The following is a 115343-nucleotide window of genomic DNA, read 5'->3' as shown; positions in this document are numbered from 1 at the left end:
ACCTCGGTGACGACCGGCGCCTGGTTGGTGTTGGCACCCGGATTCAGTTCCAGCACAGACAGTTTGCGGGTCGTGGTGTTGGTCGCGTACAGATGTGTGCCGTCGGTGCTGAGCACGAAGCCGGAGTGGCTGCCTGCCAGCGTGGTGCCGGTGGCCAGCACGGTGCCGTCGGTGAGGTCGACCACTGTGATGCGGCCGGTGTCCTTGCTGGTGAGGTATGCCAGGGTGCCGTCGGGGTTCAGCGCGATGGCGTCGGGGGCACTGGGTAGGGCGATCGTCTGGACCACGCTCATGTTCGACGGGTCGCTGACGTCGTAGACCTTGATGGCGGTGGCGGTCGTGACATAGGCCCTGGTGCTTGCGGTGTTGACCACCAGCGGTCCCGGCTTGTTGATCACGTAGGTCAGGCCCAGCAGCGAGCCGTCGGACGCCTTCAGCACGGCGATGGCAAAGCCGTTGAAGTCGGTCGCGTAGATCGTCGAGCTGTCGTTGCCGGCGAATGCCAGGTGGCTGCCCGGGTACCCGAAAGTGGTTGCAATGGTGTCGGTTGCGGTGTTGATGACGACGATCCCGGGGCTGATGTTGCCGACCTTGGTGGCGTAGACCCGGGTTCCGTCGGGGCTGACGATCACCTGTGTCACGCCGTCGCCGATGGCCAGTGTCTTCACCGCTCCGGAGGTCGGGTTGATGACATTGACGCCGCCGTTGTACCCGACGTACACCCGGCCGTCGGCGTGCACCGCGATCGACGACGGGGCGTCACCCACGGTGTAGGTGTGCAGGATCTCACCGGTGGCCAGGTCGACGACGGCCACGCTGTCGTGGGTCTTGTCGGCGACGTAGGCCTTGCTGCCATCAGGGGACAGGGCCACCGCACTCGGCTTTCCGGTGACCGCGCCGATGGCTGCCTCGACCGTCAGATGTGTTGGAGCGATGGTGATTCCGCTGATGTCCAGCGTGCCGGGGGTCGAGTTCGCATCGGAGGCCGTCACCGTGAACGCATCGCTGGCCGCGGTGGCGCCGAGCCCGGAGCCGAGCCGGGCGGCTTCAGTGGGGGTGTACGTCCAGCTGTATACCCCGGACGTGGCGTTGTAGTGGACGGCCACGGCGCCGTCGGAGGGCATCCCGACAGTGACGGTGACGGCGTCGCCGTCGGGGTCGGTCACCCGGAAGGATCCGCTCACGGAGCCATCGGCGGCGGGGGTGCTCGGCACCGACACCACACTGATCACCGGTGACTCGTTGACGTCCACACCGGGCTTGAGTGTGATGACCGCGAGCGTCTGGTGCTGCGCGTTGACGCTGTAGAGGTGCAAGCCGTCGAGGCTGACGGCCAGGCCATCGGTCTTGCCGGGTAGCTGCTGGGTGGCGCCGGTGATGAGCGTGTTGGTGGCGGTGTCGACGACGAACACCTTGCCGCCCAGGGTGCCGACATAGGCCAGGCTGCTGTCCGGGCTGAGGGTGACCGCGACCGGCTCGTTGAGGAAGTTGGCCGGCGCCGGCGGGATATTTATGACGGTGAGCTCGGTGAGGTTGGTCGGGTCCGAGGTGTCGACGACCTGGACCGACCTGTTCCCGAAGGCCGCCACGTAGGCACGGGTGCCGTCGGCGTTGACGGCCAGATCGTAGGCGCGGTCCGGTGTTTCGATCGTGTCGAGCACCGTGCCTGTCGCCACGTCGATGACGGCGAGTTCGTCCAATCCCATCGCGTACAACTTCGAGGAGTCGGCGCCGGCGAATGCGATTCGGCCCCCGGCGTAGTTGATGGTCGACACCTGGGTGTTGGTGGTGGTGTCGATCACCGCGACGGTCCCGTCGGCGACGGGAACGTAGAGCCGCTTTCCGCCGGGAGCCAGGACGGGCACGCCGGGCGCGTCGGCCACTGCGATCTCGGTGGCTTGTCCGGTGGTGGTGTTGATGACCGAGATGCTGTGGCCGTCGGAGTTGGACACGTAGATCACTCCATTGGCTCCGGTGGCGACGCCGACGGGGTAGTCGCCGACGTGGTAGGTCGTCTGCACCGTGCCCGTGGTGAGGTCGACGACGGTGACCGTGGCGTGCGCTGAGTCGCTGATGTAGGCGCGGGTTCCCGCGGCGTTGACGGTGACGTTGCTCGTCCCCGGATTGGTGCCCAACTCGATGGGTACGTCGATGCTGAGGTGGGCCGGTGCCACCGTGACGTTCTGGACGGCGGCGGTCACCGGGTCGGTGTGACCGTCGGTGGCCGAGATGGTGAATCCGTCGGTCAGGGTGGATCCGTTGAGCCCCAGTGCAATCTGTTCGGCCTGGCTCGGCCGGTAGGTCCAGGTATAGATGCCGCTGGTGGTGTTGTAGCTGAATTCGACTGCCCCATGGACAGGTTCGGCGCCGGATGCCACCGCTACGGTGACGGGGTCACGGTTGAGGTCGACGACGGTGAAGGTGCCACGCACCGAGCCGTCGGCCGCCGGTGCGCTCGGGCCCGATACCACCGTGATGACAGGCGCTACCTGAGGCACGACGACGTTCACGGTCTCGGTGGTCGAGTGCCAGGTCGGGTGGAACAGGTCGAAGAGGTGGAAGTGGAAATGGAAGTTGGAGTCGTCGCTGATGTTCACGCTGAAGGTGTCGGCGCCGGTGTATCCGGCGACGGGGGTGTAGGTGAAGGTGCCGTCGGCGTTGACGATCGCGGTGCCGTGCTGGCCCTGGGTGACGGTGTAGGTCAGGGTGTCGCCGTCGAAGTCGGTGGCGTTGAGGCTGCCGGTGATCTGGCCCTGGGCGTTGAGAGTGGAGCTGACGGTCGGGGTGCCGACGGTGGGGGTTTCGTTGGCGATGAACGACTCGATGCGGCGGTAGAGGCCCCAGATACCGACCAGGATCGGGTTGGGTGTGGGGTCCCCGGGTGAGGGGGTGGCCAGCGGGTTGTAGCCGAAGACGGTGAGCACCCCGGCCACCAGCGCCCGGATGGGCCGGAACGGGGTGGCCGCGGTGGCTGCGGCGCTCGTGGTTTGCGTGGCGGCGGCCTTCACGGTGGTCACCGCGACGGTCGTGGCGGCAGCCGGGGCGGTGCTCGCCACCGCGGGCGTGGCCGCACCGTCAGCTGGCTGTGGGGTATCGGTACTGACCGTCGCCGAGGTGGCCGAGGTGGTTTCGCGCTGCGTCTCCGCGGTGTCCGATTCCTTCTCGGTCGCATCGCTTGCCGCGTCGACGGCGGTGCGCGAGTGCCCGGTCGCGGAGCCCCGATCGGTCTCGGTCGTGACATGTGGCGCCGAGCCGGCGGTGTCGCTGCCTGACGCCGAGTCGCTCTTGGTTGTCGACGTCTTCTTCGCCGTCGATCCCCGCTTGGAGGACCCGGTCGCCGAGGAACCGGTGTCCTGTGACGACGTGGCCGACGAGGAACCGGAGGCCGCCGGCGAGGCGGTCGCGACACCGGGGCCCGCGGTCGTCACCGCCACGCCGATACCGAGGGCCAGCGCCAGCGCGCCGACCCGGCCGACGTAGTTCGCGCACCCGGTGGCGGGCGTTGCGACGCGGTGGGGGCGATACCACGGTGATCCGGGGCGGGTGTGGCGGTCAGAGTAGTCGGTGCGCATGGGGCCCTCCGAATTCCTATGCGGTTCTGGCGATCCGCATTGCGGAACCAATAGGACCATTTAGTAATGGCACACGCAAGGAAATTTCTCAGGAACAACCCACTAAAAGCACAGATTCCACCGTTTTTCCGATACGGTTCCACCATTTTCCCGACACGGCGCCTCCGATTGGGAACCGCAATGCGGATCTCGATCGCGACACCCGTTCAACTACCGCAGAAGTCGCTATGACTGCAGGCGCACGCAGCCGCAATCCGACGCTGCGCGCCGGCCCGAACGTGCCCAGTAGGCTGGTCGGTTGTGGCTCCCACACTCTGGGCGATCAGTGACCTGCACACCGGTCACAACGGCAACAAGCCGGTCACCGAATCGCTGTATCCGTCGACACCGGACGACTGGCTGATCGTCGCCGGTGACGTCGCCGAGCGCACCGATGACATCCGATGGTCGCTGGATCTGCTGCGCCGCCGCTTCGCCAAGGTGATCTGGGTGCCGGGTAACCACGAACTGTGGACCACCGGTAAGGACCCCATGCAGGTGTTCGGCCGGGCGCGCTACGACTACCTGGTCAACATGTGCGACGAGATGGGTGTGATCACTCCCGAGCATCCGTTCCCGGTGTGGACCGAGCAGGGCGGCCCCGCGACCATCGTGCCGATGTTCCTGCTGTACGACTACACGTTTCTGCCTGCCGGTGCCACCACCAAGGCCGAGGGCCTGGCGATCGCCAAGGCCGCCAACATCGTCGCCACCGACGAGTTCCTGTTGTCCAGCGAGCCGTACGCCACCCGGGATGCGTGGTGCCGGGATCGGCTGGCCTACACCAGGAAACGGCTCGACGAGCTGGACTGGATGACGCCGACGGTTCTGGTGAACCACTTCCCGATGCGCCGCGAACCCTGCGACGTGCTGTTCTATCCGGAGTTCTCGCTGTGGTGCGGGACGGTCGAGACGGCCGACTGGCACACCCGCTACAACGCGGTGTGCTCTGTGTACGGGCATCTGCACATTCCGCGGACCACCTGGTATGACGGGGTGCGCTTCGAGGAGGTGTCGGTCGGCTATCCGCGAGAGTGGCGGCGGCGCAAGCCTTATCGCTGGATGCGCCAGATCCTGCCTGACCCGCAGTACGCGCCGGGCTACCTCAACGACTTCGGCGGCCACTTCGTGATCACCCAGGAGATGCGCGAGCAGTCCGAGAAGTTCCGCGACCGGCTGCGCAGCCGGCGCGGATGAGCGAGCTCATGCGGGCGGTGCTGCCCGATGTCACCGACCTGGTCTACGCGGAGCTCTACGACGACCCGCCGGACCTTGCTCCGCTGCCCGAGGAAGAGCCGCTGATCGCCAAGGCGGTGGCCAAGCGCCGCAACGAATTCGTCACCGTGCGGCATTGCGCCCGGGTGGCATTGCAGCAACTCGGCATGCCGCCGGTACCGATCCTCAAGGGGGACAAGGGCGAACCGTGCTGGCCTGACGGCGTGGTGGGCAGCCTCACCCACACCCAGGGGTATCGCGGCGCGGTCGTGGGCCGCGCCGAATCGGTGCGGTCGGTCGGCGTCGACGCCGAACCGCACGGGGAGCTGCCCGACGGGGTGCTCAACGCCATCAGTCTCCCGGTCGAACGCTACGAGATCGCGAAGCTGCCCGGTGGACTGCACTGGGACCGAGTCCTGTTCTGTGCCAAGGAGGCGACGTACAAGGCGTGGTTTCCGCTGACCCAGCGCTGGCTGGGCTTCGAGGACGCCCACATCACCTTTGACGTCGACGCCGATGGCCTGCGCGGCAGCTTCGTGTCCCGGATCCTGATCGACCCGAGTGCCCGGTTCGGACCGCCGCTGACGCAGCTCGAGGGCCGCTGGTCAGTGGGCGGTGGGCTGGCGCTGACGGCGATCGTGCTGTGAGTCCCCAACCGGGGATTGTCGTCGTCGACAAGCCTGCGGGCATCACCAGCCATGACGTGGTGGGCCGGTGCCGGCGCATCTTCGGAACCCGCAAGGTCGGCCACGCCGGCACCCTGGACCCGATGGCAACGGGAGTCCTCGTCATCGGCATCGAGCGGGCCACCAAGATCCTGGGTCTGCTGACCGCCACCTCGAAGTCGTATACCGCCACCATCCGGCTGGGCCGCTCCACCACGACCGATGACGCCGAAGGCGAAGTGCTCCAGTACATTCCGGCCGGACACATCACCGATGACCAGATCCACACCGGGATCGCGGCGCTGCGCGGCGACATACTGCAACGCCCGTCGTCGGTGAGCGCGGTCAAGATCGGTGGCAAGCGCGCCTACCAGCTGGTCCGCGAAGGCCAGAAGGTCGAACTGGCGCAACGGGCGGTGCGCATCGACCGCTTCGACGTCCTCGACATCCGCCGGCCCCCAGACGGTTTCGTCGATCTCGATGTCGAGGTGGACTGCTCATCGGGCACCTACATCCGCGCGCTGGCCCGCGACCTCGGTGCGGCACTGGGCGTCGGGGGACACCTGACGGCGCTGCGCCGGACCCGGGTGGGCGGATACGGGCTCGACCATGCCCGCACGCTGGAGGTTCTCGCCGAGACGCCGTTGCTCAGCTACACCCTCGACGAGGCGTGCCTGCTGGCGTTCCCGCGCCGCGACATCACCGCCGAGCAGGCCGGTGACGCCAGCCACGGCCGCTCGTTGCCCGCCGCCGGTATCGACGGCGTGTATGCGGCGACCGATCCCGACGACCGGGTGGTCGCCCTGTTGCAGGACAAGGGTTCTGGCACCGGTTCGGTCGTGGTGATCCGGCCGGCCACCCTCTAGGTCTTGCGTCTGCTGGGCGGCTGACCCGTCCAGCGGATGTGCGCCCGGGTGAAAGCGGAGGTCTCCGAATAGCCCAGCCGTCGTGCGGTTTCCTCCACGGTGAAGCCTGAGTCCAGCAGCTCGGCGGCCAACGTCACCCGCACTTCGTCGAGCAGCGCCCGAAAGCTGGTCCCCTCGGCGGTCAGCTTGCGGTGCAACGTCCGTTCGGTGATGCACAGTTCGGCGGCGACGTCGGCCATCGATGGGATCTGCGCGGAGTTCGCGATGATGCGCGTTCGCACGGCCGCGGCGATGCCGCGACGGGTGCGGCGCCGGTCGAGCAGTTGCTCGCACTCGCGGATACAGATCGCCGCGGTCTGCGGGTCGGCCGCGGGCATCGGCTGGTGGATCAGGTCGGCGGGGAACACCAGGGCGTTGCGTGAGGCCTTCTCGACCCGGATCGTCACGTTGTCGATCTCGATGCCGTCGATGGGCAGGGTCAGGTTGGCCAGTTCGACGCGGAACGTCATCGGCGGTTGATTCGAGCCGATCAACATCGGGATCACCCGCACCACCATGCCGAAGTCCCGCTCGATCAGGAATTGCCGTACGTCGAAGGGAATCTGGGTGTCGTCGATGGCCACCACGGCTTCGGATCCGACGAACTCGGGTGCTGCGAGGCTGAGATAGGAGGCCGACAGCGCGCTGTAGCGCCAGGCGACGTCGACGGCGTCGCCGAACGTCGGGCTCGACATCAGCGCATAGCCGAGGATGCCGGTATCGGCCAGGCTGTAGCGCGATCCGGCTTCCATCCCGAGCCCGGGCCGGTTTCCCAACCGCGCGATGACATTTCGGATGATGGTGATTTCCTGCGTCGGACTGATCTCCCCGGTGGGATCGAGGAGGTCCTCGGGCGATAGCCCGGTGCCGTGCAGGCATGTCGCGGCGTCGAGCCCGTGCTCGGCAGCAGCCTCGATGACATGTCGGCCCGTCGTTGACGGCCGGGCGACGTCGAGTCCGGAAATGGCCACCATGTGTCCGAAAGTATCAAGCCGATGTCCGAAACGGGCATTCTTTTGCGTACCGGCCCGCTCTAGCGTCCTGTCTATGCCTGCTGATCTGCTCAAGCCGCCGCCGCGGGCGGTGGCCTCGGTCGCCCGCGCGTCGGTGTCGGACCTGTGGCGCCCGGTGGCCACCGGCGCCTACCGGGACATCCGCCGACCGCGACCGCGAATGGCTGAGTCTGCCATGCCGCGTACCACTTTCGACCCCACACTGCCGGCCAATATCGTCAACCCCTACCCGGCGCTCGAGCGGATCCGCCGGCATCCGGTCGTGGTCAACGAGCGCCTCGGGGTGTGGATGCTGGGCCGCTACGCCGACGTCCACGCCGCCGCCCGCAACAGCGAGGTGCTCTCCTCGCGCGACGGGATCATGCTGCGCAGCTTCGCCGCGAGTGCGGTGCTGCTGGCCGACCCGCCCGATCACACCCGGCTGCGCCACATCGCCGCGCCGGTGTTCACCAAACGTGCCGTGAACACCCTGACGTCGGACATCGAGCGCCTGGCTGGCGAGTCGATCTCGGCGCTTCGCGACGGCAAGGCCGTCGACCTGGTCGCCACCCTGACTGTGCCGATGCCGATCAACGTCATCGCCACGATCCTGGGCATCCCTCGTGAGCAGTGGCCAGGATTTCGCACGGTGTCCGAACAGATCGTGCAGGCGTTCGCGCCGCGGACGCTGCCCGAAGTGGCCCGGATGGTCGCGGGCATGCTGGCGTCCTACGTCCAGCTGCGCAGCTTCATCAACCTCGAGATGACCAGGCGCGCAACGCAACCGGCCGAGGACCTGCTGACCCGGCTGCAGGTGGCTCGGGCCGCCGGCGAACTCACCGACAACGAGGCGTTCTTCTACGCGACCATCCTGCTGGTGGCCGGCAACGAGACGACGACGAACCTGCTGGGCATGCTGCTGATGCGAATGGCCCAGGACCCCAACCTGTTCGACGAGTTGAAGGCCGACAGGGGCCTGGTGCCCGCAGCGGTCGAGGAGACCGCACGCTGGGGCTCGCCGGTGCAGTGGGTGACCCGGGTCGCCACTCGGCCCTACGAGGTCGGCGGGACGGTGATCCCCGCCGGCGGCAAGGTGGTGCTGTTCTACGCATCGGCCAACCGCGACCGGGACAAGTTCGGCGATCCCGACCGTCTCGACATTCACCGCGACACCACCGGGCACCTGGCGTTCGGGCACGGCCTGCACTTCTGCCTCGGCGCACACCTGGCCCGGCTCGAGACCGTCACCGCCGTCAATCATCTGCTGGACGAGATCGACGGGCTGGAGCTGGCGGGGCCGGTGCGGTGGGGGACCTCGCCGTCACTGCAGGGCCCGGCCTCCCTGCCGGTGCGGATTCGCCGATCGTGAGCTGACGGCGTTACCCGCCGACAACCCAGATCGCTTGGGCGGCAGGGCTTCCCAGTTCGACAGTGTTCAGCGCGCCGTCGGCGGCCTGCACCGACACCGAGATCATGCCGGCGAAGTCGCGCCGGGCCAGGACCTCCAGGCGCGAGTCCAGATTGATCCCGACCGCGTCGAAGTAGCGCAGCATCTCGGGGTCGGCGTCGGAAATCCGGGCCACCGTGGCGACGTCGCCGTTCGAGCAGGCCGACAGCTGCCGCGCCGGCGGGGTGGGTACCTGGCCGTCGGCCGCCGGGATCGGGTCACCGTGCGGGTCGCGGGTGGGATAGCCCAGCTTGGCGTCGATCCGGTCGAGCATCATGTCGCTGACCGCGTGCTCGAGGATCTCGGCCTCGTCGTGCACCTCGTCCCAGCCGTAGCCCAGCTCGCGCATCAGGAATGTCTCGAGCAGGCGATGCCGGCGTACCACCGCCAGTGCCGCGTGGCGGCCGCGGTCGGTGAGGGTGACCGCGCCGTACTTCTCGTGGTGCACCAGACCTTGGTCGGCGAGCTTGCGGATGGACTCCGAGGCCGTGCTGGCCGACACGCCGAGACGCTCGGCGAGCAGTTTGGTGCTGACCTTCTCGTGCGACCACTCCTGGGCGGTCCAGATGATCTTGAGGTAGTCCTGGGCAACCATCGTCAGGTCGCGTACCCCGCTGTTGGGGTTCTCGTCAGGACTCACACCCGAAAGTTTAGGCATTCATTACCTGATCTGGGGATCTAGCGCCTCGGCCGGTGGCGCCGGGTCGTAGGCTTGCCGACGTGGAGAGGTGGCGGGGTCAGGAAGAGATCCCCTCGGACTGGGGCCGGTGCGTACTGACCATCGGCGTGTTCGACGGCGTGCACCGCGGGCATGTCGAACTGATCGCCCAGGCAGTCAAGTCGGGTCGTGAACGCGGCGTGCCGACGGTGCTGATGACCTTCGACCCCCACCCGATGGAAGTCGTCTTCCCGGGCAGCCATCCCGCCCAGCTGACCACGCTGGCCCGCCGTGCCGAACTCGTCGAGGAACTGGGCATCGACGTCTTCCTCGTCATGCCGTTCACCACCGACTTCATGAAGCTGACCCCGGAGCGCTACGTCCACGAACTCCTCGTGGAACGGCTGCACGTGGTCGAGGTGCTGGTAGGGGAGAACTTCACCTTCGGCAAGAAGGCGGCCGGCAACGTGGCGGCCCTGCGTAAGGCCGGAGAACGCTTCGGCTTCGCCGTCGAGGGCATGTCCCTGGTCGCCGAGCACCACAAGAGCGAGACCGTCACCTTCTCGTCGACCTACATCCGTTCCTGCGTCGACGCCGGTGACGTGGTCGCCGCGGCCGAGGCGCTGGGCCGCCCGCACCGGGTCGAAGGTGTGGTCGTGCGCGGCGACGGCCGTGGCCGGGGCCTGGGCTACCCGACCGCCAACGTGGCGCCCCCGATGTACTCGGCGATCCCGGCCGACGGCGTCTACGCCGCCTGGTTCACCGTCCTGGGCCACGGGCCCATCACCGGTTCGGTGATCCCGGGTGAGCGCTACCAGTCGGCGGTGTCGGTGGGCACCAACCCGACGTTCTCCGGTCGCACCCGCACCGTCGAGGCGTTCGTCCTCGATTCCGAGGCCGACTTGTACGGCCAGCATGTGGCCGTCGACTTCGTCAGCCGCTTGCGCGGCCAGCTGCGGTTCGACTCGGTACAGGATCTGGTCGTGGCGATGGGCAAGGACACCGACAAGGCCCGCCAGATCCTGTCCTCGTCGTAATCAGCTGCCGGAGCCGACCAGGCCGTCGATCTGGTTGATCGCACCGGTGGCGCCCTCGATGACGCCCATGTCGAGCACGGTCTGCAGCGCCTCGGCCGACGGGTAGGTGCTTACGTAGGTGGCCCTGGTGCCGCCGTTGTGCTCGGTGAAGGTGAACACGCTGTGCGAGGTCGGCATGGTGGGGTCGGGATTGAAGTCCTGGTCGGCGAAGCCGTCGGTGAAGGCGAAGCTCCTGGGTTCGTCGACGGCGGTGATCTCCCAGTAGCCGGCGTGCTTGTCGCCGTCGGGTCCGGTCATGAAGTACGTCATCCGGCCGCCGGTCTTCAGGTCGTGGTCGACGACGGTCGCCGGATAGTCCGGCGGGCCCCAGACCTTCTCCAGCTGACGCGGGTCGGCGTAGACCTGCCAGATCCGCTGCACCGGCGCGGCGAAATCGGCGGTGATGGTCAGGGTCAGGCTGTCGAGATCGTGCTGTACATCGGTCACGGGCATGGCGTTTCGTCCTCCTGGGTTTCGTCGGCTGAGATGAGGTCGTCGATGCGCGCGACCCGGCCCCGCCAGATCTGCTCCAACTCACCGAGCATCGACGCCACCGACCGCACGGCCGTCACGTCGCCACTGGCCAGTTGCTCACGACCGCTGCGCCGCTTGGTGAGCAGACCTGCCTTCTCCAGCACGGCGACGTGTTTTTGCACCGCCGCGAAGCTCATCTCGTATTTCAGTGCGAGCGCGGACACCGAGTGCTCCCCGGCCAGGGCGCGACGCATGATGTCTCGCCGCGTGCGGTCGGACAGCGCATGGAACAGGGCGTCGGCCCGGTCTTCCTCGTCCACGATCACACTCCCAACATACAACCGATTGGTTGTATGTTGTCAAGGTCTGGCCGCTGACCTGGCGCGATTTCGGTTCGGGGCGGTCCCGCTGCTAGAGTTCGTCCCGACACGGCATGTGCTGCAGTCCGCGGTGGCCTTGCTTGATTACCTAAACGCGGTACCGATTGATGGAGATGTTCTCGTGGCGTTGACTGCCGAACAGAAGAAGGAAATCCTGGGCTCCTACGGCCTGCATGAGACCGACACCGGCTCGCCGGAGGCCCAGGTCGCACTGCTGACCAAGCGGATTTCCGACCTCACCGAGCACCTCAAGCAGCACAAGCACGACCACCACTCGCGGCGCGGTCTGCTGCTGCTGGTCGGCCGTCGCCGCCGGCTGCTCAAGTACGTTGCCGATGTCGATGTGGCGCGCTACCGCTCGCTGATCGAACGGCTGGGTCTGCGCCGCTGAGCGCACTACCCACGTGTAACATGGGGTCGTTACGCGCCGTGTGACGGCGCGAACAATCGGGTGCGGTTCACGCACATCCGCGTGTCCCGTTCCCGCGTGTCATAGCGAAGCTTCCCGGATCGGGCGGTCTTCGGTAGTGGCTGCCGGGCCCCAATCTCAATCGGGGAGTGCCCGGCCGCTTCGATCGACGGCCGTAGCCGCATCTCGGTTCAAGCCTCGTCGCACCCGGGGATACCTGGGTTCATCTGTGACATCGCGAAACAGTTGAATTGCAGAAAGGCTGTACGGACGTCTATGTCTGTAGCTGAAATCGACGAAGGCGTGTTCGAATCGACCGCCGTCATTGACAACGGGAGCTTCGGCACCCGCACCATCCGCTTCGAGTCCGGTCGGCTGGCCCAGCAGGCCGCCGGTTCGGTCGTCGCCTACCTGGACGACGAAACCATGCTCCTGTCGGCGACCACCGCCAGCAAGAGCCCGAAGGAGCACTTCGACTTCTTCCCCTTGACGATCGACGTCGAGGAGCGCATGTATGCCGCCGGGCGTATCCCCGGCTCGTTCTTCCGCCGGGAGGGCCGCCCGTCCACCGACGCGATCCTGACCTGCCGGCTCATCGACCGGCCGCTGCGCCCGTCGTTCGTCTCGGGCCTGCGCAACGAGATCCAGGTCGTCGTGACGATCCTGAGCCTTGATCCCAAGGACCTCTACGACGTGCTGGCGATCAACGCCGCGTCGGCTTCCACCCAGATTTCCGGCCTGCCGTTCTCCGGCCCGGTCGGTGGCGTGCGCGTCGCGCTGATCGACGGCCAGTGGGTGGCGTTCCCGACTGTCGAGCAGCTCGAAGGCGCGGTGTTCGACATGGTCGTCGCCGGCCGCGTGGTCAAGGACGGCGACGTCGCGATCATGATGGTCGAGGCTGAAGCCACCGAGAACGTCATCGAGCTCATAGCCGGCGGTGCCACGGCACCGAGTGAGGCCGTCGTGGCCGAGGGCCTGGAGGCCGCCAAGCCGTTCATCGCCGCGCTGTGCGCCGCGCAGAGCGAGCTGGCCAGCCGGGCCGCCAAGGAGACCGCCGACTACCCGGTGTTCCCCGACTACGCCGAGGACGTCTATACCGCCGTCGAGCACGTGGCCTCCGAGCCGCTGTCGCAGGCGCTGACCATCGCCGGCAAGCACGAGCGTGACGACCGCACCGACGAGATCAAGAACGAGGTGCTCGGCGAGCTCGGCGAGACCTTCGTCGGGCGTGAGAAGGAGATCGGCGCCGCGTTCCGCTCGCTGACCAAAAAGCTTGTGCGCCAGCGCATCCTGACCGACCACTTCCGCATCGACGGCCGCGGCATCACCGATATCCGCGCGCTGTCCGCCGAGGTCGCGGTGATCCCCCGGGCGCATGGCAGCGCACTGTTCGAGCGTGGCGAGACCCAGATCATGGGCGTCACCACCCTCGACATGGTCAAGATGGCCCAGCAGATCGACTCGCTGGGGCCGGAAACCTCCAAGCGCTACATGCACCACTACAACTTCCCGCCGTATTCGACCGGTGAGACCGGTCGGGTCGGTTCGCCCAAGCGCCGCGAAATCGGCCACGGTGCGCTGGCCGAGCGGGCCCTGATGCCGGTGCTGCCCAGCGTCGAGGAGTTCCCGTACGCCATCCGGCAGGTCTCGGAGGCGTTGGGCTCCAACGGTTCGACGTCGATGGGCTCGGTCTGTGCCTCGACCCTGGCGCTGCTGAACGCCGGTGTGCCGCTCAAGGCCCCGGTCGCCGGTATCGCGATGGGTCTGGTCTCCGACGAAGTCGATGGCGAAACCCGCTACGTGGCGCTGACCGACATCCTCGGTGCCGAGGATGCCTTCGGCGACATGGACTTCAAGGTCGCAGGCACCAAGGACTTCGTCACCGCGCTGCAGCTGGACACCAAGCTCGACGGCATTCCGTCGCAGGTGCTGGCCGGGGCGCTGTCGCAGGCCAAGGACGCGCGTCTGACCATCCTCGAGGTGATGGCCGAGGCCATCGACGCCCCCGACGAGATGAGCCCGTACGCGCCGCGGGTCACCGCGATCAAGATCCCGGTCGACAAGATCGGCGAGGTCATCGGGCCCAAGGGCAAGATGATCAACTCGATCACCGAGCAGACCGGCGCCTCGATCTCCATCGAGGACGACGGCACGGTGTTCGTGGGCGCCACCGACGGCCCGTCGGCACAGGCGGCGATCGACATGATCAACGCCATCGCCAACCCACAGCTGCCCAAGGTCGGTGAGCGGTTCCTCGGGACCGTGGTCAAGACCACTGACTTCGGTGCCTTCGTGTCGCTGCTGCCCGGCCGCGACGGCCTGGTGCACATCTCGAAGCTGGGCCGCGGCAGGCGGATCAACAAGGTCGAGGATGTGGTCAAGCTCGGCGACAAGCTCCGGGTGGAGATCGCCGACATCGACAACCGCGGCAAGATCTCGCTGATCCTGGTCGACGAAGAGGGGGCTGCTGCTCCCGACGATGCACCGGCTCCTGTTGATGCCGATGCCGCAACCGCCAGCAGCTAACGCCTTACGCCGCGGCCGGCGCGTCCCTGACGCGCCGGCCGCGGTGCGGCGCACCGTCCTTGGCGGTGGTCTGCGCGTTGTCACCGAATACATCCCGTCGGTGCGCTCGGCATCGGTCGGGGTCTGGGTCAACGTGGGTTCGCGTGACGAAGGCCCCACCGTGGCCGGTGCCGCGCACTTCCTCGAGCATCTGCTGTTCAAGGCGACCCCGACGCGCACCGCGGTGGATATCGCACAGTCCGTCGACGCCGTCGGCGGTGAGCTGAACGCGTTCACGGCCAAAGAACACACCTGCTACTACGCGCACGTCCTCGACGAGGACCTCGAACTGGCCATCGACCTGGTCGCCGATGTGGTGCTCAACGGGCGCTGCGCCGCCGGGGACGTCGAACTCGAACGTGACGTGGTGCTCGAAGAGATCGCCATGCGCGACGACGATCCCGAGGACGCTCTCGGAGACGTCTTCCTGTCGGCCATGTTCGGCGACCACCCGGTCGGGCGTCCGGTGATCGGCAGCGTCGAGTCGGTGTCGTCGATGACCCGATCACAACTGCACTCGTTCCACGTCCGCCGCTACATCCCGGAGCGGATGGTGGTGGCTGTCGCAGGCAACGTCAACCACGACGAGGTCGTGAAGCTGGTTCGGGAGTACTTCGGCCCCAAGCTGATTCGCGGCCGCAAGCCACGGCCGCCGCGTACCGGAAACACCCGGCTCACCGGCCGGCCCGGTTTGGTGCTGATCAACCGCGACGCCGAGCAGACCCACATGTCGCTCGGAGTCCGGGTGCCCGGTCGGCACTGGCGACACCGCTGGGCACTGTCGGTGCTCAACACCGCTCTCGGCGGAGGCCTGAGTTCGCGGCTGTTCCAGGAGATCCGGGAGAGTCGCGGGCTGGCCTACTCGGTGTACTCGACCATCGACACCTTCTGTGACAGCGGTGCACTGTCGGTGTATGCGGGCTGCCTGCCCGAGCGTTTCAACGAGGTGGTGCGGTTGACCACCGAGGTTCTCAACAGCGTGGCCCGCGACGGTCTCACCGAGTCGGAGCTTCGCATCGCCAAGGGCTCGATCCGCGGCGGAATGGTGCTGGGCCTGGAGGATTCCGCATCGCGGATGAACCGGCTGGGCCGCAGCGAACTGAACTACGGCGGATACCGCAGCGTCACCAGCACCCTCGACCACATCAACGCCGTCACCCTCGATGAGGTCAACGCCGTCGCCCGCGAGGTGCTGTCCAACCCGTTCGGCGCCGCGGTGCTCGGACCGGTGCGCTCCAAACGATCACTGCCACAACCTCTTCGGCGGATCGCGGGCTAGTCGCCGGTGTTGCTCACCCGTCGTCACCTGCTCATCGGCGCAGCGGCACTGACCGCGGCCGCAGCATGCGGGCGAACGGACTACACGCCGCCGCGCTTGAGCGACCCCGCAGAGCCGCTGCCGCCGCTGAACGAGCGCATCGGCATGCTGGAGAGCCGGCACAACGCGGTCGTTGGGCTCTACGGCGAGAACCTCGACGCGAAGCAGACGGTGGCACATCGGGAGGGCGACATGTTCGCCGTGTGCTCGACCTTCAAGGCCTACCTCGCCGCGCGGATACTGCAGAAGGCCCAGCACGGCGAACTACGGATGATGGACACGCTACGGGTGGATCCCGCTGCAGTGCTTCCCAATTCGCCGATATCCGGACCGAAGGCGGGCAGTAGCCTGCCGCTGGACGAGTTGTGTCAGGCCGTTCTGCAGCGCAGCGACAACACCGCGGCCAACATGCTGCTGACGGTGATCGGCGGACCGCAGGCGATCACCGCGTTCGCTCGCTCCATCGGCGACGACCGCACCCGGCTGGACCGCTGGGAGACCGAGCTGAACTCGGCGCTGCCCGGCGACCCGCGGGACACCAGCACACCGCGCACACTCGGCGGCGGATTCCGGGCGATCCTCACCGGTGACGTGCTCGACCCGGCGCATCGCCGGCAGTTGGAGGACTGGATGCGCGGCAACGTCACCTCCAGCATGCGGGCCGGACTGCAACCGGGCTGGACGTCGGCCGACAAGACCGGCAGCGGCGACTACGCCAGTACCAACGACATCGGAATCGTGTTCGGGCCCAACGGCGAACGTATCTTGCTGGCCGTCATGACGCGCACTCGATCCGACAATCCGAACGCCGAGCCGTTGCGGCAGCTCATCGCGGAAGTGACGACGGCGGCCCTGCCGACCCTGCGCGGCCAGGGATAGATGAACCCGACCGACGCCTGCCCCTGCGGGTCCGGTGCCGCGTTCGGCAGCTGCTGTCTGCCGCTGCACCGAGGTGAGACGCAGGCGCAGACCGCCGAAGCGCTGATGCGGGCCCGATACAGCGCCTACGCCGTCGGCGATCTCGACTACGTCTGGCAGACCTGGCATCCGCGGACCCGGCCCGCCACGCTGACACCCGAGGGTGGTCTGACCTGGACCGGGCTGCAGATCCTCGGCACCGCCGCCGGGAGGGCGCAGGATCAGACCGGTGAGGTCGAGTTCCGGGCCCACTACCGCAGCGGCGGCCGCACCGGAGTGCTGCACGAGCGTTCCCGGTTCAGCGTGCGCGCCCGTCGCTGGTTCTACGTCGACGGAGATCTCTTCGACTGACGCGCCGACGCGATGAGTTTTCGGGGCCGCGGGAGTCAGTCAAGGGGTCCAGACATCGCGGAAAGGATCATCGTGAGTGACTACACCGCCCCGATCGGGGCCCCCATCTGGTTTGACTTGATGAGCAGCGACCCCGCACGTGCCGCGGAGTTCTATCACCAGATCTTCGGCTGGGAACTCGAAGGCCCGCCGCAACCGGAGTTCGGCGGCTACCAGAACTTCACGCTTCACGGCAAACGGGTCGCGGGGCTGTCGCCGCACATGGAGGAGGCCGGTCCGCCGAACATCTGGGGGATCTACCTGCACACCAGCGATGGCAACGCAACCGTCGTCGCGGCGGAGGCAGCGGGCGGCAAGGTGATGGTGCCGCCGATGCCGGTGGGCGAGCTGGGTTCGATGATGGTGGTCGTCGACCCGGCGGGTGCGGTCGTCGGCTTCTGGCAGCCCGGCACTCATCCCGGCTTCGCCGAGTGGGGTGTGCACGGGGCGCCGTACTGGTTCGAATGCCAGAGCAAGGACTACGAGGCGTCGCTGCAGTTCTACCGGTCGGTCCTGAATACGCGGATCGAGGAGATCGGCACGGGCGGTGACCCGGACGCCGTCGGGCCCGACCGCTACGGACAGGTGTTCGCCGGGGAGAGCGCCTATTCGGGAATCATGGATTCGGTCAAGCTCATGCCCGAGGAGGTCCCGTCGTTCTGGCAGGTATACGTCCACGTCGACGATGTGGCCGCGACGGTGAAGCAGACCGAAGCGCTCGGCGGGCAGTTACTGATGCCCGTGGAGGACACGCCCTATGGCACCCTGGCGGCGATCAAGGATCCGCTGGGTGCGCTGATCTGTCTCGGTCATCCGCCGGCCGGTATGGGCTGAGCCCAGACATCAACGAACCGGGACGCTCGAGGAGCTGTCCCGGTCCGCTGTGTGGAGGTGAGCCGTTGGCTCACTTAAGGTTTCAGGTCAGCAGGCCGGCCGGATCGGTGTAGGGCAGCTCGAGGTCGTGAGCGACCTCAGCGTTGAGCAACTGACCCTCGTGGGTCGAGAGACCCTTGGCCAGCGCCTGGTCGGCCAGGCAGGCGTCCTGCCAGCCCTTGTCGGCCAGCTTGAGCACATACGGCATGGTGGCGTTGGTCAGTGCGTAGGTCGAGGTGCGCGGCACCGCGCCGGGCATGTTGGCCACGCAGTAGAACACCGAGTTGTGGACGTTGAACGTCGGGTTGTCGTGGGTGGTGGGCTTGGAATCCTCGAAGCAGCCACCCTGATCGATCGCGATGTCGACCAGCACCGAACCTGGCTTCATCTGTGCCACAGTGTCATTGGTGACGAGCTTGGGCGCCTTGGCGCCCGGGACCAGCACGGCGCCGATCACCAGGTCGGCCTGCTTGACCGCATCCTCGAGGTCCAGTCGCGACGAGTAGCGGGTCTCGATGGCGCCGCCGTACTCGGCGTCGATCTTGCGCAGGATGTTGACGTTGAGGTCGAACACGGTGACGTGCGCGCCCATACCCCAGGCGACGGCGGCGGCGTTGTCGCCGGCCATCCCGCCGCCGATCACCACGACACGGGCCGGGGCGACACCGGGGACGCCGCCCATCAGCACGCCGCGACCGCCCTGGGTGCGCATCAGGTGGTAGGCACCGACCTGAGCGGAGAGCCGGCCGGCGACCTCACTCATCGGCGCGAGAAGAGGGAGTGCACCATCGGCGGTCTGCACGGTCTCGTAGGCGATCGAGGTGGTGCCCGACGCCAGCAGTGCGTCGGTGCAGGGCCGCGAGGCGGCCAGGTGCAGGTAGGTGAACAGGGTCTGGCCCTTGCGCATCCGGGTGTATTCCGGCTCGATGGGCTCCTTGACCTTGAGCAGCAGGTCGGCCTGGGCCCACACGTCGTCGGCGCTCGCGACGATCTGCGCGCCCGCGGACTTGAAGTCGGCGTCGGGGATGGCCGAACCGTCGCCCGCACCGGCCTGGACCATCACGTCGTGGCCGCGGCGGACCAGTTCGGAAACGCCGGCCGGGGTGATGGCGACGCGGTACTCGTTGTTCTTGATCTCGGTCGGGATACCGACACGCATGATCGCTCCTTGATCGGGGTTTGGCTTACAAGAATTGTGAAGAAGCTGCGGACTTTATTCAATGCAGATGACAAAGATTCGATAAGGTCGAGCTATGGCTGAAGGATCTACGAAACTGGCGGTTCGATCGGGGCTCGCGCCGAAGGATGTTCGGGCCGATCTCGACAACGTCGACCGCCGCATCCTGGCGCTGCTGCACGCCGATGCCCGCATCTCCAACAGCGCCCTGGCCGACGCGGTCGGCATCGCCCCGTCGACCTGCCACGGCCGGGTGCGCCGGCTGCAGGATCTCGGCGTGATCCGGGGCTTCTATGCCGACATTGATCCCGCGGCGATCGGGCTGTCGCTGCAGGCGATGGTGTCGGTGAGCCTGCAGTCCAACGCCCGCGGCAAGATCGGCACCTTCATCGAACACATTCGGCGTAAGCCGCAGGTGATGGACGTGTACTTCCTGGCCGGGGCCGACGACTTCATCATTCACGTGGCGGCCCGAGATACCGATGACCTGCGTGCCTTTGTGGTGGAGAACCTCAACGCCGACGCCGACGTGGCCGGCACCCAGACCTCGCTGATCTTCGAGCACCTACGCGGAGCCGCCCCGCTGTGAGTGGTGGCCGACAGTAACCTCACGGCGGCGCAACGCGTGCGAAATCGCCGCAGCGTTACTGTCGGCGGAACCTCAGGGGCCGGTGACGAATTCGGTGACGATGCGGGCCAACTCGGCGCCCTGCTGTTCCTGGACGAAATGCCCGGCCCCGGCGATGGTGGTGTGGTGTTGTCCGCGTGCTCCCGGGACGTGGTCGCGGAACACCTGTTCCCAGCCCCGGGTCGCCGGGTCTCCGTCGGAATAGGCTGTCAGGAAAGGCTTTTCCCAATGCGCCAGGGCGTCCATCGTCGCCCGGCCGATCGCCGCCCCCGGATCATTGCGGGTCAACGGAATCAGTGCGGTCAGCTGACGCAGCCCGGCCTTGTAGCGGGGATCGGGGAACGGCGCGTCGTAGCCGGCCAGCACCTCGGCGCTCAACGGCCCGGCGACGGCGTCGATGAACATGCTCGGTGTGATGTCGGGGCTGCGGGCGTACATGGCGATGTAGTCCAGCAAGGTCTCCTGCAGCAGCATCCGGTCGGCGCCCACGCCGTGGTGGGCCCAGCCGAGCTTGCCGGCCAGGGCGGGATCGCACGTGTGCAGGATGGTGTTGGTGGCCACGACGCGGGCGAACCGGTCGGGTTCGCGCGCCAGCACGCTCAAACCGATTGGGCCGCCCCAATCCTGGACCACCAGCGTCACGTCGGTCAGGTCCAGCCCGGTCACCAGGGAGCGCACCCAGCCCACGTGCCGGGCGAAGGTGTAGGCGGTCGGATCGTCGGGCTTGTCGGAGCGGCCGAAGCCGATGTTGTCCGGCGCGATGACCCGCAGGCCCGCCGCAGTCAGCGCGGTGATGACGTGGCGGTACAGGAACGACCAGCTGGGCTGGCCGTGCAGCAGCAGCACCACCGGAGCGTCGGCGGGCCCGGCGTCGACGTAGTGCATGCGCAGCGGCGGCAGCCCGCGCGCCTCGACGTCGAGATAGTTCGGCTCGAACGGGTAGTCCGGGAGACCCTCGAACTGCTCGTCGGGTGTGCGCAGTACCTGCATTCCCGCACACTAACCTGCGCCGATTAGGCTAAACCCATGCGAGTTGGGGTTCTGGGCGCCAAGGGCAAAGTCGGCACCACGATGTGCGGGGCGGTGCGCGACGCCGACGATCTGACGTTGAGTGCGGAGGTCGACGCCGGCGACGACCTGAGCCTGCTGACCGACAGCGGCACCGAGGTGGTCATCGACTTCACCCACCCCGACGTCGTCATGGACAACCTCAAGTTCCTCATCGACAACGGCATCCACGCCGTTGTCGGGACCACCGGATTCACCGACGAGCGCATCGACCAGGTCCAGGCCTGGCTCGCCGACAAACCCGGCAGCGCGGTGCTGATCGCCCCGAACTTCGCCATCGGCGCGGTGCTGTCGATGTACTTCGCGCAGAAGGCCGCACCGTACTTCGAGTCGGTGGAGGTCATCGAACTGCACCACCCGCACAAGGCCGACGCGCCGTCGGGTACCGCGACGCGCACCGCCAAGCTCATCGCCCAGGCGCGAAAAGACTTGCCGCCCAACCCCGATGCCACCAGCACAGGCTTGGAAGGAGCGCGCGGAGCCGACGTCGACGGCATCCCGGTGCACTCGGTGCGGCTGACCGGGCTCGTCGCCCACCAGGAGGTGCTGTTCGGCACGCTGGGGGAGACGCTGACCATCCGCCACGACAGCCTGGACCGCACCTCGTTCGTGCCCGGCGTCCTGCTCGCCGTGCGCGAGGTCGCCAAGCGCCCCGGGCTCACCATCGGGATCGAACCACTGCTGGACCTGTGAACCGCGCGCTGCGCATCCAGCTGCTGATCGGGCTGATGTGTGTGGCCCTGCTGGTGTACTTCGTGCTGCTCGGACGTACCGGAGTGGTGCTGATCGGTACCGGTAAGCCCAGCGGGATCGCGCTGGGCATCGGGGTGCTGCTGCTGCCGATCGTCGGGCTGTGGGCGATGGTCGCCACGCTGCGGGCCGGCTTCGCCCACCAGCGGCTGGCCGCGCTGGCCACAGAGGACGGGATGGAACTCGACGTCAGCGAGCTGCCCCGAACCCCGGGCGGGCGCATCGACCGCGACGCCGCCGACACCCTGTTCAATACCGTGCGCACGGAATTGGAGGCGGACCCGGACAACTGGCAGCGCTGGTATCGGCTGGCACGGGCCTACGACTATGCCGGCGATCGCGCCCGCGCCAGAGAGACGATGCGCAAAGCCGTCGCGATGCAGGCGGGCAAGACCTGACGCGGGGAATGGTGCGCTGACAGCCGCGGTTTATTCCGGGCATGACTTCCATACCTGACTCTCATCGCGATCTCGCCGAAGCACCGCTGGTTGCCTCGCTGTCCACCGTCGGCGCCGACGGGACGCCCCAGGTGACTGCGATCTGGTACGTGGTCGACGGGGACACCGTGCAGACGTCCTTCGTCACGGCGCGGCAGAAGTACAAGAACGTCGTCGCCCATCCGCAGGCGACGTTGTTCATCATCGATCCGCAGAACCCCTTTCGGACCCTCGAGGTCCGCGGGACGGTGGAGATCGGCGAGGATCCCAACCTCGAACTGTTCGCGAAGGTCGTCCGCCACTATGGTCAAGATCCGGACACCTTCCCCGCGCCCCGCGAGGGCCGGGTGGCTATCACATTGCGGCCCACGCGGATCGTCGCGCAGGGCTGACCGACTGAGTGGAGGGCGATGCCTCGGCTGCTGATCGTCCACCACACTCCGTCACCGCACTGCCAGGAGATGTTCGAGGCGGTGCTGGCCGGCGCGACCGCCCCCGACATCGAGGGCGTCGAGGTGCTGCGCAGCCCCGCATTGACCGTCTCGCCGGCCGACATGCTGTCGGCTGACGGCTACCTGCTGGGCACCCCGGCGAACCTGGGCTATATGAGCGGGGCGCTCAAGCACGCGTTCGACGTCTGCTACTACCCGTGCCTGGACTCCACCCGGGGCCGACCGTTCGGCTGGTACCTGCACGGCAACGAAGGCACCGAAGGCGCGCAGCGCGGTGTCGAGGCCATCACCACCGGCCTGGGCTGGGAGAAGGTCGCGCAGACTGTCGTCGTCTCGGGCAAGCCGACCAAGGACGACATCGAGGCGTGCTGGAACCTGGGTGCGACGGTCGCTGCGCAGTTGATGGAATAGGCCCGATGCCCGGCCGATAGTGATTTGGCCTTTGCTGGGACGCGCGATCCGCGTCAAGTTTCAGTGTGCAAGTTTCGTACGTTTGGGTGACATCGTCGTTGCCGTCAATTCGTTACGGTCAAAAAACACGTTCACAACCGGGTACGGGGACGGCAGCGTCGCCATATCTTTCCGGATACCTCGGTGTGGCCCAACATTATTGGAAGGTTTGCGCACATGACAGTTGAGGTTGCCGCGGCAACGCACCAAGCCTTCGGCGGGCGGTTGCGCGCACTATCGAAGGTGTCCATGCGGTCAGCGTTGATCGCAGGGGTCGCTTCTGTTGGAATCGTGTCTGCGTTTCCTGACGGTGCAACCGCGGCTCGGGCAGAGCTTCCTGCCGCAGCCTCTGCGGTTGCCAGCGCCGCTATCGAGGTGACTCAACGCGACGTACAGCTGATGGCCTACATTCCGGGCTGGAGCGACACCTGGGATCTTGTCAACAATGTCTTCTACAACCTGGAACCGCTCGTCACGACGGTTGTCAACACAGCGACATCGGTGGCTTCCTACATCCCCGTTGTCAACATCATCGCCGATCAGGTTTACATCATTTACAACTACGCGATCTGGCCCGTGGTGTGGCTGCCACTGACATGCGGAACGGCGTATTTGTCGAGCTTTGACCCGTATTACATCGGCCACATCATCGACGGCATCGTCACATCGTGGTCGAGCTTCGTCCAGATCGAGCTCAACTACTTCCTCAGCGGGGCGTGGATTCCGTTCTCGGCGGCCGCGTCGCCGGCGGCGGCCAAGGTGGGCGGCGGGGATGCCACCGATGGGGACAGCGCCAAGCCGGTCGGTACGAGCACTGGGCGGTCGGGCCGTCTTGTGCACATCACGGCGGCGCCGGAAGCGCCTGCGCAGAGCGCAACTGACAGCCCGGTCGTCAGCGCCCTGCCCGCCGAACCCGTGCCCGCCAGCCAGGTTCAGGTCAGCGAGGCTACCGAAACAGTTCCGCAGGCGGATGCGCCCGCAACAGAGACCGACGCCACCGATGACGCTACCGAACCCGCCGATGACGGTTCTGCAACGGCGCCGGTGAAAGCAGATGCCGGCGGTACCGGCTCGTCAGCCAAGGCTGCGACTGTGGGCAAGAAGAAATCCGCAAACAGCTCTGCCGGCGCCGGAGCGGATCACGGTAAGGCGCACGGCTCCAGTGGGCGGGCCAAGGCGCACGACTAGGTTCGCGCCCAAGCGGTAGTGCCCTGTACTGACGCCAGCCGACCGCAATCCGCCATCGCGCGGGTTGCGGTCGGTTTGTTATGCAGGTACGGACCCGATCATCGAGCGCCACAGTTGCCTTGTGGACGCTTGGCTGCGACGACATGGCGCAGCGCGTCATCGACGCGTTGCGGGGTCAGGTCTCCGGCGTTGTAGGCACTTTCGAGTCGATCCAATACCGCTGGCACTTGGTCGGTCGTGATCCACAGCGCCGTGTCGGCTCCCGCCCGCAGGGCCATCGTCACGGCCTCGGCTACACCGTATCTCTCCTTGATAGCGGCCATGCTGGACAGATCATCAGTGAAAACGATTGCGTCGAATGGGGTTCCACCGTATTCGCCCGAGCGCAACAGGGCGTAGGCTGCCGGGCTGAGGCTGGCCGGATCTGTCCCGGTCAACTCCGGTACTTCCAGGTGGCCGACCATCACACCGACGGGTGCATCGGTGGTCAGCGTGCGGTAGGGGATGAGGTCGTCGTCCATGAGCTCCGACAGCGGTGGCGTCTGCACCTGACCGGTATGCGAATCTCCCGAGCCGTGCCCGTGTCCTGGGAAGTGCTTGAGCACTGGCAACACGTTCGCATCACGCAGTCCGCGGGCATAGGCCTGGGCGAACTCCACGACGCGTTGGGGATCGGAGCCGAATGAGCGGTCGCCGATCACGGAGTCGTTCGGGGCGTCGGTCACATCGACGACGGGTGCGAAGTCGACCGTGATGCCCAAGTCGTGCATACGGCGTCCACGGTCGAGCGCGATCTCGTAAACGTCAGCAGGAGAGCTTGTCTGGGCCAGCATGCGCGGTGACGGCTGGTGGCCGATGAGCTTGGCCAGCCGCTCGACCCGACCGCCCTCTTCATCCACGCTCACAGCAAGAGGAAGGGGTCCGCTCGCCGCGGCGATCGATTGCACCGATCCGTCGGTCAGCATCGACAGATCTGTCCAGCTTCCGATGAAGATCCCGCCGACGTGTTGGTCGGTGACCACCGCGCGCGCGTCATCGGCCCCGGTCACACCGACCATTAGGAGTTGCGCGAGCTTGTCGCGCAGCGACAGTTGCGACACGGCTGCGTCCGCTTGGGCGCATTGCGACAACGGTGCCGCCGGGACAGTCTGCGGCGGTGGTGCCGGCGGTGCCGATGACGATCTTGGCTTGCCGGTGTTATCTGGCTCGTGCTGCTCAGTTCTGAGATAGAACGCCGAGGCCGACGCCAGCAAGACGGCGACTGCAGCGATGGCAGCCGTGCGGACCCCCGGCCGCCGCCACGCCACGGCAGGAGATGATGCAGCCACCGACGACGGTGGATCGTCTTCAGCAAGGTCAGCCGGAGCACCGGCCCGAAGCTTGGCGGCTTCCGTTGTCGGAGGTGAGACGGGCGGTGCACTGGGCGCTTTGGTACTCGTTGTCAGATCGGCGGCGAAGTGCCGGCAGGTCGTATAGCGCTGCTCGGGTTCTGTAGCCGTGGCATTGCTCAACGGCGAGCGCATGGCGGGCGGTACCGCCGCCTGGGTGAGAGCTGACTGAAGAGCCTCGCGCCCACCGGAATCGAAGTCGCCGCCGATGAGGGTGGAGTTCCCGATCAGCATATGCAGCACAGTGGCGGCCAGAGCGTATTGATCCGTACCACGGCCCAGCGGTTGCTCGCGGCTGTGCAGCTCGGGCGCAGTGTAGGCGCTCCCCGCCGTCGCCGAGGTCCGGTTGTTCCGAATCGCGAAGTCGGTGAGGACGATTCGAAAGTTCGGAGTATCGGCGCCGGCAATCATGACCGTGGCGGGATTGACCTGTAGGTGCAGTACGCCGGAGTTGTGCGCGTAGTCCAGGGCGTCGGCGATGGCGGCAGCAATGGTGAGCACGGCCTTGGCGGGTATGCCATCTGAGAACCGATCCCGCATCAGCTGCTGCACGTTCGATCCGTCGACCCAGTCGGAGACGTACCACACCGCTTCCGGTTCGCGACCCCAGTCCCTGACCCTGGCGATGTGAGGATGCGTGAGAGCCGCGATCCGTTCCAGACGCTGGTCGAAACGCGCCTGCCGGTCGGGGTCGGACGGGAAGCGGCCGGGCATGATGGTGAGCGCCACCGGTTCGGTCAGGCTGGGGTGCTCGGCTAGGTAGTCCTCACTGGTGGGGCATGAACCGAGGTGACGGACTATTCGGTATCCGGCGAAGAGCTCGCCCGGTGTCAGTTGCCTTGGCGCCACGGAGGCCTCGGTCGCGATGTGATCCGTCGACTTCTTGTGGTGTTCAGCGCCGGCCTGCTTCGATGTCGGCGACGATGGCAGCGGCCTCGGGTCCGCAGATCGTCGTGAGGTCGACCCGGCCTGCCGCCATCAGAGCGTCGATTCGTTGCTTGAGGTCTCCGGAGGTCACGTGCGCGTACAGACTGGCACCGGGACAGGCAGTGTCGTGGCTGACGTCCCGGTGCCCGGCCAGGGTGTCGGTGGAGATGCCGAACTGCTGTGCAGCCCAGGCGAAAGCAACTGCCGCGCCGTGCAATTGAGCCTCGCTCACCTCCTCTTCGTCGAAGTTACCTTCGCAGACGACGAGAAAATGCCCGGTGGGGTCGTAGCTGGTCGCGGTGTCACCGACGAGATGAGGGTCACGCAGCTGATAGATGTTGCCGTGACGGTCGACACTGATGTGATAGGCGATGTCGATCCAGCCCTTGGAGTCCTGGTGGTAATGCTGGTGTTGGCGAAGCCGTCCCGGGGCATTGCTGTTGTCGCCGAGGACCACCGCTGTGTGGTGGATCGTCATCTTGCTCGGCGTCTGGGGTATGCCGCCGGGACGGGGAGGTAAGGCGCCCCAGGCCTCGCGGCACAACTCAGAAGCAGATTCGGATACCGGCACCGGCGCTGATGGGCCGGGTGGGGGACTGCTCGGTGCCGGCACCGCTTCTGTCGGGCCCGTTGCCGACGGTGAGCCGGGATCTTGTCGAGGCTCGGCCGAGCAGGCGCTGACAGCGGTTGCGAGGCTGACCGCACCTGCCAGCCGGAACAAGCTGCGGCGGTCGATACCGTCGCCCGGTGGTATTGCCGGTGTGGGCGCCACGCCATCCATGGCGCTCACCATACGGATTCGGCCTTCTCGGCGGAGCAATGTGAGTCGTTGATCGTGGAAATCATTGCGGCCCAACCCTTACGTCTCAGCATGGGATCATGTACTTCGGATCTGTGGTCATGTCGAGCCATTTGCCGTAGGCGTTCCCGCCGGCTGCCCGCACGGCGGCGCAGATGTCACCGACAGTTCGCCCGGCTGGGCGGTACACCGCGTAGATCGGGTTGCCGGCGTCGTCGCGTTTGCGAAGTGACGCACACGACTCGTCGGTCCTGAGGTACGACGAACCCGGATACGCGTCGAGAGCGCGCTGGATCTCCGAGTCGTATCGCCCGGGGGTGACCGCGTTGGCGAGCACGACGATCCCCAAGCCGTCGCAGGGTGGGTGGCTCATGGGCACGCTGACGTTGAGAGCGTTCGGTGACACCGTTGGTCCACTTGCTCTTGTGGTGGTTGTTGCCGTCTCCCAGTCGGGAATGGCGGTGGCGGTGGCGGTTGCGGTGATGGTGGTGGCGGTTGTTGTGGTGGTGGTGCGGTTGGTGGTCACGACGATGGTGGTGATGAGGATGGCGAGGATGGCGGCGGCGGCGAGGAGGTATTTGGTGGTGTTGCGTGGGGGTGTGGTGGTGGGTGGTGTGGGGTCTGTGGTGGTGGTGGTTACGGGGTAGACGGTTTGGTGGGGTTGGGTTGTTGTGGTGTAGGTGTGTTGGGCTTTGCGGGCGGTGCGTTGGGTGTCGATGTGGCACCAGGGGCAGTGTTCGGTTTCGACGGGGACTTGGTGTCCGTGGGGGCAGGTGCGGATTTGTAGGCCTTGGAGTGCGGTGCGCCACTCGTGGGCGGTGGGGCGGCTGGCGGGGTCGTGTGCTCCGGTGGTGAAGGCGCGGTAGAAGAGTCGTTGGATGTTGTCGGGTAGGAATTGTGGTGGTGGGGCCACGGGGTGGGTGTGCAGGGGTGAGTTGGGTCCGCCTGCCCACCATCCGGATTTGGCCAGGCTCATGGCGTCGGGTTGTTCGCCGGGGCCGGTCCAGGTGCCGCGGAGGAAGGGGTGGTTGCCGGCCATCAGTAGCAGGTGGATGTGGACGGCCAGGGCGAACAGGTCGGAGGGTTTGTGGCGGGCGGTGGTGGCTAGGTTGAGTCCGGCGAGTTCGGGGGCGGTGAATTCGGGGCGGCCGACGCCGCAGAGGTATTGGTGTCCGGTGGTGTCGGTGAATTGCATGGAGTCGCAGTCGACGAGGGTGACTCGGGTGGTGTCGTTGACCAGGATGTTGCGTTCTTGGAAGTCGCCGATCACGGCGTCGACTCGGTGGACGACTTCGACGGCCAGGCAGAGGTTGGCCGCGACGTTGACCAGGTGTAGCCAGGTGACGTGGGGGGTCCATTGTGGTGCTGTGGGTAGGGGTTTGGCGCGGTTGGCGGGGTTGCTGATGGTGTGGATTTCCACGGCGTTGGAGGTGTCGATGCGGTGCATGACGTAACCGGTGGGTCCGGTGGGGCCGACCAGGGTGTGTAGTGGCCAGGTCAGTACGGCGAATCCGTCGGACTGGACGGCTCCGGGTGGGGGTGAGTCGACCATGGCGGCGACTTTGGCGCATTTGAGGTGGCGGTCGTTGAGGTCGTCGTGGAAGACCTTGGCCACCCAGTGTGGGTGACCCTCGATCTCGAAGATCGTGCCTTCACCGGCACGGGCGATGACCATCCCCAACCGGACCGCTACCCGGTGAGGGCCCTCGGCGGCCAAACCGCCACCGGCAAGCCACAACTCATCCATCACAACCACACCCCGGCAACCGCGGGTCCGACCACAACCGTCGTCGTGAGCCCCGAGAACAAGGTGCCCACTGACGACTGGCCGGCGCCATACACCAGCAGTGTCCCGAGCTTGCCACCTGTGATAAGTGCGCAACCTGCACTGCAACCTGCGATCGGAGTGATCGTCGGTACGTGTGACGAAGGAGGAAGCTGCGGTGTCAAACAGCGGACTGCGCCCTATACCGTTGCACCGCGGCTCTATCCGGACGATCTGCGCGATGGCGCGACGGTAACTCTTGCCTGCCAGCAGTCTGGTGACATTCGCTCCAGTGCGGGACACGGCACCAGTGCCGTCTGGTATCGGCTCGACAACGGTGCTTACGTGAACTCGGTATACATGAGTGTCAATGCGGCCGCGATACCGCCGTGCTGAGCTTCACACGTTGAGGTTTGTCGCGTCTCTGCTGCCGGCCCTTGCGTTGTTTGCGGCCCAGATGGGGCTTTCTGCCTGCAGCTCACCGGCTCCGGCCGATTCTGTCGATCCCGCTTCCGCCGCAACGGTCAGCGCTGGCACATCGCCGGTAGCTGTGCCGACCTCATCGATCACCGCGGCTATCAGCGATTGGCAAGTGGTTGGTACGTCGGTGCAAGGTCGCCCGATTCGGGCACGAACCATCGGTGCCGGACCTCGCCGCGTGCTCTTCATCGGTGGTATTCACGGGGACGAGGCCGAAGGCGCCTTCTCGGCAGCGCAACTGCCTGCAGCGTTCATCGAGGCTGGTTTGGAAGGCGCGGTCACACTGACCATCCTTGAAGACGCGAACCCTGACGGGAGGGCTTCGCACACAAGGACCAACGCCAACGGCGTTGACATCAACCGGAATTTCCCCGCGACGAACTTCGATAGTTCCAACGCCGCGTACGGCTCACAACCATTGAGCCAACCTGAATCGCGGGCGATCTACGACACCGTCGGCCGACTCCACCCGGATCTGGTAATCGTCACGCACTCTTGGCAGGGACGGCAGTTCCTCAATTTCGACGGCCCGGCTCGCCGACTGGCGGAGAGGTTTTCAGCACTTAGCACCTTGCCGGTAGAGGAATCAAGTGCGTTCGCCCCTACGCCGGGTTCGTTGGGCTCATACGTAGGACGCGATCGCGGAATACCGATCCTGACCATTGAAGTGCTTAAGGGTGCCGATCCCAAAGCCGTGTGGGATCAGATTCACGGCGCGTTGCTTGAGGTCATCTCAGGGCGAACATCTTGATGCTGCAATCGATTTAGTCGTGGCGGCGCCGCAGACGGCCTGACCAGAGGAGCGAGAAGGGCCGCCACGACCAGTCCAGGATCCCGGATTAGGGGTCGACTGTGAATGGCTGCTCGCCGTGAAGATGCTGACCTTGCTTGGTGTCCACGTCGACGACGTAGGTGTACTGACCCGGCGCCTTGATCGAAAACTTCCAGTGACCGCTCTCCGCGAATCCGTTGACGCTCTGGGCGGCGGAATAGACGCTGTTCCCGTTGCCGTCGAGGACGGTTGAGGACTCATGCCCCCAGATGATCGAGCCGTCAGTGGTATTCCAGCTCAATCCGAGGTCGGCTGACCAATGTCCATTCGCGGTGCGACCGAGCTGGAAATGGTCGGGGCCGATCTCGGTGCCGTAGGCAAATCCACGCTGGATGTAGATCGACAACTGCAGACCGGTTTGGTTGGCATGGGCCGGCGCTGAGACACCGCACCCGAGGAGGACTAAGGCAAGTCCTGCAGATATTGCCCGTGGAGTGAGGCTGCCCCGATCATGTCCCCGCGACTGCGTATCATGCCGACCCTGCTGCATAGGCGGACTCTATCCCCGTACTCGAGGTTGTGAGCTCCGTCCCAAGGCGGATTCATACGAACGGCGGACAAGCAGTCGTCTGGCCCTGTAGCCATATCGGGGATGGCTCGGGAGGATGCGCTCGAAACGCCGATCACCTTGTTGCGACAACGACAATTGTTGCGACAACGACAATGATTGATGGGCACTGTCAGGAACCCGTGTCGTGTGGCCATGTGAACTGGTCCGGTACGACAGTCAACCGACGAGGCTCATCAGCGGTGCGCGTGGACAATCAGATGTATTGGGCCGATTTGCAACTGGCTGCCGTCGGCAAGTGTGGTTCGGTTTGCTGTGTAGTTCTCGATATGCTCGACCCGGCCATTATGGAGCACGATCGATGAGACGCACGGCGGTAACCCACGAACAACGACGTCATCTTCTCGATCTCCGCCGACCGAGATGGGTTCTGCCCCGATCGTCACCCGCGTTGTCTCGTTCGGAGCCCAGATTATCTCCAGACTCGCCTCACGGAAGAGGCTCTCTACCAGAAACATTGCGAGGCCCAGTGCCAGGCCCAAGATGGAAATGCCCACAAGGCGTCCCAACATGTCAGGTAGCTGGTTGGAGACAAGAACAAAGCCAATGCCGCCAAGGCAGCCCCCGACGAACCCGGCCAGTGTCCCTTTCGGCATGCTGAGATTGGGCACGGTACGAGAGAGTAAACAGCCGATCAGTGCGCCAGCGATTCCCCAGCAGAAAGTCCGCAGTACATAGTTTTTGAAATCGAAACTGCCGATGTCGAGAGTGAACACGCTCTGGGCCACAGCCCCCGCCACAAAGCCCGCGCCAGCTCCGTAGAGCCAGATCAGGGCGAGGCGGCGAGGCTGTAGATCCTTTCGCTGATGCCACTTATCGGAGACGAAGAGTGCAGTAGCGATGACGCTGGTGAATATGCACGACCAGAATCCCGTTTCCATCACCGCCGTGAATGCACCCCGGGTTGGCTCTTGGCCGATCACTTCGGCAAGTAGTGCACCCACTGCACCGCCAACTGTGCCCGCCGCCAGATGGAGGAGGAGCTTGTTTGAGCGCAGCCTCGCTACGAAGTCGGCGGGCTGTGCCGGTGGGTAGCCGCTTGGGTGCTCGCGGCTTGATGAGGGGTAGCAAGACGGCGGAACTCCTCCACGCAGCATCGGATTAGAACCTGCGGCAGAATGATTCGGTGGAGAAGCACGCGCTGGTGTCGGCGTGGCAGGATACGGGGATCGTTCCGGCGACTGCCCCTGAGCTGGAGGAGTCGCTGGCCGGCCGCCCACTGTGTAGCCGGCACCGAACCTGCTTGGGGGCAAGTCGTTGGTCACGGGATCGGTATAGCACCGCGGCCGTCCTTCTGTTGCCCAACTAGATCCGATTAGTACCAACGGACGACACGAAAATCCCGCATGCACGGTGGCAGCACCTACGTGCGCCGACCGGCCTAGGTGGTAGCCCAAGTTTTGGCTGCAACGGGTCGGTGTCGCTATGTGTGGCGCATCTTTCTGCTCGTCATGCACCCAAAGCTTTCACCGTGGACACCCACAAACGATGGAGAGGGCGGTCAGGACGGCGCGCGCTCCCAACATCGGGCAGGCCAACGAAACACCTCTCCTACCATCTATCTCCGGCAGTAGGAGAGCGTTCCAGCCACTACGGCCGCGCGACAACAACAACCCGCTTGCCCCGGACAGGGGTTACTGCGAGCGCCTTGCCATCCGGCAACCAGGTGGTGAGGTCGAAGCCCGCTACGCGCACAGCTTCATCGGAGGTCCACATGGGCCGAACAGCCGTGAAATCCAGTCGAGTTGAGGTTGGAGCATCCGGCGTCCGTATACACATGGCATGTTGATCGGTGCACACGTATACGAGCCTCCCCACGTTATCGACGGCAATACCGGAGCTCGCGTCAATGTCTTCGATTTCCAGAGGTTCGAGATCGCCGTCGTCGGAGATGCGCAGAACCTTAGAGTTGTCGCCCCACCCAATGGTCGCGTCGATGTGAAGCAGCACCTGAGCGTTTGAATCGAACGCGAGCCCGTTGGCGGTGCCGGGAACCGCTGCGAGAACCTGGGGCTCGCCTGCTCTCGACTCGCGGTAGATAGTCGTCGTTGCTCGATAGTTGTTGTTCCTATCCTCGACCGACACGGCGTAAGCGAGCTCGCCGCGAGCGTCGAATGCCGCGTGGCTAACGCTCTCGGAGGTGACGTACTGAGTAGTCCCAGCGTGTGGATTCCAAAGATGTGACCCGGTGAAGACCGATCCGTCCGCCGCGACCGCCAGCGAGCGCGCGGACATCGAACGGGAAGGTGGAAACGCGTCGGCTGGGATAGGAAGCGCTTGCGACGATCCCGTGGCCAGGTCGACTTTCAAGACCGCGATATCGGCTGGAACGAGCTGATCCCCGGCCCCGGTCAGAACATACAGCGTCCCATCAGGTGCCGTTGTGACGTCGTCGATTCCGGTGTACTCCGTGCCCTGAACGTCAATAGTGGTCAGCGAGGAGACCATCTCCTGCTCATTCTGGTATCGGAGCCAACCGAATAGCCCGCCGCCTCCACCGACCACCAACAGGGCGACGGCGGCCGCGACACCCCACCGACGCGGTCGCGACGAAAGGCCGGCAGGTAAGCCGCGTACGAGCGGTGCCCAAGGCTGCTTGACAGAGGGGGTGGCGGCCTCAATCCAATACTGCCAGCCAGCTGGTGCAGGCGGCCAGGCCGGATCGGGAGTCCACCCGGGTGGGGGTTCCCAGTTAGGCTGCGGCACAGGCCAGCCCGGTGGCGGATTGAAACGCATGCTTGTTTGTAGCAGACCCACATGCAGGCCGCTTGGGATACGTCCGAGTCTGATACACGACCCGGCCGCCGATTCGAACTCCAGTGACCAGACGATACGGGAGGCAGGACGCGTGCCGGCTTCTGAATATCACCGACTCGGGTTGTTACGCATTGTAATCGCGGGCTCCGTCGCAACGAGCGCTGCGCACACCTGTCTCGTCAGCTACCGGCTGACTTTGTGTTGTTAGCCGATGACGGGATAGATCGGCGAGCCGCATGCCAAGACACCGACTGCCCTCGGAGATCCGGCGTTTGGGACCTCGGGGCTTTCGAATCTGGGCCATACGAGCTGGGTCAGTGCGAGCGGCGCGGCGATGCCTAGAGTCGCCGGTATCAGGATGAGCATCCAACTGCTGACACTAAACGCGTCGGACACCAGCACGCCGATCGCGACTCCGATGACGAAACCCGCGACTGTGCGGCCAATTCCGAGTCCGATCAAACGCGCCTGGCGTAACTTTCGAGTCGTGGAATTGACCACAGCGCCGATGACCAGGCCGATGAGGATTGCGATGGGCAGACCTTGAGCCACGGCGGTCTCTCCTTCGCGATCAGTCGGTCCGGGCGACTATGCCTGCGGTGGTTTCGATCCGATCGGTCGGATCGCGTCTTTTAGAGGTGCCGATGGCCCGGTGTGTCTCGTCGCTCGCCGCCTGTGTACGTGGTCCCAGCTGCGAACCTCTTGCTGGATTGCTCCAGGATCTGGGCGGCGCTTGACCGCGGTGTGTCCGGGTCGGCGGGCTCTGTGTCGACTGTCTCTGACTCCGGCAGCGTTGCGGCGTGGCCAGGCCGGGCGATTCTTGGCGTCGCGGCAGACATCGCGGGCGTCGAATATGTTGGCGGAGAGCCCAAGTGAGTTGGTTCCCTACTGCCATCGGATGCACGGAAGATCCTCGGCGTGGTTGGGGGGTCGGACGCCGGCAGGGGGTGTACGGGTGTAGGAGACGCTGCGTAGGTGCTCGCGCGGGGCGCATGCCGCACTATTTGGGGTGAAGGTCCCGTCGAGGGTGCTGGCTGCCAAACATGCTGCGGCGCCGCAGCATCGTCATGCGCCACCGGTGGGTCTATCCGTCGTCCGAGTTTTTGTGCTCCCGTGATCACGACCGCCAGCACGGCCAGCGAGAGGATGCAGACCACGACATCGAAGCTGCTAGTGATCTGATGTGCCAGGTCGTTGCCGTAGACGGGGTTATACGGCGGTCGGTAGGTCGGTCCGTAGTCCATCCGCGGAGCAAGGACGATGCCGAGAACGATTCGTGAAAACGTCAGCGCTAGAACGGCTCCTGATGTCATCACGATCACGCTCCTGCGTAATGTGCTGTTGACCAGGTTCATGCGCAACCACAGTGCCGCGACTGCACAGATCGCGTCGACGACCATCAACACCACCGTGTCGTACGTCGAGTACCGAATGTGCAGGTTGGCTGCGACGAACAGGTCCGTGATGCGCAGCGCAACAGATCCTGCGCTCCAGGCGGCGATCAGGAGCAGGCAGTTTCGAGTCAATTTTCGCCAGGCCGCCGTAGGGGCTACCTCGACGGTGTAGTGCGAGAGCAACACACTTGGCGCAAGGATCGCCGCGGCGGCCACCCAGCCCACGTAGCCTTCGAACCCGACCGACGTGGTCGAGGTGGTCTGCGCGATGCCGTGAAACGAGTCGATCTCCCGGCCAATCTCCGCGCCCCACACCACCACACCGGCAGCCACGGTGGCGCCGCCCAAGACGATTGTGGTCAGGTGACTGACGTGCTCGTCCTGCAGCAGCCAGCGTGAGGCGATCAGAACGGGTAGCAGCGCGACGGCCCCGTAGATGATTGTTGTGGCGAGTACGGTGAGGCTCTGGCCGCCGGTGGCCGGATCACCAAGGTGGGGAATCACCGAGCGCGTCCGTTGGTAGAGATTGAACAGCGTGGCCAGGGTCGCCAGTGTCAGCGCCAAGAGTCCGAGGATGCGGGTGATTCCGACCCACCGCCCGAAGCGGTCAGGGATTGTGTTCGCATCTGCCAAGACTGGTTGGGCGGCAAGGAGGCTGCCGGCCAACCCGGTCCACGCACCCGGCCCCACACCGGGTGGCACCTCCGCCGGGCCGCTATCACGCACCGCCTGGACGATCGCGTAAGCCACGAACCCCGTCACCACGAGGAGGTACGGCAGGTTGAGTATCAGCCGTGCCCGATCTGTCTGCTCCGCGGTGACACGATCCTCGAAGCCAACCTGCCGTCGGGCATAGGTGAGAAACAATGCGCAGCCGGACATCAGGGTCGCCAGTATCACCGCGAGGTAGACCCAGCCGTTGCTACCCGGCACTCCGCTGCCGAAGCTCAGACTCCACGGCAAGATCAGTGCGACTGCCAGCAGCACGCCAGAAGTCGCGTCGCGGGTCACGTTCGCTCGGTGGACGCGATCAGCTGCTAGTCCCGAGCCGTGAACCATTTCGGTTGCTTCACCGGTGTTGTTAGTAAGGGGTCTCCCGTGTCTGGTGGACGGGTTGTCACTCACCACGAGCCCCCTGGACGTCTGGATCGGCACGGCCGAGAGTTGCTGGCGGCCGGATGGTCTGGTGCGCATTCTAGGTCGGCAGCTGCCATTGGGATGTCCTCCGTTCGAACGACGATCGTCGTACTGAGGGGCCTTCGCGCGCCGGTTGGGCGGTTGAAGGGGCTTGCCGGGAGCGCGTCGCTGGGGTGGTGAGAATATTCGTTCATCACTGTTGGCAGAAGAGGTATCGCCTATGACGCGCCCGGCGCAGACGGCTGTGGACTTTAGCGCAGTGGATTGCCGTCACGGCGTCCACTGGGCGGGTGCGGGAAGGTGGTGACGGCGGGAGCCGCGTCGCTGCGGCTCGACACTGGTCAGTCGGTGGTGTTAGGTCCGCCGCTGTCCGGGGCAACTGGTGAAGGAACCATTTTCGGACTGGCCAGCCGCCCCGACTGGGCCGCAAAGGTTTTTCATCCCACACTCACCGGACTTGAGGACAAGCTCGCCAAGGTGGCTGCGATGGTTCAGTCGCCGCCGGCGGGAGCAATGCAGCCTGACGGACTGGTCGTCCTGACCTGGCCGCTGCATGTTCTGTTCGACGCTTCATGCCCTGTCGGGTACGTCATGCCGCGCATCGACACGGCCACATCGGTCGAACTGCACACCATCAGCAATCCCTCGAACCGACGAGATCCACTTCCCAAGGCACCCCAGTGGACTCGCTACGTAAGTTGGGGTCACCTGGTGAACGTGGCAGCCAACCTTTGCCTGGCGGTCGAGGTGGTGCACCGCGTCGACGCGGTGATCGGTGACTTCCAAGAACGCAACATCCTGGTTGCCGACACCACCGAAGTGACACTCGTGGACTGCGATTCGATGCAGTTCAGCGACCGAGCCGGCCGACGCTACCTTTGTGCGGTAGGCCGCCCGGAATTCACCGCACCCGAGTTGACGGGGGTGGACCTGCGTGTCCAAGCGCGACAGCAGACCGCCGACCTGTTCGCGCTTGCGGTGCACATCCATCAACTCCTGCTGGAGGGCAATCATCCGTTCATGCGGGGCGAGTGGCGTGGCCCCGGGCACCAACCGGACGCGCTCACGTTAGCCCGATCCGGGGAGTGGGCCGGCGGCCCGAATTCCCGGTTGCACACCCACCCACTGGCACCGTCGGTGAGGTTCCTACCCGACGAGCTCCAGCAGCTGTTCTTCCGAGCGTTCACGGCCGGAGCGCAGGACCCCGGCCTTCGACCCGCGGCATGGGAATGGCGGGCTGCGCTAGGGCGTATTCGACTCGCCCGCTGCGTCCGAAACCCCGACCACCAGCATCCGGTTAACGCCTCGGTATGTCCGTGGTGCCGTATCGACGACGAACGACAAGCCCGCCGGGGGCGGCAGAATTCGAGCGCGTCGATCTCCAATCCGCAGAACTCACAAGGTTCCTTCCGCACCGGGCCGTCGAGAGTCATGCCGATCGCGCCACGAACAACACTCGCGGGCTCGGCCAGCAGACCCCATCGCAGCGCCTTGGCCCCGAGACACAAGGCCATCCTCGCTGTGCTGGCGGTGACCGTGGCCATCGTCGTTGCGCTCTCTGCCTATATCGTCTGGGCCCTATTGACTGGAGCGACCACCTTCGGCAGTGCCGGCCGTGGCAGTGACGATCTATCGATAATCCCTGCCCAGCAGCAGATTTCGGTGCAGTGTCGCTAGGCCTTCACACTCTTGGGGCGTAGGTATCCCAATATCTGGCCGTTGTTCTTGTCGCTGAACGCATAGGTGTGCACAGCAGCCGGGTCGTTGCCGGAGATGCCGTCCTGCCAGGTGTAGTTCTGCTCGAGCACCGAGTACTTGTTGCCGTCGACACCGGTCACGAGCGCCACGTGCCCATACTGGCCGCTACCGTAGACGACGATGTCGCCCGCCTGGGGCTGGCCCTGGCCGGCGGGGATCCTGTCGTAGTACTGAGCGACACCATTGGTGTCGTAATGGTTGTAGATGTCCGACGCCGCAACACTATCGGTCGCGATTCCAGGCGTAGCGCCCACAACCTCGTTGCTGTACTGACGGAACACATCGAAGCATTGCGCGCCGTAACTGCGATCAGGGTCGATGAACTTGCCCTGCCACTGGGCCACGAACCTGTCTGCCGCTGCCGACTGCGCCGTTGACGCAGCGCCGTCGGCTGTTGCGGTGTGCCCCGCTGCGACGGCACTGGATGCGGCGGCCGACGCGGAAGACGGTGCCGACCCGCCCGAACTGCTCGCAGTACTCGCTTGGCGTTGCTCAGAGACATTGTTGAGTGCGGACTGGCCGAGCCCCTCGATATGGGTCTGGGCGGACGTCAACGACCGGCGATGCTGCGGCCACCATTCATGGACGAATCGCTGGGCGTCCGGTCCCTCCCATACCGTGGGAAGGGCGTTGACGACCTTGTCCAGCTGGGCGACCAGGGTGCCGATCGATGCGGCGTGTTGTTGGAGTTGACGCCCGGTCTGCTCGACCTGATCGACGTCCATGCCCATCTGCGCCATCAAGGGAATCCTTTCTGCACCAACTCTTTCCTAGCGTGCAGGGTGATCAGATCGCCCTGCTGCCTGCCTCAGCGACCCGAAACGTTGCGCTGTTCGGTAGCGTTGTTGAGCGCGGACTGACCAAGCCCGTCGATCTCCTGCTGAGCGGCGGTCAGTGAGCGGCGGTGCTGCGGCCACCACTCGTTGACGAAACGCTGCGCGTCAGGGCCGTCCCAGATCCCGGTCAAACCCTGCACCAGCTTGTCGAGCTGTGACACAAGATTGCCGATCGAGGCAGCGTGGCTTTTGAGCTGACGTCCGGACTGTTCGACTTGCTCGACATCCATTCCCATACGTGCCATCGGTAGTACCTCCTGAGGTGATGTGCTTAATCGTTTGCTGAAGCGCTGGAGCAACTGTATTCCAGGCAGGGGTCCTTGGCCGAGGGTAAAGGTGCCGGTTCATCCGAACGATCGACACCGCCGTGTGTCAGCGTGGCGGCTCCTTGCCCGCGGGTGGGGGAGGCATGTTCGCCGCCACCGGGTCGGGCAGCGCACCGACTCCCGTCGGCGGCGGCCCCAGGCTGATCGTTCCACCGGCCTTGCGTGTCACGGCCTCCCCGGAGTTCAGATCAACCAGGACGAACTCGTGAATCGGAGTCACCTGTTTGGCTGCGGCGTAGGCGACGGCCACCACCGTATGCGGCGAGTATCCGGGCCATGGATCACCATTGGCGGCCACCAGGGTGGTGATGTTGGTGTCATCAGGAGGGCGCAGCGGGCGCCCACCGGCGCAGTGCACCCGCGGAACGCCGACCGGGTCAACCAGGATCGCGTCACCGGTCTGGAGCACCGTCTGGAACGGCGTCGCCTTGTCACCGGCGAGGCGGTGCGAGGTGACCCACGTGTCGGCCGCCAGTATCACCGGGGTCAACGTGTTGAGATAGTACGGAATCTGTTGGGGCGTCAGGCCAAGTGCAGTAGCCCAGGCGTGGGCGGCGTCGGGATGGGAATCCAGGTCATTGGCCATCGCCGCCGCGTCGCAGGGGAGCTCACTTCCGATCGTCGCGAACAAGCCAGGCTGAATGCCCGATACCAATCGCACGTCGCGTTCGACGGATACCGGCCCCTGGTGGGCTGATCCGGCATTGTTGACCGGGGCTCCGGTGGGCGGCAGCGCCGAGGCGACCACCACAGGTGCGGTGAATGGTTGCGGCCCTGCGGTATTGGCCGGCGAGAACTGCAATGTCCCCGCGCCTTCGGATGACCCCGGCGCCGCGGACCGATGGCGTGTTGTCAGCACCACCGTCGTCAGGGCGATCAAGACGATCAGTGTCAGAGCCACCGCTGCCGCAGTGAGGACGGTTCTGGAGCGAGGGTCGGTGGCAGGCGGCTGGTTGGGGTCGTTCCAGCCGGACACGGCTGCGCTAGTCGGCGGCGGTGACGATGACACCCTGAAACTTTTCCATACTTGCCTTGACTGCCCCCCAACGCGGGTCGGTGGAATTGTCGAAGCTCTGTGCCACTGCCGGATAGCCATGGCTATGAACGTTGAGCGGACTTCGATCGGCCAAGCCTGGATCAGCATCGAAGTGATTCGCGGTAGATGGTGCCTGTCCGGTGACCGCATCGACGACCGCGTGGGTAACCGCCTGAACCAGCGGGTTGCCGGTGGGAATCACGGTGGCCGGTCCGGATGTCAGCACAACGTCTTCAACCTCCCTGGCCAGACCGCCGAGTGCGGGAACCGCATCCCCGTCGGCCCGCAGATGCACAGCCTGCACTCCGGGGATGTCGGCCTGCACCAGGGGCGATCCGTAGGTGATCAACGTGGTCACGTGGTACTTGCCGGATGCCGCGATGTTCTGGGCGTCCAGCCCGCCCTGGCTATACCCGACCAGCATGACGTCAGTGCCGGACCCGTCGGGGCAAGCACTAAGGGCTTCGTCGATCTTGGCCGTAACGTCTGCATCGACATACCCGAGCAGCAACGGAGCGTTCCGCAGCAGGGTGCGATTGTCGGTGGAATCCTGGCCTTTGAAGTACACGATGAGGCGAGTGGCACCGTCGGCTCCGAGCACCTTCTCAATCCGGACCCCATCGGAATCGCGCTCGCTGTTCTTGATGTGCTCGAACAGTTGGGCGCTGTTGGTGGGGGCACTGCCTGCGCCGGCGGTGCTGACCACTTCTTGTTCATCGGCATTCCGGCGGAGATCGATCGCACCTTGACGCAGTGCCGCCGCCGCGGTCTGCAAGGTGCGGGCCGACCGGTCGTTCCACGCCGTTCGGAAGCGGTCGCCGTCGGCGCCCAGCCACTGGCCGGCATTGTTGACCAGGCTGTGCAGAGATCGCGTCGTGGCCTCGACGGAGCTGGCCATCCGCTCGAACTGGTTGGCGGCCTGGCGGAGTTGGTCAACGTCGGCTCCGTTGTAACCCACTGTCGTCGAGCTACTTTCGCCGTTCATCTAGATGGAGGGTTGCGCCAACTGCAGCCATATGCCTTTGCCCTTCTCGATGAGTACTCCACGACCTGGCGGAAAGTCTTGGCGCCGAATGGGCCCGATCGACGTGCTGAGCAGGGTGTCGGAGTCGCCCGCGCCGGGTGCCAGGATCAATCCGCGCCGCGGCGACTTGAATGGTTGGCCCAATTGCCATGCCTGCGACCAAGTTGACAACTCCGCTTCGCCTACCACGAACGCCGATGCGTCGGCCAGTGTCTTGATCAGGCGGCCCATCACCGACTCGACATCGGTTCCGCTGAAATCGGTGACGGATTCGATGACGACCATCAGCGGTGACGACGACACGTCCGCCGCCGATGCGATCAGGTCCTCCGCCGTTTGCCAGACCGCGTCTGTCCCGACCGCCGATCGGCTCCACACCGCCATCCCCCCGATAGTGCTGTTCGCGGGAGCCAGATGAACGATCTGGGCCGATGAGCTGCTACGGCGCACCGCCTGCGCCAAGGTCAACAACGCAGTGCTGCGGCCACTTCCGGGAGGCCCGGTCACCATGAAAACACCTCGGGGCGAAACACCGACGGGTGCCAGCGATTCATCGGCAATCCCGATCGCCGGGCTGCCGTTGTCGGCGAGGGCCGCAAGAGCAGCAAGATCGATGTGCTCGGACAGCCGCTGTACCGGCTCGGCTTCGGGATAGCCCGCTTCACGCATCTGGTCGGCCAGGGACTCGATGGCGCGCGCTTGCACGGCGACGTTGGCGTCTCCGCCCAGGATCGCGACCTGGACTTCCTGGCCGTCCATGATTCCGCGGCCACGAGGTGAGGCCGACGACAGGATGTCCTTCGGCACTCCTGCGATGCTGTAGTCGTCGTCGGCCGCCAGGCGCAGAACCAACCTGCGTTGGATGGTCGCGGCCAATGAGATCGACAGCGCCCCAGGACGGTCGGCGGTCACTACGACGTGAATGCCAAGGCGGCGCCCGTCGGATGCCAACTGGCTGAACATCGGGAATATCGGCGACTGGGCCACATGCTCGTAGGCTTCCCGGAACGCCGCAATGCCGTCTATCAACAACAGGATCCGTGATTCCGGGCGTCCGGTGGCGCGTCGGTAGTCGGCGATAGTCGCCGCGTTCACCGCGGTGAAGGACCGTGAGCGCTCGTCGAGGACCGCGGACAGTCGGCGCAACAACCGCCCCAGACGCTCCTCATCCTCGCCCCCGACCACGGCCGCAACGTGGGGCAGCGGCTCGAGCATCCGCAGACTGCCGGATGCGAAATCCACCCCGTAGACGTGCGTCGGCCCTTGATCGGGTGACAGGGCGGCGGCAATTGCCAAGGTGCACAGGGCAGTTGACTTGCCCGATCCGCCGGTGCCCAATACGGCCATGTTGCCGTCGTCGTCCGGCGAGAATACCCCGATGGGCTGAGTCTGATCCGCCGGTGAGTCTGTGCGACCGATGACCAGCTTGCCGTCACCGACATCCGCAGTCATCGACTCGAGGGCATAGACCGGCTCCAGCGGCGGCAGCCACGGCCGCCTCGGGGTGGGCAGGTGCAACTGGGTGGCGGCCGCTCGCGTCGTCGCGACCATTCGGGCGATATCGGTGGGAACGCCGGACGTCGGCAGCGCGCCCGTGGCGCCATCGGTGTTCCAGGGCCGGCGACGCCCGAAGACGAACTCCGAGATGTCGATCGGTGCACGATCCGGTTGGTCGCCGGACCACCCTCCGACGTAGCCGGCCTGGAACGTCGTCAACCTGCCCGGTCCGGTCTTGGCGGCAACTCGACCGGGGATCTCAGGTGGAAAATGGGCAGCCAGCGGGTCGTCGATGACGTCCATCGAGTCGTCAACATCGTTCAGCCGCAGCGCGATCCGCAGGTTGGTGTTGGCGCGCAGGTTGTCACGGATCACGCCCGCGGGGCGTTGGGTTGCCAGAATCAGATGCAGGCCCAGCGAACGCCCGCGTTGCGCCACGTCGATGACGCCGTCGACGAACTCGGGAACCTCGGTGGCAAGTGCCGCGAATTCGTCGACGATGATCACCAGGCTCGGCGGTGTGTCGGGATCACCACTTCGTTCCAGCGACACAAGGTCCTTGGCGCGCTTGAGGTTCAGCAGCCTTTCCCGGCGCCGAATCTCGGCGCCCAATGAGGTCAGTGCCCGGCGCACCAGATGCGGAGAGAGGTCGGTCACCAAGCCGACTGCGTGAGGCAGGTCCACGCAGTCGGCGAATGCGGTTCCACCCTTGTAGTCGACGAAGAGGAAGTTGACCCGGTCGGGGCTGTGTGCCGTTGCCATGCCCAGCACCCAGGTCTGCAGAAACTCGCTCTTACCGGACCCGGTCGTGCCGCCGACGAGCGCGTGTGGGCCGTGTTCGCGCAGGTCGAGGTGAAAGTCCTGGACGCCGGTGGAGCCCACCAACGCGCGCAGAGTGCCGGGCCGAGCGTTGCGCAGGACGGGTTGTCCATCGCGATTGGCCACCGAATCATTGGCTAGCCACCGGCGTGCCACGCTTGCTGGCTCGGCGGCCAGCGCGGTGCCGGACAGGCTCAGATAATTGACCGAGCGCGGTAGATCAGTGGCGTCTTCGACAGCGGCACCGACATCGGCGACCGGCGCGAGCAACAAGGCAATCTGCTTGGCGTCGGCGACGTCGATACCGTCACAGGCCACCGGATAGGTATGCCGCCCGCGGCGCACCTCTCCTACCGTCGAACCCGACGTCTCGTTTTCGATCAGGACGAACGTGCGGCATGCCGAGGGCACGCTGGCGACCTGTGTGGCAACCCAGATCACGTGAACACCGGCGTCAGCACCCCGCTCGGCCAGACGGGTGAGGCGCGCGCGGTCAATGGGAGCGGTGTCATCCACCAGAACCACAACAGCTGGCAGAACCAGTGGTGGTCGAGTGTCGGTGCCCAGCCCGAACTGGTCGGTGATCGCCCCGTAGGAACGATCCCCGAGGTCCTGGCCCTCCGCTGTGCGCTTCTTGACCAGATCCTCCAGCCTGGCCAGCAGGGCCTGACCACCGTTGGCGCTGTCGGTGAGATGGAGACCCTCCAACGGGCTCAGGAGCGACCCCGTGTGGGGCAGCCATTCCAGCCACTCCCATGACGTTCTCGATGCAGGCGAACAAAATGCCGTCACGGTCAGATCGGCAGGGGAGTGCAACCCGATCAGCTGCATCACGATGCCGCGCGCCACACCGTCGACCACTGCGCGCGGGCCGCACACACCCAGGGCGCCGCACTCACGGAGATCGGCCACCACAGGTACGTCGCTGATGAGACTGAACTGCTCCGTCAATTCCGTTATCTGTTGGGCATATTCGGGTTCGGCGTCGTACTCGCCAGAGTTCTCGATCCGGCACCGCGATGGCGCATCACCCAACCCAAGTCGGATAGACAGAAAGTCGCGATGTTCAGGCCGGTGGGTCCACAGCAGTGGCCCGAGTCGGTGGATGGCCTCAACGACCTCGGCGAGTGCCGGCGTCTCGGCGCAGCGCACGGCACGCTCTACTCGCTGAACACTGGTGAGATCAGAAGCCAAATGCCGCAATGATTCCGCAAATCGGGCGATCTCCTGGCGACGCTTCTTGCGGGTCTGCCACTGAGTGTCGATGTACATGCCGACCATCAACAGGGGACTCAGCGCGACAAACAATATCGAGAGCAGATTGCGGCTGACCAGCAGCAGTCCGAGTCCGAGTACCAACGGCGCCAGCATCGACAAGACCGGCAGGTGTGCGGGTTCTGGCCGCTGCGGTGGGCGCGGCGCCTTGAAGACGCGCTCGGCGAACTGTGGAACGACTCGCGGCGATCGGTTGAACTCGATCGCGACGCTGTCGGTTTGGGCGGCCCCAGGCCGTACGGTCGGCAGGATCGCCACCGATGTACCGGCCAACTGGATCACGTCGTTGACGCCGACGGTCGCGCGCTGGACCGCCTGTCCTCCCACCATGATGCCGGTCGGTCCGGCGAGGTTGGAGATCTCGATGCTTTCCCCGACGACGACGGCGGCGTGCACGCCGGCGATACCCGGATCAGTCAGCATGACGTCACTGGTCAGGTTGGTGCCAATGACGGAATTGCCGGGAGCAAGCGAGAATTCACGGCCGGCATCCGGACCGTGAAGGACGCGCAGTACGGCAACCGAGCGGCCGCGCCGGGTCCGTTGTGCAACGACACCCGCTTTGGCGATACTGACGGTCGACCCCGAGCGGATCCCCGATTCGATCAGGCTGCGCGAGGGCTCGAGTAACCGGCCGGTTGCCCCGGTGTCGAAGGCCGTGTGCTCGAGTTTGAGGGTCAGCGGGCTCTTGGGTTGAGCGCCATGCCGCTCGGGGTCACCCGTGGCGAGGGCGGTGGCAAGATCGGACACCGATGCGGTGGCGTCGGCGGTAACCGCGACTTGGGCCCGCGTGCCGTCGTCGCGCCGCAGGACGAACTTCAGGTGCATTAGCGCCGTCCCGGAGAGGCCAAGGGAACGGGGGAGGCGACCTTGTTCAGGCCCCGGTGTGTGGTCGCCCGCAGCGTCGTTTGTTGCGGCGCGCCCAGTGGGTTGGCGCCCAATGTCACATCGATCACGCCCAAGCCGCTCAGCCGATCATGCCAACCGTCCTGCAACGTCGACCCCGTCACGACCGGTAGTGCGGCCACGCCTGCAGTTGCCGCGAAGATCCCGCTGCGCAGCATGCAGGTGATGAACCCGGGCGGCCGCTGATCGCGGGTGCGGATCAGCCGGAGGCCCAGCATCGCCTTGCCGAAAGTGAGGCCGGTGAAGCCCTGCCAGATCTGCATCCACAGCCAGACCGCCACCACCGCTACCGGCACCACGACATAGACCACCTCCGCGCAGGCGAGTACCGCTGCGGCGGCGGTCAGCGGCAGCGCGGGACTCACCATGACGGCTAGGTCCAACAGCATGGCGCAGCAACGCACCCCACCGCCGGCATCGACGACCACGGGAGCTGCAGCAGGCACCGGTGCCGTGATCGAGGTATGCGCGGCAGCGGCGGTGGGTGCGGTGGCGCTGTAGGAGACCGACTGGTGCGGTTGACGATTGGTGATCACCGCGCCGCAGGCGGCGCAATAGGGCGCGTTGGCGCGCACGGTCGAGCCGCACTGGGCGCATGCCGCCTCTGTACCGGTCGGCTGTCCTGGCATCACGTCCGCTCCATCCGGCTGCAACGTCTCCGATCGTGCGAGGGTGCCTGGCTAGCTTGGCTGCCGGGCCGATACCCCGAGCGCCGATTCGGTTGCTGTCGGCCGCGTTCCTCTCGATGTGATCATCGGCGACCCGTGGCATTCTGCCGCGAGATTCATCGTGCCGCGCACACTGTAACGCCGGCCATCAGCAGGTGCGCCGATTCGTTGTCGGTCAAACGTACGATTGCCGCGGTCTCGGATCGGTCGCGACGATTGACCCGCGCGGGGAGCTGGCCGGGATGGCTGAGGAGGGTCTGTGGCTACATCACGGAGTGTTGGCCATCCGAACTCGCAGTGGCCGCTTGGTGGCTAACCGTGCCCTGCCGCCGAGCCGATTCGGCGCCGGCTACACCTCAGGTACGCCGCCTGCAAGCCAAGCAGTCTCGCCATCAACGCCGCCCCGCGGCGCACCTCACCGGGCAGGTCCCACAGCGCCATTTCCGGCTATGCCGGCACCCGCGCCCCCGGTGGTGAACCGACTTGCAATGGTCACATTTGCGGTGTCGGTCGTCTTTGGTTGCGTGCTGTTCTGGCTGACGATTCCCATGGCGGTCCTGGCTGGTTCCCGGATACGGCGATCTCAGCAGGGCGGAGCCGGCCTGGCGCGTGCAGCTCTGGTGATCAGCTGCATCTATATCGCGTTGGTGATTGTCGTGGTCACCCTTGCCGTTTACCTGTCGTGAAGCTCCATCGCGGTGGCCGCTGGAAGTGCTCAAACCTGGTCTGCGTCATCCGAACGACTGATACCTGTCAACTTGCCTCGGTGTCATGATGACGGGCGTTGTGGGCTGCGCTGTGCACGCGGTGAGCTAGCCGAGGGGTTACGCGATGGATCTGGTCCTGGGGGTGTCGGTCACGGGCGCCCAGGCGCGCATGGCACTTCTGGAGGCATCGAGCTCCGGTGCGGTGCTCGATCGGTTCGCGCTGGACCTCTCCCCAGATCCCATCGGGGACATCGCCACCACCGTGATCGGTACTGGCGAGGCGCTGGCCGCAGAAGGCCACCATCTGCTGGGCACCGGTGTGTGCTGGAGTGGGCAGGATGCCGGTGCGTTGGGCGGCGCACTGAAGGAAGCGGGACTTCAGGACGTCACGGTGATGGGGCCGTCGGAGGCAGCCAGCGCTTTGGTGCGTGAGCGTGTCGTTTCGGTGGGCGACGCCGGCACGGCGCTCCTGCTGGTCGAAGCTGACACCGCCGCGCTATCCGTTGTGGGCGCTGATCCGGCCTCGACCGCTGTCATCTCCGCCGAGCCGCTCACCGAGGCTGGCGCCACCGCCGCCTGCCGGACCCTGATGAGTCGGCTGAGCCGGGAGCTGATGGGCGTCCGACAGCTCTTCCTGGTCACCGCGGAGCCCGGCGTCACTCTTCACACCGACCAGATCTATGCCACCGCGCCGGTAACGGTGCACACACCGGCCGATCCGGGCTACGCCATCGCCGAGGGAGCCGCCATCGCGAGCGTGCAACGGGCGCAACGTGTTGCACACTCGGCGCCGAGTTTTGTCTCGACAGATTTCGGCCCGGAGATGGCTGCCTCGACGGGGCCGCTGGCGCCGACGGCACTGAGCGCACAATTGGGCCCTCAGTTGGCGTACTCGCTTGCTGATGACAGTTCCGCTTCGATTCCACTGCCGCCCGGTGCCGACTACACCGAGGATCCGCTACCGCTGCAGAGCAAGCTGTCCCCGCTGAGCCGGCTGGGGCAATACGACGCCGAAGAAGACGATGACGCGAGCAGTCGGCCCCGGCTTGTACTGCTGGGTGGCGCCATTGCGTCGATCGTCGTCGTCGGCTTCTCGGCGTTGGCCGTGACGGTCGCCATCGCGATCCGGCCGACGGCGGCGGAGGCGCCCCTGCCTGCGCCTCCCACGCCGGTGGAGAACAAGTACTTTCCGGTTCCTACAGACGACACCGGGGGCTGGCAACCGAAGACCGCGCAGACCGACACCGTGCCGCCGATCAGCGAGGTGGCGGTGACAGGTACGCCCGGCCCCCAAACTTCAAGCGGGGGTTACGCTTCCAATGGCAACGGTGGCAACGCCCCTGCGCCCGCACCAGCCGCGATTGATCCTGCACCGCCAATCGGTGACCAACCGGCTCCAGCACCCGATCAGTCGATCTTCCAGATACCGGGTATCCAGCTGCCGAACATCCAGCCCACCTTTGTCTTCAACGTGCCCGTTCCGGGATCGACGGCGGGCAAGACCGCCGAAGTGCCGCAAGGTACCGGTACCAAGTCCGGTACGGATACGAAGTCGGGTACTGCGACAGCGCCGGGTACGGATACGAAGTCGGGAACGGCGACCGTGCCGGGTACTGATACGAAGTCGGGAACGGCGACCGTGCCGGGTACTGATACGAAGTCGGGAACTGAGGCGGTGCCGGGTACTGATACGAAGTCGGGAACTGAGGCGGTGCCGGGTACTGATACGAAGTCGGGAACTGAGGCGGTGCCCAGTACTGATACGAAGTCGGGAACTGAGGCGGTGCCCAGTACTGATACGAAGTCCGGCACGGCGACAGCGCCGGGTACCGATACGAAGTCCGGCACTGCGACAGCACCGGTGGAGAAATCGCCGCCGAATGGTGGCGGCGCTACAGGGGGTCCCAAGCCGAGAGGGGCAGACCCCCAACCTGATACACCGTCATCGACATCCGCGCAGCCCACTGTCGCACCTGCACCCAAGTCCGCACCGTCGGAGTCTCCAGCCCCTGCGCCCACCACAACGCCGGCTCCAGCACCGGCATCGACACCGGCTCCTGCGCCCGCTCCGACTCCCAAACTGGCTCCTACTCCCGCACCAGCGCCGGCTCCGGCTCCCGCACCAGCGCCTGCTCCCGCACCAGCGCCTGCACCGGCGCCTGCTCCGGCTCCCGCACCGGCCCCTACGCCCGTTCCCGAGGCGCCAGCCGCACCTCCGGCGCCTCAGCTTCCCAAGATCGAACTGCCCAAGATCGAGCTTCCGAAGCTCGATCTGCCCTCCTTGGGAAGCGGCGGGAGTTCGGCGACACCGTCGACGAGCGTTGTGCCGACTCCGTAGGAGTCAGTAGAGATCGTTGAGGCTGAGGATGCCATCCTCAATCGCGCGAGCCAGCAATGCCGACTTTGTGGGGGCCGGCCGTCCCACGCTTGCGTATTTCGCGCGGGCGCGCTGCAGATGTGTGCGCACCGTCGTAGGTGCGATATAGAGCCGCTTGCCTACGAGATCCTTGCTTTCAGTCTGGAACCACGCGATGAGAACTTCTTTCTCCCGCTCAGACAGTTTCAACCGCCCCAGCGTCGTGTCATTGACCAGGGCCTTGCCCATCCGGGGCCCCACATATGGCGTACCGGTGTGCGCGGAGTGAATCGCCTCGATCAGATGCCGCTGACCCTCGGACTTCGTCAAATAGGTAATCGCACCCAGCTCGAGGCATGTCAAAATCACCTCGTCGGCGGCAAGGTGGGAATACACGATCACCCGCTGGCCCGACTCGCATAGTCGCCTAAGAACTTCGAAGTCGGGACGATGACCATCGATCTGTAGGTCCAGCAAAACCACGTCAACCCCGGTGCCTGCGTCGTCGAACGCAGCGAGGAACTCCGCGGGGCTGGAGAATTTGCCCGCAACGCGGATAGGGGGATCGGCCTGGCTGCACCATGCCTCGACGCCCGCATGCACCACGTCGTGATCGTCGATTACGGCAACCAAAACAGGATCCGCGTGCCCCTCGGGTGACGCCATGGCGTTGCCTTCCCCCTTCGACGATGGACGGAACGACTTGCGTGGGGTGCTGCTTTAGCTTGCATTTAAGCGCATTCTTACTCGGCGGTGCGACCTGTGCCGATATCTGATTGTCATGACTTCGGAAATTGTGTCGTCCGAACGTATGACAAACGCTCGCGAATTTGGCGTGCGAGCCCCTTGGCGCCCATTCTCTTTCTCACACAACTAGCGAAGTAGCAAGGGTTCGATTGACGTAGAAGCAAGGGATTAAGTCCTGAGAGCCGTTGGTAGGCTCAAGCATTCGCCAAGACTGCGCAGTAGGTGCAGAATTGTGCGACAAGTTGGCGCGCGCGGTGAGATATATCCGCCACAATTAAATGGCAGCGCGCCCGTGAAAATCGTCCCGCTGAGGACACCTACGAGTGGAGTTAATGAGCGAAGTGGCCATAGACCTGTGGGCCACGGCCGGCAATGCATTGTCACGAGATAGCCGCGCCGCGACCGGGGGCAGTGATGCGATGGCGTCCCCCGCTCAAGATCTTGATGCGTCACGTCGTCATATGTTGCGGCCCGCCGAAACCGTCGGGCTTCTGATGCGAAACACCGTGAGCCTTGTGGTCGCAGTGGTGTCTTTGGCAGACCCTGCATCGCAGGCGCAGGACCGCGGCAAGGTGTTGCTGGCAGGCTTGGCGCTCTGGTCCTTCTATCGCATCGCCACTCGATCTCGGCGCTGGGAGTTCCTCGCCGTCGACTACGTCTTCGTCGTGGCGGTGTGCTTGGGGTTGCCCGCCCTGGTCACCGATCCGGACTTCTACGAGTCCAATACCGCGCCACAGGCGATCGCAGGGACCGCCGTGGTCAGCCTGGCGGTGTCGATGCCGATGACCCTGAGTTTGGCGATGACCGCCGGAATAGCCGCCGCCTACGCCTCCGGCAGTGCGGCGATTCTCGGGTGGGGGCATCTCCTGCCGGTGGCGGCGATCTACTACTTTGCCCTGCAATGGATAACGGCGGCATTGCTGCGATTCATGCTGCTGCGTGTGGCAGCAGCCATCGACAGCACCAGGGCGGCACGTGCAGACGCTGAGGCCAGTCAGCATGTGATCGAGGCCGTCCGCGAGTACGAGCGTGAACAGCTGGCACTGCTGCACGACACCGCGGCGTCGACGCTGCTTATTGTGGGACAAGGCGGCAACCTGCCGCCCCAGCGACTCGCCGCGCAGGCTCGGCGTGATCTTCATCTCTTGGAAGAGAGCCCGTGGGAACCTCCTCCCACGCGCACCGAGTTGGTGGCTGCTCTGCGGGACTGCGCCGAACACATCAATACACCCACTCGCTTCGAGGGGCGAGAACGCCTCTGGGTCGACGGCGAAACCGCCAAAGCCCTTGTCTCCGCGGCCCGCGAGACCATGAACAATGTCGATCGTCACTCTCAGGCAAACGAATTGGTTGTTACGGTCACCGATGTCGCTGTTACGTTGTCGGACGACGGCATCGGGTTCGATCCGGAGTTGCCGCGCCTGGGACACGGTGTGAACGACTCCATCTTGGGTCGTATGCGGCGCGTCGGAGGGGCCGCGGCGGTAACCTCCGCCCCAGGAGCCGGAACGTCCGTCCAACTGAGCTGGCGCACAGCAGAACCGGCAACTCCGACCAGCCTGCCTGCTGATCCGGACGGATTCATCGAGCGGCTTCGTGGGCGCTACGGGTTGGCGTTGACCGCCTATGCGTTGGCCAACCTTGCGGTCTCGACGCCCCACGCAGTCGTGAGCGGGCCTCATCAAGCTGTCAACACTGTGCTGGTCGTGGTGGCGGCGGCGAGCACGCTGACGGCCATCCCGGCAATCAGGCGCGGCCGGATGCAACCGGTGTGGTTGGCCGCGGCGGCATTGCTTGCCGTGGCGGTGGTGGAGCCGCTGTTGCTCGATCCAAGGATGGTCGGCGGATACGCACACTGGACTCAGAATGCGATCGGGTGGTGTCTTCTCCCGCTATTGCTCGGGTTGCGAACTCTCAGCGGTGCAGCGGTTCTAATCATCTTCTGGATCGTGGGAGCTGTCGTCGAGTTCTTTTGCCAACCCACCTCCGAGACCCTTGTCAACATCGGGCTGGGTACCGCCAGCGTTCTGGGAGTGCAGATGTTCGCCTTGATTTTCAATGGTCTGATGCGTGCAGCCGCGGTAGGTGCGCAGGAAGAGACACATACACACAAGCGAATAGCGTTGCGGGAACTCGTCGAACGTGCGCTACGGGCCGAATATCAACGCCGCTACGCCCAGCTTGTTGACAACGTGGTTCCGTTGTTACAAGCCCTCAGCGATGGTGCGCCGGTGGATGATCAGCTCCAGGCCCGTGCCCGCGCACAGTCTCGCCGGATGCGTACCCTCTTCGACCAGGCCGCCACATTCGAGCACCCGTTCATGCAGGCGATGCGCCCACTTGTCGACGCCGCCGAAAGCCGACATGTCGCAGTCACCGTCGACCTGGCGGGCGAACTGCCCGATCTCGCGCCCGTCAACGTCGACGCGGTGCTGCGGCCGGTTGCCGATGTCATGGCCGATACGAACGACTCGGTGCGGATCGTCGTGACCTGCTCGCCGCAGGATGTGTCGGTCAGCGTCGTCTGTCACGGCTTAACCTCAGTGCCCGAACTCAGCGATCATCCTGCGGTCACCCTCGAGGTCGTCGAAGGTGACGATTCGGTGTGGGTGCTGGCGCGCCACGTTGTTACATCAGAAGGGGCCACACGCCATGTCCTCGCCGGTTGACCCGATTCACGTTGTGGTGATCGACGATCATGACGCGATCCATGCCGGGATACGCACCTGGTGCAACGAAGCAACGCCGCCGCTTCACCTGGTGGCCGCCTACACCACGACGAAGGACTTCACTGCCGCCCAGCAAGGTCGCTCGGTGAACCCCGATGTCGTCTTGTTGGATCTCGAGCTGAAGAGCCGTCGGCCTGACTTCGCGGCTGTGGAAGAGATCGCGACCGCCGGTCACCGTGTGATCGTCTTCTCCCACATCGAGCACGACGAGGCGATACTGCGAACCCTTGAGCTGGGCGCCAGCACCTATATCGCAAAGCCAGAGGGCAAACACCATCTAGTGGAGGCGATCCGGGCTGCCGCGTCGGACACCCCGTACGTCGGCCCGAGGATGGCCAGTGCCATCAGCAACGATCGCCGTGTCGGCAGGCCGGCATTGACCGATCGAGAACAGCAGGTGCTCTTGGCCTGGTTTCGCACGGAGAGTAAAGACCTTGTGGGACAACAACTGTTCATCTCGCCAGGCTCGGTGAAGACTTACCTGCAGCGGGTGCGTGCGAAGTACGCCGCCGTTGGGCGGCCCGCGCCCACCAAGGCGGCTCTGGTCGCCCGTGCCGTCCAGGACGGCATCATCAGCATCGACGAGCTGTGAGGCGTTAACCGGTTTCCCGGCGAGACGAGGCCATGGTTAACGGCAGCAAATTCTCGTTCGTCGCCAGTTGGCGCGAGGGGCCATCGCGATTACCGTGTGGGATGCCACAGCGACTCTGCTGCGCGGGTGCGTACGCCGGGCGATCGTTCCGGCCCGGCCGCCGAGCCTCCTCCGGATGCCCCGGCCCGGTCCCGTTGCGGCCATCCCGGCCGTCAAGCCGACGCTGAGTCCGTTGCCACCCGGCTTTCGCGCGGCGTGATGTAACTCCGCACTGTGGAGCCCGGCTGGATTGACGCGCATTCTGCAGCTCGCCCTGTCCTCCGAACGGATGACAAAGGTCCAATTCTGGCAAACATACGTTGTCGACAATTCGGAATCGGTCTATATTCCCAGCAATACCGACATATGGTCTAATTAGTTCGGTTAAGGGGAGGGGAGTGGCACGGCGCAGAGCTGCCTGCCGATTCAGGACATGAGCTCAGCTGAACGAGTCGTCTCACCGCATCGCCGCCTTCTGCTGCAGACGTCAAGCCTGTGTCTTGCAGCCAGAAACTTGGTCTACGCCCTGGCTGCGGTGGCATCACAGATGGCATCCCCCGTGGATTCGGGCGCTGACCGTTACGTGATGATCGGACTGGGGTGCTGGGCCCTCGTGCGGCTGGCGACCCGGTCTCCTCGCGGCGTCTACTTGATTGCCGACTACACGTGGGCCGCCCTAGTTGCACACGTGAGTCCAGTTGTAGCAAACGCAGCCAGCATCGGTGCATCGACCAGCCCGACTTTTGCGGTCGTCACCATCGTGGTCGCTACGGTCGCGATTGAGATGCCGGCGCGGCTGTCGATCCCGCTCTCTGTCGCCCTCATCGGTCTCTACACCTGTCGGGGCGCCGATCCCGGCGACTGGAGGCGACTGCTCAGCTGCCCTGAGATCTATGACTTGATAGCCAGTGTCGCTCTGGCACTGCTGATCCGGTGGGCAATCGGACGGATGGCGGCTGCGATCGACGCGGCACACCAAGATCGGGTGGACGCCGAGATTGCCAGTAGCGTCGCGACATGGCGTCTCGCCTTCGAGCGCGAGCAGCTCGCTGTTCTCCACGATACGGCGGCGGCCACGTTGCTTCTGGCCAGCGAGGTAGACAGTCCGCCGAGGGACAAGCTCGCGGCGCAGGCCGCGCGTGATCTAGAGATACTGCAGCGCCCGCTCGATCGGGCAGTGCCACGGGTCGAGATCGTCGACATGCTGCGCGACGCGGTACGACACGCGGCGACGCCGACCCTGCTCGTCGGATTGCCCGAATTGTGGCTCGATGGACGCCTCGCGTGTGCGGTGGAGGCAGCAGTACGAGAAGCCCTGAACAACGTCGACCGGCATGCCCGGGCACGTCAGGCAGTCATCGAAGTGACGAGCACGGCTGTTACGGTGCGCGACGACGGCGCAGGCGCCGATCCTGCTAAATGGACGCCGGGTTATGGTGTCGCAGAATCGATTGTCGGCCGCATGAACCGTGCGGGTGGACTGGGCTCGATCGACTCGGTACCGGGGCGCGGTACAACAGTACAACTCAGTTGGCACCCCGAAACCCAGGCGGCTCTCTTCGGCGAGACGATCGACGAGTCCGAGCGGCTCATCAGGCGCATCCGCGTCATCTGCGGACTCATCCTGACCGCCTATGGGCTGTCGAGTGTCTTGACCATGGCTCCCTGGGGGATCGCGTCCGGCGTGCATCCCGCGACCCAGGCGGTCTTGGCGGTGGTCACCGCGGTGTGTGCGGCGGCGGCACTGCCGGGGCTGATCGCGGGGCACTGGGGTCCCGCACGAGGCGCCGTTGTGATCCTGGCGCTCGTCGCACTGTGCCAGCCGCTCTTGCTGTCCGACGCCATGCTTCGCACCGAAGCCCAGTGGACCGTCGCCGCTGTCGGATTCGCGATGGTTCCCCTGCTGATCAATGTGCCGTTGCCGCGTTCCGTCAGCGTCGTACTGCTGTGGTGGTTGGTGCCCGCTGCGGTGGATTTCATCCGCGTTCCGTCAACCCTGCTGCTCGCCGCGATCGTGACGGGCGCGGCAAGCTTCCTGGTCCCCCAGATCGGGCTGGCGGTGTTTAACGCGGTGGCCCAAAGAGTTGCCCGAAAAGCTCACGGAGAGAACGTCTCTCGCGACCGCCTTGTGGTCGAACACGCAGTGGCCGAAGCCTTGCGTGTCGATTACGAGGCGCGCTACGCAGCCACGACCCAGAGACTGCTGCCGGTTCTCGAGGAGTTGGCCCGGGAAGGGCCGATCACCGACGAGCTGAGGAGGCGAGCTGGGATGGAGAATCTGCGGTTGCGTCAGATGTTCGACGAGGCACGCGGAGGGACCCAGTCGCGGCTCGAGCCGCTGCGCGCGGTGATCAACGCTGCAGCTGAACGCGGGGTGGATGTGACTACCCGCATCGACCCGAGAGCAGGCGACCTCAGCGAGGCAGATGCCGGACGGCTTGTCGACGCAATCGGCGCCGCGCTTGCCGACGCCCGAAGCTACGCCCGCGTCGTCGTCACGGCAGCCGGTGCAACCCTGACCGGCAGCGTCGTCGCCGACGGGACATGCCCAGACCGCGACCGGCAGCGCTTCCGCGACGACGTCGAGGTGTTGGACTCGTCAGGGAGTCGATGGGTCACCTGCCGCGTTCCGATCACCACGCCGCGATCATGAGCGCTGTCGATGACGCATCGACGGTGTCTGTGGCCGTGATCGACGATCACGAGGCGATCCACGAGGCCGTCAAAGTGTGGTGCGCGCAAGCCGATCCACCGATCAATTTCGTCGGGAGCTTTTTCTCCGCAGATGCGTTCCTGACCGGGCATCCTGCTGGCACAGACCATACCGTCGTGGTTTACGACCTTGAATTGCACAGCAGGCGAGCAGATTTCGAAGGCTTGCAACGCACAGTCGACGCCGGCTACCGCGTCGTCGTGTATTCCCATCTGCTGGCCGACGAGATCATCCTGCGTTGCCTCGAGCTTGGTGCAGTGACCTATCTCGTCAAATCCGAAGGTAAGCGTCATCTCATCGACGCGCTGCGGGCGGCGTGGACGGACGAGCCCTACGTCGGTCCCCAGATGGCCGGTGCGATGGTCAATGACGTCAACGTGGGACGGCCGAAACTGGCGGCGCGAGAACGGGAAGTTCTCGTCGCCTGGTTTCAGACCGAGAGTAAAGAGATAGTGGCTGAGAAGCTGCACATCGCACCCACGACGGTTCGGACGCATCTGCAAAGAATTCGGGCCAAGTATGCCGCTGTCGGCAGGCCGGCGTCGACCAAGTCGGCGTTGGTGGCCCGAGCCATACAGGACGGGATCATCGTCGTCGACGACTTGTGACTCAGGTCCACTCGTGCTGTCGGCGAAATGGTGTCGGGGGTTTCCGGTCGTGGTGACCCGGAAACCCCCGACAGCCCCCCGGGGCGTTCATACGGGAGCGCGTCAGTAGCCGCGCGGCACCGACGCCTTCGAACCAGGCGTCGCCGCCAATTGAGGTCCGCGCACGGCCGCAGCTTGCATACCGCCTGCACCGAGGGCGCTGTCAGGGTCGTTGCTGGCGTTTGACCACAACGCCGAGGTATGGCAGTGCTGACGGCCGAGCTCGATCTCGCAGCCGCCGTTCTCGAACGTGCGACTCACGAACTGGATGCTTTGGGTCGGGCGTTGCCACCCGGTGACGGCAGGTACCCACGAGCCTTGGGTGCCGTCGATGTCCACCGCCCCCGCGTCGGTGGTCAACCCGTCGGCATGTGCCGACCCGGCTCCGAGTATCGCCGCGGCAACCGCCGCGCCGCCGATCATGCCCGCGACGATCGTACGGACCCGCAGACCATTCCGGATATTTGCCATGAATTCCTCCTAGTGCTCGCTGTCGCATCGGAGGTTTCCATCGCAAGCACGCAAATTCTACATCTAGCTGCGAAAATAGTACGAACAACGTATCGGTATGTCATCCGAACGGTGCACATCGTGCCACTCCTTGGATTAGCTGATAGGTGGCCGCTTCCTGATACGGCGAGGCGAAGGACACCCGCGCACTACCCTCTGGGGGAACGAACGGGCGGAAGGGCCAACATGGGAATCGCTGACCTCGCACTGGGGGCTGCCCCGATCGCCGGCGGCGCACTACTGGGAATCGCCGCGGGCACCATGAAGGGCCCGGACGTCCGCGGCATGATCAAGGCCGATATGGACCTGCTGGACAAGCTGCCCCCCGAGGACGTCGAACTGCGGGCCGCGCTCAAGGCCAGCATCGACCGTCGTATCCAGGACGTCATCGTCAGCACCGAGAAGAGCCGCGAGCTACTGGATGTCGCCGCCAGCTACAAGGGCAACTGGCGCGACATCGTGGTGTTCGTCTGCGCTGTGCTGTTCACCATCGTGTGGTGGAACGTCCCGCACAGCCGGACCAACTGGCTGCCGACGTTCGTCTTTCTGATCCTGCTGTCGGTGCTGGTCTTCTTCTACGCCACCCGCGGTCTGCTCGGCGCATTGCGCAGCCTGCGTAAGAAGAGCTCACCGAGCTAGGTGCGCCCCGAAGAAGTCCGCCATAGCAGCCCAGTGCTTCTCGGCGGACGCCTCGTCGTAGGGCGCGTTGTCGGTCACCGCGAATCCATGTAGCGCCGGGTACCACACGATGGTGTGCTCGACGCCGGCCTCGGTCAGTGCCTTGTCGAGGGTCTCGGCGTTGGCTTCGGTGAACGACGCGTCGTCGGCCGCCCCGCCCACATACACCGCGGCGCGGATCTTGTCAGCCAGCAGGTGCGGGCTGCCGTCGTCGTCGGACGCCAGTCCGCCGCCGTGGAACGACATCGCTGCCGCCACGCGCTCGGGGACCCGGCCGGCCACGATCAGCGACGTCCGCCCGCCCATGCAATAGCCGGTCGTGCCGAAGGTCTCGCCGCTGACTTCGGGACGTGCGGCCAGGTAGTTGAAGAAGGCGCGGGCGTCGGACTCCATCGCGGCCGGGGTGACGCTGCCCAGCATCGTGAACAGCCGCTGCCGTTCGGCTTTGTCGTTGAAGACGTCCTTCATGTCGAACGGAGCCCACTGGCCGTGGCGGTAGTACACGTCGGGCAGCAGCACCACATAGCCCAGGCCGGCCAGCCGGGCCGCCATGTCGCGAAAGGCTGACCGGACACCGCCGGCGTCGGGGTACATGATCACTGCGGGCCACGGGCCCGTTCCCTCGGGGATGGCCACGGTGACGGGGCAGGTGCCGTCGGCGGTGGTGACGGTGTCAGAGATGGTCGGCATGGCATCGTTTCTACTCCTGCGCCGCGGACGTAAGCTGATCGGCGTGCCGATCGCCACGCCGTACGAGGACCTGCTTCGACTCGTTCTCGAGCAGGGGACACCCAAAGCCGACCGCACCGGCACCGGCACCCGCAGCCTGTTCGGCCACCAGCTGCGCTATGACCTATCGGCCGGCTTCCCGCTGATCACCACCAAGAAGGTGCACCTGAAGTCGGTGGTTTACGAGCTGCTGTGGTTCTTGCGCGGCGACTCCAACGTCGCGTGGCTCCACCAGCACGGTGTGACCATCTGGGACGAATGGGCTTCTGAGACAGGCGATCTCGGACCCGTCTACGGTGTGCAGTGGCGGTCGTGGCCGACTCCGTCCGGTGAGCACGTCGACCAGATCAGCAACGCGCTGGACCTGCTGCGCACCGATCCGGACTCCCGGCGCAACATCGTCTCGGCGTGGAACGTCGGCGAGATCCCGCAGATGGCGCTGGCGCCGTGTCACGCGCTGTTCCAGTTCTACGTCGCCGACGGCAAGCTGAGCTGCCAGCTCTACCAGCGCAGCGCCGACCTGTTCCTCGGTGTGCCGTTCAACATCGCCAGCTACGCGCTGCTCACCCACATGATGGCCGCCCAGGCGGGCCTGGCGGTCGGGGAGTTCATCTGGACCGGCGGGGACTGCCACATCTACGACAACCACGTCGAGCAGGTCACCGAACAACTCAGCCGCGATCCGCGCCCGTATCCGGAACTCGTTCTGGCCCAGCGTGATTCGATCTTCGACTACACCTACGATGACGTCGAGATCCGCAACTACGATCCGCACCCGGCGATCAAGGCGCCGGTCGCGGTATGAGGCCTGCTTGCAGGGCCGAATCATGAGCCTGAGTGGACTTGGACTGATCTGGGCACAGTCGACCTCCGGGGTGATCGGCCGCGACGGCGGCATCCCGTGGCACCTGCCCGAGGACCTGGCCCGGTTCAAGGACGTCACTATGGGCCACACCGTGGTGATGGGCCGTCGCACCTGGGAATCGCTGCCGGCCAAGGTTCGCCCGCTGCCGGGACGCAGAAATGTCGTACTCACCCGGCAAACTGACTACATGGCGCACGGAGCGACCGTGGTCGGCGACCTCGAGGATGCCCTGATCGATGAGGACACCTGGGTGATCGGCGGCTCGGAGATCTATCACCTGGCGCTGCCGCTGGCGACCCGCTGCGAGGTCACCGAGGTCGAGATCGACCTGCGGCTGGAAGACGACGATGCCTTGGCCCCGATGCTCGACGAATCGTGGGTCGGCACGGCGGGGGACTGGCAGGACAGCAGTTCGGGGCTGCGCTACCGGTTCCATCACTTCCTGCGGGCATGACCCGCCTCACTGCCGACCAGGCCCGCCGGATAGCCGTCGCCGCCCAGGGGTTGGCCGAACCGAAGCCCAAAGGGCCCGTCACCCGCGCCCATCTGCGCCGGCTGATCTCGCGTATCCAGGTGCTGCAACTCGACTCGGTGTCGGTGGCGGTCCGGGCCCATTACGCGCCGGTGTTCAGCCGGCTCGGCCCCTATGACCGCGATGTGCTTGACAAGGCCGCCTGGAGTCACAGCGCACGCTCGCCGCGGTTGCTGGTCGAGTACTGGGCGCACGAGGCCGCGCTGATGGCCGTCGAGGACTGGCCGCTCATGCGGTGGCGGATGCGCGAGTACACCCACGGCCGGTGGGGTGTCGAGATCGTCAAGAAGAACCCGCGGCTGGCCGACGACATCATCGCCGCCGTCGCCGAACTCGGACCCAGCACCGCCGGGCAGATCGAGGCGCATCTCAACAGTGAGCAGCGGGGCCGCAAGGGCCCGTGGTGGGACCGCAGCGACACCAAGTGGGTCGCCGAGGCGCTGTTCGCCTCGGGGGCGCTGACCACGGGCACCCGGGTCGGGTTCGCCCGCCACTACGACCTCGCCGAGCGGGTGTTACCGGCGCACGTACTTTCCCGCGAGATCGACGATGACGAAGCGGTGCGGGAGTTGGTGCTGCGGGCCGCGGGCGCACTCGGCGTGGCCACCGAAACCGATCTGCGGGACTACTTCCGGCTAAACCCGAAGCAGAGCAAGCCCGCGGTCGCTGCTTTGGTGGCCGAGGGCCTTCTCGAGCAGGTCGAAGTCGCCGACTGGTCGGCGCCGGCATACCTGGTCGACGGTGCGTCCGTGCCACGCACCGAGCGCGGGACCGCACTGCTGTGCCCGTTCGACCCGCTGATCTTCTTCCGGCCGCGCGTCGAGCGGCTCTTCGGCTTCGAGTACCGCATCGAGATCTACACCCCGGCGCCCAAACGCAAGTTCGGGTATTACGTGTGGCCGTTCCTGCTCGACGGCCATCTGGTGGGCCGGGTGGATCTCAAGGCCGACCGGAATGCGGGTGTGCTCAACGTGATCGGGGCGTTCGCCGAACCCGGGGCCGACGCGTCGCGGGTGGCACCTGCGCTGGGTGCCGAGCTGCAGGCGATGGCCGGCTGGCTGGGACTCGGCGCGGTGAACGTGGGTGAGCGTGGTGAGCTGGCCGCCCCGCTGCGCGCGGTCGTGTAGGTCGCGAGCCGGTTGGCTCGGAGCGGCTCCGGCTTCCTCGGAGGCGATCCATGCTGGTCGCCGGGAGATGCCTGTCCATCTGGACGGCCCAATCCATACCCAATGTCCGCGACCTCTTGTCAGCACCATTCGATAGGGTTCACCGCGTGTCAGAAAGTCTCGTCGTGAAGTCCGTGAACTCCCGCCTCGCTGCCGAATTGGAGGTCGAGGAAGCCCGGGTGGCGGCTGCGGTGCGCCTTCTCGACGAGGGCTCGACGGTTCCGTTCATCGCCCGCTACCGCAAGGAAGTCACCGGCAGCCTCGATGACGGTCAGCTCCGCACCCTCGAGGAGCGTCTGGCGTACCTGCGTGAGCTTGACCAGCGCCGCACGGCGGTGCTGGCCTCGATCAAGGAGCAGGGCAAGCTCACCGACGAACTGCGTGCCGCACTGTCCGCGGCTGAGACCAAGGCGCGGGTGGAAGACATCTACCTGCCCTATAAGCCAAAGCGGCGGACCAAAGCCCAGATTGCGCGTGAGGCTGGTCTGGAACCATTGGCGGATCGCCTGCTGGCTGATCCGTCACTGCGGCCGGAGACTATCGCCGCCGAGTTCCTCAACGACGACGTCGCTGATGCCGCCGCAGCGCTCGAGGGCGCCAGAAATATCGTGATCGAGCGCGCAGCCGAGAATGCCGAACTGGTGGGCGCGACTCGCGAGAAGTTCTGGGAAGATGGCTCCGTACGTACCAAACCGTGGTCCGAGGAAACGGCGAAAACTCCAGCGGGGCAGAAGTTTCGCGACTATTTCGACTTCTCCGAATCGCTGGAAACCATGCCGTCGCATCGGGTGCTTGCGGTGATGAGAGGCGAGAAGGAACAAATTCTTTCCCTGACTCTCGATGGCGGCGATGATGAGCCTTACCAGGCGATGATCGCCCAGGCCCTCGGGATCGACATGGCCGCGAACGCGCCTGCGACGCCGTGGTTGAAGGGCGCTGTCGAATGGGCGTGGCGGACCCGGCTGATCGTGTCGGCCTCGATCGACGCCCGGATGCGGCTACGGCAACGTGCCGAGGCCGATGCGGTGACGGTGTTCGCCCGCAACCTCAAGGATTTGCTGTTGGCGGCTCCCGCGGGTGACCGCACCACGCTGGGTCTGGACCCTGGCTTCCGGACCGGGGTCAAGGTGGCGGTGGTGGACGGTACCGGAAAGGTCGTCGACACCTGTGCCATCTTCCCGCACCAGCCGCAGCGGCAGTGGGATCAGGCCAAGGCGACGCTCGCCGCGCTGGTGGCTCGGCACGGTGTGCAGTTGATCGCGATCGGCAATGGCACTGCGTCACGCGAAACAGATGCTTTGGCAACCGAACTCATCGCCGAGATTCGCAGTGCCGGCGGCGCGGCGCCGGCCAAGGCGGTGGTGAGCGAGGCGGGCGCTTCGGTGTACTCCGCATCAGCCTATGCCGCGCACGAGCTGCCAGAGCTCGATGTGACATTGCGCGGGGCGGTATCCATCGCCCGGCGGCTGCAGGATCCGCTGGCCGAGCTGGTGAAGATCGAACCGAAGTCGATCGGAGTCGGGCAATACCAGCATGACGTCACGCCAGGGACGTTGGCGCGCAGCCTGGACGCGGTTGTCGAGGATGCGGTGAACGCCGTGGGCGTCGATCTGAACACGGCGTCGGTGCCGCTGCTGGCCCGCGTCTCGGGTGTCTCGGAGTCGTTGGCAGAGGCGATCGTCGCCCACCGTGACGAGACTGGACCGTTCCCGAATCGCAAGGCGTTGTTGAGAGTTCCGCGCTTGGGCCCTAAGGCTTTTGAGCAATGTGCCGGATTCCTGCGAATCCGTGGTGGCGACGACCCGCTCGATGCTTCGGGTGTGCACCCTGAGGCCTATCCGGTGGTCCGGCGCATCCTCGATCGATCGGGCTTGACGTTGGCTGAGTTGATCGGCAACGAGCGGTCACTGCGAACCTTGAAACCGGCCGAGTTTGCCGACGACCGGTTCGGTATTCCGACCGTCACCGACATCCTCGCTGAGTTGGAGAAGCCGGGTCGCGATCCGCGGCCGGCATTCACGACGGCCACATTCGCCGCCGGCGTGGAGAAAGTCGGCGACCTCAAGCCAGGCATGGTGCTGGAGGGTGTCGTCACCAACGTGGCGGCGTTCGGAGCTTTCGTTGACGTCGGTGTGCACCAGGACGGCCTGGTACATGTGTCGGCGATGTCGGATCGATTCGTTTCCGATCCGCACGAAGTCGTGAAGTCCGGGCAGGTGGTTAAGGTCAAGGTTCTCGATGTCGACGTGGATCGGCAACGTATCGCCCTGACGCTGCGTCTCAAGGATGAGGCGCAACGCGGGCAAGGAAAGCGCCCTGAGCATCGCGGTGGCGCCAAGCCGGCCCCGGAAAAGCCGTCGAACCCGAAACGGGGCAACGTCTCTGAGCGTCGCCAGGCAACCCCCGCAAGAGGGTCGATGGCCGACGCACTGCGCAATGCCGGGTTCGGCCGCTGACGATCAACCGGCCTCGGCCCGACGGCGCGGCGGTGTAGGCCGTAAGCGGATTTCGACAATTGCCACTGCGTTCTCAAGGCCGGCGAGCACGGCGGCGGGCGTGTGTCAGGTGGAACATCCCGCACGGGCACAAGTAAGGCTGCTGCGGGATGTATTTGCCCCGCCCGCGCCTTCCGCGCCTACGCATCGCACGCACAGCAGCTCGAGCATGCCGCTCCTTTGGGAAGTCGACCTTGTAGGGCGTGGGGCATAGGACCGCTGGCGCTGAGGTGTTGTGTGACATGGTGTCTCACCTGCCCGATATGACTTGCGTGACGGTGGCCTTCAGGCTGGCGTCCTCCTGACCCGAGATCGATGTCTCGCGGTCGAACGTCGCCGTCCCGTCGGCGTCGATGGTGAAATTGCCGACCTGGTCTTGGTCCCCTCCGGTAACAGTGAAGATGACGGTTGTCTTGGCCGGCAACGGCTTCGCGCTGATGTATTGCGGATTGATGGCGTACCGGTAGTTGCAGCCGGCCGATCCGAAGCACTTCTGTTCGGTGATGATCACCCCGACGACGAAGTCGGCAGGGGTTGGCGGCTCGGCGGCAGTGGTGGTCGGCGTGGTTAGCTGAGACCAACCGCTAGCCGGGCTGGTTCCGGACCTCGCCTTTTCGGGGGCCACGCATCCGGTTGCAACCGCGATGAGAACCGGGGTGATGACGACAGCGTTCAGAGCGATGCGATTCATAATGATCCTTGTCGTGGTGGTTGACGGCCAACAGGGTTCAGGCGACGGCGTCGTCGGTCCTGTCGGTGATCTCCGACGCGGATTGCACGTCGGCAAGTGCCGCGAGAGCCTCGGTGAGAAGCCGTTGGATGCCGGAAGTGACTGCAGTGCAGCCGGTCTCGATCTTGTCGGCGTTCTTGTGGATGGAACTGGCGGCCTTCTTGATGTCGTCGATACGGTCGAGCTGGGCCGCGGCCGCGGTGATTTTCTCCTCAGCAGTAGACAGTTGCTCCGCCCCGCGACGGGTGGAGGCCGCCAGCGCCGCGGCGCGCAACAACAACACCACGGTGCGTACGAGGTCGGGATCGTCGGACGTCGGATCGAATGCGAGCACAATCCGCCTCGATCCGAGTACGCGAATTGCGTGACCGCCGTTCTGCTCGGGGGTTCGGACGAGGCCGAGCGATGACGCTGCCTGGCGGTTGCGCTCGGCCTCGTCCAGGTACTCGGTCCACCCCGCACGAGCCGAGTCCGTCATTTCCATCACCACGCGTGCGAGGCCGCCGTCGATGGTGAGCAAGCCGTCGCCCTTCTTGGAGCGGGGCAGGTGCCCGACGACGGTGCGGGTGTCCGCGTATTCGTCGCCAAGCCCGGCGGCCACCTCGGACAACACGACGTTGACCTGGTTCTCGTAGGTATCGCCCTTGATCGGCGTTACCTTGCTGACGTTGTCGTGTGCCGCTTGGATCTTGAGCGCCACGCCGATTTCATCGACTTTCTGGGCGATGGTCTCGTGGTTCCTCCCGATCAACTCGGTCAGCTGAACCTGGCGGGCCTCTAGGCCTGCCGTGTGTTTGGCCATCGGTGAGGTCGGATCGCTCGGGTCAAACTGCTTCGCGGCCTTGGTGAGCACCTCGCCGATGCTGGCGGTGCTCTTGGCGTCGAGGTCGGCGCTGAACTTGTCCAGCAGGGGCTGCAGGCGCTCAAGGAGTTCGGGGCTCTCGCCGCCGAAGATCTTGCGTACCTCGGTGTTCAGCTCGGTCTTGGCGGCGGCCACCGACTTGGTGAACTCCTTGCGGTTGACCTCGTCGGCCTCGACGATCGCCTTCTTGGCGTCGGCCGCCGCCTTCGCCACCGTGGCCGTCGCGTCCTTCACCGTGCGCTCGGTGACCTCAGCGGCTTTCGCGGTGGAATCCGCCGCCTTCTCGCCGACTTCCTTGAGCATGCGTTCCAGCGCCCGCGCATCCATCGACTGGCCAGTCGCCGACAACGCGTGCGCGCCGATCTTGACCGCCTCGGTGACGAACTCGGAGAAGTCGGCGCCCTCGAGGATCTCTGCGTCGTCGACGATGTTGCCGCGTTCGCCGGTGGTCCAGCGCTGTGCTTCGCGGGCTGCGTCTTTGTCACGGATGGTCAGGTTCTCGATGACGATCGCGGCGTTGTCGGCGCCGAGGTGGACGCGGGTGGTGTGGGCCATGGGTTCTCCTCCTTCGCAGTCAGCCGCAGGCAGCGGCGCATGTGGGAAAGACTCCAGTGGATCAATGGAGGTGGCAATCCCTAACGCTGATAAGGAGGCTTATCAGTAATCGTGATTGCGACCGAGGCAGGGCGCGCCTACCCTGAGGGTCGAGTCTGAAAGGAGGTCGGCATGAACACGATGACGTTGCAGGACGTGGCCGACCTCGCCAACGTACAGCGGCCGGTCGTCAGCATGTGGCGAAAGCGGCAGTCGGTCGCCGGCGTGTCCATCCCATTCCCGCGGCCGGTGGAGAAGATCAACGGCGTCGAGCGGTTCGCACCCATTGACGTGATCGACTACCTTCGTCGCACCCGCCGCGGCAACAATCTGGAGTTGGAATACGACGCGCCTGCCATCGCTGTGCCCGACGGCGTCGCCATCGACGACATTGAGACCATGTTGGCGTGGCATGTCCTCACCGGTGCCGCACTCTGTGGCACGACCGTGGCCGACAGGGTCCGCCTTGCCCGTGAATTCGACCCCGACGACGCCCTCCTGCTGAGCGAAGTCAGCACCCTGCAACCCACCGATCGAACATTGGCCTACGTCGACGATCTGGTGGAGGCTTCGTACGGCCCCTCGGATGCCTTGGCGCGCCTGCACCGCAGCAGGCTCAAACGCGAGATGGCCGCGCGAGACCTCACCCCTAACGCGATAAGGCTGCTTACCCGGGTCACTACCGAGTGCGCGGTCTTCCTCGCCGCCGATGGACTCACTCTGCACGCCGACGGCAGCGCCGTGGCTTTGGACGTAGCAGCACAGGCCGGGCTCGCTGTGTCATCGCAGGATCGGGCAGTCCTGCGCCGCGCGGCCATCGCAGGAATCGGCATCGGAAGTGCCCGTGATCGCAGCCTCACATTCCACTCGGTCATCGGCCTGGGCGCCTCGCAGGCGCTGGACCAGGCCGACGATCTCGTTCTCGGCCTGGACCCGGGTCAAGTCGCGGTGCTGGTGGGGCCAGCCTCGGCCCTGGCTGACACGCTGGTCGGTGATCTGCAGGTCCGCCGGGCAAATGCGCTTCGCGTCGGCAATGTCGTTGCCGCCCTGCGTCTTCCGCGCGGGTTCTGGAGGGAGGCGCACCGGCAGAACCAGGCTGTCTGGGTGTGTCGTGGCGGCGCGGACGAACTGCGCCCGTGCGTCGCCGACCTGGCAGGTGTATCGGAGGTGGACCTCGGGGACCTCGCAGCCGACGTCGCAGCCGCACTGGCCCAGACCGACGATCGCGCCTTCCGATATGCCCGCCGGGTCGAGCGGTCCGGAGTGCTCACGGGTGGGCCGCTCGTCCCTCGTGGGGCTCGGGCGACGGTGTTGCGTTCCGCGGATCAGGCATCGCACCTCGACCGCGTCCATGCGGCGACGCTGACGACGATGGCTCCGCTCGCCCCACTCGATATTCTGGTGGAGGCCTCGCCAGGACGAGTGCGGCTACGACACCGCTCGTTCGGCGAGCTGTGCGACGAGAAAAAGCTGGCAGTCAAGCGCGGCAACCGGATTGACATCACCCACGCCGCTGCTGATGGCAGTGTGGTGGTGTTGCCTACGGAGCTGTGTGGGGAAATCCGGATGGACCCACTGGACGCGGAACAGCGCTATCCGCGATCGGTGCGCACCGAACCGGGCGATGTCATCTTTGTGGAGAAGCCAATTCCCCGCGCCTGGGTCGACGCCCGTGGGGGAGCGATGGTGATCTCACCCGCCAGAATCTTGCGGCTTGGCCCGGCGGCTGAAATAGGGCCGCGACTGCTCGCGGCGGTCATCAACCACGCCGTGACGCCAGGGTCGGAGTGGCAGACCTGGAGCACGCCGGCGATCTCACGCGATGAGGCCGACCGGCTGGAGGCCGCGCTCGCCGACGTCGAACGCTACGAAGCCGAAGCAACCCGGCGGCTCGACGCGGCCACCGCCTTGAAGAAAGCGTTGATCGACGGGGTGGCGGCCGGCGCCCTGACGCTCAACGCACAACCGACCACGCCCGGCGTCGCCGCGGCGGAACTCAAGAGAGGGCATTGATGCCACCGAGGAAGAAAGCCGAACCCCAGGCGCCATCGACTCCCAAAGAGCTCAAGGACACGCTGTGGAAAGCGGCCGACAAGCTGCGCGGGTCACTGTCGGCCAGCCAGTACAAGGACGTGATCCTGGGTCTGGTGTTCCTCAAGTACGTCTCCGACGCCTACGACGAGCGGCGCGAGGCCATCCGCGCCGAGCTGGTCGGCGACGGGATGGACGCCGAGCAGATCGAGGAGCTCATCGAGGACCCCGAGGAGTACCAGGGCTACGGGGTCTTTGTCGTGCCCCCAACCGCCCGGTGGAAGTTCCTGGCGGAGAACGCCAAAGGCCAGCCGGCCAGCGGCGGACAACCGGCGAAGAACGTTGGCCAGCTGATCGACGACGCGATGGACGCGGTGATGAAGGCCAACCCGACGCTGCAGGGCACGCTGCCGCGGCTATACAACAGGGACAACATCGACCAGCGCCGATTGGGTGAGCTGCTCGACCTGTTCAACAGCGCCCGGTTCAGCAGGCAGGGCGAGGGTCGGGCCCGTGATCTGATGGGTGAGGTCTACGAATACTTCCTGGGCAACTTCGCCCGCGCGGAAGGCAAGCGGGGCGGGGAGTTCTTCACTCCACCCAGCGTGGTGAAGGTGATCGTCGAGGTGCTGGAACCGTCCCGGGGCCGGGTCTACGACCCGTGTTGCGGATCCGGCGGCATGTTCGTACAGACCGAGAAGTTCATCTACGAACACGACGGCGACCCGAAAGACATTGCCATCTATGGCCAGGAGAGCATCGAGGAGACCTGGCGGATGGCCAAGATGAACCTGGCAATCCACGGCATCGACAACAAGGGCCTCGGTGCGCGCTGGGGTGACACCTTCGCCCGCGACCAGCATCCCGATGTGCAGATGGACTACGTGCTGGCCAACCCGCCGTTCAACATCAAGGACTGGGCCCGCAACGAGGAGGACCCGCGCTGGCGCTTCGGGGTGCCGCCGGCCAACAATGCCAACTACGCCTGGATTCAGCACATCCTCTACAAGCTGGCACCCGGCGGCAAGGCCGGTGTGGTGATGGCCAACGGGTCGATGTCGTCGAACTCCAACGGGGAAGGTGACATTCGCGCCCAGATCGTCGAAGCCGACCTGGTGTCCTGCATGATCGCGCTGCCCACTCAGCTGTTCCGCAGCACCGGCATACCGGTGTGCGTCTGGTTCTTCGCCAAGGACAAGAGCGCTGGCAAGCAGGGCTCGATCGATCGTTCGGGCCAGGTGCTGTTCATCGACGCCCGCGAGATGGGCTACATGGTGGACCGGGCCGAGCGGGCACTGTCCAACGATGACATCGTCAAGATCGGCGATACTTATCACGCTTGGCGGGGATCAGCGTCTGCCGCTTCGAAAGCGGTTGCTTACGAGGATTTTCCGGGATTTTGTAAGTCGGTGAATCTGGCAGAGATTAAGGCGGCCGACTATGCGTTGACGCCGGGACGCTATGTCGGTGCGGCGGCAGTCGAGGATGACGGTGAGCCGATCGATGAGAAGATTGCTCGTTTGAAGACGGAACTACTTGCGGCGTTTGATGAGTCGGCGCGGTTGGAGAAAGTGGTTAGGGAGCAGTTGGAGCAGCTGTCGTGAGACTGGTCCGAGTTACGGAACTGGTTGCCAGCGGTGTCTTGCGTATTGAGGACGGGAATCACGGCGAAAACCGGCCGCGACCGGATGAGTTTGTGGACACCGGCGTTCCCTTCATTAGGGCTGCTGATATGGCCAGCGGTGTGGTGGATTACGTTGGCGCTGGCAGAATCAATGCTGTCGCGCGTTCACGGATTCGGAAGGGTGTGGGCGCACCAGGGGATGTAATTCTCTCGCACAAAGGGACTGTTGGTCGTATCGCAGTTGCTCCCCTGGACGCACCAGACTATGTGTGTTCTCCACAGACAACTTTCTGGCGATCGTTGGACACGGACAAGCTGGATCGGCGCTTCTTGCGCTATGTGATGCAGTCTGCTGATTTCCAGCGTCAGTTGGACGTCCTCAAAGGGCAGACCGACATGGCCCCCTATGTCAGCTTGACTGATCAGCGGTCCATGTCTCTCTGGATACCTGACATCAGCTACCAACGGCTGATTGGTGCGGTCCTAGGTTCGATTGATGACAAGATCGCGGCGAATGCGCATTGCGTTAATGTTGCCGACCAACTCGCCTGCGCTCTATTCCGCGAGTGCTGTGATGGCACAGGAATGACGCTCCGCTCAGTTGCGGAGGTGACAATGGGTTCCTCGCCGCCTGGATCAAGCTATAACGAGTCGGGGTACGGGGTTCCGTTTTATCAAGGTGTTCGCGACTTCGGAATGAGAACACCGACTCATCGGGTCTGGACCGACGCCCCTGTTCGGACGGCTGAGGCAGGGGACACTCTGCTAAGCGTGCGCGCTCCGGTTGGCCGAACGAATTTGGCGGGGGAGCACGTTTGTCTCGGGCGAGGTCTTGCCGGCCTTCGATCACGTACGGGGCGTCCGATGACGCTGTTTCACCAGGTCCGTGCAGCTGAAGACTCCTGGGCACCGTTCGACGCGGAGGGGACGGTGTTTGGATCGATTAACCGGGCGAACCTTGAGTCGGTTGTCATTCCGACGGTCCGTGCGGGGCTCGAAGGTCAACTGGAGGCACATCTGGAGGCTGTAGAGGCAAATATTGGTGCGATCCTCGGCGAGATTGACGATCTCGCCCGAGCTCGCGACGAACTCCTCCCGCTCCTCATGTCGGGCAAGGTCCGCGTCAAGGACGCCGAAGCGATTGTCGAAGAGGCCGTGTGAAGTCGCTGCAAGGGACTCGATTGTGCAACGGAGCGTTGCACAATCGGCGGCGTGGCTATGCGGGTGTCCGCGATGCCGGTCAGACCGGTGTCGGTGCTACCGCGCGAAAGCACACACTACGCCGATTGCCCCGAAACGGAGTTCACACTGAAGTCTCGCGGAACGAACTCGTCCACTCTGTTCTCGTTCAGCATGTAGATCCACGGCCCCACCGGACGGTCGGCGACGATTTCCTCCATCCGCGTCCAGTGCCGGACCACGCGGACAAGCCATTCCCACGTCGGCAGATCGTTCTTGCCGCCGATGTTGAAGACGCGCAGCCCGTGCTCCCAGAGCGCCAGCACCTCGACGGGTTTGGTCCTGAGTTTCTTGTCGCGGGTGATGACCACCAGGTCCTGCTTGGCCACTTCGGGGATCCACTCGGTGTCGAGGGCGCCGCGCGGGCACGCGGGGATCAACGGATGCCCAACGTGGATGGTGTCCTTGCGCGCGGCGGCCAGCGCCAGCCCGAGACCAGCTGCGCTCTCGTCAACGTAGAACCGGACCAGGTGCGCAACTGCGACCATCGTCCCGCCCGCTTCGGGTCAGCTCGCCCGGGCGGCATAGGCGGCAGCGGTTTTCAGCTCATACCGCACCGCGGCCTCGACCAAGTGCTGCGGCAGCTGGTAGAGCTCGGCGATCATCTCGACGGGGTCACCCGCCACGTAGAGTTCGCGAATCACCTCGGTCGGCACACCGCGGGTGGACGGCTCACCGAACCGCCGCAGCGGGTCCACCACCACATCGCGGATGGCTGGGTCGGGACTCAGGCTCGTCACCTCGGGCCGTTTGGCGCGGCCGTGACCGACGTCCTCCCAATGCAGCGAATCGGCGAATTCCTGCGCTTGGGGCGACCAGGCGAGCATCTGCTGATCGTTGCGGACGACCACGAGGCGCAGGCGACGGTCCAGACCGACCTTCTCTTCGACGGTGCGGACCAGTTCGCGTCCGTCGACGGTGAGCCAGGTCTTCGCCGAGGCCAGCGGATACCGACTGTTCAACTCTTCGCGGAGCTTCTCGACGGCGGGCCGCATCTTCACCAGCGGTACACCCTCGTCGCGGTACTCGGCGAGCAGCCGGGCCTCGATGAACTCGCCCCAGGTGACCGTCTCGACGCCGGTCGGCTCGGTGCGAATGACCGGGGGATAGGCCTTCCCGCCCCGGCGATAGCCGTCGATCCAGCGCTGCGAGGTCCCCGACTTGAGCCCAAGGATGCGATCGACCTGACCGAACCCGTAGACGGGCCGGTCTTGGACATCGACGACCTTGCTGCTCATAGACAGCATCATGTCAGGTGGCACCGACGAGTCGCTGCTGATTATGCCGCGTTTTCGCCGGGCGCCTCCGCGCCCAACATCACCTCCGAGCGGGGCTCAGCTGGGGTTATGGTCGAGTGCGGGCGCCACATAGACAGTGTCGAAGATCGTGTCGAAGATCGTGTCGATGTGGTGTCGATGACGCCGTGGCGCGACCCGCCAGACGAGGGGGACAGGTGACCGACTTCGGTGAAGACGAGTGGGAGACCATCGCGCTCGAAGTGCTCGCCGAACAGGAGTGGTTGGCGCTCAACGGCTCTGACATCGCCCCCGGCACCGAGAACGGGCGCACGTCGTGGGATGAGCTGGTGCTGCCCGACCGCATGTTGGCGCGGATGCGCGTCCTCAACCCCGACGTGCCGGTGGAGTACCTCGAACAAGCACGCGCCGCGATCCTGCAGCCGTCCTCGCAGGACGCCATCACTGAGAACTTCCGCCTGCATCAGTACCTGGTCGACGGCTACCGCGGCATCAGCTACATCGACGCCGACGGTATCGAACAGAACCCCACCATCCGGCTGGTCAGTCACCGCCCCGAGGAGAATGAGCTGCTCGCGGTCAAACAGGTCACCATCCGGTCGGCAGAACACGACCGCCGGTTCGATGTCGTGCTCTACCTCAACGGCATGCCCATCGCGTTCTTCGAGCTCAAGCAGGCCGGCTCCAAGAACGCCGACTTGGCCAGCGCGCACGCCCAGTTCGCCACCTACCTACGTGAGTTCCCGATGGCGTTCCGATTCGCCGTCCTCAACGTCATCAGCGATGGGATCACCGCCCGCTACGGCACCCCGTTCACTCCGCTGGAGCACTATGCGCCGTGGAACGTCGATGACGACGGCCGTCCGGTGACCTTCGGCAAGCCCGTCGACGACGTCCACCTCGGCACCGAGCTTGAGTACCTGATCGAGGGCCTGTTCAACTCCGAACGGTTCCTGCAACTGCTGCGGAACTTCACCGCCTTCGACGCCGGTGCGGACGGGCTCGTCAAGCGAATCGCCAAGCCGCACCAGTACTTTGCGGTCACCAAGGCCGTCGGCTCCACCGTCGCCGCGGCCGAGAGCAACGGCAAGGCCGGTGTCGTCTGGCACACCCAGGGGTCAGGCAAGTCGATGGAGATGGAGCTCTACACCCATCTGGTTGCCGCGCAGCCCAAGCTGAAGAACCCGACGGTCGTCGTGGTGACCGACCGCAAGGACCTCGACGGCCAGCTCTACGAGACCTTCAACCGGTCCCGGCTGCTGGGTGAGTCGCCCGTCAAGATCACATCCCGCGCGCAATTGCGCGACGAACTGACCAACCGCGCGACGGGCGGCATCTACTTCACCACCTTGCAGAAGTTCAGCCGCACCGAAGCCGAACGGGAATCCGGTGCCGATCACCCGCTGCTGTCTGACCGTCGAAACATCATCGTTGTCGTCGACGAGGCCCACCGAAGCCACTACGACGACCTCGACGGCTACGCCCGCCACATCCGCGACGCGCTGCCCAACGCGGTGTTCATCGCCTTCACCGGAACCCCGATCTGCGAGGCCGACCGCGACACCCGCGACGTGTTCGGCCCGGACATCGACGTCTACGACCTTACCCGCGCCGTCAACGACAAGGCCACGGTCCCAGTCTATTTCGAGCCTCGCCTGATCAAGGTCACCCTCGCCGAAGGTGTCAGCGAGGACGACCTGGACAAGGCCGCCGACGAAGTCACCTCCGGCCTCGATGATGTGGAACGCGATCAGATCGAAAAGTCCGTCGCGGTGATCAACGCCGTCTACGGCGCGCCGGACCGCCTGGCGGCGCTGGCCCGCGACATCGTCGAGCACTGGGAGATCCGTTCAGCCGAGATGCGCAAGTTCATCTCCTGCCCCGGCAAGGCCTTCATCGTCGGAGCCACCCGCGAAATCTGCGCCAACCTCTACGAGGAGATCATTAAACTGCGGCCGGAATGGCACGACGACGCCGTCGACAAGGGCGTCGTCAAAGTCGTCTACTCGGGCAGCGCCAAAGACCAGGAGCCGATCGCCAAACACGTACGGCGTGACGCGCTGAACAAGACGATCCAGAAGCGGCTGCGCGATCCCGACGACGAACTGCAGATCGTCCTGGTAAAGGACATGATGCTCACCGGCTTCGACGCTCCGCCGCTGCATACGCTCTACCTTGACCGCCCGCTCAAGGGTGCGCTGCTGATGCAGACCCTGGCCCGTGTCAACCGAACCTTCCGTGAGAAGCCAAACGGTCTGCTAGTCGCGTACGCGCCGCTTGTCGAGAACCTGAACAAGGCGCTCGCCGAGTACACCCAGACCGACCGGAAGGAACGGCCGGTCGGCAAGAACATCGACGAAGCCGTCGGGCTCACCGAAACGCTGATCGCCCAGATCGACGCGCTGTGCGCCGGGTACGACTGGCGCGCCAAGATCACCGAGTCGCACGGGTGGATGAAGGCCGCGGTGGGTCTCACGAACTATCTACGCGATCCTGGCACGCCGGGTAACCAGGTCGCGGAGGGTCAGGCGACTCTCGCCGACCGGTTCCGCGCGCTGGCCAATCAACTGGCTCGGGCCTGGGCGCTGTGCGCCGGCAGTCAAACGCTGGATAGCCTGCGCCCGACCGCCAAGTTCTACGAGCAGGTCCGGGTGTGGATGGCTAAGTTCGACGCCCAGGAGCGGCAGGCATCCGGCAAGCCGGTGCCTGAGGAGATCAAGCGGATGCTCTCGACCCTGGTCTACGACTCGACTGCGTCGGACGGGATCGTCGACATCTACGATGCCGCCGGCCTACCTAAGCCATCGCTGAGCGATCTGAGCCCGGAGTTCGAAGCTCAGGCGAAGAAGGCCAGCAACCCACATCTGGCCATCGAAGCCCTGCGCGCGGTGATCACCGAGGAGGCGGCGCGCGCCACCCAGAACAATGTGGTGCGTCAGCGGGCTTTCTCCGAGCGCATCACCGAACTCATGCGGCGCTACACCAACCAGCAACTGACATCGGCCGAGGTGATCGCTGAGCTGATCGAGATGGCGAAAGAGGTTGCCGCCGAGGGTAACCGCGGCGCGCATTTCGCCCCGCCGCTTTCCCACGACGAGCTAGCATTTTACGACGCCGTCGCCCAGAACGAGTCCGCGGTCGAAGAGCAAGGCGAGGACGTGCTAGCCCAGATCGCCCGCGAACTGGTGGGCGTCATGCAGCGCGACACCAAGACGGACTGGACGGTGCGCGACGACGTGCGTGCCAAACTGCGCTCGTCGATCAAGCGGTTGCTCGTCAAGTACAAGTACCCGCCCGACAAGCAACCCGCTGCTATCAAGCTCGTCATCGAACAGATGGAGGCGCTGGCGCCTCGTTATGCGGGCGTCAGTGCGAGCAAGTGAGTGGAGCTGTCAATGGCTGAACAACCGCATAGTGATCGGACCCTCACGGGGATCACGGACCGAGTGAGCGCTGTCGTTGCCGACACACGAAAGCTCTACGACTTGATCCGTGCAGCCAAAGAGCTTGGATATAGCTACAACGAACTGGAGCAGGCGACCGGCTTTCCTCGCGGTACGGTGCAGAACATTGTCAGCGGTCGTAATCCAAGGCTGACGGTCGAGAATTAGAACTCCGTGATCGGCATCCCTGACTTCGCGCCTGGGAGTTCGCGAAGCGATCAGCTCAGCGGAATATCGTTGTCGCTCTTGGATTCCTGATACCGCGACGACAGCACGTCGTACTGCTCGCGGATACGCTGTTCCTGCGCCTGAAGCTTTGTACGCAGCGGCTCGGGTTCGGAGTCGGCGAGGGCCGGCATCGAATACGCCGTCCAGAACGCGTTACGGCGGCGGTATCCGCCGGGCTGCAGCCCGAACACCTCGGAAAGGATCTTGAGATCGTGCGGGATGGCGAATCTGTCCCGGGAGTCCTCGTGGCTGAAGAAGTAGTAGAAGTTGTCGAAGCCCGCCCAGGTGATCGCCGACATGCACATGGTGCACGGCTCATGGGTGGACAGGAAGATCAGCTCGTCGGACCCGGGCCGTTCCGGCAGCTCGTAGAACCGCTTGAGTGTGTGAACTTCGCCGTGCCACAACGGGTTCTCGGTCTCGCCGTTGGTCTCGGAGACGACGACTGACAGGTCGTCCTTGCGCAGGATGGCCGCCCCGAACACCTTGTTGCCCGCCGCCACACCCCGCTCGGTCAGCGGCAGGATCTCGTGCTCCAATACGTCCAGCAGGCGCGGCGCAATCGTCGACATGGCCCACGTTAACGCGCGCATCCCACGTCCGCGCGCCGGACGCTCACCCCGCCTGGGCGACCACCCGGCGGTCCGGCACTCGCGCCAGTCCCAGATGCCCCCGCAACGTCGACGTCGTGTACTCGCGGCGGAACAGTCCACGTTCCCGCAGGATCGGAATGACGTGATCGACGAACAGTTCCAGGCCGGAGGGGAATACGTCGGGCATCAGGTTGAACCCGTCGACCGCGCCTGCGACGAACCACTCCTCGATCGCGTCGGCGATCTGTTCAGGTCCGCCGACCACCAGCCGGTGCCAGGTGATCACCCGGTCGAGCAGTTCGCGCACCGTCAGATTCTCCCGGCGGGCCAGGTTCACCACGATGTCGCGAGCCCCCTGCGAGCCGGTGTCGGTGACGGCGCCGTCCAACAGCCACTGCGGCAGCGGCTTGTCCCACGACAGCTCCGAGGCGTCCACCGACAACTGGCCGGCCAGATGCGCCAGCCGCCGCTCGCCGGCCAGCTCGTTGAGCTCGTCGTTGCGGCGCCGTGCCTCGGCCTGTGTGCTGCCCAGCACGAACGACAACCCCGGCATGATGCGGACCGCGTCGCGCGGACGGCCGTGAGCGACAGTGCGCGAGCGCAACTCGGCGGCATTGCGCAGCGCATCCGGCAGTGAAGCCTGTGCGGCGAACACCCCGTCGGCGTAGCGGGCGGCCAGGTCCAGCCCGCCTGACGACCCGCCCGCCTGGAACAGCACCGGGTGGCCCTGCGGGGGACGGGGCAGGGTCAGCGGTCCGTCGACGGAGAAGAACTCCCCGCGATGGTCGATGGTGTGGATCGCACCCGGCCTGCTGAACGCGCCGGTCGCCTTGTCGGCGAGCACGGCGTCGTCGTCCCACGAATCCCACAGCGCACGAACCACATCGATGAACTCGGCGGCCCGGCGGTACCGCTGCCCACGGTCAGGCTGGGCGCCGCCGCCGAAGTTGTTCCACGCGTACGGGTCGCTGCTGGTGACCACGTTCCACGCGACCCGGCCGCGGCTGAGATGGTCGAGTGAGGCGAATCGCCGGGCCACGTTGTAGGGCTCCTCGAACGACGTGGACACCGTCGCGATCAACCCCAGATGCGTGGTCGCCGACGCCAGCGCCGACAGCAGGATCAACGGATCCAGGGCCAGGGGCGGGGCCACCAACGGCTGCGCGGGGTCCTGGAACAGCGACGGACTGTCGGCCAGGAACAGCGCATCCAGCGTGCCCCGCTCGGAGATCCGCGCCAGGTTGAGCCAGAACGACAGGTCGGTGAACCAGTTCGGGTCAGCTCCGGGGAACTGCCACGCCGCCGGGTGCATCCCGTCGGACAGGACGTTGACCCCCAGGTGCAATTGGCGGGCGCTCACCCGGGATTGCCCGGCAGCGCAAGCTTTTTCACCTCAGGATCGGTGGCGATGAACTGCTGGACCCGCGGGTCCTTGAACGCCTTGATGAGGTTCTTGATGTTGTCGGTGTCGATGTAGTTGCTGCCCACCGTGAGCACCGAGGCGAATTCGTCGGGCGACTTCGGTGCGAAGATCAGCTTGTCCTCGCTCACGCCGGCGGCCAGGAACGACTCCGCGTAGCCGACGATGGCGTCCAGGTCGGGCAGCGCGCGCGGTTGGGCGCCGAAGTCCAGCAGGGTGAACTTGAGGTTCTTCGGGTTGGCGGAGATGTCTTTGGTGGTCAAGGCGGTGATGTCGGCGTCGGGGCGCAGCGTGACCAGTCCGGCCTGCGCCAGATACCAGATGCCCTGGGCGTTATTGGCAGGATCGGCCAGCAGCGACACCGTCGCCCCGTCCGGAAGTTCCTGCGGCGTCTTGTATTTGTCCGACCAGATACCGAATACCCAGTGGAAGAACGGTCCGGTGGCGGCCTGCTCCTTGAAGCTCGGGTTGGCGTCGAGCACCTGTTGCAGCCAGTGCCGGTGCTGGAAGATAGTGCCCGCGTAGTGGCCGTCGCTGATGGTCTGGTTGATCTGCGTGCTGTCGCCGAGTCCCACCGCCGCCACCTTGACGTTGTAGTCAGGGGCGACATTGGCGGCGATGTATTCGATGATGGCCTTCTCGGCCGGGTTGGAATCCAGGTAGACGACATCGAGCGTGGCGCCGGCGGTCTCATTCGCCGATGTGGTGCCACCGGAGCGCTGCACGACGAAATAGATTGCCGCCGCCGCGATTACAACAATGGCAGCAATCAGGTAGGGCCAGCGTCTGCGTTGTTTGAGGGTGAAGCCATGCGGCGTGGCCGCAACCGACTCGTCGATGCTCATACTTCGGGAAGGATGCTGCACACCAACGCAATTGCCCAGGTTTGCGATCACTGCGATCGACTCTCGGTGATCGCAAAGGCAGCGTCAGCGGTCGAGCGCGCGGATCAGGAGTTCCTTGATCTCGAAGGTGGTGTCCTCGAGTGAACGGACGCGGGCGTTGGTGTCATCGAGTGTCGATTCGACTCTGGTTAGCCTGACTTCTACCGTGTCGAGGCGCGTCTCTACCCGACCAAGACGCTCGGCCTGGTCCCGCTGGTTTTCACCCAGCGCATTGACGGCCGCGAGCACTGCGCGGTAGTCGGCCTGCGACGCCTCGAGGGCAGCAACGCGCGCTTCTAGGTCGGCCAGCGAGGACATAGGTGCGAGTCTACGAGCGTGCCCCGCGCCTGTCAGTTCACTGGGGATACGCCCGCAGCGCTACTGTTCTTCCGTGGCCGAGACGGCGCCGCTGCGCGTGCAACTGATCGCCAAGACCGAGTTCTTGGCGCCGCCCGACGTGCCCTGGAGCACCGACGCCGACGGCGGTGAGGCGCTGCTGGAGTTCGCCGGCCGGGCCTGCTACCAGAGCTGGTCCAAACCCAACCCGCGCACCGCCACCAACGCCGCCTACCTCAAGCACATCATCGACGTCGGCCACTTCTCGGTGCTCGAACACGCCTCGGTGAGCTTCTACATCACCGGCCTCTCCCGCTCGTGCACCCACGAACTGATCCGGCACCGCCACCTGAGCTACTCGCAGCTGTCCCAGCGCTACGTACCCGAGAACGAAGCCCAGGTAGTCGTTCCGCCCGCCCTCGAAGACGATCCCGAACTCCAGCAGATCCTGCTCGAGGCCGCCGACGCCAGCCGCGCCGCCTACGCCGAGCTGCTGGAGAAGCTGGAGGCCAAGTTCGCCGACCAGCCCAACGCGGTGCTGCGGCGCAAACAGGCCCGCCAGGCCGCCCGCGCGGTCCTGCCCAACGACACCGAGACCCGCATCGTGGTCACCGGAAACTACCGGGCCTGGCGGCACTTCATCGCCATGCGGGCCAGCGAGCACGCCGACGTGGAGATCCGCCGGCTGGCGATCGCCTGCCTGCGGGAGTTGACCCAGGTCGCGCCGTCAGTGTTCGCCGATTTCGAGATCACCGAGCTGGCCGATGGCACCGAGGTGGCAACGTCGCCGCTGGCGACGGAGGTCTGAGCCCGACCGGGTAATCTAGACGCCCGTGAGCATCAGCGGATTCGACGCCAGCGCCCGATTGGGCACGGTTCTGACCGCGATGGCGACGCCGTTCAAGCCCGACGGCTCCCTGGACACCGACGCCGCAGGCCAGCTGGCCACCCGGCTGGTCGACGCGGGCTGCGACGGGTTGGTGATCTCCGGCACCACCGGGGAGTCGCCGACCACCACCGACGCCGAGAAGAGCCTGCTGCTGCGGGCGGTCATCGAGGCCGTCGGCGACCGGGCCCGGATCATCGCCGGTGTCGGCACCTATGACACCGCGCACAGCGTGCACCTGGCCAAGGCTGCCGCCGCCGACGGTGCGCACGGCCTGCTGGTCGTCACCCCGTACTACTCGCGCCCCCCGCAGTCGGGTCTGGTCGCGCACTTCACCACCGTCGCCGACGCCACCGACCTGCCGGTGATCCTCTACGACATCCCGCCGCGTTCGGTCGTGCCGATCGCGTGGGACACCATGCGCACCGTCGCCCAGCATCCCAACATCGTCGCGGTCAAAGACGCCAAGGCGGACCTGCCCGGGGCCGCGGCGATCATGGCCGAGACCGGGCTGGCCTACTACTCCGGCGACGACGCGCTGAACCTGCCGTGGCTGGCCATGGGGGCAGTCGGATTCATCAGCGTCTGGGGACACCTGGCGGCCGGTCAGCTGCGAGAGATGTTGAGCGCCTTCAACTCCGGTGACCTCGCCACCGCCCGCAAGATCGCGGTGAGCCTTGGACCGCTCAACGAGGCGCAGACCCGCCTCGGCGGTGTCACGTTGTCCAAGGCCGGGCTCAAACTGCAGGGCTTCGACGCCGGTGACCCGCGGCTTCCGCAGATGCCGGCCACCGCCGCCGAACTCGACGAGCTCGCCGCCGACCTGCGTGCTGCGGGCGTGCTCCGATGAGCCGCGCGTGAACACCGACCTGACACCCCCGGGACCGCTGGCCCCGGGGGCGCTGCGCGTCACCCCGCTGGGCGGGGTCGGCGAAATCGGGCGCAACATGATGGTCTTCGAGCACCTGGGCCGACTGCTGATCGTCGACTGCGGGGCACTGTTCCCCACCCACGACGAGCCGGGTGTGGACCTGATCCTGCCCGACATCCGCCTCATCGAGCACCGCCTCGACGACATCGAAGCGCTCGTGCTCACCCACGCCCACGAAGACCACATCGGCGCGATCCCGTTCCTGCTCAAGCTCCGTGGCGACATCCCGATCGTGGGCTCGAAGTTCACCCTCGCCCTGGTCGCCGCGAAATGCCGCGAACACCGCATCAACCCGGTGTTCGTCGAAGTCTCCGAAGGCACCCGAAGCGCCCACGGCGTTTTCGAATGCCAATACTTCGCGGTGAACCATTCGATCCCCGACGCGCTGGCCATCGCCATCCACACCGGCGCCGGAGTTGTCCTGCACACCGGCGACATCAAACTCGACCAGCTGCCGCTCGACGGCCGTCCCACCGACCTGCCCGGCATGTCGCGTCTCGGCGACGCGGGAGTGGACCTGTTCCTGTGCGACTCGACCAACTCCGAGCTGCCCGGCGTGGGGCCGTCGGAGAGCGAAGTCGGGCCCACCCTGCACCGGCTCATCCGCGGCGCCGAGGGGCAGCGGGTGATCGTCGCCTGCTTCGCCTCCAACGTCGACCGGGTCCAGCAGATCATCGACGCCGCCGTGGCATTGGGCCGCAAGGTGTCCTTCGTCGGCCGCTCGATGGTCCGCAACATGGGCATCGCGAAGGACCTGGGATTCCTGAGTATCGAGGACCGCGATGTCGTCGACATCGGCGCTGCCGAGGAGATGCTGCCCGGGCAGGTCGTGCTGATCACCACCGGTACTCAGGGCGAGCCGATGGCGGCGCTGTCGCGGATGTCGCGCGGTGAGCATCGCAGCATCACCATCACCTCCGACGACCTGATCATCCTGTCGTCCTCGCTGATCCCCGGCAACGAGGAGGCGGTCTACGGTGTGATGGACGGCCTGGCCAAGATCGGCGCGCGTGTCGTCACCAATCAGCAAGTGCGAGTGCACGTCTCGGGTCACGCCTATTCCGGCGAGCTGCTGTTCCTCTACAACGGTGTCCGCCCCCGCAACGTGATGCCGGTCCACGGCACCTGGCGGATGCTGCGGGCCAACGCCAAGCTGGCTGCCGGTACCGGCGTCCCCGAAGACCGAATTCTGTTGACCGAGAACGGGGTCAGCGTCGATCTGATGTCCGGTGTGGCCAGCATCGCCGGGGCGGTGCCGGTCGGCAAGATGTTCGTCGACGGCCTCATCACCGGCGATGTCGGAGATGCGACGCTCGGCGAGCGGCTGACCCTGAGTTCGGGTTTCGTGGCGATCACCTTGGTGCTGCGCCGCGGCACCGGCCGGCTCGCCGCCCCGCCGCAACTGCATTCCCGGGGTTTCTCGGAGGATCCCAAGGCCCTCGATCCGGTGACACTCAAGGTCGAAGCTGCCCTGGAATCCCTTGCCGCCGACAACGTCACCGATCCGGTGCGCATCGCGCAGGCGGTACGGCGCACCGTGGGCAAGTGGGTGGGGGAGACCTACCGCCGCCAGCCGATGATCGTGCCGACCGTCATCGAGGTCTAGACCGCAACCAGTCCACCGCACGGTCGCGATAGGCCAGGATGCCCTTGTAGTCGGCCATGTCCTCGGGCAGTTCGGCCAGCACCGCCGCCGTGCGATCCCGCCACTGCTCGACGGTCGCGATGTCGGCCAGCGGCAGCATGTAACTGCGGATCAGGAAGCAGATGGCGCCGGATTCGGCCAGCCGGATCAGATGCTGCACCTCGACACGCAGATGCACCAGCCGGCCGAACTCCTCGTCGCCGAGGGCGTCGAGTTCACCCTTGTCGGGCAGCCACTCGGGCATCGTCTCGGTGGACACGTCGAGCCGTCGGCCGACTGTCATCGACCAGTTGGTCCGCCGGTAGATCTGGTTGGGCTGCAACCGCATCAGGAACTCGCGGGCCCGGGTGATCACCCCGGATTCCCGCAGCCGCGGCACCGGACCGTGGATCTCCAGGAACGTCATGCCCACGTCGAAGCCGAACGACCAGCCCGCGGCGAAGGTCACCACACCGGCGTCGGCGAACAGGTCGCCGTCGCGCTGGTCGAGCAGGACGATGTCGTCCTGCACCTGCCCGGCGATGTAGGCCAGCGGCTCGCACGGCAGCGTGGACTCGTCACCGATCACGAAATCCTGGGTGATGCCGAGCAGTTCGTTGCGCCAGTGCCACACCTCGCCGTCGCGGCTCAGGGACATCGAGTCGGGATAGCTGGTGGCCAGCTCGGTCATCAGCACAACCATGGTGTCCCAGCACGCCACCCGCATATGCGGCAGCGCGGCATGCCGGGTGGGGTCGGCCGCCAGGATGCGCTGCCGCTCGGCCAGCTCCTGGCGGTATTCGCTGTCGATGTGGATGACCTGCTGACCCCACTGTCCGGCAAGGGTTCTCACCGTGGTGCCGGCCGGCTCGAGGTTGGTGCTGTACCGGTAGGCGTCACCGGAGTACGGGAACGGGAACGACGCCACCAGATCGGGCGCGGACACCAGCGTGCTCACAGGTCCACCTCCAGGCGGCCGTGTGCCCTCGACACGCAGGCCATCATCGCGTCCCCCGCTTCCTTCTCCGCCTCGCTCAGATACAGGTCGCGGTGCAGCAGCAAACCGGAGCGCACCGCCACCCGGCATTCCCCGCAGACCCCCTGGCGGCACATGCTCGGTACCGCGACCCCGTGCGCCTCCAGTGCCTCCAGCAGCGACACCCCGGAGTCGACAACGAATGTGGTTCCGCTGCTGATCAATTCGGCTTCGAAGGGCTCGCCGGGGGCCAGGTCTCCACCGAAGTGTTCGACATGGATGCGGCTCGGCGGCCAGCCGAGCTCCGCAGCCGCGTTCACCACGTCGTCGATGAACGTCGCCGGCCCGCAGATGTAGGCGTGCGTGCCCAGCGGCGAATCACCCAGCGTCGCCGTCAGTTCGGCGAGGAACGCCGACCGCTCGGTGAAGAACCGTGCGTTGTCGGTCAGCGACTTGATGTCCTCCACATAGGCACCGCGGCCCTCACGGTGGATGTAGAGCAGCTGTGCATCGCGTCCCCACCGCCGGGCGCTGCGCAGGTGCGACACCATCGGGGTGATGCCGATCCCGGCGGCGATCAGCAGATGGCGCCGAGCGCCGAGCACCGGCGCGAACGCGCTACGCGGCGCACGGATTTCGAGGGCGTCCCCGAGGCTCAGCGCGTGGATCCAGCGTGAGCCGCCCCGCCCGTCCGGGCATTCCAGCACCGACACGACGTACTCGCGGGGCGCGGTCGTATCACCGGTCAGTGAGTAGGCGTTCGCGCCGCCGTCGTACTCGATGACGATGTGGCTGCCCGGGGTGAACGGCGGCAGCGGGGCTCGGTCGGGACGCGCCAGGGTCAGCGTCCGGATCCCGGGCACACCGTCGTCGATGCCGACGACCTGCACACTGATCGTCGTCACGGCGCGTCGGCCCGGTCGGCGTGGGTCGCGAAGCCGAGATGGCTGCCCACTCGCCGCGACACGTGATAGTGGACGAACAGCCGCCGGCCACAGCCCGTACACGGCAGCTCGCCGGTCAACTCGATCTCGGCGGTGCTGACGTGCCGGCAGTGCGCGCAGTACACCGTGCGGGTGTTGACCTCGGTCGTGGCGACTGTCATCTCGTCATCGCCGACCCCGAGGTCGATCGCCCGTGAACGTACCCGCAGGCACGCGTGCGCCGGACCGGCCAGCAACAGGCGCCATCCGACCACGGCGTCGGCCACATCGGCGGCCAGCACCGAACACGCCGCCTCGGCGTCGCTGACGTGATGGATCCGAAGTGCCGCGCCTGCATGGTGGGACCCGACCTCGGCGGCCCACTGCTGGGCGACCGGTTCGGCGTCGGTCCCGATCGCGAGCACCGTCCACGATCGCCCGGACAGGTCGGCAGGTGGGCGAACTTCCTCGACGGCCCACGGCGGGACGCTGGTCAGGGCCAGGTTGGGACTCATCGCCCCGCGATCCTATCCGCGGGTGGGCCCCGCGTGCCTGCCGGAAGAGGTCGGCCGGGCCGGGTGGTACAAAGCTCGTCATGCCTGCTGACCCGTCGACACCCGTCCTGATCGGCTGGCAGGCGGTGAGCCGGCGCGACGCCGATCCCCGCGACGGTAAAGAGGCGGCGGAGTTGATGGCCGTGGCGGCCCTCGGCGCACTCGCGGACATCCCGGGCAGCGCGGTGGACTGGATCGGGGCCACCGCGGGCCTGACCCGCTACGCCGACCCGGCCGCCCTGGTGGCCGAGCGGATCTGCGCCGCGGGCGCGCACACCGTGCTCGCCCACATCGGCGTCATGCAGCACACCCTGGTCAGCGAGGCCTGCCGCGCGGTCCAAACCGGCGCCCACCGGCTGGCCCTGGTCGTGGGTGCCGAAGCGCACTACCGCAAGGTCCGGTCGGCCGCCGCGGGGCAGGAGGCCGCCGTCACCGTCCAGGACGAGGGCGTCACGCCCGACGAGTCGCTGCGATCACCGGCCTTCGACGAGGCCATGAGCCACCCGGCCGAGACCGCCGCCGGGCTGGCCGCCACCCCGGCCTACTACGCCCTGATCGACAGCTTCTGGCGCAGCCGCCACGGCATCAGTGTCGAGGACCACCGCGACCATCTCGCCCAGCTGTACGCCCGCTTCGCCGAGATCGCCGCCGGCAACCCCGACGCGGTCCGTCGCACGCCCTACCGTCCCAGCGACCTGCGCGACCCGTCGCCGGCCAACCCGATGGTCGCCTTCCCGTACCCCAAGCTGATGGTGACCACCTGGACCGTCGACCAGGGTTGCGCGCTGCTGATCACCACCGAGGGCTACGCCGACGAGCTCGGTGTGCCGCGCAGCGCACGGCGCTACCCGCTGATCGCCGTGGAGTCCAACCACGTCGTTCCGGTGTCGGGCCGGACCCGGCTCAGCCAGCCGTCGTCGATGCGGATCATTGCCGAGGAGATCACCCGCCGCACCGGGCTGGACACCGCCCAGATCCCGTTGCTCGACCTGTATTCCGCGTTTCCCGCACCGGTGCTCATCGGGGCGGAGGCGTTGCGCGTGCCGCCCGGCCGGGATCTGACCCTGACCGGAGGCATGTCGTTCGCCGGCGGTCCGCTCAACAGTTACGTGTTGCATGCGATCGCCGCCGCGGCTGACCGGCTCGCTGCGCCGGATACCCAGACGGCCCTGATCAGTTGTGTCAGTGGGCTTTACAGCAAGCAGGGGGCGTTGGTGATCGCCGCGTCAGCCGGTTCCAACCCGTTCGAGACCGTCGATGTCACCGACGCGGTCGCCGAAGCCGAGCCCGGCCTCCCCGTCGTCGTCGACGCGACAGGGGAGGGCCGGATCGTGGCCTACACCGTGGTGTTCGAGGGCCAGCAGCCCGAGCGGGCCATCATCGTGGTCGACCTGGCCGACGGGCAGCGCACCGTCGCGCGCAGCCATGACCACGACGTGATGGCACAAGCGTTGTCGCGGGACATCATTGGCGCGCCGGTGCGGGTCGGCGACGGCCTGTTCGACTTCGTCTAGCGCTTGTTGACGTAGCCCGCGTCCACCGGCAGCGTGACACCGGTGACGTAGCGCCCGGCCTCGGAAACCAGGAAGTACACCGCATTGGCGATGTCCTCCGGTTCCAACGTCTGCACCGGCAACGCGTTGCTCATATCGGGCCCGCCGAGGTTCTGCTGGGCCAGCCCGTCGAGCCAGGAGCGGGTGAACTCGTTGTCGATCATCGGGGTGTTCACGCCGGCCGGATGCACCGAGTTGACCCGGATGTTGAAGGCCGCAAGGAAATTGGCGTACGCCCGCATCAGTCCGACCACACCGTGCTTGGCGACCGTGTAGCCCAGCGACCCGGCAACCGGCGCGCCGATGCCGACCAGCCCGGCCACCGAACTGGTCAGCACGATCGACCCGCCCTGACCCTGCTTGATCAGCGGACGCATCGCCACGTCGACGGTGTGATAGACGCCGGTCAGGTTCACGTCGATGACGTCCTGCCAGGCGGATTCATCGGCCATCGGGGCGATGCCGGCGTTGGCGATCACGATGTCCAGGCGGCCCAGTTCGGCGATGCCCTCTTTGAGAGCCGCTTTGAGTGCGGCCCGGTCGCGGACATCGGCCTCGCGGGCGACGATGCGCGCACCGGTGTCCTCGACGAGTTTGACCGTGGCGGCCATGTCCTCGGCGGTGGCCAGCGGGTAGGGCACGCTGGCGATCTGATCGCACAGGTCGACCGCGATGATGCTGGCGCCTTCCGAGGCCAGCTTGACCGCATGCGCGCGGCCCTGACCGCGGGCCGCGCCGGTGATGAACGCGACCTTGCCGTCGAGTTCACCCATGGTCAGGCCCGCAGCTGACCCTTGGCCGGGTCGCCTGCGACCACGGGGGTGAGCACCTTGATGTCGGGGGCGCCGTCGAGGTGCTCGCCGATCTCGCCGAACAGGGCGCCGATGGCGGGTGCGGTGCTGTGCGTCTTGAGGGCATCCTCGTCGGCCCACTGCTCGACGAACACGAAGGTCCGGTCGGTTTCGTGCAGCGAGTACAGCTGGCAGCCGGGCTCGTCGTGGACCGCGGCAATGGCCTTCTTGCAGGATTCGCGCACGGCGTCCACGGACTCGGGCTTGGCGGTGAAACTGGCAACGACGACCACGGGCATCGGGGGGCGCTCCTCGCTGAGATTGGCTGTGACGCCGCTTACAATAACTTGCTCGGCTTCGGGCGCGGTTTTGACCGCTCAGCGGCGATAAGCGCGCCCAAACCCCGCTTGGTCGCAGGTTGGCAACAGCCGCCAGGAAATTCGTGTTGCAGATGGTGCAGATGAGGCAGATGCGACTAGTCTTGCGAATATGGCGAATAAGACGGCCGCTCGCTCTGGCGCGCGAACGACCAGGTCAAAGGGTGCTTCGCGACCGGCTAAACCGGCCGCACCCCGGCGTAAGCCCCCCGCCAAGAAGCGCACCGCCTCACCAGTGGCCTCCGCCGCGGCCGCCAGCGGCCGGGCGGCCCGGGCCACCTGGCTGATGGTGGCCAAGGGCGCGGGCTCCACCGCACGCTCGGTGGGCCGCGCCCGCGACATCGAGCCGCACCACCGCCGCGACGGCATCGCTCTGGGCCTGCTGGCCGTCGCCGTCGTCGTCGCCGCCAGTTCCTGGTTCGACGCCGCCCGCCCGGTCGGGGCATGGATCGACTCCGTGCTGCGGACCTTCGTCGGCGGCGCGGTGGTCCTGCTGCCGCTGGCGTTCGCCGTCATCGCGGTGCTGCTGATGCGCACCGAACCCAACCCTGAGGCGCGGCCGCGCCTGATCCTGGGCGTCGCCATGGTCACCCTGCCGGTGCTCGGGCTGTGGCACCTGTGGTCGGGTGCCCCGCTGGAACCGGCGGCCCGCCAGCACGCCGGCGGATTCATCGGCTTCGCCATCGGGGGACCGCTGGCCGACGGCGTCACCCCATGGATCGCGACCCCGTTGCTGATCATGGCGGCGCTGTTCGGTGTTCTGCTGCTGTCGGGCACCACCATCCGCGAACTGCCCGAGACGCTGTACGCCATGTTCAGCACGCGGGCGCACTACGACGACGACGACGAGTACGACGACGAGGAGCCGCAGGCGCCTCAGCTCGCCGAGCCCGATGACTTCTCCGACGGCTACTACGACGACCCCCGCACCTACGAGGACGAGGCGCCGTCGTGGCCGGGAACCCCGAAACCGGCCGGCACGCCGTATGACAACTACCCGCTCGACGACGACGCCCCGACCATCCCCGAGCCGGCGAAAGCCCGCCGCAAGAAGTCGGACACCCCGACGCAGGAGACCTCCAAGCAGGACACCAAGGCGCTGGACGCCAAGGTGCTGGACCGGGTCGTCGAAGGGCCCTACCACCTGCCCCCGCTGGACCTGCTCGTCGCGGGCGACCCGCCCAAGCGGCGCACCGCAGCCAACGATCAGATGGCCGACTCCATCACCTCGGTGCTGCAGCAGTTCAAGGTCGACGCCGCCGTCACCGGCTGCACCAGGGGACCGACCGTCACCCGCTACGAGGTCGAACTCGGCCCCGGGGTGAAGGTCGAGAAAATCACTGCGCTGCAACGCAATATCGCCTACGCGGTGGCTACCGAGAGCGTCCGGATGCTCGCCCCGATCCCGGGCAAGTCCGCCGTCGGCATCGAGGTGCCCAACACCGACCGGGAGATGGTGCGCCTGGCCGATGTCCTGACCGCGCCGTCCACCCGTCGTGACCACCACCCGCTGGTCATCGGGCTCGGCAAGGACATCGAAGGCGACTTCATCTCGGCCAACCTGGCCAAGATGCCGCACCTGCTGGTCGCCGGCTCCACCGGTTCGGGCAAGTCCAGCTTCGTCAACTCGATGCTCGTCTCACTGCTGGCGCGGGCCACCCCTGATGAAGTGCGGATGATCCTCATCGACCCCAAGATGGTGGAACTCACGCCGTACGAAGGCATTCCGCATCTGATCACCCCGATCATCACCCAGCCTAAGAAGGCCGCGGCGGCCTTGGCCTGGCTGGTCGAGGAGATGGAACAGCGCTACCAGGACATGCAGGCCTCGCGGGTGCGTCACATCGACGACTTCAACGCCAAGGTCCGCTCCGGTGAGATCACCACACCGCTGGGCAGCCAGCGCGTGTACAAGCCCTACCCGTACATCATCGCGATCGTCGACGAGTTGGCCGACCTGATGATGACCGCACCGCGCGACGTCGAGGACGCCATCGTGCGTATCACCCAAAAGGCCCGTGCGGCAGGCATTCACCTGGTGCTGGCCACCCAGCGGCCATCAGTCGACGTCGTCACCGGTCTGATCAAGACCAACGTGCCGTCGCGGCTGGCGTTCGCCACCTCGTCGCTCACCGACAGCCGGGTCATCCTGGATCAGCCGGGTGCGGAGAAGCTGATCGGCATGGGCGACGGGCTGTACCTGCCGATGGGTGCGAGCAAGCCGCTGCGCCTGCAAGGCGCCTACATCACCGACGAAGAGATCCAGGCCGTCGTGCAGGCCTGCAAGGACCAGGCCGAGCCGGACTACACCGACGGCGTCACGGCCGCCAAACCCTCCGGCGAGCGCACCGATGTCGACCCCGACATCGGTGACGACATGGACGTCTTCCTGCAGGCCGTCGAGCTCGTGGTGTCCAGCCAGTTCGGTTCCACCTCGATGTTGCAGCGCAAGCTGCGGGTCGGCTTCGCCAAGGCAGGCCGTCTGATGGACCTGATGGAGACCCGCGGCATCGTCGGGCCTTCGGAAGGCTCCAAGGCGCGCGAGGTGCTGGTCAAGCCCGACGAGTTGGCCGGCACCCTGATGCTGATCCGCGGCGGTTCCGATGCCAACGGCGGCGACGCCGACGAGGACGAGTTCTAGAGGTTGATTGAGCGCTCACGTCGCACATCGCAGTACGGAATGCCACGTGAGCACTCAATCAACTTGCGGCTCTGGTCGACCGGGCGTCCCACGCCCGCTGCACGCGGCTGATGACGTCTGCACGGCGGTGATCGGCCAGCACACGCACCACGATCCAACCGATCGACATCAGGTAGTCGTGTCGCTCCACATCGATGGTGTAGGCGGTCCGACTGGTGCGGTGGTGCTCACCGTCGTACTCGACGGCCACCTTGATGTCTGGCCACCCCATGTCCAGAAAGTATCGGCGACCGCACGGTCGCAGGACGGGGATCTGTGTGCTCGGCCGGGGGAAGCCCGCGGCGACGAGGTCAAGCCGCAGGTATGTCTCCTGTGGTGACTGCGCGCCGGCGTCGACGGCCGACAGCATGGAAGGCAGTCGCCGGACGCCTCGTAGATGGGGGTGCGCGTCAGCGATCTCGAGGACATCGCTGTCCCGGAAGCGGGTTGCGTTGGCCAGCGCGTCCAGGTCCGCGATGCCGCGGCGGCCGGTAGCCCGCCGCGCGAGATCGAATGCCGTTCGGGTGATCGTTGTGACGGGTAAGCCGCCGCGGTGCGTGAGTTCGGCGGCCAGCAGTGTCTCGCGGCGGGTGACAATCCCGCGCGGGCAGCGATTGTTGGTGAAGTTGAGCTCGATGGGAGTGTCAGGATCAACCCATCGTGCACCGTGCAGCGCCGCTGCTGCGCGGCCGGTGACCGTCGCCTGCCGCCCCGACCACAGCCAGGCCGCTTCGGTGCGGTCCAGAAGTGTCAGGGCTCCGCGCGGGGCGTAAACATCCGGGAACAGGCGCTGATGGGTGTTGGCGAGCTGATAGCGGTTTACTCGCCCAGCCGCCAACGCCTCAGTGCCGACGAACACCCGCGTCATGCCGCCCAACGCTGCCAGCCGACTCACGTGCCCGCTGTCGGCTATCCACAACATCATTCAGTGAGCGTTGAAGACTGCGAAAGCCTGACCGATCGCTGCGTCGACGCTCACTCAATGAGTTTCTAGAGGATCAACAGCATCCGCGTGTTGCCGAGAATGTTCGGCTTCACATACGACAGGTCGAGGAACTCCGCGACACCGATGTCATACGAGCGGCACATCTCCTCGTAGACCTCGGCCGTGACGGGCGTGCCCTCGATCTCGCTGAACCCGTGCCGCCCGAAGAACTCGGTCTCGAAGGTCAGTACGAACAGCCGCTGCAGCTCGAGCTCACGGGCGACCTCGAGCAGGCGCCGCACGATCGCGTGCCCGACACCGGTGCCCTTGACCTTGGGGTCGACGGCGACAGTGCGAACCTCGCCCAGATCTGCCCACAGCACGTGCAGGGCGCCGCAGCCGACGACCTCGCCGGCGAACTCGGCGACCCAGAACTCCTGGACCGCCTCGTACAGCGTGACCAGGTTCTTCTCCAGCAGGATCTTGCCGGCGTAGGTGTCGACGAGGCGCTTAATGTCGGGGACGTCGGAGGTGCGGGCACGACGCACCACAAGGGTCGTGGTGCTGGTCTGTTCGGGCCACTCGCTCACGGGTGCAGAGTATCGGGCGCGGGAGGTCCGACTGCCAACCGATATTGTGATCGTCGTGTCGGGACAAACCCCAAGCGGTCCAGCGGTCCCGCGTGTACGAGTCGCCAACCTCGCCAATTTCCTGACCGGTATCAGGCTCGTCCTGGTCCCGGTCTTCCTGCTCTTCCTGTTCGCCGGTGACGGACACGAATCATCCAGTCGGATAACCGCATTCGCGATTTTCGCGGTCGCGGTGATCACTGATCGCCTCGACGGTTCGCTGGCCCGGGCCTACGGACTGGTCACCGAATTCGGCAAACTGGCCGACCCGATCGCCGACAAGATGCTCATCGGCGCCGCGCTGATCGGGCTGTCGATGCTCGGCGACCTGCCGTGGTGGGTGACCATCGTGATCCTGGTCCGTGAGATCGGAATCACGCTGCTGCGGTTCGCGGTGCTACGCCGCGGGGTGATCCCGGCCAGCCGCGGCGGCAAGCTGAAAACCCTGGTCCAGGCGGTCGCGATCGGGTTGTTCGTGCTGCCGCTGCACAACTGGCCGCCCGCGTGGCTGACCGTGGCCTGGGTGGTGATGTGGGCGGCGATCGTGCTGACCGTCGCCACCGGCGTCGACTACGTCGTCTCGGCGGCCAGGGACTCGCGGGCCCGGTCCGCAGGCCGCTGACCTGGCCGACATCGCCCGTTCGGCGCGATCGGGAACCAAATGGAACCCGCCTGACGTTTCAGTGATGGCTGCTACTGATGGAGGAGGACAGCCTGATGGCGGTATTGCTGCGCGAGGTGGTCGGTGACGTGCTGCGCGATGCCCGGACCTCGCAGGGACGCACCCTTCGCGAGGTGTCCGATACGGCACGAGTCAGCCTCGGCTATCTCTCCGAGGTGGAACGCGGCCGCAAGGAGGCCTCCAGTGAGCTGCTGGGTGCCATCTGCAGTGCGCTTGACGTCCCGCTGTCGCGGGTGTTGACCGACGCCGGACAGAAGATGGCCGTCCGCGAGCGGATCGCCACGCTGACCGCCGTGCCGAACGAGCCCGTCGTCGAGGTGGGTACCAAGGTGGTCATTCCGCACCCCGTTGCGATGGCTGTTGCCTGATCTGTTGACCTGCCGACATGCTGTAAGGGTGTGGTCGGACATCGCGAACCGATAAATTGGGCAACGATCACCGTTTACGGCACTCAATACGAAGGCGGAGCTAACTGATGGCCAATCCGTTCGTCAAGGCGTGGAAGTACCTGATGGCGCTCTTCAACTCCAAGGTTGACGAGTACGCCGATCCCAAGGTGCAGATCCAGCAGGCCATCGAGGAGGCGCAACGTACCCACCAGGCGCTGACCCAGCAGGCCGCCCAGGTGATCGGCAACCAGCGTCAGCTGGAAATGCGGCTCAACCGTCAACTCGCCGACATCGAGAAGCTCCAGGTCAACGTCCGTCAGGCGCTGACCCTGGCCGATCAGGCCGTCGCCGCCGGTGATGCCGCCAAGGCCACCGAGTACAACAATGCCGCCGAGGCGTTCGCGGCGCAGCTGGTCACCGCCGAGCAGAGCGTCGAAGACCTCAAAACCCTGCACGACCAGGCGCTGCAGGCAGCCGCCCAGGCCAAGAAGGCCGTCGAGCAGAACGCCATGATGCTGCAGACCAAGATCGCCGAGCGCACCAAGCTGCTCAGCCAGCTCGAGCAGGCAAAGATGCAGGAGCAGGTCAGTGCATCGCTGCGGTCGATGAGCGAGATCGCCGCCCCCGGCAACACCCCCAGCCTCGACGAGGTGCGCGACAAGATCGAACGTCGCTACGCCAACGCGATGGGCGAGGCCGAATTGGCCCAGAACTCCGTCCAAGGCCGGATGCTCGAAGTCCAGCAGGCCAGCGTGCAGATGGCCGGACACTCCCGGCTCGAACAGATCCGGGCGTCGATGCGCGGCGACGCGCTACCGGCTGGGGGTGCCGCCGCACCGGCGACCCCGGCGACCCCGGCCAGCACCCCCGAACCCGAAAAACCCCTCGGCCAGTAGGAGGCGAACTTCTCGATGGCGGTCACACCCGACAAGCCGGGCTTCTTCTCGCGGCAATGGCGTTCGACGCTGCAGCGGGGGATCGACACCGCCAGCGAGTACGCCGATGTGGCGGCACAGAAGCTCAGTGCCGCCGCCGATCCCCGCGCGCGGCTGCTGCGCAAGCGTCGGTGGGCGTTGCGCTTCGGCCTTTTCTTCACCTTTGCCACAGCGTTGTGGATCTTCGTCACCGGCCTGCTGGCCACGTGGAACACCCCGGTGTGGGCGTTGTTGATCACCGGGGTGATCGCGGCGGGCGCGGCCGCGCCGGCCACTCTGTTCCTGTTGCGCTATCGGTTCCTGCGTCGTGAACCGCTGCCGCCGCAACGGGCGCTCAGCGGCCGCCGGATGCCGCCGCACGGCTCGGCGGCGCGGCCGTCGATGTCGGCACTGGGCGCTTCCGAGCGCGGCCTGCATTCCCTGCTCGGTGTGTTGCAGCGCGGAAACATGTTGCCGCCCGAGGAGATTCGTGAGCTGACCGCCGCAGCCAACCACAGCGCGGCGACCATGGCCGCCACCGCGGCCGAGGTGGTGTCGATGGAACGCGCTGCGCTCGAGACGCCGAACTCGCGGGAGTATCTGGCGCCGACGATCAACGCGTTCACCGCCCAGCTCAACACCGGGGTGCGCCAGTACAACGAGATGGTGACCGCCGCAGCTCAACTGGTCTCAGCGGCGAACTCCGGTTCGATGTCGAGCTCGCCGATGTCGGCGCAGCGCTACCGCAACGAGCTCTCAGGAGCCACCGATCGGCTGCTCGGCTGGTCGCAGGCGTTCGACGAGCTCGGCCAGCTGCGCCGGGCCTAGAGCCGCGGCCGCAGGGCCGGCACCACCACACCCACCACGCCGCGGGCGAACGCCTTGGTGAAGTCGAACATGTCGAAGTAGTCCCGCCACAAGGTGATCCGGCCATTGTGGACCTCGAATACCCCGCACACCCAGAATTGCATCCGCAGCGGACCGACGACGAGCACATCGGTGCGCTCGGTGAGCACCGACGCGCCATTGACGGCGATCCGGTGGATCTTCACCTCGAAGCCCAGGAACGGCCGCTGCAGGCCCCGGAACAGCTTGATGGCGCGGGCCCGACCGTGGATGGTGGGGAAGCCGACGTTCTCGTAGACGAGGGTGGCGTCGAGCTGGGCGCCCGCGGTGTCGAGATCCTTGTCTTGTAGGGCGGCAAGGAAGACCTCGACGGTATGGGCGTTGTCGACGTCGGTGCTCACGTTGGCGGTCTGCTCGGTCATGTAGGCCAGGGTAGGCGCGACGGCTGTGGCAGGGTAGGCCGATGCGAGTGGCGGTGGTGGCAGGTCCCGATCCGGGCCACGCGTTTCCCGCGATCGCGCTGTGCCTGCGGTTCGCCGCCGCCGGCGACCAGGCCGTCCTGCTCACCGGGTCCGAGCGTCTCGAGGTGGCCCGGGCCGCCGGTGTGGAGGCTGTCGAGCTGGCCGGTCTGGATCCCGTCGACGGCGACGACGACAGCGACGCCGGCGCCAAGATCCACCAGCGGGCCGCCCGGATGGCCGTGCTCAACGTGCCGGTGCTGCGGCAACACCAGCCCGATCTGGTGGTCTCCGATGCGATCACCGTCTGCGGGGGGATGGCCGCCGAGCTCATGGGCAGCCCCTGGGTCGAGCTCAGTCCGCATCCGCTCTACCTGCCGTCGCGGGGACTGCCGCCCATCGGCAGCGGCCTGGCGCCCGGCACAGGCCTGCGCGGGCGGGCGCGCGACGCGATCATGCGCGCGCTGACGGCCCGATCGCTGCGCGACGGCGAGCGCCAGCGCAGCGCCGCCCGGGTCGGCATCGGGCTACCCGCCGCTGATCCGGGCCCGCTGCGCCGACTGATCGCCACCCTCCCGGCGCTGGAGGTGCCGCGGCCGGACTGGCCCGCCGACGCCGTCGTCGTCGGTCCGCTGCATTTCGAACCCACCTCGGCCGTGCTGCCGATCCCGCCCGGTGCCGGGCCGGTGGTCGTGGTGGCCCCCTCGACGGCCACCACCGGCGCCGAAGGGCTGGCCGAGCTGGCCCTGGGTCACCTGATCCCCGGTCAGACGCTGCCCGCCGGGTCGCGGGTGGTGATCTCGCGGCTGGCCGGCGGCGATGTCGAGGTACCGCCGTGGGCGAGCGTGGGACTGGGCCGGCAGGACGAGCTGCTCACGCACGCCGACGTGGTGGTCTGCGGGGGAGGGCACGGCATGCTGTCCAAGACCTTGCTGGCCGCGGTTCCGATGGTCGTTGTCCCCGGTGGCGGCGATCAGTGGGAGCTGGCGAATCGTGTTGTGCGCCAGGGCAGTGCCCGGCTGATCCGGCCGCTGACCGCCGAGTCGCTGGTGGCCGAGGTGGGCGAGGTGCTGTCCTCGCCGCGTTATCGGGACGCGGCCCGGCGTGCGGGGCAGAGCATCGCCGGGGTCGCTGATCCGGTACAGGTGTGCCACGAATCGGTGGCTGGGTAAGTTGGTGGCGTGCGGCTGACGGAATTCAACGAACTCGTCGAGGCGCAGTTCGGCCCGGTTCGCGGCTCCTCCCTGCTGGTGGACCACGTGCTGACCAAGCTGGGTGGACGGACCGCCGCGCAGGCCATCGAGGCCGGTGTGGAGCCCCGCGAGATCTGGCGGGCACTGTGCGCCGATTTCGACGTGCCCCGCGACCAGTGGTGACACCAAACCTGTTCATCGCGACACGCGGCGTGCCTCACTTGCCCTCGAACACATGTTCGTTATTGTGGTCGGAGTTCGACCGTCCCAGTTTTGTCGGTGCCTTGTCCTAGCGTCACGGCCAACTGACCAACACCGGTCAACCGAACACCGGAGAGAACGGAGCCCTCATGGCGCAGCAAGCCCCTGATCGCGAGAAAGCCCTTGAACTCGCGCTCGCGCAGATCGAGAAGAACCACGGCAAAGGCTCGGTGATGCGCCTCGGTGACGAGGTCCGTCAGCCGATCGCCGTCATCCCGACCGGCTCCATCGCCCTGGATGTGGCGCTGGGCATCGGCGGCCTGCCCCGCGGCCGCATCGTCGAGATTTACGGCCCGGAATCCTCGGGTAAGACCACCGTCGCACTGCACGCGGTGGCCAACGCCCAGGCGGCCGGCGGCATCGCGGCGTTCATCGACGCCGAGCATGCCCTGGACCCCGAGTACGCCGCCAACCTCGGCGTGGACACCGACTCGCTGCTGGTCAGCCAGCCCGACACCGGGGAGCAGGCGCTCGAGATCGCCGACATGCTGGTGCGCTCCGGGGCCATCGACCTCATCGTCATCGACTCGGTGGCCGCCCTGGTGCCGCGCGCCGAGATCGAGGGCGAGATGGGTGACAGCCACGTCGGTCTGCAGGCCCGCCTGATGAGCCAGGCGCTGCGCAAGATGACCGGCGCGCTGAACAACTCGGGCACCACCGCGATCTTCATCAACCAGTTGCGCGAGAAGATCGGCGTGATGTTCGGCTCGCCCGAAACCACAACGGGCGGTAAGGCATTGAAGTTCTACGCCTCGGTGCGTCTGGACGTGCGTCGCATCGAGACGCTCAAGGACGGCACCGACGCGGTGGGCAACCGTACCCGCTGCAAGGTGGTCAAGAACAAGGTGTCCCCGCCGTTCAAGCAGGCCGAGTTCGACATCCTCTACGGCAAGGGCATCAGCCGTGAGGGTTCGCTCATCGACATGGGCGTCGATCAGGGCTTCATCCGCAAGTCCGGATCGTGGTTCACCTACGATGGCGAGCAGTTGGGCCAGGGCAAGGAGAACGCCCGCAACTTCCTCATCGAGAACCCCGACGTGGGCAACGAGATCGAGAAGAAGATCAAAGAGAAGCTCGGTATCGGTGCGGTGATCACTGACGAGCTCGCCGTCGATGACGTTCTGCCCGCCCCAGTCGACTTCTGACAAGCGCGGAGAGCAGGCGCACGCGCTGTGCCTGCGCCTGCTCACCGTGCGGTCGCGGACGCGTTCGGAGTTGGCCGGCCAGCTGAACAAGCGCGGCTATCCCGAGGATGTCGCCGAGTCGGTGCTCGACCGGTTGGCCGCTGTCGGCTTGATCGATGACGCCGACTTCGCCGAGCAGTGGGTGCGGTCCCGGCGGGCGCGGGCCGGAAAAGGCAAGCGCGCCTTGGTTGCTGAGCTGAGAACCAAGGGAGTCGACGACGACGTGATCGCCGCCGCGGTCGAGGACATCGACGCGGGCGCCGAGCGGCAACGGGCCGAGGAACTGGTGGAGCGCAAGCTGCGCCGGGAGGTCCTTGCCGACGACAGCGACGACGCCAAGGTGATGCGACGCCTCGTCGGCATGCTGGCCCGGCGCGGCTACAGCCAGAACATGGCGGTTGCTGTGGTCAGCGAAGCCCTGGCGGCAGAACGCGAGCGCCGACGGGTCTAGCCGCCGCGGACGTTCAGCGCGCTGTGTAGCGCACCGCGCACGGATCTGCCGCACGCGCCACGCCGCCGATCTGAGCGGGCACCGGACGTGGGTAATCGTTCCACTCGGGCCTCAGGTCGTAGCGACTCGCGAGGCGGGTCATCGCCATCGCCATCGCCGCCAACGAAAAGGGCTGTGCCGGACAGGAATGCCTGCCGTGCCCGAAGGCGGTTACCAGCATCGGTGACGCCAAGGCATGTGCATTGACAAGCCGGTGCCGGTGCCACCGACTGGGATCCCATTCCGCCAGGCCGGCAGCCGCGGATGTGTTCAGTAGCGGCAGGAGCGTCGCGATAGTCCAGCCTTTCGGCACATCGACCACGCCTGAGCCGGTGTCGAATGCGACCGGTTCCAACACGGCGCGGGCCATGATCGAACGCTGCGCCAACCGGGTGCTTTCGAGGGCGCAGCTGGTCGCGAGGTCGCGATCGCCGCCCGCGACCAGACGCAGTTGATCGGGATGAAGGATGAGGTCGACGAGTGCCCAGCCGAGGGCTGCCATCAGGTTCGACATCGAGGCGATGTGGATGAGCGCTACGTCCATCGCAATGCCGCGATTGCGGACGTCTCGTGATTCAGGCGACCAGGCATCGACGATTCGGCTGAACAAGCCCGCGCCGGGATCGGGTATCGAATCATAGTGTTGCAGAGATGCTTCCATCACCCCGGAAATCTCTTCCAGGGCAGCCCGCTCGGCCCGCATCCCCGAGGCGGCTACGGCCGCCATCGCATCGGGGTGAACAAAGGCGTCGGAACCGTCGAGCACGTCGAATGCGCGAACCAGCCGCTCGAACGCCTCCCCATCGGCGCAGCCGGGCCCCGCCCAAGAGGCCAAACCCATGCGATGGCCGAGCCGTCGGGTCAGTGCGAACAGATCGACGGTGCCGCTCTCGACGAGTTCGGCCTCCGTCGCGTCGAGGGCACGGTCGAGATTCGCGAGGTATGACGTGACGTCGTCACGGCGAAACAGCGAACTCGGCAGTAGTCGTCTGCCGACAAAAACCTCGTCGGGCAGCTTTCGCCTCAGCATGAGGAAGTCCGCGACACCCTTACTTGCCGCTTCCTCAGCCAGCGCGTAGAACGATTCGACGCCGGCCGGCGAGAAGGTGAACAGGTATTTCGCACTCCCGCTCTGTACGACAAACGTGTCGCCACAACGTTCGCGTGCCGCCGCAATCGCGCCCACCGCGTCGTCGACCGCGAGATCCCATGGCAGCCCGACGCCGTCGGCGACCGGTAGAACGGCGAGCGGGTTCGGCACTAGGAGCCGTCGCTAGTGGCCACGACGCTGACGATACCGTCCCGGGGCGCCGTCTAGGCTGCACGCATGCGAATTTCAGCCAAGCTCGCACCCACGTTCACCTATCCCGAACTCGAACAGTTCTGGCGTGCCGCCGATGATCTCGGCTTCGAAGCGGTGTGGAACTACGACCACTTCTACGGTCTGGTCGAGGACACCAAACCGACGCATGAGGGGTGGACGACGCTGGCTGCGATGGCCGTGGTGACCCGCCAGGCCAGAATCGGCTGCATGGTGACCGGGGTGACCTACCGCAACCCGGCCATCCTGGCCAAGATGGCGGTCACCGTCGACCACATCAGCGGCGGCAGGCTGGACTTCGGCATCGGAGCGGGCTGGCACGAAGCCGAGCATCGCGGCTACGGCATCGACTTTCCCGGCCCCGGAACGCGTGTCGCGATGCTCGACGAGGCGCTGACCGTCATCCGGCGGCTGTGGACAGAAGAGTCGGTCACCTTCGAGGGCCGGTTCTACACCCTGCAGGACGCGATCTGTGAACCCAAACCGCTTCAGCGGCCGCATCCGCCGATCGTCGTCGGAGGGTCACAACCCAAGATGTTGCGCGTCATCGCCCGCCATGCCGACGAGTGGAACATGCCCAGTCATTCCGGCCCGCAGGAGTGGGGTGAGGCCAGCAGCCGGCTGACCGAGGCGTGCGCGGAGGTCGGCCGCGACCCGGCGGCCGTCACCAGATCCGTGCAGTTGTTCCTGCACCCCCGCGAACCCGAGCAGGTCGACGGCCAGCTCGACCTGCTGTCGCAGTACGCGGATCTCGGCTGCCAGCATGCCGTGCTGTCGTTCTACCAGCCGCCATCGGCCGAGCTGCTGCAACGCTGTGCGGCGTTGCGCTGAGCGACTTGGGCTCATGGCTCGCCTGGCGCAGCGGCGTGCGCGTGAGCCCGGAATGCCGCCGCGATGACGGCGACCCTGGGATCGGTGCGCAGCTGCTCGAAGGTGTGCGGCAGCGGCAGTCGCCAGTTCGGGTACTCGTCGATGGTGCCGGGCAGGTTGGGCTGACGTGGTTCACCGATGACGTCGTAGGGCGAGATGAACTTCACCCGGCTCGGCGTCGAGGCCAGAAAGCGGTGCATCGCAACCACGATGGCGGCGTCGTCGGACTCCGCAGACGTCAGCAGCCCCTCGGCGCCCAACAGCGCGATCCACTCCGCGCGATCGCTGGCCGCCGACCGTTGCTCGGCCGCAACGTCGTCCAGCAGTCCCAACTCCGCCCGCACACGCACGTGTTCACCCTTCAAAAACCCTGACGCCGTCGGTAGATCGTGGGTGGACAGACTCGCCGCGGCCCGTGCGGGCCACTTCGCCGACGGCAACAACGGCTGATCCGGAGCGGACTCGTCGCGCACGAACCAGGAGACCGCCGACCCCAGCATTCCGTTGGCCGCGAGCGCCTCGGTCACCTCCGGCTCGACAGTGCCCAGATCCTCACCGATGATGACAGCACCGGCGCGGTGTGCCTCCAGAGCCAGCACCGCGAGCATCACCTCGGCGTCGTAGTGGACGTAGGTGCCTCGATCTGGGCTGTCGCCCGGTGGAATCCACCACAGCCGCCACAGCCCGGCCACATGGTCGATCCGCAAGCCGTCGGCGTGGGACAGGATGGCGCGCAACATCTCCCGCAGCGCGTGGTAGCCAGTGGCGGCCAACCGGTCCGGCCGCCACGGCGGCAGCCCCCAGTCCTGCCCGGGCGGGGTGAAGTTGTCCGGCGGTGCCCCCACACTCACCCCGGTCGCCAGCACGTCGGCCAGTGCCCATGCGTCGGCGCCGTCGGCGTCGACCCCGACCGGCAGGTCGTGCAGCACCCCCAGCGCCATGCCGGCGGCGCGCGCCGCGTCGCGCACGGCACCGAGCTGCTCGGCGCACTGCGACTGCACCCAGGCGTGAAAGGCGATCCGCGGGACCAACTCTCGCCGGACCGCCGCCACCGCCGAACCCGCTGCCTCACGCAGCGGCACCGGCCAGCGGGTCCACCGCCCGCCGTGGCGTTCGGCGAGCGCACAGTAGGTGGCCCAATCGGTCAGTCCCGCACCGGCCGGCAAGCGCTCCAGCGGGTTGGGACGGCCGGCGTCACGCCAAAGAATTTCCAGCGCAGCACGTTTGGCCGACCACACCAGATCGTGGTCGATCCGGTCGGTGGTCGCCGACACCCGCACCGCGTCGACCTCCGCGCGGTTGTCCGGGGCGGCGCGCCGGTAGGAGTCGAGGTCCTCGATGCGCAACGCCAGCGGATTGGCGAATCGGCGGCTCGACGGCGTGTAGGGGGACGGCTGCACCGGATGCGTCGGGCCGGGCGCATTGAGGGGATTCAACAACACAGCACCGGCGCCGTGCTCGGTGGCGGTCCAGTCGATGAATTCACGAAGGTCGCCCCAGTCGCCGATACCCCATGACCGCGACGATCGCAGCGCATAGAGCTGGAGCATCCACCCCCAGGTCGCCGGGGCCACCGGCACCTGCGGGGGAGCCACGACCACGGTGGACTGCTGCCCGTCGCGGGTATGCAGGCGATACCACCCCGTCGCCATCCCGGCGGGAAACTCGTCGCGCACCTCGGTCTGCTCGCCGTCCTCGGCGACCACCAACGCGGCCCCGGGCAACGACCGCGCCCGCCCGTCCGCGCGCACCGCGATCGTCGGTGCCAGCGCCCCCGCGTCGGCGTGCTGCGCCAGCATGTCCAACTCAACGCGCCGGGCGGCTTCGGTACCGGCATCGACGTCGAGCAACCCCAAAACCCGGATCACCACGTCGGCGTCGACCTGCACCGTCTCGCGTCGTTCGTTGCGGTAGGACGTGGCGACCCCGTGGGCGGCGGCGAGCCGACGCAGGTCCCCGGGCACCGGTTTCGGGCGCGAAAGCATCCTGGTCCTATACCCGGGGCGCCATCCTTCACACGCCCGGGCGCCGCCTTCAGTCCCCGGGCTCCAGTTCGGCTTGTGCGTGCATCGGCGCGGGACCGCGCTTGGAGCGCCGCAGCCGCCGCTCGAGCCGGACCGCGGCCGCCGCCAGGGCGAAGTTCGCGCTGATCATCAGCAGGGCTATGACGATCAGCGCGGGCACGTAGTTGCCGTAGGACGATCCGACCACCGTGCCCTGGCGGACCATCTCCACGAAGGTGATCTGGTAGCCGATCGCGGTGTCCTTGAGCACCACCACCAGCTGGGAGACCAGCACCGGCAGCATCGAGGTGACCGCCTGCGGCAACAGGATCGAGCGCATGGTCTGACCCCATGTCAGACCCAGCGACGCGGCCGCCTCGCCCTGACCGCGGGGCAGCGACGACACCCCGGACCGGACGATCTCGGCGATGACCGCCCCGTTGTAGAGGGTCAGGCCGGTCACCACACCGGCCAGCGCCAGATGCTTGGACGGGAACGTGTCGTAGAGGGCGAACAAGAAGTACGCGAAGATCATCATGATCAGCACCGGGACGGCGCGGAAGAACTCCACGATGACCGCACACGGCCAGCGCAGCGCGCCGATACGCGACATCCTGCCCACACCGAGCGCGAAACCCAGGATGACCGCCAGCGCGATCGACAGCGCCGCCGCGGTGAGGGTGCCCTGAATGCCCGGCAGCACATAGGTTTTCCAGAGGTTGGCCGTCAGGAACGGCTCCCACTTGGCCGCAGTCAGCTGCCCCTTGCCCGCCAGCCTGGCGATCACCGCCCACGCCACGAGCGCGACGATCAGGATCGTGACGGCCGAGATGATCCGGTTACGGACCCGGGCGCGCGGCCCAGGCGCGTCGAAAAGAATGGAGGCCGTGCTCACCGCGACACCGCCAGCCGCTTGCCGAGCCAGCCGAACAACAGCCCTGTCGGCAATGTCAGGATGACGAAGCCCAACGCGAAGATCGAGCCCACCGTCAGCAGCGCCGCGGTGTTCTCGATCATCTCCTTCATCAGCAGCGCCGCCTCGGCCACCCCGATCGCCGACGCAATGGTGGTGTTCTTCGTCAACGCGATCAGCACCGAACCCAGCGGAATCAGCACCGAGCGAAATGCCTGCGGCAGCAGGATGATTCGCAGGTTCTGCCCGAACGTGAAGCCCAGCGAGCGGGCGGCCTCAGCCTGGCCCAGTGGCACCGTGTTGACCCCGGAGCGCACCGTCTCACAGACGAACGACGCGGTGTAGACCGTCAGCCCCAGCACCGCCAGCCGAAAGTTGCTGTCCACGATCGAGGTTGGCGACTTCGGGTCGACCAGTGTGATGCCGAGGGTCTGCGCCAGACCGAAGGAGCAGAACAGGATGATCAGCGTCAGCGGCGTGTTGCGGACCACGTTGACGTAGGACGTGCCCAGCCAGTTGAGCATCGGCACCGGCGCCAGCCGCATCGCGGCCAGCACCGTGCCGAGGATCAGCGCGCCGACCGCCGAGAACACCGTGAGCTGGATAGTGGTCCAGAACGCCTCGAAGATCTGGGCGCGATACTCGCTGAAGACCTCCACGCTGGTTCTGGTCTCAGCAGGCGTCGGGCGCGGGCGGCGCCGGTGTGGCGATACCCGCCGGGCCGAGGTTCTTGTCGAACGCCGCCTTCCAGGCGCCGTCAGACTCCATCTTTTTGAGCGCGTCGGTGATCTTGGTGCACAACTCGGTATCACCCTTCTTCAGCCCCACTCCGTAGCGCTCCTCGGAGAACGGCTTGCCGACGATCTTGAAGGCCCCCGGCGTCTGCGCGGCGTAGCCGGCCAGAATCACCTCGTCTGTGGTGACGGCGTCGATCGCACCGTTCTTGAGCGCCTCCACACAGGCCGAGTAGGTGTCGTACTGCTGCAACTGCACGCCCGGGTACTTGTCCTTGATCCGCTGGGCCGGCGTCGACCCGCTGACCGAGCATAGTTTCTTGCCGTCCTGTAAGGACTCGGGACCGGTGATGTCACTGTTGTCGGCCTTGACCAGAAGGCTCTGCCCGGTGAGCAGATACGGCCCGGCGAAGCTGACCTTCTCCTTGCGCGCGTCGGTGATCGAGTATGTCGCGACGATGAACTTGACCTGGCCGTTCTGGATCAGCGTCTCGCGCTGCCCCGACGGTGATTCCTTCCACTCGATCTTGTCCTCGGGGTAGCCGAGCTCCTTGGCGACGTATTTGGCCACGTCGACGTCGAAGCCGCTCATCGTGCCGTCGGGGTTCTTCTGGCCAAGCCCCGGCTGGTCGAACTTCGTCCCGATGACGATCTTGTCGTCCCCGCCGCCACCGCCGCATGCGGTCGCGGTGAACGGCAGCGCGACGGCCAGTACGGCCGCACCGATGAGACGCCATGGGGTGGAACGCATATCGGGTGTTCCTTTCGCCTTAGTGGTTGAGGATCTTGCCGAGAAAATCTTTCGCCCGTTCCGAGCGCGGACTGTCGAAGAACTCATCGGGGACGGCGTCCTCGACGATGGCGCCGTCGGCCATGAACACCACTCTGTTGGCGGCCCGCCTGGCAAAGCCCATCTCGTGGGTGACCACCACCATCGTCATGCCTTCGGCGGCCAGTGCGGTCATCACCTCCAAGACCTCGTTGACCATCTCGGGATCCAGGGCGCTGGTCGGTTCGTCGAACAGGATCACCTTCGGGTTCATCGCCAGCGAGCGGGCGATCGCCACCCGCTGCTGCTGACCGCCCGACAGCTGGGCGGGGTACTTCTCGGCCTGGTTGGCCACCCCGACACGCTCGAGCAGAGCCATCGCGTCGCGGCGTGCCTTGTCCTTGCCGACTTTGCGGACCTTCACCGGTCCGAGGCTGACGTTGTCCAGGATGGTCTTGTGGGCGAACAGGTTGAACGACTGGAACACCATGCCGACATCGGAGCGCAGCGCCGCCAGCTTGCGGCCCTCGGCGGGAAGCTCCTCACCGTCGATGGCGATGGTGCCGGAGTCGATGGTCTCGAGGCGATTGATGGTGCGGCACAACGTGGATTTACCGGATCCTGATGGTCCCAGCACGACGATCACCTGGCCGCGGTCGACCTCGAGGTTGATGTCTTTGAGCACATGCAGGTCGCCGAAATGCTTATTGACGCCCTTGATCGAGATCATCGGCTGATCGCCGTTGCGTCCCATACATTCAGACCATACCCAGGTAACCCTCAGTTTGCCGAGCGTTGGCCGATCCAAGCGATTTCTCCGCGCCCGCACCTGCTCCGTACCATGAGGTTCGTGACATCGGTGCTGACCCAGGGCTCGGAAGCGGGCGATCCGTCGCGCTCGCCGGCTGGGCGCACCTACCAGGTCCGCACCTACGGCTGCCAGATGAACGTCCACGACTCCGAGCGCCTGGCCGGCTTGCTGGAGGCCGCGGGCTATCGCCGCGCCGCAGACGGTGAAGACGCCGACGTCGTGGTGTTCAACACGTGCGCGGTGCGGGAGAACGCGGACAACAAGCTCTACGGCAACATCAGCCACCTGGCGCCGCGCAAGCAGGCCGACCCGGAGATGCAGATCGCTGTCGGCGGCTGCCTGGCGCAAAAGGACCGGGAGGGCCTGCTCAAGAAAGCTCCGTGGGTCGACGTGGTGTTCGGCACCCACAACATCGGGTCGCTGCCTGCGCTGCTTGAGCGAGCCCGGCACAACCGCGAAGCCCAGGTCGAGATCGCCGAGTCGCTGCAGGAATTCCCCTCGACGCTGCCCGCTGCGCGCGAATCCGCTTATGCGGCTTGGGTTTCCATTTCAGTCGGCTGCAACAACACCTGCACCTTCTGTATCGTGCCCGCGCTGCGCGGCAAGGAGGTGGACCGTCGCCCCGCCGACATCCTGGCCGAGGTGCGCTCGCTGGTCGACCAGGGCGTGCTCGAAGTGACCCTGCTCGGACAGAACGTGAATGCCTACGGGGTGTCCTTCGCCGACCCGGACACCCCACGCGACCGCGGCGCGTTCGCGTCGCTGCTGCGCAGCTGTGGTGACATCGACGGGCTCGAACGGGTTCGGTTCACTTCGCCGCACCCGGCCGAATTCACCGACGACGTCATCGAGGCGATGGCGCAGACGCCCAACGTCTGCCCCGCACTGCACATGCCGCTGCAGTCCGGCTCGGACCGGGTCCTGCGGGCGATGCGCCGCTCGTATCGCGCCGAGAAGTACCTGGGCATCATCGAGCGCGTCCGCGCGGCCATGCCGCACGCCGCGATCACCACCGACATCATCGTCGGCTTCCCGGGGGAGTCCGAGGACGACTTCGCCGCCACCCTCGAGGTGGTGCGCGCCGCCCGATTCTCGGCGGCGTTCACCTTCCAGTACTCCAAGCGCCCCGGTACCCCGGCCGCCGAACTCGACGGTCAGTTGCCCAAAGCCGTTGTGCAAGAACGCTATCAGCGGCTCATCGAGCTGCAGGAGCAGATCTCGTTCGAGGAGAACACCGCCCAGATCGGCGCGGAGGTGGAGCTTCTGGTGGCCACCGGCGAGGGCCGCAAGGACGCCAGCACCGCACGCATGAGCGGCAGGGCCCGTGACGGCCGGCTGGTGCACTTCACCCCGGGTGACACGCAGGTGCGTCCGGGAGACATCCTCACCACCACCGTCACCGGTGCGGCCCCGCACCACCTGATCGCCGACGCCCCGCTGCTGAGCTACCGGCGCACCCGCGCCGGGGACGCACACGCCGCGGGCCAGCGTCCGCGCACCACCGGATTGGGCCTGCCCTCGGTGGGCAGACCGGCTCCGGTCGAACCGACGGGATGTGGGCAGTGAACGACTTCGAGTCCTACCGCGACGAGATCGAGGCGGCCGAACGGAAAGTCGCCGGCGAGATACAGCCCGGGGCCCGCGCCCTGGTCGTGGCGATCCTGGTGTTCGTGCTGCTGGTGTCGCTGATCCTGCCGCACACCGGCGGTGCCCGCGGGCTCGACGTCCTGGTCGGCAACGACAAGGCCATCAGTGTCGGCATCGCCCTGCCGTCGCGGATATTCACCTGGCTCGCACTGGTTTTCGGCGTCGGCTTCTCCATGCTGGCACTGCTCACCCGGCGGTGGGTGCTGGCGTGGTTCGCCCTGGTCGGGTGCGGTCTGGCCAGCGCCATCGGGATGCTGGCGGTCTGGTCCCGCCAGACCGCCACCCATGGTCATCCCGGCCCGGGCATCGGCCTGATCCTGGGGTGGATCACCGTGATCCTGCTGGCCTTCCACTGGGCCCGGGTGGTGTGGACCCGCACCGCGGTCCAGCTCGCCGCCGAGGACGAGCGTCGCCGCGAAGCCGCCGAACGCCAGTCCCGGTCATTGCTCGACGACGTCGACCGGCGCGAACGCGGCGAGCAACCGCCGCCGCCCGCCGAAACCGGCGCCTAGCGCTTCTTGCCCAACGCCTCGACCGCCGCGTCGGCCCACTGCCGCCACTGCTCGGCGCTGGCCCTGGCCTCGGCTGCCTCCTTGGTGCGGCCGGCCGCCTCGGCCTTCTCGGCCTGCTTCTCGAACTGCTCGACGCGGGCCCGGAACTGCTCGGCGCGGGCCTGGGCCTGCGGGTCGGTCCACCCCGAGTCGGCGGCGTCGCGGATCTTCTTCTCCACCGCGCGCAGCCGTCGCTCCAGGTCGGCCTGTCGTTCCCGCGGCACCTTGCCGATGGCGTCCCACTTGTCGGTGAGCGTGCGCAGCGCCGAACGCGCCGCCTCCAGGTTGGAGGTGTCGAGCTTCTCCGCCTCGGCCAGCAGCGCTTCCTTGGCGGTGGCGTTCGCGGTGAACTCCGCGTCCCGCTCGGCGCTGATGGCGTTGCGCGCCGCGAAGAACGTGTCCTGCGCGGACTTGAACCGGTGCCAGAGGACGTCGTCGACGTCCTTGGCCGCCCGGCCCGCCGCTTTCCACTGAGTCAGCAGGTCACGGAACGTCGCCGCGGTGGCCGCCCAGTCGGTGGAACCCGACAGCTCCTCGGCCTGCTCGCACAGCTTCTCCTTGGTCTGCTTGGCGCCGGCGCGCTCCCGGTCGAGTTCGGCGAAATGCGACCCCCGGCGCCGGTTGAACGTCTCGCGAGCCGCCGAATACCGCTTCCACAGGGCGTCGTCGGTCTTGCGGTCCAGACCGGTGATGGAGCGCCACTCGTCGAGGATCGTGCGCAGCCGATCGCCTGCCGCTTTCCACTGGGTGGAATTGTTGGCGATTTCCTCGGCCTCGGCGGCCAGGGCCTCCTTGCGGGCAGCTTGCGCGGCGCGGTGCTCGTCGCGGCGCGCCCGGTCAGCCGCGGCGGTCTCGTCGGCGTGGTCGCGGATTGCGGCCAGCCTGTCGGCCAGTGCATCGATGTCGCCGAGAACGCTTGCGGTAGGCAATGTTTCGGCCAGGGCGGCCGCGGCCGCCTTGATCTTGCGGGCATCGCCGGTACCGGAGGCCAGCCGCGTCTCCATCAGGGTGACCTCGGTGGCCAGGTCCTCGAAACGCCGCCCGAAGTGGGCATAGGCGGCCTCGGTGTCGCCGGCCTGCCAGGAGCCGATAGTCCGTTCACCGGAGGAGGTGATCAGCCAGACCGTTCCGTCGTCGTCGACGCGGCCGAACCGGTGCGGGTCACTGGTCGGCGGTGCGACCACGGGCGTGGCCGGTGGGTGCGGGCGCGGAACCGGTCGGGCAGGACCCGGTCGGGGAACCGGCTTGGGCGATTCGCCGCCGTGGGGTTCGTCGATCGTCATGAGCTCGCGTCACCTACCCTCCGCGCGGTAGCTCCCGCGCACCTGCCGCGCGACGCGGCGCCAATGCTGCCTGGACGAAGGTCGGCCACCCTCAGGGTGGCCTTCCTCGAACGTATTGAACCAGGTCGGTCCCGCGTATGCCCCCGGGTTCGCCGGTCCGGCTTGCACGCCGGCACCGCGGCCGGGCAGTCTGGCTTCTCCGGCGAGCGGGGAGGAGACCATGGGCAAGGCGGAAATCGCCACCATTCTCACCCTGTGCGCGGCGCTGTGCATCGCGATCGGCGACGTCATCCAGCAGCGCTCGGCCCAGACCGTGACCGACGAACCCGTCGGCCACGCCGCCCTGTTTCTGCATCTGCTCAGGGACTGGCGGTGGTGGCTGGGCAGCCTGGTCGCTGGTGGTGGCTTCGCGTTCCAGGCCGCCGCCCTCGGGTTCGGCTCGGTGCTGCTGGTCCAGGCCCTGATGGTGACCTCGCTGCTGTTCGCGCTGCCGATCAGCGCTCGCTACGCCGGCCGGCGGGTGACGCGCGTGCAGTGGATCTGGGCGGTGCTGCTCGCCGGTGCCGTAGCTGTCATCGTCACCGTCGGCAACCCGACCGAAGGGCAGTCCCGGGCGGGCTGGGAGCTGTGGGTATGGGTGATCGCGACGCTGGGACCGGTGCTGGTGCTGTGCCTGGTCGGCGCAAGGCTGCTAGGCGGAGGGCAGGAGCGCAGCGACCCGGGAATGGGCACCGGAGGGCAGGAGCGCAGCGACCCGGGAATGGGCAGAGGCAAACCTGCTGCCGCGGTGCTGCTCGGTGTCGTCGCCGGCTCACTGTGGGGGCTGTTCGCCGTGCTCACCAAGGGTGTCGTCGACCGCTTGGCCGACGGGATCTGGGCGCTGCTGAAGACCCCGGAGCTCTATCCGTGGGCGGTGGTAGCCGTCGTGGCCACTGCTTTGCAGCAGTCGGCTTTCCGGGCCGGGTCACTGGCCGCCTCACTGCCGGCGGTGACGGTCAGCGAGCCCATGGTCGGCTCGATCCTCGGTGTCTTCGTGCTCGGCGAGACACTGCGGGCCGACAGGGCGGGCTGGCTGGTCCTGATCGTCGCCGTGGTGGTGATGGTGGCGGCGACGGTGGCGCTGGCCCGCGGCGAGGTGGTCTCGGGGCGGCCTGCGGCGGCACCCGGCTGACCCGCGGGACTAGCGTGTGTGGCGTGTTGACGGCCATCGCAGTGACCCCGTCCGCGCCGGTTCTGGTGCCTCAGCTCGCCAGCTCGGCTGCCGTGGAGGTCGCGTCATACCGCGACGCGGCCCTGGCCGCGGCCGCGGAGCTACCGGACCGGTGGGTCGCGATCGGCGTCGCTCCGATCGGGGAAGTCATCGAACCGGCCACATCCGGCACCTTCGCCGGATACGGCGTCGACATTCCGGTCGCGCTGGCACCCGATGCGCCGGACACGGTCAGCGCCCTGCCGCTGTGCGCGCTGTTCACCGGCTGGTTGCGCGGGCAGGCCAACCCCACCGCGCGCGCTGAGGTGCGCGTCTTCGCCGCTGGCCTGGACGCCGGGGCCGCGGTCGCAGCGGGGCGGTCGCTGCGCGCCGAACTCGACGCTCTCGAGGGTTCGGTCGGGGTGCTGGTGGTAGCCGACGGCGCGAACACGCTCACACCGCCGGCTCCCGGCGGCTACGACCCGGACGCCGAGCCGGTGCAGGCCGCCCTCGACGACGCCCTGGCCGCCGGTAATACCGCTGCGCTGGCCGAGCTGCCCGACGCGATCGTCGGGCGGGTCGCCTACCAGGTTCTGGCCGGGCTGGCCGGTCCCGGGCCGCGCTCGGCGCGCGAACTGGTGCGCGGCGCGCCCTACGGCGTGGGCTACTTCGTCGGTGTCTGGACCATCACGGAGTGAGCCGACCGATTGCCGTCATCGGTCCGACGGGCACCGGAAAGTCGCAGCTGGCGCTGCGGGTCGCCGAAGCGCTCGGCGGGCAGATCGGCGTCGAGATCATCAACGCCGACGCGATGCAGCAGTACCGCGGCATGGACATCGGCACCGCCAAGCTCAGTGTCGCCGAACGCCAGGGCATACCGCATCACCAGCTCGATGTCCTCGACGTCACGGAGACAGCGACCGTCGCGCGCTACCAGCACGCGGCCGTCGCCGATGTCGAAGCCGTCATGAACCGCGGCGCGGTGCCGGTGATCGTCGGCGGCTCGATGATGTACATCCAGTCGTTGCTCGACGACTGGGCCTTCCCGGCCACCGACCCCCAGGTGCGGGCGCGCTGGGAGCACCGGCTGGCCGAGGTCGGGGTGGCCGCACTGCACACCGAGCTCGCCGCGCGCGACCCGGCGGCCGCGGCGGCGATCCTGGCCACCGACGGGCGCCGCATCGTGCGGGCATTGGAGGTCGTCGAGCTGACCGGCCAGCCGTTCGCCGCCTCCGCACCCCGGATCGGGGCGCCGCGCTGGAACACGCTGATCGTCGGATTGGATTGGGACACTGCGGTTCTCGACGAACGCCTGGCGCAGCGCACCGACGCGATGTTCGACACCGGACTGGTCGAGGAGGTCAGCTCCCTGTTGGGCAACGGGCTTCGCGACGGTGTCACCGCGGGCCGGGCGCTGGGCTACGCGCAGGTGATCGCCGCGCTGGACGCCGGGGGCGGCGCTGAACACCTCGCGCAAGCCCGAGAGCTGACGTTCATCGGAACCCGCCGCTACGTGCGCCGTCAGCGGTCGTGGTTTCGCCGCGACCACCGGATCATCTGGCTCGACGGGTCGGCGCCCGGGCTCGCCGACCAGGTGATCGCGCACTGGCGCGACGTATCCTGAACGCGTGGTGACATTCGCCAAAGGGCACGGAACGCAGAACGACTTCGTGCTGCTTGCCGACCTCGACGCCCGCTTGGAGCTGGCTCCCGGCGCGGTCGCCGCGCTGTGCGACCGGCGCCGCGGCCTGGGCGCCGACGGCGTGCTGCGGGTCACCACCGCCGGGGCCGTGATCGCTGCGGGCGTGCTGGATCGGCTGCCCGAGGGTGTCGAGGCCGGCGATTGGTACATGGACTACCGCAACGCCGACGGCTCGTTCGCCCAGATGTGCGGCAACGGGGTGCGGGTGTTCGCCCACTACCTGCGGGCCAGCGGCCTGGAGGAGCGCGACGAGTTCGTCGTCGGGTCGCTGGCCGGTCCGCGTCCGGTGGTCGTGCACCGCGCCGATGCCGTCGACGCCGAGGTCACCGTCGAGATGGGCAAGGTCAACCGGCTCGGAGTCGGGACCGCCACCGTCGGCGGGCGCACGTTCACCGGGGTCGGAATCGACGTCGGCAACCCCCATCTGGCCTGCCTGGACCCGGAGCTCAGCGATGCCGCGCTGGCCGCTCTGGATGTCGCGGCACCCGTGCAGTTCGACCACTCCCAGTTCCCCGAGGGCGTCAACATCGAGGTGCTCACTGCACCGGCCGGTGGCGCCGTGTCGATGCGAGTCCACGAGCGTGGCGTCGGCGAGACACGTTCCTGCGGCACCGGCACGGTCGCCGCTGCCGTGGCCGCACTGGACTACCTGGGTACGCCGACCGGTGTGCTGCGGGTCCGGATTCCCGGTGGTGAGGTCAGCGTGGAGGTCACCGACACCAGCAGCTTCCTGCGCGGCCCGTCGGTGCTGGTGGCCCGCGGCGAGCTGGCCGACGTGTGGTGGGCGGCCCAGCTCTGAGTACGCAGGGCACGTTATTGAGGTGCGCCACGTTGGGTGTGCGTGACACGATCGGTACCAGTTATGACCACATCTGATCCTTCCGCCGAGCCGAGTCTCGGCGAACTCGCACTCGAGGACCGCGCCGCCCTGCGGCGCGTCGCCGGGCTGTCCACCGAACTCGCCGACGTCTCCGAGGTCGAATACCGCCAGCTGCGACTCGAGCGGGTCGTGCTGGTCGGGGTATGGACCGACGGCAGCGCCGCCGACGCCGACGCGAGCCTGGCCGAATTGGCGGCACTGGCCGAGACGGCCGGCTCGGAGGTGCTCGAAGGGATCATCCAGCGCCGCTCCAAGCCGGACCCGTCGACCTACATCGGCTCGGGCAAGGCCCAGGAGCTGCGCCAGATCGTCATCGCCACCGGAGCCGACACCGTCATCTGCGACGGTGAGCTGAGCCCCGCCCAGCTGAACGCGCTGGAAAAAGTCGTCAAGGTCAAAGTCATCGACCGGACCGCGCTGATCCTGGACATCTTCGCCCAGCACGCCACCAGCCGGGAGGGCAAGGCGCAGGTTGCCTTCGCCCAGATGGAGTACATGCTGCCGCGCCTGCGCGGCTGGGGTGAGTCGATGTCGCGGCAGGGTGGTGGCGCCGGCGGCAGCAGCGGCGGGGTGGGCACCCGCGGGCCCGGTGAGACCAAGATCGAGACCGACCGGCGCCGCATTCGCGAGCGAATGTCGAAGCTGCGCCGCGAGATCAAGGACATGAAGCAGATCCGCGACACTCAGCGCAGCCGTCGGCTGCACAGCGACGTGCCGTCGATCGCCATCGTCGGCTACACCAACGCCGGCAAGTCCAGCCTGCTCAACGCCCTGACCGGCGCCGGTGTCCTGGTGCAGAACGCGTTGTTCGCCACCCTCGAACCCACCACGCGCCGTGGTGAATTCGACGATGGCCGACAGTTCACGGTGACCGACACCGTCGGCTTCGTGCGCCACCTGCCGACCCAGCTCGTCGAGGCGTTCCGCTCCACGCTGGAGGAGGTCGTCGACGCCGACCTGCTGGTGCATGTCGTCGACGGATCAGACAGCAACCCGATGGCACAGATCGAAGCGGTCCGCCAGGTCGTCCGCGAAGTCCAGAACGACCACCATGCCGCGCCCGCCCCGGAACTGTTGGTAGTCAACAAGATCGATGCCGCCGCGGATCTGACCCTGGCTCAGCTGCGCCGTGCGCTACCGGGTGCGGTGTTCGTCTCCGCGCACACCGGTGAGGGGGTCGAGCGGCTGCGTACCCGCCTCGGTGAATTGGTCGAGCCGCGCGAGATCACCGTGGACGTCACCATTCCCTACGAACGCGGCGATCTGGTCGCACGCCTGCACAACGACGGCCACGTCGATGCCACCGAGCACACCGAGGCCGGTACGCGCCTGAAGGCACGGGTGCCGGCAGCGCTGGCCGCTGGGCTTCGGCAGTACGCGACCTAGGTCATCGGATCACCGGGGGTTGGTGCGCCCGAACCGGAGGCAGCACCCCGGCGAACTTCTCCACCTCGACCAGCACCGCCGCGCCGGTGCACCCACGGGCCAGCGCCGACGTTCCGATGTCGTCGGTCAGCACGTTCGGATTGCCGTGCACGCACATCGAATCAGGATCGGCCGGGTCCAGTGGGTCATACCAGGCGCCGGTGGACAGTTGAACCACGCGCGGCCGAAGCCCCTCGTCGACGACCACGCCCGCCAGGCAGGCGCCGCGGTCGTTGAACACCCGCACCACGTCACCGTCGGCGATGTCGCGCTCGGCGGCATCGGCGGGGTGCATCCGGATCGGCTCGCGGCCTTGCACTTTCGTGGCCGCGCTGGTGGCGCCTGCGTCGAGCTGGCTGTGCAGCCTGCTCGCGGGCTGGTTGGCGATCAGGTGCAGCGGATAGCGGTGCGCGCGCGGCCCGCCGAGCCACTCGGTGGGCTCGTACCAACGGGGGTGCCCGGCGCAGTCCGGGTAGCCGAAGCCGTCGATGGTCTGCGAGAAGATCTCGATGCGCCCGCTCGGGGTCGCCAGCCGGTGGGTCTGCGGGTCGGCGCGGAAGTCGGCGAGCAGCGTCAGACCGTCCTCGACCGGTAGCCGCACGAACCCGTCGGCCCAGAACTGATCGAAATCGGGTACCGCGAAATCGATTTCAGCCGACCATATCTCGTACAGATGGGCAAGCCACTGGCGCGCGGTGCGGCCCTCGGTGAACTGCTCACCGAACCCCAGGCGGTGCGCCAGGTCGGCGAAGGTGGTGTAGTCGTCGCGGGCGTCGGCGTACGGCGCGGTGAGCGCCCGCATCGCCACCAGCAGCGGGTCGTTGCGGGATCCGGAGAAGTCCTCACGCTCAAAGGCGGTCGTGGAGGGAACCACGATGTCGGCGTGGCGGGCCATCGGCGTCCAGTACGGGTCGTGCACCACCACGGTGTCCACTCGGCCCAGCGCGCGGCGCAGCCGCGGCAGATTCTGGTGGTGGTGAAAGGGATTGCCGCCGG

Annotated in this window: 104 protein-coding genes and 1 pseudogene (2 of these 105 only partly in view); 56 read left to right on the top strand and 49 right to left on the bottom strand. The window is 66.4% G+C overall.

Annotated elements, in window-relative coordinates:
* Window positions 1–3572 carry the 5' portion of an Ig-like domain-containing protein gene (locus tag HBE64_RS14830; RefSeq protein WP_167103518.1) on the bottom strand. The gene continues 1225 nt to the left of window position 1, outside the view, so only the first 3572 of its 4797 coding nucleotides appear in the window; its start codon is at window positions 3570–3572; the stop codon falls past the left edge of the window.
* A 300-nt stretch (window positions 3573–3872) separates the two neighbouring features.
* Here HBE64_RS14830 and HBE64_RS14825 point away from each other — a divergent pair, with 300 nt between their 5' ends.
* The 3 genes from HBE64_RS14825 to truB are packed head-to-tail and all read left to right on the top strand — an operon-like array spanning window position 3873 to window position 6357.
* Window positions 3873–4808 carry a metallophosphoesterase gene (locus HBE64_RS14825; RefSeq protein WP_167103516.1) on the top strand — a complete coding sequence of 312 codons (936 nt, stop codon included), beginning with the start codon at window positions 3873–3875 and terminating at the stop codon, window positions 4806–4808.
* Window positions 4805–5473 carry a 4'-phosphopantetheinyl transferase gene (locus HBE64_RS14820; protein ID WP_167103513.1) on the top strand — a complete coding sequence of 223 codons (669 nt, stop codon included), beginning with the start codon at window positions 4805–4807 and terminating at the stop codon, window positions 5471–5473. The genes HBE64_RS14825 and HBE64_RS14820 overlap by 4 nt, the downstream gene beginning before the upstream one ends.
* On the top strand, window positions 5470–6357 hold the full coding sequence (gene truB / locus HBE64_RS14815) for a tRNA pseudouridine(55) synthase TruB (protein WP_167103510.1): 888 nt from the start codon (window positions 5470–5472) through the stop codon (window positions 6355–6357). The genes HBE64_RS14820 and truB overlap by 4 nt, the downstream gene beginning before the upstream one ends.
* On the opposite strand, the gene HBE64_RS14810 is transcribed toward truB, so the two are convergent.
* Window positions 6354–7370 (bottom strand): AraC family transcriptional regulator, encoded by a 1017-nt coding sequence (locus HBE64_RS14810; protein WP_167103507.1) that lies wholly within the window; start codon window positions 7368–7370, stop codon window positions 6354–6356. The genes truB and HBE64_RS14810 overlap by 4 nt on opposite strands.
* 73 nt (window positions 7371–7443) lie before the next feature.
* Between HBE64_RS14810 and HBE64_RS14805 the strand changes: the two genes are divergently transcribed.
* The gene (locus HBE64_RS14805) at window positions 7444–8757 is read left to right on the top strand and encodes a cytochrome P450 (RefSeq protein WP_167103503.1); all 1314 of its coding nucleotides are present in this window, start codon (window positions 7444–7446) and stop codon (window positions 8755–8757) included.
* A 10-nt stretch (window positions 8758–8767) separates the two neighbouring features.
* On the opposite strand, the gene mntR is transcribed toward HBE64_RS14805, so the two are convergent.
* Window positions 8768–9475: a manganese-binding transcriptional regulator MntR gene (gene mntR, locus HBE64_RS14800; protein ID WP_371743989.1), complete on the bottom strand. Its 708-nt coding sequence runs from the start codon at window positions 9473–9475 to the stop codon at window positions 8768–8770.
* 80 nt (window positions 9476–9555) lie between these two features.
* Here mntR and HBE64_RS14795 point away from each other — a divergent pair, with 80 nt between their 5' ends.
* Window positions 9556–10530 (top strand): bifunctional riboflavin kinase/FAD synthetase, encoded by a 975-nt coding sequence (locus tag HBE64_RS14795; RefSeq protein WP_167103497.1) that lies wholly within the window; start codon window positions 9556–9558, stop codon window positions 10528–10530.
* Here the strand turns inward: HBE64_RS14795 and HBE64_RS14790 are convergent, their stop codons facing one another.
* Both HBE64_RS14790 and HBE64_RS14785 read right to left on the bottom strand, forming a co-directional pair.
* Complete coding sequence (locus HBE64_RS14790; RefSeq protein WP_167103494.1) at window positions 10531–11022, bottom strand: SRPBCC domain-containing protein; 492 nt, start codon at window positions 11020–11022, stop codon at window positions 10531–10533.
* A complete protein-coding gene (locus HBE64_RS14785; RefSeq protein ID WP_167103491.1) occupies window positions 11013–11369 on the bottom strand; it encodes a helix-turn-helix transcriptional regulator in 357 nt (118 codons plus the stop codon). The genes HBE64_RS14790 and HBE64_RS14785 overlap by 10 nt, the downstream gene beginning before the upstream one ends.
* 175 nt (window positions 11370–11544) lie before the next feature.
* Here HBE64_RS14785 and rpsO point away from each other — a divergent pair, with 175 nt between their 5' ends.
* From rpsO to HBE64_RS14755, 6 genes are all read left to right on the top strand, one after another.
* The gene (gene rpsO / locus HBE64_RS14780) at window positions 11545–11814 is read left to right on the top strand and encodes a 30S ribosomal protein S15 (RefSeq protein ID WP_059020502.1); all 270 of its coding nucleotides are present in this window, start codon (window positions 11545–11547) and stop codon (window positions 11812–11814) included.
* A 294-nt stretch (window positions 11815–12108) separates the two neighbouring features.
* Window positions 12109–14358 (top strand): polyribonucleotide nucleotidyltransferase, encoded by a 2250-nt coding sequence (locus HBE64_RS14775; protein WP_167103488.1) that lies wholly within the window; start codon window positions 12109–12111, stop codon window positions 14356–14358.
* Window positions 14336–15676, top strand: a complete 1341-nt coding sequence (locus HBE64_RS14770) for a pitrilysin family protein (RefSeq protein ID WP_167103485.1) — start codon at window positions 14336–14338, stop codon at window positions 15674–15676. Before HBE64_RS14775 ends, HBE64_RS14770 begins: the two co-directional genes overlap by 23 nt.
* A gap of 6 nt (window positions 15677–15682) precedes the next feature.
* A complete protein-coding gene (gene bla, locus HBE64_RS14765) occupies window positions 15683–16594 on the top strand; it encodes a class A beta-lactamase (RefSeq protein WP_167103482.1) in 912 nt (303 codons plus the stop codon).
* Window positions 16595–16984, top strand: coding sequence for a YchJ family protein (locus tag HBE64_RS14760; RefSeq protein ID WP_167103478.1), 390 nt, complete (start codon window positions 16595–16597; stop codon window positions 16982–16984).
* Between the two features lie 72 nt (window positions 16985–17056).
* Window positions 17057–17857, top strand: coding sequence for a VOC family protein (locus HBE64_RS14755; protein WP_167103475.1), 801 nt, complete (start codon window positions 17057–17059; stop codon window positions 17855–17857).
* Between the two features lie 82 nt (window positions 17858–17939).
* On the opposite strand, the gene ald is transcribed toward HBE64_RS14755, so the two are convergent.
* Complete coding sequence (gene ald, locus HBE64_RS14750) at window positions 17940–19055, bottom strand: alanine dehydrogenase (RefSeq protein WP_167103472.1); 1116 nt, start codon at window positions 19053–19055, stop codon at window positions 17940–17942.
* A gap of 94 nt (window positions 19056–19149) precedes the next feature.
* Here ald and HBE64_RS14745 point away from each other — a divergent pair, with 94 nt between their 5' ends.
* The gene (locus HBE64_RS14745; RefSeq protein ID WP_167103469.1) at window positions 19150–19662 is read left to right on the top strand and encodes an Lrp/AsnC family transcriptional regulator; all 513 of its coding nucleotides are present in this window, start codon (window positions 19150–19152) and stop codon (window positions 19660–19662) included.
* A gap of 72 nt (window positions 19663–19734) precedes the next feature.
* Here the strand turns inward: HBE64_RS14745 and HBE64_RS14740 are convergent, their stop codons facing one another.
* Window positions 19735–20691 (bottom strand): haloalkane dehalogenase, encoded by a 957-nt coding sequence (locus tag HBE64_RS14740; protein ID WP_167103466.1) that lies wholly within the window; start codon window positions 20689–20691, stop codon window positions 19735–19737.
* 36 nt (window positions 20692–20727) lie between these two features.
* Between HBE64_RS14740 and dapB the strand changes: the two genes are divergently transcribed.
* From dapB to HBE64_RS14715, 5 genes are all read left to right on the top strand, one after another.
* Window positions 20728–21462, top strand: coding sequence for a 4-hydroxy-tetrahydrodipicolinate reductase (dapB, locus tag HBE64_RS14735; RefSeq protein WP_167103463.1), 735 nt, complete (start codon window positions 20728–20730; stop codon window positions 21460–21462).
* Window positions 21463–21497: 35 nt separating this feature from the next.
* Window positions 21498–21917: a hypothetical protein gene (locus HBE64_RS14730; RefSeq protein WP_167109217.1), complete on the top strand. Its 420-nt coding sequence runs from the start codon at window positions 21498–21500 to the stop codon at window positions 21915–21917.
* 41 nt (window positions 21918–21958) lie between these two features.
* On the top strand, window positions 21959–22348 hold the full coding sequence (locus HBE64_RS14725) for a PPOX class F420-dependent oxidoreductase (protein WP_167103460.1): 390 nt from the start codon (window positions 21959–21961) through the stop codon (window positions 22346–22348).
* Window positions 22349–22366: 18 nt separating this feature from the next.
* A complete protein-coding gene (locus HBE64_RS14720; protein WP_167103458.1) occupies window positions 22367–22819 on the top strand; it encodes a flavodoxin family protein in 453 nt (150 codons plus the stop codon).
* A gap of 183 nt (window positions 22820–23002) precedes the next feature.
* Window positions 23003–24046, top strand: coding sequence for a hypothetical protein (locus tag HBE64_RS14715; RefSeq protein ID WP_167103455.1), 1044 nt, complete (start codon window positions 23003–23005; stop codon window positions 24044–24046).
* 98 nt (window positions 24047–24144) lie between these two features.
* Here HBE64_RS14715 and HBE64_RS24755 read toward each other — a convergent pair whose 3' ends face one another.
* The 4 genes and pseudogenes from HBE64_RS24755 to HBE64_RS14700 all read right to left on the bottom strand — a co-directional run bounded on the left by HBE64_RS24755 (window position 24145) and on the right by HBE64_RS14700 (window position 28907).
* Complete coding sequence (locus HBE64_RS24755; protein ID WP_371744190.1) at window positions 24145–25353, bottom strand: glycoside hydrolase family 3 N-terminal domain-containing protein; 1209 nt, start codon at window positions 25351–25353, stop codon at window positions 24145–24147.
* A gap of 330 nt (window positions 25354–25683) precedes the next feature.
* Window positions 25684–26283: pseudogene (locus tag HBE64_RS24750) on the bottom strand (protein kinase); the annotation flags it as partial.
* A 43-nt stretch (window positions 26284–26326) separates the two neighbouring features.
* The gene (locus tag HBE64_RS14705; RefSeq protein WP_167103449.1) at window positions 26327–26839 is read right to left on the bottom strand and encodes a peptidoglycan recognition family protein; all 513 of its coding nucleotides are present in this window, start codon (window positions 26837–26839) and stop codon (window positions 26327–26329) included.
* Between the two features lie 388 nt (window positions 26840–27227).
* Complete coding sequence (locus HBE64_RS14700) at window positions 27228–28907, bottom strand: hypothetical protein (protein WP_167103446.1); 1680 nt, start codon at window positions 28905–28907, stop codon at window positions 27228–27230.
* A 424-nt stretch (window positions 28908–29331) separates the two neighbouring features.
* On the opposite strand from HBE64_RS14700, the gene HBE64_RS14695 reads away from it, so the two are divergent.
* On the top strand, window positions 29332–30156 hold the full coding sequence (locus tag HBE64_RS14695; protein ID WP_208300482.1) for a M14 family zinc carboxypeptidase: 825 nt from the start codon (window positions 29332–29334) through the stop codon (window positions 30154–30156).
* An 88-nt stretch (window positions 30157–30244) separates the two neighbouring features.
* Here HBE64_RS14695 and HBE64_RS14690 read toward each other — a convergent pair whose 3' ends face one another.
* The 5 genes from HBE64_RS14690 to HBE64_RS14670 form a co-directional block, all read right to left on the bottom strand.
* Window positions 30245–30583 (bottom strand): hypothetical protein, encoded by a 339-nt coding sequence (locus tag HBE64_RS14690; RefSeq protein ID WP_208300481.1) that lies wholly within the window; start codon window positions 30581–30583, stop codon window positions 30245–30247.
* A 398-nt stretch (window positions 30584–30981) separates the two neighbouring features.
* Window positions 30982–31749 (bottom strand): hypothetical protein, encoded by a 768-nt coding sequence (locus HBE64_RS14685; protein ID WP_167103436.1) that lies wholly within the window; start codon window positions 31747–31749, stop codon window positions 30982–30984.
* 646 nt (window positions 31750–32395) lie between these two features.
* Entirely contained in the window at window positions 32396–33253 is an 858-nt protein-coding gene (locus HBE64_RS14680; protein WP_167103433.1) for a hypothetical protein, read from the bottom strand.
* Window positions 33254–33766: 513 nt separating this feature from the next.
* Window positions 33767–34114 (bottom strand): hypothetical protein, encoded by a 348-nt coding sequence (locus HBE64_RS14675; RefSeq protein ID WP_167103430.1) that lies wholly within the window; start codon window positions 34112–34114, stop codon window positions 33767–33769.
* An 80-nt stretch (window positions 34115–34194) separates the two neighbouring features.
* A complete protein-coding gene (locus HBE64_RS14670) occupies window positions 34195–35967 on the bottom strand; it encodes a hypothetical protein (RefSeq protein WP_167103427.1) in 1773 nt (590 codons plus the stop codon).
* A 426-nt stretch (window positions 35968–36393) separates the two neighbouring features.
* Here HBE64_RS14670 and HBE64_RS14665 point away from each other — a divergent pair, with 426 nt between their 5' ends.
* Window positions 36394–37770: a hypothetical protein gene (locus HBE64_RS14665; RefSeq protein WP_208300480.1), complete on the top strand. Its 1377-nt coding sequence runs from the start codon at window positions 36394–36396 to the stop codon at window positions 37768–37770.
* On the opposite strand, the gene HBE64_RS14660 is transcribed toward HBE64_RS14665, so the two are convergent.
* The 6 genes from HBE64_RS14660 to HBE64_RS14635 form a co-directional block, all read right to left on the bottom strand.
* The gene (locus HBE64_RS14660; protein WP_167103424.1) at window positions 37767–38591 is read right to left on the bottom strand and encodes a CHAP domain-containing protein; all 825 of its coding nucleotides are present in this window, start codon (window positions 38589–38591) and stop codon (window positions 37767–37769) included. The genes HBE64_RS14665 and HBE64_RS14660 overlap by 4 nt on opposite strands.
* A 68-nt stretch (window positions 38592–38659) precedes the next feature.
* Window positions 38660–38932, bottom strand: a complete 273-nt coding sequence (locus HBE64_RS14655) for a WXG100 family type VII secretion target (protein WP_243841325.1) — start codon at window positions 38930–38932, stop codon at window positions 38660–38662.
* 127 nt (window positions 38933–39059) lie between these two features.
* A complete protein-coding gene (locus HBE64_RS14650; RefSeq protein ID WP_167103421.1) occupies window positions 39060–39914 on the bottom strand; it encodes a DUF6777 domain-containing protein in 855 nt (284 codons plus the stop codon).
* 82 nt (window positions 39915–39996) lie between these two features.
* Window positions 39997–41034, bottom strand: a complete 1038-nt coding sequence (locus HBE64_RS14645; protein WP_167103418.1) for a hypothetical protein — start codon at window positions 41032–41034, stop codon at window positions 39997–39999.
* Window positions 41035–45492 carry an FtsK/SpoIIIE domain-containing protein gene (locus HBE64_RS14640; protein WP_167103415.1) on the bottom strand — a complete coding sequence of 1486 codons (4458 nt, stop codon included), beginning with the start codon at window positions 45490–45492 and terminating at the stop codon, window positions 41035–41037. It lies immediately after the preceding gene.
* Window positions 45492–46199, bottom strand: a complete 708-nt coding sequence (locus tag HBE64_RS14635; RefSeq protein ID WP_167103412.1) for an RDD family protein — start codon at window positions 46197–46199, stop codon at window positions 45492–45494. Before HBE64_RS14635 ends, HBE64_RS14640 begins: the two co-directional genes overlap by 1 nt.
* 527 nt (window positions 46200–46726) lie before the next feature.
* Between HBE64_RS14635 and HBE64_RS14630 the strand changes: the two genes are divergently transcribed.
* Window positions 46727–46924 (top strand): hypothetical protein, encoded by a 198-nt coding sequence (locus tag HBE64_RS14630; RefSeq protein WP_167103409.1) that lies wholly within the window; start codon window positions 46727–46729, stop codon window positions 46922–46924.
* A gap of 145 nt (window positions 46925–47069) precedes the next feature.
* Window positions 47070–49283, top strand: coding sequence for a hypothetical protein (locus tag HBE64_RS24485; RefSeq protein WP_208300479.1), 2214 nt, complete (start codon window positions 47070–47072; stop codon window positions 49281–49283).
* A 3-nt stretch (window positions 49284–49286) separates the two neighbouring features.
* Here the strand turns inward: HBE64_RS24485 and HBE64_RS14620 are convergent, their stop codons facing one another.
* A complete protein-coding gene (locus tag HBE64_RS14620; protein WP_167103406.1) occupies window positions 49287–49967 on the bottom strand; it encodes a response regulator transcription factor in 681 nt (226 codons plus the stop codon).
* 413 nt (window positions 49968–50380) lie between these two features.
* On the opposite strand from HBE64_RS14620, the gene HBE64_RS14615 reads away from it, so the two are divergent.
* From HBE64_RS14615 to HBE64_RS14600, 4 genes are all read left to right on the top strand, one after another.
* Complete coding sequence (locus HBE64_RS14615; RefSeq protein ID WP_167103403.1) at window positions 50381–52717, top strand: sensor histidine kinase; 2337 nt, start codon at window positions 50381–50383, stop codon at window positions 52715–52717.
* Complete coding sequence (locus HBE64_RS14610) at window positions 52701–53369, top strand: response regulator (protein WP_167103401.1); 669 nt, start codon at window positions 52701–52703, stop codon at window positions 53367–53369. Before HBE64_RS14615 ends, HBE64_RS14610 begins: the two co-directional genes overlap by 17 nt.
* Window positions 53370–53994: 625 nt before the next feature.
* Window positions 53995–56061 carry a hypothetical protein gene (locus HBE64_RS14605; RefSeq protein ID WP_208300478.1) on the top strand — a complete coding sequence of 689 codons (2067 nt, stop codon included), beginning with the start codon at window positions 53995–53997 and terminating at the stop codon, window positions 56059–56061.
* Window positions 56058–56729: a response regulator transcription factor gene (locus HBE64_RS14600; RefSeq protein ID WP_167103396.1), complete on the top strand. Its 672-nt coding sequence runs from the start codon at window positions 56058–56060 to the stop codon at window positions 56727–56729. The genes HBE64_RS14605 and HBE64_RS14600 overlap by 4 nt, the downstream gene beginning before the upstream one ends.
* Window positions 56730–56831: 102 nt before the next feature.
* On the opposite strand, the gene HBE64_RS14595 is transcribed toward HBE64_RS14600, so the two are convergent.
* Complete coding sequence (locus HBE64_RS14595) at window positions 56832–57239, bottom strand: hypothetical protein (RefSeq protein WP_167103394.1); 408 nt, start codon at window positions 57237–57239, stop codon at window positions 56832–56834.
* Window positions 57240–57464: 225 nt separating this feature from the next.
* Between HBE64_RS14595 and HBE64_RS14590 the strand changes: the two genes are divergently transcribed.
* Complete coding sequence (locus HBE64_RS14590; protein ID WP_167103392.1) at window positions 57465–57917, top strand: hypothetical protein; 453 nt, start codon at window positions 57465–57467, stop codon at window positions 57915–57917.
* Here HBE64_RS14590 and HBE64_RS14585 read toward each other — a convergent pair.
* Window positions 57906–58646: a dienelactone hydrolase family protein gene (locus tag HBE64_RS14585; protein ID WP_167103390.1), complete on the bottom strand. Its 741-nt coding sequence runs from the start codon at window positions 58644–58646 to the stop codon at window positions 57906–57908. The two genes, HBE64_RS14590 and HBE64_RS14585, sit on opposite strands and share 12 nt — an antisense overlap.
* 43 nt (window positions 58647–58689) lie before the next feature.
* Between HBE64_RS14585 and HBE64_RS14580 the strand changes: the two genes are divergently transcribed.
* The 4 genes from HBE64_RS14580 (at window position 58690) to HBE64_RS14565 (ending at window position 63704) form a co-directional block, all read left to right on the top strand.
* Window positions 58690–59490, top strand: a complete 801-nt coding sequence (locus tag HBE64_RS14580; RefSeq protein ID WP_167109213.1) for a thymidylate synthase — start codon at window positions 58690–58692, stop codon at window positions 59488–59490.
* Window positions 59491–59518: 28 nt separating this feature from the next.
* Window positions 59519–60004 carry a dihydrofolate reductase gene (locus HBE64_RS14575; protein ID WP_167109211.1) on the top strand — a complete coding sequence of 162 codons (486 nt, stop codon included), beginning with the start codon at window positions 59519–59521 and terminating at the stop codon, window positions 60002–60004.
* Complete coding sequence (locus HBE64_RS14570; protein WP_167103388.1) at window positions 60001–61209, top strand: winged helix-turn-helix domain-containing protein; 1209 nt, start codon at window positions 60001–60003, stop codon at window positions 61207–61209. Before HBE64_RS14575 ends, HBE64_RS14570 begins: the two co-directional genes overlap by 4 nt.
* A 146-nt stretch (window positions 61210–61355) precedes the next feature.
* The gene (locus HBE64_RS14565; RefSeq protein WP_167109209.1) at window positions 61356–63704 is read left to right on the top strand and encodes a Tex family protein; all 2349 of its coding nucleotides are present in this window, start codon (window positions 61356–61358) and stop codon (window positions 63702–63704) included.
* Window positions 63705–63993: 289 nt separating this feature from the next.
* Here HBE64_RS14565 and HBE64_RS14560 read toward each other — a convergent pair whose 3' ends face one another.
* Window positions 63994–64434 (bottom strand): hypothetical protein, encoded by a 441-nt coding sequence (locus HBE64_RS14560; RefSeq protein WP_167103386.1) that lies wholly within the window; start codon window positions 64432–64434, stop codon window positions 63994–63996.
* A gap of 37 nt (window positions 64435–64471) precedes the next feature.
* Window positions 64472–65890 (bottom strand): Fis family transcriptional regulator, encoded by a 1419-nt coding sequence (locus HBE64_RS14555; protein ID WP_167103384.1) that lies wholly within the window; start codon window positions 65888–65890, stop codon window positions 64472–64474.
* Window positions 65891–66061: 171 nt separating this feature from the next.
* On the opposite strand from HBE64_RS14555, the gene HBE64_RS14550 reads away from it, so the two are divergent.
* The 3 genes from HBE64_RS14550 to HBE64_RS14540 are packed head-to-tail and all read left to right on the top strand — an operon-like array spanning window position 66062 to window position 70745.
* A complete protein-coding gene (locus HBE64_RS14550; RefSeq protein WP_167103382.1) occupies window positions 66062–67942 on the top strand; it encodes a hypothetical protein in 1881 nt (626 codons plus the stop codon).
* Complete coding sequence (locus HBE64_RS14545; protein WP_167103380.1) at window positions 67942–69564, top strand: class I SAM-dependent DNA methyltransferase; 1623 nt, start codon at window positions 67942–67944, stop codon at window positions 69562–69564. The genes HBE64_RS14550 and HBE64_RS14545 overlap by 1 nt, the downstream gene beginning before the upstream one ends.
* Window positions 69561–70745, top strand: a complete 1185-nt coding sequence (locus tag HBE64_RS14540; RefSeq protein WP_167103378.1) for a hypothetical protein — start codon at window positions 69561–69563, stop codon at window positions 70743–70745. The genes HBE64_RS14545 and HBE64_RS14540 overlap by 4 nt, the downstream gene beginning before the upstream one ends.
* 116 nt (window positions 70746–70861) lie before the next feature.
* Here the strand turns inward: HBE64_RS14540 and HBE64_RS14535 are convergent, their stop codons facing one another.
* Window positions 70862–71311 carry a hypothetical protein gene (locus tag HBE64_RS14535; protein ID WP_167103376.1) on the bottom strand — a complete coding sequence of 150 codons (450 nt, stop codon included), beginning with the start codon at window positions 71309–71311 and terminating at the stop codon, window positions 70862–70864.
* An 18-nt stretch (window positions 71312–71329) separates the two neighbouring features.
* On the bottom strand, window positions 71330–72061 hold the full coding sequence (locus HBE64_RS14530) for a DUF433 domain-containing protein (RefSeq protein WP_167103374.1): 732 nt from the start codon (window positions 72059–72061) through the stop codon (window positions 71330–71332).
* A 215-nt stretch (window positions 72062–72276) separates the two neighbouring features.
* Here HBE64_RS14530 and HBE64_RS14525 point away from each other — a divergent pair, with 215 nt between their 5' ends.
* Both HBE64_RS14525 and HBE64_RS14520 read left to right on the top strand, forming a co-directional pair.
* Complete coding sequence (locus HBE64_RS14525; RefSeq protein ID WP_167103372.1) at window positions 72277–75462, top strand: type I restriction endonuclease subunit R; 3186 nt, start codon at window positions 72277–72279, stop codon at window positions 75460–75462.
* A gap of 12 nt (window positions 75463–75474) precedes the next feature.
* Entirely contained in the window at window positions 75475–75690 is a 216-nt protein-coding gene (locus HBE64_RS14520) for a hypothetical protein (protein WP_167103369.1), read from the top strand.
* A 50-nt stretch (window positions 75691–75740) separates the two neighbouring features.
* On the opposite strand, the gene HBE64_RS14515 is transcribed toward HBE64_RS14520, so the two are convergent.
* The 4 genes from HBE64_RS14515 to HBE64_RS14500 form a co-directional block, all read right to left on the bottom strand.
* On the bottom strand, window positions 75741–76322 hold the full coding sequence (locus HBE64_RS14515; RefSeq protein WP_167103366.1) for a nucleoside deaminase: 582 nt from the start codon (window positions 76320–76322) through the stop codon (window positions 75741–75743).
* A gap of 43 nt (window positions 76323–76365) precedes the next feature.
* Entirely contained in the window at window positions 76366–77703 is a 1338-nt protein-coding gene (locus tag HBE64_RS14510; RefSeq protein ID WP_167103363.1) for an LLM class flavin-dependent oxidoreductase, read from the bottom strand.
* Window positions 77700–78608, bottom strand: a complete 909-nt coding sequence (locus tag HBE64_RS14505) for a MetQ/NlpA family ABC transporter substrate-binding protein (RefSeq protein ID WP_167103360.1) — start codon at window positions 78606–78608, stop codon at window positions 77700–77702. The genes HBE64_RS14510 and HBE64_RS14505 overlap by 4 nt, the downstream gene beginning before the upstream one ends.
* Window positions 78609–78692: 84 nt before the next feature.
* Window positions 78693–78965: a hypothetical protein gene (locus HBE64_RS14500; protein WP_167103357.1), complete on the bottom strand. Its 273-nt coding sequence runs from the start codon at window positions 78963–78965 to the stop codon at window positions 78693–78695.
* Between the two features lie 73 nt (window positions 78966–79038).
* Here HBE64_RS14500 and thyX point away from each other — a divergent pair, with 73 nt between their 5' ends.
* From thyX to HBE64_RS14485, 3 genes are read left to right on the top strand one after another with little or no spacing between them, the layout of a single operon-like run.
* Window positions 79039–79791: an FAD-dependent thymidylate synthase gene (thyX, locus tag HBE64_RS14495; RefSeq protein ID WP_167103354.1), complete on the top strand. Its 753-nt coding sequence runs from the start codon at window positions 79039–79041 to the stop codon at window positions 79789–79791.
* 25 nt (window positions 79792–79816) lie between these two features.
* The gene (gene dapA, locus HBE64_RS14490; protein WP_167103351.1) at window positions 79817–80719 is read left to right on the top strand and encodes a 4-hydroxy-tetrahydrodipicolinate synthase; all 903 of its coding nucleotides are present in this window, start codon (window positions 79817–79819) and stop codon (window positions 80717–80719) included.
* A gap of 7 nt (window positions 80720–80726) precedes the next feature.
* Window positions 80727–82406, top strand: a complete 1680-nt coding sequence (locus HBE64_RS14485) for a ribonuclease J (protein ID WP_167103348.1) — start codon at window positions 80727–80729, stop codon at window positions 82404–82406.
* On the opposite strand, the gene HBE64_RS14480 is transcribed toward HBE64_RS14485, so the two are convergent.
* From HBE64_RS14480 to HBE64_RS14470, 3 genes are read right to left on the bottom strand one after another with little or no spacing between them, the layout of a single operon-like run.
* On the bottom strand, window positions 82393–83373 hold the full coding sequence (locus tag HBE64_RS14480) for a DUF3445 domain-containing protein (protein WP_167109207.1): 981 nt from the start codon (window positions 83371–83373) through the stop codon (window positions 82393–82395). The genes HBE64_RS14485 and HBE64_RS14480 overlap by 14 nt on opposite strands.
* A gap of 5 nt (window positions 83374–83378) precedes the next feature.
* A complete protein-coding gene (locus HBE64_RS14475; RefSeq protein ID WP_167103345.1) occupies window positions 83379–84305 on the bottom strand; it encodes a PDR/VanB family oxidoreductase in 927 nt (308 codons plus the stop codon).
* Window positions 84302–84838 (bottom strand): dimethylamine monooxygenase subunit DmmA family protein, encoded by a 537-nt coding sequence (locus HBE64_RS14470; RefSeq protein WP_167103342.1) that lies wholly within the window; start codon window positions 84836–84838, stop codon window positions 84302–84304. The genes HBE64_RS14475 and HBE64_RS14470 overlap by 4 nt, the downstream gene beginning before the upstream one ends.
* 80 nt (window positions 84839–84918) lie before the next feature.
* Here HBE64_RS14470 and HBE64_RS14465 point away from each other — a divergent pair, with 80 nt between their 5' ends.
* Window positions 84919–86391 carry a hypothetical protein gene (locus HBE64_RS14465; protein WP_167103339.1) on the top strand — a complete coding sequence of 491 codons (1473 nt, stop codon included), beginning with the start codon at window positions 84919–84921 and terminating at the stop codon, window positions 86389–86391.
* Here HBE64_RS14465 and HBE64_RS14460 read toward each other — a convergent pair.
* Entirely contained in the window at window positions 86388–87203 is an 816-nt protein-coding gene (locus HBE64_RS14460) for a mycofactocin-coupled SDR family oxidoreductase (protein ID WP_167103336.1), read from the bottom strand. The two genes, HBE64_RS14465 and HBE64_RS14460, sit on opposite strands and share 4 nt — an antisense overlap.
* A 2-nt stretch (window positions 87204–87205) precedes the next feature.
* Window positions 87206–87520 (bottom strand): putative quinol monooxygenase, encoded by a 315-nt coding sequence (locus HBE64_RS14455; RefSeq protein WP_167103333.1) that lies wholly within the window; start codon window positions 87518–87520, stop codon window positions 87206–87208.
* A gap of 190 nt (window positions 87521–87710) precedes the next feature.
* On the opposite strand from HBE64_RS14455, the gene HBE64_RS14450 reads away from it, so the two are divergent.
* Window positions 87711–90239: a DNA translocase FtsK gene (locus HBE64_RS14450; RefSeq protein WP_167103330.1), complete on the top strand. Its 2529-nt coding sequence runs from the start codon at window positions 87711–87713 to the stop codon at window positions 90237–90239.
* A 58-nt stretch (window positions 90240–90297) separates the two neighbouring features.
* Here the strand turns inward: HBE64_RS14450 and HBE64_RS14445 are convergent, their stop codons facing one another.
* Together HBE64_RS14445 and HBE64_RS14440 are read right to left on the bottom strand one after the other, a co-directional pair.
* Window positions 90298–91146 (bottom strand): endonuclease domain-containing protein, encoded by an 849-nt coding sequence (locus HBE64_RS14445; RefSeq protein WP_167109205.1) that lies wholly within the window; start codon window positions 91144–91146, stop codon window positions 90298–90300.
* Between the two features lie 122 nt (window positions 91147–91268).
* Complete coding sequence (locus tag HBE64_RS14440; RefSeq protein ID WP_208300692.1) at window positions 91269–91754, bottom strand: amino-acid N-acetyltransferase; 486 nt, start codon at window positions 91752–91754, stop codon at window positions 91269–91271.
* A 94-nt stretch (window positions 91755–91848) separates the two neighbouring features.
* Here HBE64_RS14440 and pgsA point away from each other — a divergent pair, with 94 nt between their 5' ends.
* From pgsA to HBE64_RS14420, 4 genes are all read left to right on the top strand, one after another.
* Window positions 91849–92454, top strand: coding sequence for a CDP-diacylglycerol--glycerol-3-phosphate 3-phosphatidyltransferase (pgsA, locus tag HBE64_RS14435; protein WP_167103324.1), 606 nt, complete (start codon window positions 91849–91851; stop codon window positions 92452–92454).
* Between the two features lie 95 nt (window positions 92455–92549).
* Window positions 92550–92882: a transcriptional regulator ClgR gene (clgR, locus tag HBE64_RS14430; protein ID WP_167109203.1), complete on the top strand. Its 333-nt coding sequence runs from the start codon at window positions 92550–92552 to the stop codon at window positions 92880–92882.
* A gap of 107 nt (window positions 92883–92989) precedes the next feature.
* Complete coding sequence (pspA, locus tag HBE64_RS14425) at window positions 92990–93799, top strand: phage shock protein PspA (protein WP_167103321.1); 810 nt, start codon at window positions 92990–92992, stop codon at window positions 93797–93799.
* Window positions 93800–93814: 15 nt separating this feature from the next.
* Window positions 93815–94645, top strand: coding sequence for a hypothetical protein (locus HBE64_RS14420; RefSeq protein WP_167103318.1), 831 nt, complete (start codon window positions 93815–93817; stop codon window positions 94643–94645).
* Here the strand turns inward: HBE64_RS14420 and HBE64_RS14415 are convergent.
* On the bottom strand, window positions 94642–95085 hold the full coding sequence (locus HBE64_RS14415) for a limonene-1,2-epoxide hydrolase family protein (RefSeq protein WP_167103315.1): 444 nt from the start codon (window positions 95083–95085) through the stop codon (window positions 94642–94644). The two genes, HBE64_RS14420 and HBE64_RS14415, sit on opposite strands and share 4 nt — an antisense overlap.
* 41 nt (window positions 95086–95126) lie before the next feature.
* On the opposite strand from HBE64_RS14415, the gene HBE64_RS14410 reads away from it, so the two are divergent.
* The 4 genes from HBE64_RS14410 to recX all read left to right on the top strand — a co-directional run bounded on the left by HBE64_RS14410 (window position 95127) and on the right by recX (window position 98210).
* Complete coding sequence (locus HBE64_RS14410) at window positions 95127–96293, top strand: glycosyltransferase (protein WP_167103312.1); 1167 nt, start codon at window positions 95127–95129, stop codon at window positions 96291–96293.
* A gap of 9 nt (window positions 96294–96302) precedes the next feature.
* Window positions 96303–96497: a DUF3046 domain-containing protein gene (locus HBE64_RS14405; protein ID WP_167103309.1), complete on the top strand. Its 195-nt coding sequence runs from the start codon at window positions 96303–96305 to the stop codon at window positions 96495–96497.
* 167 nt (window positions 96498–96664) lie between these two features.
* Entirely contained in the window at window positions 96665–97720 is a 1056-nt protein-coding gene (gene recA / locus HBE64_RS14400) for a recombinase RecA (protein WP_167103305.1), read from the top strand.
* Window positions 97689–98210 carry a recombination regulator RecX gene (gene recX, locus HBE64_RS14395; protein WP_167103302.1) on the top strand — a complete coding sequence of 174 codons (522 nt, stop codon included), beginning with the start codon at window positions 97689–97691 and terminating at the stop codon, window positions 98208–98210. Before recA ends, recX begins: the two co-directional genes overlap by 32 nt.
* A gap of 13 nt (window positions 98211–98223) precedes the next feature.
* Here the strand turns inward: recX and HBE64_RS14390 are convergent, their stop codons facing one another.
* On the bottom strand, window positions 98224–99510 hold the full coding sequence (locus HBE64_RS14390) for a cytochrome (RefSeq protein ID WP_167103299.1): 1287 nt from the start codon (window positions 99508–99510) through the stop codon (window positions 98224–98226).
* 66 nt (window positions 99511–99576) lie between these two features.
* Between HBE64_RS14390 and HBE64_RS14385 the strand changes: the two genes are divergently transcribed.
* Entirely contained in the window at window positions 99577–100401 is an 825-nt protein-coding gene (locus tag HBE64_RS14385) for an LLM class F420-dependent oxidoreductase (RefSeq protein ID WP_167103296.1), read from the top strand.
* 11 nt (window positions 100402–100412) lie between these two features.
* On the opposite strand, the gene malQ is transcribed toward HBE64_RS14385, so the two are convergent.
* The 5 genes from malQ to HBE64_RS14360 are packed head-to-tail and all read right to left on the bottom strand — an operon-like array spanning window position 100413 to window position 105589.
* Complete coding sequence (malQ, locus tag HBE64_RS14380) at window positions 100413–102425, bottom strand: 4-alpha-glucanotransferase (protein WP_167103293.1); 2013 nt, start codon at window positions 102423–102425, stop codon at window positions 100413–100415.
* A 49-nt stretch (window positions 102426–102474) separates the two neighbouring features.
* Entirely contained in the window at window positions 102475–103338 is an 864-nt protein-coding gene (locus HBE64_RS14375) for an amino acid ABC transporter permease (RefSeq protein WP_167103290.1), read from the bottom strand.
* Window positions 103335–104015, bottom strand: coding sequence for an amino acid ABC transporter permease (locus HBE64_RS14370; protein WP_167103287.1), 681 nt, complete (start codon window positions 104013–104015; stop codon window positions 103335–103337). The genes HBE64_RS14375 and HBE64_RS14370 overlap by 4 nt, the downstream gene beginning before the upstream one ends.
* A 13-nt stretch (window positions 104016–104028) precedes the next feature.
* Complete coding sequence (locus HBE64_RS14365; RefSeq protein ID WP_167103283.1) at window positions 104029–104841, bottom strand: glutamate ABC transporter substrate-binding protein; 813 nt, start codon at window positions 104839–104841, stop codon at window positions 104029–104031.
* Window positions 104842–104860: 19 nt separating this feature from the next.
* Complete coding sequence (locus HBE64_RS14360) at window positions 104861–105589, bottom strand: amino acid ABC transporter ATP-binding protein (RefSeq protein ID WP_167109201.1); 729 nt, start codon at window positions 105587–105589, stop codon at window positions 104861–104863.
* Window positions 105590–105700: 111 nt separating this feature from the next.
* On the opposite strand from HBE64_RS14360, the gene miaB reads away from it, so the two are divergent.
* Both miaB and HBE64_RS14350 read left to right on the top strand, forming a co-directional pair.
* Window positions 105701–107236, top strand: a complete 1536-nt coding sequence (gene miaB / locus HBE64_RS14355; protein WP_167103280.1) for a tRNA (N6-isopentenyl adenosine(37)-C2)-methylthiotransferase MiaB — start codon at window positions 105701–105703, stop codon at window positions 107234–107236.
* The gene (locus HBE64_RS14350) at window positions 107224–107829 is read left to right on the top strand and encodes a hypothetical protein (RefSeq protein ID WP_167103277.1); all 606 of its coding nucleotides are present in this window, start codon (window positions 107224–107226) and stop codon (window positions 107827–107829) included. Before miaB ends, HBE64_RS14350 begins: the two co-directional genes overlap by 13 nt.
* Here HBE64_RS14350 and HBE64_RS14345 read toward each other — a convergent pair.
* A complete protein-coding gene (locus HBE64_RS14345) occupies window positions 107826–109151 on the bottom strand; it encodes a DUF349 domain-containing protein (RefSeq protein ID WP_167103274.1) in 1326 nt (441 codons plus the stop codon). The genes HBE64_RS14350 and HBE64_RS14345 overlap by 4 nt on opposite strands.
* A gap of 220 nt (window positions 109152–109371) precedes the next feature.
* Here HBE64_RS14345 and HBE64_RS14340 point away from each other — a divergent pair, with 220 nt between their 5' ends.
* The 5 genes from HBE64_RS14340 to hflX all read left to right on the top strand — a co-directional run bounded on the left by HBE64_RS14340 (window position 109372) and on the right by hflX (window position 114308).
* A complete protein-coding gene (locus HBE64_RS14340; protein WP_167103271.1) occupies window positions 109372–110322 on the top strand; it encodes a DMT family transporter in 951 nt (316 codons plus the stop codon).
* Between the two features lie 23 nt (window positions 110323–110345).
* On the top strand, window positions 110346–111038 hold the full coding sequence (locus HBE64_RS14335) for a hypothetical protein (RefSeq protein ID WP_167103267.1): 693 nt from the start codon (window positions 110346–110348) through the stop codon (window positions 111036–111038).
* Window positions 111035–111964, top strand: coding sequence for a tRNA (adenosine(37)-N6)-dimethylallyltransferase MiaA (miaA, locus tag HBE64_RS14330; RefSeq protein ID WP_167103264.1), 930 nt, complete (start codon window positions 111035–111037; stop codon window positions 111962–111964). The genes HBE64_RS14335 and miaA overlap by 4 nt, the downstream gene beginning before the upstream one ends.
* Before the next feature lie 7 nt (window positions 111965–111971).
* On the top strand, window positions 111972–112841 hold the full coding sequence (dapF, locus tag HBE64_RS14325) for a diaminopimelate epimerase (protein ID WP_167109200.1): 870 nt from the start codon (window positions 111972–111974) through the stop codon (window positions 112839–112841).
* A gap of 63 nt (window positions 112842–112904) precedes the next feature.
* Window positions 112905–114308: a GTPase HflX gene (hflX, locus tag HBE64_RS14320; protein ID WP_167103261.1), complete on the top strand. Its 1404-nt coding sequence runs from the start codon at window positions 112905–112907 to the stop codon at window positions 114306–114308.
* 1 nt (window position 114309) lies between these two features.
* Here the strand turns inward: hflX and HBE64_RS14315 are convergent, their stop codons facing one another.
* Window positions 114310–115343, bottom strand: partial view of a molybdopterin guanine dinucleotide-containing S/N-oxide reductase gene (locus HBE64_RS14315; RefSeq protein ID WP_167103258.1) — the 3' end only. Its footprint extends 1249 nt past the window's final position; 1034 of the gene's 2283 nt are visible here — the last part of the coding sequence; its start codon lies beyond the right edge, outside the window — the gene reads right to left on this strand; the stop codon is at window positions 114310–114312.

This window comes from Mycobacterium sp. DL592, from assembly GCF_011694515.1.
Lineage (GTDB): Bacteria > Actinomycetota > Actinomycetes > Mycobacteriales > Mycobacteriaceae > Mycobacterium.
The sequence above is the reverse complement of the archived record's forward strand: the minus strand, read 5'-3'. Positions and strand labels throughout refer to the sequence as shown.

Bases quoted from the DNA above. Each gene is read 5' to 3' on its own strand.
- HBE64_RS14500 (WP_167103357.1), bottom strand. From the start codon at position 78,965: ATGTCCTCGCTGGCCGACCTAGAAGCGCGCGTTGCTGCCCTCGAGGCG.
- HBE64_RS14745 (WP_167103469.1), top strand. From the start codon at position 19,150: ATGGCTGAAGGATCTACGAAACTGGCGGTTCGATCGGGGCTCGCGCCG.
- HBE64_RS14520 (WP_167103369.1), top strand. From the start codon at position 75,475: ATGGCTGAACAACCGCATAGTGATCGGACCCTCACGGGGATCACGGAC.
- HBE64_RS14680 (WP_167103433.1), bottom strand. From the start codon at position 33,253: ATGGTCTCCTCGCTGACCACTATTGACGTTCAGGGCACGGAGTACACC.
- HBE64_RS14550 (WP_167103382.1), top strand. From the start codon at position 66,062: ATGAACACGATGACGTTGCAGGACGTGGCCGACCTCGCCAACGTACAG.
- HBE64_RS14415 (WP_167103315.1), bottom strand. From the start codon at position 95,085: ATGACCGAGCAGACCGCCAACGTGAGCACCGACGTCGACAACGCCCAT.
- HBE64_RS14820 (WP_167103513.1), top strand. From the start codon at position 4,805: ATGAGCGAGCTCATGCGGGCGGTGCTGCCCGATGTCACCGACCTGGTC.
- HBE64_RS14560 (WP_167103386.1), bottom strand. From the start codon at position 64,434: ATGAATCGCATCGCTCTGAACGCTGTCGTCATCACCCCGGTTCTCATC.
- HBE64_RS14530 (WP_167103374.1), bottom strand. From the start codon at position 72,061: ATGAGCAGCAAGGTCGTCGATGTCCAAGACCGGCCCGTCTACGGGTTC.
- HBE64_RS14340 (WP_167103271.1), top strand. From the start codon at position 109,372: ATGGGCAAGGCGGAAATCGCCACCATTCTCACCCTGTGCGCGGCGCTG.
- HBE64_RS14630 (WP_167103409.1), top strand. From the start codon at position 46,727: ATGGTCACATTTGCGGTGTCGGTCGTCTTTGGTTGCGTGCTGTTCTGG.
- HBE64_RS14350 (WP_167103277.1), top strand. From the start codon at position 107,224: ATGTGGGCAGTGAACGACTTCGAGTCCTACCGCGACGAGATCGAGGCG.
- ald (WP_167103472.1), bottom strand. From the start codon at position 19,055: ATGCGTGTCGGTATCCCGACCGAGATCAAGAACAACGAGTACCGCGTC.
- HBE64_RS14610 (WP_167103401.1), top strand. From the start codon at position 52,701: ATGTCCTCGCCGGTTGACCCGATTCACGTTGTGGTGATCGACGATCAT.
- recA (WP_167103305.1), top strand. From the start codon at position 96,665: ATGGCGCAGCAAGCCCCTGATCGCGAGAAAGCCCTTGAACTCGCGCTC.
- HBE64_RS14365 (WP_167103283.1), bottom strand. From the start codon at position 104,841: ATGCGTTCCACCCCATGGCGTCTCATCGGTGCGGCCGTACTGGCCGTC.
- HBE64_RS14775 (WP_167103488.1), top strand. From the start codon at position 12,109: ATGTCTGTAGCTGAAATCGACGAAGGCGTGTTCGAATCGACCGCCGTC.
- HBE64_RS14660 (WP_167103424.1), bottom strand. From the start codon at position 38,591: ATGGCGCAGATGGGCATGGACGTCGATCAGGTCGAGCAGACCGGGCGT.
- HBE64_RS14445 (WP_167109205.1), bottom strand. From the start codon at position 91,146: ATGACGCGGGTGTTCGTCGGCACTGAGGCGTTGGCGGCTGGGCGAGTA.
- hflX (WP_167103261.1), top strand. From the start codon at position 112,905: ATGACCACATCTGATCCTTCCGCCGAGCCGAGTCTCGGCGAACTCGCA.
- HBE64_RS14805 (WP_167103503.1), top strand. From the start codon at position 7,444: ATGCCTGCTGATCTGCTCAAGCCGCCGCCGCGGGCGGTGGCCTCGGTC.
- HBE64_RS14345 (WP_167103274.1), bottom strand. From the start codon at position 109,151: ATGACGATCGACGAACCCCACGGCGGCGAATCGCCCAAGCCGGTTCCC.
- HBE64_RS14570 (WP_167103388.1), top strand. From the start codon at position 60,001: ATGACCCGCCTCACTGCCGACCAGGCCCGCCGGATAGCCGTCGCCGCC.
- HBE64_RS14655 (WP_243841325.1), bottom strand. From the start codon at position 38,932: ATGGCACGTATGGGAATGGATGTCGAGCAAGTCGAACAGTCCGGACGT.
- HBE64_RS14545 (WP_167103380.1), top strand. From the start codon at position 67,942: ATGCCACCGAGGAAGAAAGCCGAACCCCAGGCGCCATCGACTCCCAAA.
- HBE64_RS14600 (WP_167103396.1), top strand. From the start codon at position 56,058: ATGAGCGCTGTCGATGACGCATCGACGGTGTCTGTGGCCGTGATCGAC.
- HBE64_RS14725 (WP_167103460.1), top strand. From the start codon at position 21,959: ATGACTTCCATACCTGACTCTCATCGCGATCTCGCCGAAGCACCGCTG.
- HBE64_RS14455 (WP_167103333.1), bottom strand. From the start codon at position 87,520: ATGCCCGTGGTCGTCGTTGCCAGTTTCACCGCCAAGCCCGAGTCCGTG.
- HBE64_RS14700 (WP_167103446.1), bottom strand. From the start codon at position 28,907: ATGGATGAGTTGTGGCTTGCCGGTGGCGGTTTGGCCGCCGAGGGCCCT.
- HBE64_RS14790 (WP_167103494.1), bottom strand. From the start codon at position 11,022: ATGCCCGTGACCGATGTACAGCACGATCTCGACAGCCTGACCCTGACC.
- HBE64_RS14585 (WP_167103390.1), bottom strand. From the start codon at position 58,646: ATGCCGACCATCTCTGACACCGTCACCACCGCCGACGGCACCTGCCCC.
- HBE64_RS14615 (WP_167103403.1), top strand. From the start codon at position 50,381: ATGAGCGAAGTGGCCATAGACCTGTGGGCCACGGCCGGCAATGCATTG.
- HBE64_RS14635 (WP_167103412.1), bottom strand. From the start codon at position 46,199: ATGCCAGGACAGCCGACCGGTACAGAGGCGGCATGCGCCCAGTGCGGC.
- recX (WP_167103302.1), top strand. From the start codon at position 97,689: ATGACGTTCTGCCCGCCCCAGTCGACTTCTGACAAGCGCGGAGAGCAG.
- malQ (WP_167103293.1), bottom strand. From the start codon at position 102,425: ATGCTTTCGCGCCCGAAACCGGTGCCCGGGGACCTGCGTCGGCTCGCC.
- HBE64_RS14410 (WP_167103312.1), top strand. From the start codon at position 95,127: ATGCGAGTGGCGGTGGTGGCAGGTCCCGATCCGGGCCACGCGTTTCCC.
- HBE64_RS14460 (WP_167103336.1), bottom strand. From the start codon at position 87,203: ATGGGTGAACTCGACGGCAAGGTCGCGTTCATCACCGGCGCGGCCCGC.
- HBE64_RS14595 (WP_167103394.1), bottom strand. From the start codon at position 57,239: ATGGCAAATATCCGGAATGGTCTGCGGGTCCGTACGATCGTCGCGGGC.
- HBE64_RS24485 (WP_208300479.1), top strand. From the start codon at position 47,070: ATGGATCTGGTCCTGGGGGTGTCGGTCACGGGCGCCCAGGCGCGCATG.
- HBE64_RS14645 (WP_167103418.1), bottom strand. From the start codon at position 41,034: ATGAACGGCGAAAGTAGCTCGACGACAGTGGGTTACAACGGAGCCGAC.
- HBE64_RS14465 (WP_167103339.1), top strand. From the start codon at position 84,919: ATGCCTGCTGACCCGTCGACACCCGTCCTGATCGGCTGGCAGGCGGTG.
- HBE64_RS14705 (WP_167103449.1), bottom strand. From the start codon at position 26,839: ATGACGATCCACCACACAGCGGTGGTCCTCGGCGACAACAGCAATGCC.
- miaB (WP_167103280.1), top strand. From the start codon at position 105,701: ATGAGGTTCGTGACATCGGTGCTGACCCAGGGCTCGGAAGCGGGCGAT.
- HBE64_RS14385 (WP_167103296.1), top strand. From the start codon at position 99,577: ATGCGAATTTCAGCCAAGCTCGCACCCACGTTCACCTATCCCGAACTC.
- HBE64_RS14505 (WP_167103360.1), bottom strand. From the start codon at position 78,608: ATGAGCATCGACGAGTCGGTTGCGGCCACGCCGCATGGCTTCACCCTC.
- clgR (WP_167109203.1), top strand. From the start codon at position 92,550: ATGGCGGTATTGCTGCGCGAGGTGGTCGGTGACGTGCTGCGCGATGCC.
- HBE64_RS14360 (WP_167109201.1), bottom strand. From the start codon at position 105,589: ATGATCTCGATCAAGGGCGTCAATAAGCATTTCGGCGACCTGCATGTG.
- HBE64_RS14555 (WP_167103384.1), bottom strand. From the start codon at position 65,890: ATGGCCCACACCACCCGCGTCCACCTCGGCGCCGACAACGCCGCGATC.
- HBE64_RS14535 (WP_167103376.1), bottom strand. From the start codon at position 71,311: ATGGTCGCAGTTGCGCACCTGGTCCGGTTCTACGTTGACGAGAGCGCA.
- HBE64_RS14740 (WP_167103466.1), bottom strand. From the start codon at position 20,691: ATGCAGGTACTGCGCACACCCGACGAGCAGTTCGAGGGTCTCCCGGAC.
- HBE64_RS14605 (WP_208300478.1), top strand. From the start codon at position 53,995: ATGATCGGACTGGGGTGCTGGGCCCTCGTGCGGCTGGCGACCCGGTCT.
- pspA (WP_167103321.1), top strand. From the start codon at position 92,990: ATGGCCAATCCGTTCGTCAAGGCGTGGAAGTACCTGATGGCGCTCTTC.
- HBE64_RS14770 (WP_167103485.1), top strand. From the start codon at position 14,336: ATGCCGCAACCGCCAGCAGCTAACGCCTTACGCCGCGGCCGGCGCGTC.
- HBE64_RS14760 (WP_167103478.1), top strand. From the start codon at position 16,595: ATGAACCCGACCGACGCCTGCCCCTGCGGGTCCGGTGCCGCGTTCGGC.
- HBE64_RS14420 (WP_167103318.1), top strand. From the start codon at position 93,815: ATGGCGGTCACACCCGACAAGCCGGGCTTCTTCTCGCGGCAATGGCGT.
- dapB (WP_167103463.1), top strand. From the start codon at position 20,728: ATGCGAGTTGGGGTTCTGGGCGCCAAGGGCAAAGTCGGCACCACGATG.
- HBE64_RS14720 (WP_167103458.1), top strand. From the start codon at position 22,367: ATGCCTCGGCTGCTGATCGTCCACCACACTCCGTCACCGCACTGCCAG.
- HBE64_RS14590 (WP_167103392.1), top strand. From the start codon at position 57,465: ATGGGAATCGCTGACCTCGCACTGGGGGCTGCCCCGATCGCCGGCGGC.
- HBE64_RS14470 (WP_167103342.1), bottom strand. From the start codon at position 84,838: ATGAGTCCCAACCTGGCCCTGACCAGCGTCCCGCCGTGGGCCGTCGAG.
- HBE64_RS14730 (WP_167109217.1), top strand. From the start codon at position 21,498: ATGTGTGTGGCCCTGCTGGTGTACTTCGTGCTGCTCGGACGTACCGGA.
- HBE64_RS14515 (WP_167103366.1), bottom strand. From the start codon at position 76,322: ATGTCGACGATTGCGCCGCGCCTGCTGGACGTATTGGAGCACGAGATC.
- HBE64_RS14450 (WP_167103330.1), top strand. From the start codon at position 87,711: ATGGCGAATAAGACGGCCGCTCGCTCTGGCGCGCGAACGACCAGGTCA.
- HBE64_RS14640 (WP_167103415.1), bottom strand. From the start codon at position 45,492: ATGCACCTGAAGTTCGTCCTGCGGCGCGACGACGGCACGCGGGCCCAA.
- HBE64_RS14620 (WP_167103406.1), bottom strand. From the start codon at position 49,967: ATGGCGTCACCCGAGGGGCACGCGGATCCTGTTTTGGTTGCCGTAATC.
- HBE64_RS14810 (WP_167103507.1), bottom strand. From the start codon at position 7,370: ATGGTGGCCATTTCCGGACTCGACGTCGCCCGGCCGTCAACGACGGGC.